We start from the raw sequence: 81,123 nt of genomic DNA, 5'->3' as shown, positions 1-81,123 counted from the left end.
AAATATGGTAAGGTCAAAAATCCTAATGATTTTCCTACATTTCAAATTAATCAAAATAATAATACAATAATATTAAATAAAAACTATACTTTTAAATGTTCCTAACAAGGGGAAGATTACAAAGGAACATCCATGTTTAGATATATTGGAGTTTTTAAAAAAGCCTCTTTAAATTCATGGAAATTCATATCGTTAGTTAATAATTCATTTAATTTAAAAAAAGCGTAAATTTCATTCAACTTAATATTATCTAGTTGATTATTCAACATAGAATTAGCTTTTGACAATGGACTAATCTTATTATTATTTATTTTATAGGTATATAAAATCGAAATAGAAAATAGAAAAATGCAAATCCAGATTTGTAAAGTCATAAAATCATTAGTAGAATAGGCTTGAAGACCTAATATGAGACTTAAAATAATTGTTGTTATGGGCAACATTTTAGCTTTAACTTGCAAATCAAATTTATTGTAGACGAATAAGAAAAATCCAATTGTTAATCCTATTATCATTATTGCGTTAATTATATGAAATACGAACATTATAATTCTAAATTTAAAGTTGGTAATAGATTTGCAGTTTCTTTCATTTTGTTATCCATAATATGTGCGTATATTTGAGTTGTACGAATATCTTTATGTCCTAGAAATTTCATTACAGTATAAAGATCTGCTCCATATTCTAATTGTAAAGTAGCTGCTGTATGTCTGGCACAATGAAAGGTAATATGTTTAGTAATACCTGCTTTCATACACCATCTCAATAATTCAGAGTTTGTACCAGAACCATAATTTAAATTAACAAATACCCTTGGGTTTGTATGGTCTCTTTCTCCTAATAAATCTCTCGCTTGTTTACTGATATACATATATTCTAAATCATCAGTTTTTTGCTGTTTAAAAAAAATACGATGATCATTATTTTCGTCTCTAACCTCATTCCAAGAAAGTTTATAAATATCACTCCAACGTAATCCAGTTATACAACTAAAAAGAAAAGCACGTTTTAATACATTATATTTACAATCTGTATTAGCTAACGCTTGAACTTCTTCAAAAGTTAAAAATTCACGTTGTGATTCTTTTTCTTCAAAAGATTTAATTCTAAGTAATTTATTATTGGTTATATATCCTTCTTCATACGCTTGCTTAATAGTAGCTCTAAATCTATTGAAATAAGAGTATTTTGTTCCATGTTTTAATGGAGTTCCATTTTTTGTAAAAGCTTCTTTATCTAAAAAGCGTTTAAATCCTTTAATGGATTCAATAGTAATTTCAGATAAAGTAGTGGAAGGGTGAAAGTACTGAATTATATATCTTTTTACAGATATCCAAGTACCGTAATTTGATAAATAGGAAGATCGATGTTCTTTTAATAGATCGAAGTATTCGTATAAACTAATATTTGCTTTTTCTCTATCGATAATTCCATATTTACCTTGTACATATTCAGATTTTCGAATTGCAAATATATTTTCAGCTAATTCAAGGTTTTCTTTGTTAATTCTTTTTTCTTCATAAGTTTTGGGATTTAGAGTTAAATAGAGTTTTAAATACTCAAACTCACGTAAATGAATTTCTTTACCAAAATTATCAAATTTTGAACCTTTATAAAATTCAAGATAAAGACTGATTCTACCGGATTTTAATTTCTTTTGTTTTAAACTTATTTTCATATTTGAATAATTCGAGGTGTAGTGACTACACCTTTTATTAGTATTAAAAAATAGAGGTGTAGTTTTGGTGTGAAATATGTCAAAACAACATCTATTTATGTATTTTCAAATATAAAACAAAAAGCCTAACGTTTTAAACGTTAGGCAGTTGAAAGGTATTGTTTGTCTGATATTAACACTTTTATTTCCCGATACAAAACTTGCCAAATATTGTCCCTAAAATATCTTGGTCAACATCAATTTCACCAGTGATATGTCCCAAATAAGTTAAAGCTTCACGGATATCCATGGCTAATAAATCACCTGGAAGCCCCATATCCATTCCTTGTTTGATTTTTCCTATTTGAGATAGGGTATTTTGCAAAGCTTCTAAATGACGAGAGTTAGTAACAATGGTATCATCTTGATTTGTTCCTTTCAATTTGATTTGATGAATCAAGTTTTCTTTTAAAGCTTCAATATTAAACTGATCTTTTGCAGAGATTTCTAAATGTACAACATCTTTAAATTCTTGTTTGATAGCATCTGAAATAGCTGATTCGTTGTTGGTTACATCAATTTTATTCGCAACATTGAATAAGATTTTCCCTTTACGTTGTAATTCATCTAATTGATTAGCAATCTGATTATCAGCTGTAATATTAGAATCATATAAGAAAATGACAATTGATGCATTATCTATTTTTTCGAATGTTTTTTCTATTCCAATACGTTCTATTGTATCTCCAGCTTCACGAATTCCAGCAGTATCAATAAAACGGAACCCAACACCATCTATGTAGATTGTTTCTTCAATCGTATCACGTGTTGTTCCTTCTATATCAGAAACAATAGCACGTTCTTCATTCAATAAAGCATTTAATAAAGTAGATTTTCCTGCATTTGGCGCACCAATGATTGCAACAGGAACTCCATTTTTGATAACATTTCCAAAGGAAAATGAATCTGCTAAACGCTTCAAGATTGATTGTAATTTATTCAACAAATCATAAAATTGGGTACGATCAGCAAATTCAACATCTTCTTCAGAAAAATCTAGCTCTAATTCCATCAAAGCCGCAAAGTTGATCATTTGATCGCGCAAATCTTTGATTTGATTCGAAAAACCACCGCGCATTTGTTTAATGGCAATTTCGTGAGAAGCCTTCGAATCTGAAGCAATTAAATCTGCAACCGCTTCAGCTTGTGTCAAATCCATTTTACCATTCCAAAATGCACGGAAAGTATATTCACCCGGATTAGCATTTCGGATACCTATTTTATTTAAAAGCTCTAAAACTTTTTGTTGAATATAAATTGAGCCATGTGTCGAAATTTCAACTACATCTTCTCCTGTATAGGAATGTGGATTTTTGAAAATAGAAAACAATGCTTCATCAACAATAGTCTCTCCATCCATTACATAACCCAAATGTATGGTGTGCGATTCTGCATCATTCAAAGATTTAGTTGCATTAAATTTTGATTGATAAATCTGAGCAACTTTAGAAATTGCTTCTGATCCAGAAATACGAATAACCGCTATTGCGCCCATTCCATTGGCTGTTGCCAATGCACAAATTGTATCGTTGTTTAGCATTTTACAAAGTTAGAATATATTCGGTATAAGACTTCAAAATATTTTGTAAAATGAAAGGTTAAATTGTTTTAATTTAATAAATTTAACTTTTTTTATTTTTTTAAGACTATAAAGCATTCTAAATTTGCAGTCCAACTTCATTATTATAAACTCCGAAACTAGATAGAATTAGTAATCGAAATCGAAATATAATGAAATGTAAACTAATTTCACTTGCATTGTTACTCTTTGCTACCACGATGAGTGCTCAGGTCGGGATTAATACAAAAAACCCACAAAGTACTTTACATGTTGAAGGTAACATGAGAGTAAGAGAGTTGAATGACAAATCTCAGGCGCCTGCATATGACAAGATATTGGTTGTGAATGCCAATGGAAAAGTAGACTACATTGATAAGAAAGATTTGCGTCCTATTGGTGACGAATTTACTTCGGATAAACAAGTATTGAACAGTATTTATACGACAACAAATGGAAAAGCAGATGATAGTAAGTTTGTTAGTTGCGGTAAGTTTGATTTTGCTTTCAGAAATGTAAGTACCGCTATTAATATCCAGTACAAGCTAACAAATGATCCTGCGAATGATGTTACAGTATACATGACTTTGGAACAAAACTGGCAAATAGATGGTTATGAGTTTCAGGCACCTCAAACTGGTAAAACGTTTAGTTCTACTTCAAACTCGTTTGTTAATTTACCAATTAGTGGAGCAGGAATTGTGAATGGAGAGTTGAATATCTTGTATTTATTGTATCCAGGAGATCGTGATCTTTATCGATTGACTTTTTATCGTTTAGATCAAAGTACAAGCCCTTCAACATATGATTTTGTAACCGCTTGCGAAAAATTTTAAACATGAAAAAAACATCAAAATTTATATTATTAAGTCTATTAACTTGTACATATTCTTTTGGTCAAGTTGGTATAAATACGGAAGAACCTACAAGAATGTTAGATGTTGCCGGTGATTTAATCTTAACAGATGTAAAAGATAAAACGAATACACCTGAGTATACAGAAATATTGGCTGCAAATGCTGTAAATGAGATTGATAAAGTAAGTAAACCGTCTATTATTGAGGATGCTACACGACAAGTAGAAATTGTAAAAAATATCTATAATGCTACTTCGGCTGATATTACGAGAGAAACTGATTGTGGAGATTTAGTTTTTCGAATTAATGGATCATCAGTAGAATTGAGATTGAAAGAAGTTCCAGTCAATGATTATAAACTGACTTATGGTGGAAAAAAGATGGGGACAAATTTCTGAAGGAAATAGTATTGGATATACCTACAACAATCTTACGTTATCATTAAAAACTGATAATTGGAATACATTTCAAAATATTGATCCTTCGTTTACACTAAGACAAGGAGCTTATTTAAATTATCACTTTATTATTCCTGGTGATGGCGATTTGTACAGATTGACAGTGAGTCAATTAAAAAATGACGCTGTAAACTCTAATTATGCATTAATCTGCGAAAGATTTTATAAAACGATTAATTAATCATGAAAAATATATTAAGTGCCTTATTATTTTGTGTCGTAATTATCAGTTACGCACAAGTAGGAGTTAACACAGATAATCCATCAAGAACGTTAGATATTAATGGAGATTTACGCGTGCGTACACTGAATAAAGTAACAATTGCAGATTATCCTGATGTACTTGTTACAGATGCAGATGGTAATATAGAAAAACATTCGGCTCAAGCAATTATTGATGCAATTTCTGATTTATCAGTAGAAACGAAAGAGTTGTATTTTGATAATTCGCCAGACGGAACAAAAATAGTTCCTTGTGGACGATTTAATTTTAGATTTTCAGATACTACAAAACCTCAAATAGCATCATTTGAAAATTTATCAACTCCAACTACAGTTTATTATTTGGGACAATTAAAGTTTCATGAAAATGGAAAAACAGTTACTCAAAAAAATGTTGTAATTCAGAAAAACGATGCTTTTCAAACGCTAGATAATTCGTATTCACTAAATAGTGTGAGTGAGTATTATTTGAGTTATCCTGGAGACAATCATTTTTATAGAGTTGTTTTTTTAGGTAGAAAAATGACTAGTACACAAAACAGTTATTCAATTATTTGCGAAAAATTTTAAATATCTAAAACCACTCAGTTGAGTGGTTTTTTTGATTTAGTTTTTTTACATTTAAGGATGAAGATTATAAAAGAACAAAATATTGTTATTCAAAATCCAGAAACGAAAGCTTTTTTATCAGATTGTTATTATACCGAGTCAGATGAAAAGTTGCCCTTGCTAATTTTTGCACATGGTTATAAAGGTTATAAGGATTGGGGTACATTCGATCTTATGGCGGAAGAATTTGCTAAAGCAGGATTTGTTTTCGTTAAATTTAATTTTTCGCATAATGGAACAACATTAGATAATCCAACACAATTTGACGATTTAGAATCTTTTGGTCTAAATAATTATAGTAAAGAGATGTCAGATTATAAAGCTGTGATTGATTTTTTTTACAGACATCCGAAGGTGGATCCTTCTCGAGTTACTATCATGGGGCATAGTAGAGGAGGAGGAAATACAATACTACAAGCCTCGAGAGATTCTCGTGTTAAGGCTTTAGTTACTTTAGCTGGCATAGATAATTTTGCGAATAGATTTCCAAAAAAAGAACGATTGACTGAATATAAAGCGAATGGTGTTTTTTATGTGGAAAATGGGCGAACTAAGCAACAAATGCCACATTATTATCAGTTTTATGAGGATTATATTATTCACCAAAAAGAATTGAATATTCAGTTTGCAGCACAGCATCTTAAAAAGCCTTATTTAATTATACACGGCACAGCTGACGAAGCAGTAAGTATAAAATCTGCAAAACTGCTGAATGATTGGGTCAAAACTTCAGAATTACGAGAAATAGAAGAAGCTAATCATACTTTTGGAGGAAAAGAACCTTGGGAAAGTGAAAGTTTACCCAAAGATTTGTTGATTGTGATTGAATCGGTTATAAAATATTTACATAATAATATTTAAAAACGTTTAATAAATGTTTTGAATGTTAATTTTTAGTTACTAATATTGTACTGTTATAAAAATGCAATAAGGTAAAAATGTCAAGGAAAAGAATTCATAAAACGTACAAAAAATCAATTTTTGAAGGTTTTAAGATTAAATTTGTAGATCTTTTAATTGCTGCTGCAGTAATTGTTTTATTATACTTAATTGTTACCCATTTAGTATAAACAAAAAAAGCATTCTTTATTAATAGAATGCTTTTTTTATTAGTTGCTATTGTAACTTGCTTTTACTGTAATTTGCGCTGTTTTTTGACGAGAAGTTGTGTTTAAAGAACCTCCAGCAGAATATTCTTCGTTGTCATTTTTACCTGTTATCTGAAAAATTCCCAAATCTGCTTTTTGTAATTTTCCTAAATTTCCACCAGATTTTGTTGCAATATTTTCTGCACGTTGTTTGGCATTTTCAGATGCTTGAGCGATTAATTCAAGCTTCAAATCTTCTAATTTTGAATAATAATAATTTGGATTTGACGAACTTAATTCAATCCCTTGGCTAATTAAATTTGAAATTTCACGCGAAGCTTTCTCAATTTTATCCAATTCTTTTGATTCAATTGTAGCATCTTGAGAAAGAATGTAGCCAGTAAATTGGCTTGTAGAAGCTCCATTTGAATCTGTTCCGTACTGAAAATCTTTTGAAATATTAACTGCTTCAAAAACAATTTCATTCGGTTTAATTCCTTGCGAAATCAAAAAATCTCGTACAACTTTCTGATCTTCTTTAAGTTGATCAGAAGCTACGCGTAAATCAAAATCTTTTCGGCTAAAAGTAGCGCGCCATTTTACTAAATCTGCATTAAAATCCTTTAAAGCATTTCCCGTTACATTAATAGATTCAGTCGATTTGAATTTATATTTATATGCATTTCCTAAGATAAAAGCTCCGATAGCTAGTCCAATAGCTAGAATTGAAGCCACAATAACTGAAAACTTGTTCATAATAGTTTGGTTTTCAGTAAAGTTAATTAAAAATTGTTAGAATAGTCTCACTATTTGTAGTGATTTAAGCAATTAGGATAGGAAATTCTTCGTCCATAATGAATAAAACTAAGGCACCTTCAGTATATTCAATTGTAACAATATCTTGATTCGCTTTGTTGCGAGTTCCGATGCGAGAAAGGAGATTTAAATTCTCTTTGTTTAATGGATATTCTAAACCATTAGTTGTAATGTTTTTACACTCAGGGAAAGGAATTAAAGAAATTGTTCGTCCAAAATAACCTTCTAATTTTGTTGATTTTTCTGCGAAAAAGTATTTACTATAATTATCGTAGAATGTGATATTTAGTTGATCTTTAAAACGATACGCTGCATTAAGATTGCCAATAAAATGATCTTGTTGACGACCACTTGCTCCAAAAACATCTACATGGTTAAAACCTTTGTTTTTTATGATTGTCAATGCTTTAGCAAAATCCGTGTCGTTTTGGTCTGGAGTTGAAATAATTTCAATTTCAGGAGGGAATTGACTAATTTCAAACGAATCAAAATCGCCCGAAATAACATCGGGCGTTATATTTAGTTTTTGTAAATAACGAAATGCTCCATCTGTACAAAAAATTGTGTCGTAATTCGTTGTATCTGGAATTGTTGTAGGCACTTCGCCATTTAGAAATAACAATGCTTTATTCACCAGGAATCCATTTTACTTCTTCGTGATTATTGTCTGCTGCAATTTTACGTCCTAAAACAAATAAATAATCTGAAAGACGATTTAAGTATTTTTGTAATTCTGGACGAATTTCTTCTACTTCGGCTAAACCAACTGTTAAACGCTCTGCACGACGACAAATACAACGTGCCACGTGTGCATGAGAAGCAGCTTGATTACCGCCAGGAAGAATAAAATGAGTCAACTGTTCTAACTGTCCTTCTAAATCATCAATCCAATCTTCTAACTGAACGATATCTTCTTCTGACACTGTTTTTGGAATGCGAGGTTTACCATTTGCTAAATATAATTTGTCAATTGGCGTTGCCAATTCAGCTCCAAGGTTGAACAAATCTTTTTGAATGATGATAATTTCTTCTTCTAAAGCTGGATCAATTTCATATGAACGAATTAATCCTAAGTAAGAATTTAATTCGTCAACTGTTCCGTAAGATTCTATTTTTAAACTGTTTTTAGAAACACGTATTCCTCCATAAAGTCCTGTTGTTCCTTTATCGCCAGTTTTTGTATATACTTTCATTGAATTCTAAATTTTTAGATTATCGAAGATAAACATTTTATTGCATATTCTTTGGTAAAAGTGGTTTTGTTAGAAAATGATATCCGACAGCAACTACGATTAATACAACAGATGTGATAATCCATAAAACATCAAATCCGTACGAAGTTGCGATATGCGTTCCTAAAAAAGGTGAAATAATAAATGCAGCAGCATTAGACATTCCGTTTAATCCCATATATGCACCACGATTATTTTTCTGCGCTCGGAAAGCTGTAACAGTAGACATCAAAGGTAGTACAAGCATCTCGCCAATAGACATTAATGAAATGGCTAAATATAACATACCAATTGTGTGGTTAAAACTAAAAATAGAATAACTGATAGCTGTAATAAATGAACCGAAAACTAAAAGCTTAGTAACTGTGAATTTTTTCTCTGTGTAATGTATCAACAACATTTCGAAAACAACGATAATGAATCCACTGAATCCCATTAATAAACCAATCTCAGATTGTGTCATTTTAACAACATCTTTGTAGAATAATGGAAGTGTATTTAGGATTTGGAAAAACGCAACTGAGAAAAGTAAACAGATAACATTAAACAAAATAAAAGGCATATCTGTGTAGGCATTACGCTCTTTTACTTCGGTTTGTTTTAAATCTTTTGCATCATTTTCTGCAGTATTTCTTTCTTTTCTTCCATAAAAGAAAGATACAAATACAATTCCAGCAATAAGCGCAGCAGCAGCGTTACAATAAAATAACAAATCGTATGAATAGTTAGATAAAAAACCACCCATTGATGGACCAATAGAAAATCCTAAATTAATCGCCATTCTATTTAAAGAAAATGCACGTGTTATGTTTTCTTTTTTTGCATAACGAGTGATGGCAACAGAGTTTGCAGGTCTGAACATTTCGCTAATTGTACTTAAAATAAGCATAATTATAGAAAAAGACAGTACTGTATTGAAATAAGGTAAAATCAGAAATAATGGAGCACTCAAAAATAGACTTAAAGCTTGTACTTTAAAGTTACCAATTCTATCTGTAATCCAACCTCCAAGCCAAGAACCTAAAACTGCACCAATACCATAACAGCTTAAAACTAGACCAGATTGCTCTAAACTAAAATTAAGTTCGGAGATAAGATAGATTCCTAAAAATGGTAAAACCATTGATCCCATTCGGTTCAATAACATTACGATAGCTAACATCCAAGATTCCTTAGACAAGCCGCTATAAGCATCAATATAAATTTTTAGAATTTTCATTATTTCCTTTGTTTATCACGCTTTGCAAAGTTAAGTTCTTTTTTTTCAAAAAAACGTTTATTTATCAAGGTTTCTGATAATCTTTGATTACTTTTGGAATCGTTAAAAAATAAACTGAATACTATGCTGTTTTATAACTTCATTCTGAAGGTTTTAATTGTTATTAATGGATTGGGAGCAGCTTCGGGCTTGGTTGTAGATAAACACCATGTGTACGCTGTAGCTGATGATGATGCCTATTTATACATTTACAGCAAAAAGAAAAATGAAGTAGAAAAGGTTGATTTACAACCAGAAGTAAAAGCGAAAGGAATCAATAAAAAAGATAAGCCAGATTTCGAAACAATTAGTCGTTTTGGAGATGAATTGTATATTTTGGGATCAGGATCTAAAGAAAATCGGTTTGATTTAATTACTTATAATACAGTTACAAAGGAGGTTAGAAACAATAATTATAAATTTTTACTGAATGATTTTTTAGAAGTTTCTAAATTATCAGTAAAAGATTTTAATATTGAAGGTTTTTTGACAGATGGAGAATCAACTTATTTTTTTAATAGAGGAAACGGACCAGCTGGTGTTAATGGGATTTTCAAAGTTTTAGGAAACGTAAATGATTTACAGAATAAAACAATCGAATTTTATCCAATACAATTACCCGAATTAAACGGAGAACAAACTACTTTTTCTGATGCAATTTTGGTTGACGGAAAGGTTTTGTTTACAGCAACAGTAGAATCTAAAAGTACTACGCAATACAATGGAGAAATTAAAGGTTCTATAATTGGAGAACTTGATATGGATTATATGCGAGTTACTCGTTGGGAAAAAATATCGGATGATAGAAAAATAGAAGGTTTGGCTTTGTACAAACAATCTCGAAAAAAGTATACGCTTTATTTATGTGAGGATAATGATGATGACTCTAAACAAGCTAATATCTTCATTTATAAATATGAGTTAGAGAATTAAAATAAGAATCACGAATTAAAATCAATATATTAATACAAACCTGACGGAATTTTTTGAATATAATATTCTTAAAAAATTGTGAAAATATTTTCAAGACTATTATATTTGTCCGTTAAAATTTATTTATCAATTAAACATTATGCGAGGAAGATGGCTCATTGCAGCATTTGCAATTATTTTAAGTCTTTTGTGTATCAGACAGTTAAGTTATACTTGGTACGCTACAAAGGTGGAGCACGAGGCAGCGCGATTAGCGAATAAGCCAGAAGATGAACCAAGAATATTAGATAGTTTAGCTCAACATCCGCTTGATTTAGGAATTATTAAGTATGATTATACGCATGCTAAAAACAACGAAATCAATTTAGGATTAGACTTAAAGGGTGGGATTAACGTAATCTTACAAGTATCTGAAAGAGACTTAATCGAGAATTTATCTGCAAAAAGTCAAAACCCAATGTTGGGGGCTGCTTTAGATGCAACAGATAAAGCTCAAAAATCAAATGGTAACGTACCTTATGTAGAATTATTTTTTCAAGAATTTGATAAAATAAAAGGTGGAACTAAATATGCAGCACCAGATTTATTTGGAAATAGAGATAATGCTGACAAAATTAAGTTTAACTACACTGATGATCAGGTAAAAGAGGTTATCCGTAAAGATATCGAAGCTAAAGTTGCAACTGCTTATGATGTAATTAGCTCTCGTATTAACCAATTTGGTGTTGTTGAGCCAGTTATTCAACGTTTAGGAGATAAAGGAGATGGACGTATCTTGGTAGAATTACCAGGTGTTTCGGATACAGATCGTGTAAAAAAATTATTACAATCTACAGCAAAATTAGAGTTTTGGCAAGTTGTTAGTCAAGATCCAAGTGTTTTACAATATTTTTCTTCTGTTAATACAGAGAAATATAAAGTAACAAATGAGAAAGGACAAGTAATTAAGTCTTTGGCAGAAGTTATGCAACCTTCTAACTCTAATGCAAGTTTTATTGTAGATGTTAAAGATACTGCTGTTGTTAACCGTGTGATGCAAGACAAAGGTTTTGTACCTAGTTTACCAGCTAATATTAGAGGTTACAAATATTCTTGGGCAAATAAACCAATGGATTTATCTAGAATTACGAAAGATAAAGCTGCGCCTAAGTTATTAGAGTTTTATGTATTGAAAGGTAAAAATGGATCGCAAGAACCATTAATTACTGGTGACAAAGTTATTTCTGCTTCTGCAGAACGTAATGCAGGTTCTATCACAAATGAGCCAGTAGTTTCAATGCAAATGAATCAAGTAGGAGCACAAGAATGGGCTCGTATTACTGATGAGTTAAAACCATCTGCTACAAATCGTAATGGTCAAGGTGTTGCAATTGTGTTAGATAACATGGTATATTCTGCACCAAATATCAAAAACCAAATTACAGGAGGTAATTCTCAAATTTCTGGAAACTTTACAATTGACGAAGCAAAAGATTTAGCAAATATTTTACAAGCAGGTTCTTTACCAGCTTCATCTAAAATTGTTTCTGCAGAAGTTGTTGGTCCATCATTAGGACAAGAAGCTATTAACAGTTCGTTAATCGCATTTGGTTGTGCATTTGCATTAGTATTAATCTGGATGTTGTTTTACTACAGCCGTGCAGGTATTTATGCTAACATTGCATTAATCGTTAACTTATTATTCTTATTAGGATTCTTAGTTTCATTAAAAGCTACATTATCTTTACCAGGTATCGCCGGAATTATCTTGACGTTGGTAACAGGAATGGATGCGAATATCTTAATTTACGAACGTGTAAAAGAAGAATTAAGAAAAGGAAAATCATTACGTCAAGCAGTAGATTTTGCTTATTCTTGGAAAGGAGCTTTATCTGCAATTGTAGATGCTAACTCAACATCATTTATCACAGCATTAATTTTATTCTTCTTTGGTAAAGGTCCTGTTGTAGGTTTCGCAACAACGTTTATGATTGGTATTTTTACTTCTACATTTACTGCAATTTTTATTACACGTTATTTCGTAGAAGGTCGATTAGCAAAAGGAAAATCAGTTCCTTTCTATACATCATTTACAGCGCATTGGTTACAAAATATTAAAGTTGATTTATTAAAAACAAGAAAAATATCTTATGCTATTTCTATTGTTTTAACAATTGTTGCGTTGATTTCTATTTTCACTAAAGGATTTGATATGGGTATCGAATTCCAAGGTGGACGTACGTATACAGTTCGTTTTGATAAAAATGTAGATCCGCAACAAATCGCAGACGATTTAGGAGATGTATTTGTTTTGGATGGAGAGAAAATGATTCCTCAAGTAAAAACATATGGTGGACAAAACCAAGTGAAGATTACTACAGCATACAAAGCTGATGAAGATGGAACTAACGTTGATGACGAAATTAAAGATAAATTATACAAAGGATTAAAGACATATTTACCAGCTAAAATGTCTGAGAAAGACTTTTCTGAAGATAACGCATCAATCGGTTTAATGTCTTCTGCAAAAGTAGGACCTACAATTGCTGATGATACAACAAGAGCTTCATACATCGCTGTTTCTTTAGCCTTAGTAGCCATTTTCTTCTACTTAATCATCATGTTCAAGCGTTGGCAATTCTCTTTGTCTACAATCATTGCATTGGCGCACGACGTTATTATTGTATTAGGAGTTTTCTCTTTATTAAAAGGAATAATGCCTTTCAATATGGAGATCGACCAAGCGTTTATCGCGGCTATTTTGACGGTAATTGGTTATTCGATGAATGACTCGATTATTATCTTAGACCGTATTCGTGAGAATTTAACAGTTGAGAAAAAACATAACTTGTACGACATCATTAATATTTCTACATCAGAAACATTATCACGTACAATTAATACGTCTTTATCAACGTTCTTAATCGTATTAATCATCTTTGCATTTGGTGGAGAATCAATCAAAGGATTTATGTTCGCAAAATTAATTGGTATCATTATCGGTACATTCTCATCTATTTTTGTAGCATCACCTTTATTGTATGACTTTACTAAAAAAGGTCAAATGAATAAATAAGATTCAAATTTTAAATAAATTTTAAGAAAGCCATCAAAGAAATTTGATGGCTTTTTTTATTATTCTCAGTTTAGATTTTATACATTTGTTTCGTGAATAGTTTAGTAATATACCCAGCGTTTTTAGACTTCCAGGAAGTCGTGATTATTATGGTGGTTGCCGTGGTAATTTTTGGACCAGATAAAATTCCAGAAATTGCACGTGGTTTGGGAACTGCTGTGCGCAAGCTAAAAGAAGCTTCTGAAGATATCAAACAAGAGATTATGAATCCTGTTCAAGAAGTTGATCCAACAAAAGAAATACAAAATTCTATAAAAGAGTTAAATCCATTGAATGAGGTAAAAGATTCTTTCCAAAAAATCAATCCAATGGAAGATTTTCAGAAATCTTTTGACGAAGTTCGAAACCCAGTTGATGAAATTCATAATACAATTCATCAAGATAATTCAGTAGATCTTGCACTTAAAGATTCTAACTCATCATCAATGAAAGTTGAACCAGAGCAATCTGTTGAGCCAGAAATTGAAGAAGTTTTACCTGAGGTTGAAGAGCCAATTGTTCCACAAGAGCCAAAATCTGAAGCTGATAAAGCTTTAGGATTAGGAGGATCAATAAGTAGATAATGATACAAGATTATTTTGATTGGGATGTACAAATATTTTTGTATTTCAATAATTTAGGTAACGAAAAATGGGATTGGTTTTGGTTATTGGTAACTGATAAAAAAACGTGGATTCCGCTTTATGTTATCTTTCTAATCTTGTTGTATGTAAAACTTGGTTGGAAAAAAACCTTATTAGCAGGAGTTTGTATTGCACTAATGATAACTTGTGCAGATCAGTTTACAAATATTCTGAAAAATTCTTTTCAACGTTTTCGTCCATGTTATACAGAATCTATACATGGATTATTTCGCCCGATAGATTGTGAGGGTAGAGGTAAGTATGGTTTTACATCAGCTCACGCTTCTAATCACATAGCGATTGCAATTTTTATGGGAATACTTTTAAGAAGATATTACAAATGGTTGCTTTATGTCTTAATTGCTTGGGCGTTGATGATTGCTTACAGCAGAGTTTACGTTGGCGTACATTTTACTGGAGATATATTTTTCGGAACATTAATCGGAATTTTCTTTTCTATCGTTTTCCTGAAACTGTATTATTTCTTAGAAAAAAAATATTTGAAAAAGAGTTAAGTTCAAATTATAAAAATCAAAAAGTCTATAACCTTGTTATAGACTTTTTTAAGTTATTGTCAAACTGAATTTATTTCAGTTTCTCATCCTATTTATTAAGAGAAAATTTTATTTATAATGATCTAAAATTTTAGAAATATTCTTAGTTTCTTCATTGAATGTCTTCCAATCACAAACAGAATTTAGATTAATAGAATAAGTGCTATTATGATTGGACATACTAATACTTATTTTCCCCACATAGTCCGTGCAAAAAATCTCATTTTCATAAGGAGTTGTAACTAATTTATAGATATTGTTTTCTAATGCTTTTTTATCGTTCTTAGAAATTTTGAATGATTTAGATGTATAATCATTAATTTTTTTCCAATGAATAAACTGAATAGAGTCTGAATAATCATAAATTCTAATTGAATGATTTCCTTCATCAATAGACATCATTTCATAACTATATTCTTTATTTACTTTTTTTTCTAACTTCTTTTCACAAGAAGTATTGAAAATCAATAAACTAAAAAAGAATAATAAATTATATTTCATAAAGAGTGATAATTATGTAAAACAGAAGCTTTAACTAATATTTTCGTTCAACTTCTTGGCTTTTTTCTTTAATTTTTTAGCTTTCTTTTTGGCCAAAAAGGTATTCAAGTCGTCATCAATTTCTGTCGAATCTTCATCGCCCAAAAGATAACCCCAAGGTTTAAGTTCGGTCACATTATCAAAAACAATTTTCATCAAAGCAAGAATCGGAATTGATAATAACATTCCCATAATTCCCCATGTCATTTCGCCAATAACCAACCCAATAATTACAATCAATGAATTGATTTTTACTTTAGAACCGACAATTTTAGGCATCACGACATTTCCATCGATTGCATGAATAGCAATAAAGGCAATTAGTACAAAAAATAATTTTGAAGCTGACATTGTTGCAAATGTGATAATTGATGTTACTATCAACGAAATGATGATTCCTACATAAGGTACAACATTTAGTACACCCGTTAAAATGGCTAAGACAAATTTATACTTCAGTCCAAGAATTGAAAACGCAATAAAGGATAAAATTGATACAATCAACATCTGTAAAAACAGCCCAATTAAGTATTGTTTAACCATTTTTTGAATAGATGTTATGACATTATATACTTGATTATGTGTGTTAGAATTGAACGCATAGTAAATAAATTTCACCAAATGACGACGATATATCAACAAGAAAACAATGTATAAAAACGTGAATAAGACAGTAACTGCCATCGACGAAACTACCGAAATTACTTTTTCGATCACAATTGTACTTGTTTCGATTGTCGTTTTTACATTCTTCGTCAAATATTCCATTTGTGCATGCGAATTAACACCAAATGTATGATGAATCCATTTTTGTAAATCAATAAAAGCTTCAAAAATTTGATTTTGGAAAGTTGGCCATTCATTCGCTATTTCCGCAAGTTGAATTGCAATTAAATAGAAAATACCCAAAATAAAAGCAGCAAATAATAATGTGGTAATTATACTTGAAATGGCACGTGGAATACGCAAATATTTCTCAAAAAATGCACTAACTGGAGCAAGTAATATTGATATTAAGAAGCCTAAAATTAATGGAACGAGAATACCTTTACCTATTATTGCTATAAAAGTTAAACAAATGATTGACAATAATGTGCAAGTAAGTTTCAAATAAAAAGGCCATTTCTGTATACTTTCCATAATTTATAGTGTTTTATTTTAATTGATTATCAAATTGGTTGCCTTAAATATAGGTTTATTTTTCTATAAATGATTTAGTATTTTTAAGTTTATTTTAACAAAAAAACCACGTTATAAAAACGTGGTTTTCAGAATATAATGAAAAATATTATTTTTTCTTCGCATTTTTACTTTCGTCAACTATTGTCATTTCATTAATCAAACGTTGCGCATTAGCATACTTGTCAACTACCCATAAAATGTAACGAGAGTCAACCATAATGTTACGACAAATCTCAGGATCATAATTTAAATCTGACATTGTTCCCTCCCAAACACGGTCAAAGTTCAACCCGATTAATTCTCCTTTTGCATTCAAGGCAGGAGAACCAGAATTACCACCAGTTGTATGGTTTGTAGCGATAAAGTTTACAGGCAATTTTCCGTTTTTGTCCGCATATTTTCCGTAATCTTTTTTGTCATATAAACTTACCATTTGTTTTGGTAAATCATACTCATAATCTCCTGGAATATATTTTTCCATGACACCTTCCATGTGTGTTACAGGCTCGTAATAAACTGCATCGCGAGGTTGGTAACCATCAACTTTTCCGTAAGTTACACGTAAAGTAGAATTCGCATCTGGAAAGATTTTTTTGTCAGTAAATACATCCATTTGCGCTTTCATATATGTACGCATCAACTTGTTGATTTTATCTTGATTCGCTAAATATGTAGGCGTTACTTTAGTTTGATTTGCATCTAAAATTAAACGAATTTGAGCAATTAAAGCATCTTCTTTTAAGGCTTTGATAAACTCAGCATCATTTTCAGCTAAGGCTTTGATATTTCCTAAAACAGATTGTCCGTTAATTTTTTTCGTTCCATTGATTACCGAATTTCCTAAAGCTGTTTTGATATTAGCAGCAGTTGTAGTTGGCAATAAATTTTGAGGAACAACTTTGAAATAATTATCTGCTAAATCAGAAGAAATAGTTTTGTCTAATTCAGCATTATAATCCTTGTGCATAGATGCAACTGTATTCAAGGCTTTTGCTTTAGTTTCAGTATAATTTTTTTGTCCAACAGCATTCAAAATATTGTTCAATGTTAATGCCATTCTGAATGTTTCTGAATTTGAGAAAAACGTTTCAGAATACATAGTGTACGCTAAAATATAATCTTGATTTGCTTTATTAACTTGATTTAATTCAGAAATAATATTCGAATATTCACCTTTTAATTTAGGATTTTTCTCAATACGATTCATAAATTCTTGCTCGTATTGTTGACGTTTTTCTACAGCTTTCGAACGGTTTAATCCTAAAACTTCACCAATCCATTTCTTGTGTGCATTCGAAATACGCGCTTGTTTAGATGCATAAGCGATACGAGTTGCATCGTCTTCACGCATTTTTTTATCGATATGAGATAACGCAATTGTACGTACATTGATACGCGCAGGATCAATCACATCTTTTATTTGCTGGATAGAAGAAGCTGGTAAATATTCGTCCGTCGTACCTGGGAAACCATATACAAACGTGAAATCGTCCTCATTAATTCCCGAAATGTTAATTGGTAAGAAATGTTTTGGTTTGTAAGGAACATTGTTTGGAGAATAATCTGCAGGTTTGTTATTTTTGTCTGCATAAATTCTAAACATAGAGAAATCTCCTGTATGACGTGGCCAAACCCAGTTATCCGTGTCATTTCCGTATTTTCCGATTGCAGAAGGCGGCGCACCAACTAAACGAACATCTTTGTATGTTTCTGTCGTAAATTGGTAATATTTATTTCCTTTGTAAAAAGGTTTGATAAATACTGAACGATAAGCTTCTGTCTTAGTTTTTGCATTAAAATCTTCAATATTTTTCTTGATGATTTTGTTACGTTCTTCTTCCGACATATTATCGTTAACACCAGCTAAAATTGCAGTAGTTACATCTTTAATATCTACAATAAAAGTCGCTGTTAAACCTTCGTTTGGTAATTCGTCTTTCAACTCTTTTGCCCAAAAACCATCTGTTAAATAATCATTTTCTAAAGATGAATGCGCTTGGATTTCTCCATAACCACAGTGATGATTAGTTAATAATAAACCATTTGGAGAAATAACTTCTGATGTACAACCGCCACCAAAGTGCGCAACTGCATTGTTGATACTTTTATCTCCAGTACTGAAAATGTCTTTTGATGAGATTTTCAATCCCATGTCTTTCATTTCCTTTTCATTCAATTCTGTCGGAATCCACATTCCACCACCTTGTTGCGCAAAAACACTAAAGTTTGCGAACAGAGCCATCAAAATAGATCCTTTAACGAATAGTTTCTTCATTTTTATTTGATTATTTTATTCTACCGATTTCTAAGAATTCCAAAGATAAAGATTTTTATTCAATCGTTAATGAATTGCTGAAAACCATTATTTATAGTGAGGTTTTTAAAATTAATTTATCCTATTTTTGATTTTTAAACGAATAATTGTAATGAAGAAAATAGTAGTAGCTGTTTTAGCAATAATAGGTATAACCTCTTGTACAATAAAAGAAGAATTTACAATCAATGAAGATGGTAAAATAAAGTATGCATACAATGTAAATGGAGCTGAATTACAAACCTATATTCCAGATCAAGAAGATTTTTTTAGCACTTTAGATGAGCAAAAAGATTTTGTAAAATCAATGGAAAAAGGAATGACACTTGAAAAATTTTTTACGGAGATTAAGAGTAATGATGATCTTTTGAAAGGTCATAATGACGAAGCAAATAAGTTTTTAACTAATAATAAAACAACTTACGAAAAAGTAAAAAATCATATTATTAAGGTTGATTTTAAAACGCTTAATTATACTACTGAATTAGCTTCTACAAGTGAAAACATGGCTTCTGAATCTAAATTGTTAAATGATTTTTTGTTTGATTTTTTTAATGCAATTGACAATCCTTTCAATTCTAAATATATTAATAATCAAAAAGTCATTACAAAGAATAAGGTTGAAATCAAATTAGATAAAACTGATTATGAAAATCTTATCAATGGACTTTCAGAACAATTTGGTGGTGAATCTACTTATTCTAATTTATTTAAATATAAATTAATCATTCATACACCTCGAAAAATAACTGCAAGTTCTGAAAATGGAAGTAATTTTAGTTTAGACCAGAAAACGGTTGAGTTTAATTATACATTTTCTGAGATAATAGCGGATAAATCTAAGATAATCAATGTTACTTATTAAATTATGATTAATCAATTCTTTCATAAGTTAACCTGTATTTATTAGTTCGTCCGTCTAAAAATGCAATGAGTAAAAAAGCTCCTGAACTATGATTAGCAACATCTAAGATTAGATTATTGTTAGTGTCTAAACCAAATCTAATTTTATTAATATCAATTGCACCAGCAATATAAGGAATTAAAAGTGGCTGAATGTTTTTATTTTTTAAATACAAAAAGCCATCTTTTTTTAGTTTAGTCTTAATTACTCTTTCTCTAAATATAGTATCATTCTCAAGATAAAGAAGTTTCATCTTTTTTTCACTTAAAATGTCGATTTTTAACGAATAGGATTTTAACGAATCGATATGTAGAGTGTCCTTTATTAGTTTTCTATCTAATTGTTGAAATAAGTTACTATAAATTCTTTGTTTTTTATATATAGAGTCATTACTTATTTGAACAATTTGATAATTACCATTTAATTTTTTGATATTTGTTATGTCTAAATTGTTTTTTTGACTATCAACTTCTTTAAAAGAAAGACATCCATAAAACAAGAAAAAAACACTTGATAATAAAATATATACCCTCATTTTATAACTTACTAATTATTTCTATTATTTCAAGAAAATTATTTTCTTTATTAAAACTTTTGATTTTTTCTATTACTTCAGGATAATCTTTAAATAAAATATACAAATCCGCTTTCGCTTTTTCGTATTTTTTTTCTTTCATTCTGATTAAATACGGATAAGCAATAAGTTTATTGTTTTCATTAGTTGCATCCTGAAAAATAAAGTTGAGATAATCTTCTGGCGTTCTACTAATTGGGTTATATCCAGCTAAAGTAATTAAGTAAATATTAAATTTTCCTTTAGAAACGACTTGTACAAAAGATTCTTTAATTTTCGTAGTTTGTCCTATCAAAGCATAATTATCAGATAAAACAACAAGATTTTTTAATGAAACAAAACTCATTTTATCAACTGTAAAACCACTAATTTCATTCGGATTATATTTTGTCACTTTATCATCTTTCGTTTTTCTAAACTTTAAATCACTATCATGACTTGGAGTCCATTTAAGCTCTCCATTTAATTCAGATAGATCATTTAATGTAACTTTTCCAGCAACAAAATCTTTGGCAAAAGAATATTCTTGAGCGTTTATAACAAGAGAACTAATCATTAGTGTGATTAATAGAAGTGTTTTCATAAAAAATAAATTATTTATGAATTCTAAATTACTTTAAACAATTTATATATGCAATTTTGTTAGATGAAACGATTTAAAGAATAGCTAAGCTAAAATTAATTATTAACTGATTCTTTCGTAAATTTGACATTCGAAACACATTGTGAAATGAAACAAATTGTCGAATTCCAAGATTTAGGAATTAACAGAGATTACCAAGAAATTTGGGATTATCAAGAAAGTCTTTTAGCAGAAAATATAGCCGTAAAACAATATAATAGAGCACAAGAAAAGGAGGGAAGTACTGATTTTAAAAACACCAAAAATCATTTGCTTTTCGTCGAACATCCTCACGTTTATACACTTGGAAAAAGTGGACATTTAGAGAATATGTTGGCTTCGAGTGATAAATTGAACGAAATAAATGCAACTTTTGTGAAAACCAATCGTGGCGGAGATATAACGTATCACGGACCACAACAATTAGTTGGTTATCCGATTATGGATTTAGATAACTTTAAGCCTGATATTCATTTGTATATGCGCAATTTGGAAGAAGTGATTATCAAAACAATTGCCGAATATGGATTAAAAGGTGAGCGTTCTCAAGGAGAAACTGGCGTTTGGTTAGATGTTGGTCGACCATTTGCTCGAAAAATTTGTGCAATGGGCGTTAAGGCTTCGCGTTGGGTGACGATGCATGGTTTTGCGCTAAATGTGAATACAGATTTGCGTTATTTTGAATACATTGTACCATGTGGAATTCAGGATAAAGCTGTTGCTTCATTAGAACGCGAATTAGGGCATCAAATTGATATGAATGAACTAAAAGAGTATACGAAGAGACATTTTGCAGAAGTATTTGATGTTGAATTCAAATAATTTAATCAGAAATATAATTTACAAAAAGACTGTTTTTAAGCAGTCTTTTCTGTTTTATTTATTTTTATAGTAAAAAAATTAGATAAAATAAAGAAATTACCTTTTCATGTAACGATAGTCTCAATTATAATTTGACAAAGTATTTGTTATTTACTGCAGAATTAATTTATATTTATAAGCTGATTTTTACGATCAGCAAACCATTATTAAAAAATTATAACAAAACACATGAGTCAATCACAAAAAACGAACTGGGGGCAATTTATTCCCTTGGTTACTGTATTCTTCTTTTGGGGATTCGTTGCAGCAAGTAATGAAATTTTAATTCCTGTATTTAAAAAATCATTTGATTTATCTCAGGCAGAAAGTCAATTAGTCGCTGTAGCTTATTATATTGCATATACAGTTGGAGCTTTAATTTACATGGGAGCTTCCTTATTAGCAAAACAAGATTTAATTAACAAATTTGGATATAAAAATTCGTTATCATTTGGTCTTCTTTTATCAGCAATTGGTACATTATTCTTTATTCCAGCTGCTAATACAGGATCCTTTCCTTTGATGTTGACAGGTCTATTTACAGTAGGTTTAGGTTTCTCTTTACAACAAACTGTAGCTAATCCACTTGCTATTGCGTTAGGAGATGCAAGTACAGGATCGCAACGCTTAACGTTAGCTGGTGGTATTAATAATTTAGGTACTACAATTGGACCTTTAATTGTTGCTTATGCAATTTTTGGTGCAGGAGGAGAAGGTGAAACAAGTTTAAGTATAGAAGCTGTAAAAACGCCTTATTTATGTTTAGGTTTAGCATTTTTAGCTGCTGCAATATTTCTTAAATTTTCTTCATTACCAAGTCATCCAGAACAAGAAGTAGCTGAAGAAGAAACATATTTTGGTTTAGATAACGAGAAGAAGCCAGAGGCTATAAAAAAACAAGACAGATCTTCTGCATTAAAATATCCTCAATTATTATTAGGAATGATTGCGATCTTTTTATATGTTGGTGTAGAGGTATCTACTGTAAGTAACTTGCCTGCATATATGCATAATGAATTAGGTTTTGATATTCAGGGTGTTACACCTTATGTGTCATTGTATTGGGCAAGTATGATGATTGGTCGTTGGGGTGGTGCTGCAGAAGCATTTGGTTTAGATAAGTCTAAAACAATGATTCTGAAATTTGTTGCACCTTATTTAGCTTTTGGAATATTTTTACTTGTAAATTACATTGCTGGACACGATTTGAAACCATTTTATTTATACGGTGTAATTATTTTTGTAATGATTATTGCTTCTATTTTAACGCAAGGAAATCCTGCAAAAATGTTATTAACTTTCTCTATCATTGGTATTATTGCTTTAATTATTGGAATGAATACAACAGGATTAGTTTCTATCTATTCAATCACAAGTGTAGGATTATTCTGTAGTACATTATGGCCATGTATCTTCGCTTTAGCTATTAATGGATTAGGAAAAAACACTTCTCAAGGAAGTAATTTCTTAATTATGATGATTATGGGAGGAGGTTTAGTAAGTATCTTACAAGGATATATTGCAGATTTAACAACTGTTCATTTTAGCTATATTATTTGTATTTTATGTTTTGCTTATTTAGTATTCTATGCAATTGCAACACCAAAAATATTAAAACAACAAGGAATTAGTCTTGATGAAGTAAAATCAGGAGGAGGTCATTAAACTTCTTATTTTTATAAATATAAAAGACCATTACTAAGCAGTAATGGTCTTTTTTGATTAATTATAGTCAATAACTATTTAACTTATAAATGATATAATAATAATTGATAATCTAATAAAACAATTTGATTTTTAATTGATAAGACGATTCACTATATTTATGATATTTACAAAAAGAAGTTTAACTAAATATATAATTGTTATGGAAGATATGACAGGAGACATCAGCAAATGTCCTTTTCACAATGGTACAATGAATCAACCAGTAGCAGGAATGGGGACAAATAATCAAGATTGGTGGCCAAATCATTTAAAAGTTTCTATGCTACGTCAACATTCATCATTATCAGATCCTATGGATAAAGATTTTGATTATGCAAAAGAGTTTAAATCACTAGACTTACAGACAGTAAAAAATGATTTAAAAGCTTTAATGACAGATTCTCAAGATTGGTGGCCAGCAGATTTTGGTCATTACGGACCATTTTTTATTCGTATGGCTTGGCACAGCGCAGGTACATACCGTGTGCGAGATGGTAGAGGAGGTGCTGGTCAAGGTCAACAACGTTTTGCACCACTTAATTCTTGGCCTGATAATGTTTCTTTAGATAAAGCTAGACGATTAATTTGGCCGATTAAACAAAAATATGGTAGAAAGATTTCTTGGGCAGATTTAATTATTTTAACTGGTAATGTGGCGTTAGAATCTATGGGTTTCAAAACGCTTGGTTTTGCAGGAGGTAGAGCTGATGTTTGGGAACCAGATATGGATGTATATTGGGGAGCTGAAAAAACATGGCTTGCTGATAGTAAATCACCAAATAGTCGTTATTCTGGTGAAAGAGATTTAGAAAATCCTTTGGCTGCGGTTCAGATGGGATTAATTTATGTTAATCCAGAAGGACCAGATGCTAATCCAGATCCAGTTTTGGCTGCGCATGATATTCGCGAAACGTTCAAGCGTATGGCAATGGATGATTACGAGACTGTTGCTTTAATTGCTGGTGGTCATACTTTCGGAAAAACACACGGAGCTGGAGATGCAACATTATTAGGAAAAGAACCTGAAGCAGCTGGTTTAGAAGAGCAAGGTTTAGGATGGAAAAGTGCCTACAAATCTGGGAAAGGTGGTGATGCAATTACTTCTGGTTTAGAAGTCACTTGGACTCAAAAACCAACTGAATGGACAAATCTTTTCTTTGACAATTTGTTTAAATATAAATGGCAATTAACTAAAAGCCCTGCTGGTGCTCAACAATGGGAAGCAATTGATGCTGAAGATAATGTGCCATTAGCTGATGATATGTCGAAAAAACAAAAACCAAGAATGTTAACGACAGATTTATCATTAATTTTTGATCCAGCATACGAAAAAATTTCAAGACATTTTTACGAAAACCCAGACGAATTTGCAGATGCTTTTGCAAAAGCGTGGTTTAAATTGACACATCGCGATATGGGACCTCGTGATCGTTATTTAGGTTCAGAAGTTCCGCAAGAAGTATTTTTATGGCAAGATCCAATTCCAGAAAATAATCATCAATTAATAAATGAATCAGATATAACTACATTAAAATCAGCTATTTTAGATTTAGGATTATCAGTTTCAGAATTAGTCTCAACAGCTTGGGCTTCAGCTTCTACTTTCCGTAGCTCTGATAAACGCGGTGGAGCAAATGGAGCGAGAGTACGTTTAGAGCCTCAAAAAAATTGGGAAGTTAATAATCCAACACAGTTAAATAAAGTTTTAGAAGCTTTAGAAGGACTTCAGAATAAGTTTAATGTTAATGGTAAATATATTTCGTTAGCAGATTTAATTGTCTTAGGAGGAGCTGCTGCGATTGAAAAGGCAGCAAAAGATGCAGGACAAAATGTAACAGTTCCATTTACAGCTGGTCGTATGGATGCTACACAAGAGCAAACAGATGTAGAGTCTGTAGCTTACTTAGAAACAAAAGCTGATGGTTTCCGAAATTATCGTAAATCTCAAAATCCAGCAGTTTCTACAGAAGAATTGTTACTGGATAAAGCTCAATTATTAGGATTAACTGCTCCAGAAATGACAGTTTTAATTGGAGGAATGCGTGTTTTAGGAACAAACTATGATGGTTCTAAAAATGGTGTATTTACAGATAATGTTGGACAATTAACAAATGATTTCTTTGTTAATTTACTAGATATGAGTACTCAATGGAAAGCGATGGATGAACGAAAAGAACTTTATTTAGGATCTGATCGTAAAACAGGACAACCAAAATACACAGGTTCCCGAGCAGATTTAGTTTTCGGTTCAAACTCAGAATTACGTTCTATTGCAGAGGTTTATGCTAGTACAGATGCGAATGAAAAATTTGTAAATGATTTTGTAAATGCTTGGAACAAAGTAATGAACGCAGATCGTTTTGATTTAAAATAAATTAAGTTAATTATATCAATAAAAAAACCCTCCATTTGGAGGGTTTTTATTTCTATCAGAAAATATTATTTTTTCTTTTTAGTATCAACTGCTCCTGATAACTCAGATCCAGCTTTAAATTTAGCTACTGTTTTAGCAGCGATTTTGATTTCTTTTTTAGTTTGAGGGTTGATACCTGTTCTTGCAGCTCTCTCAGATGTAGAGAAAGTACCGAATCCTACTAAAGCAACTTTGTCTCCTTTTGCTAAAGCTTTAGTTACATTTTCTGTAAATGAGTTTAAGGCTTTTTTAGCAGCTTCTTTAGAAATTCCAGCGTCCGCTGCAATTGCATCAATAAGTTCTGATTTGTTCATAGTTGTAACTTTTTAAATTAATTTATACACAAATATACTCTTTCCCTTTATTTGTGCAAGTTTCAACATAGAAAATTTCAATAAAATTTCAAAATTTTAAGAAATTTGTGTCAATTATCAGTAAATATCAAACTATTTAATAAAAATGTCACCTTCATTTTGATGACCATTAATAAAGTCTTTTGCAGTCATACGGCGCTTTCCTTCTGGCTGTAATTCTACAATTTCATAGAAACCAATTGGCGTTTTTACATAAAGGTTATTTTTTTGTAAAATCAATTGATAATCATTTGCTTCAAAACTAAGATCAGTTTTTAATCCACTATAGATTTTTAAAGACTTATAGTTTTCTCCATTTCCATAGGTTGTCCATGCACACGGATAAGGAGAAAGCCCACGAATTTTGTTATGTATATTTTGAATTGAATCGTTCCAATCTATTCTACAATCGTCTTTGAAAATTTTTGGAGCATGTTTCAATTCATTCGTTTCATCTTGTGGATGAGGTTTTAATGAATCATTTTCTAATCCATCCAATGTCTTCACCACTAATTTTGCACCAATATGCATCAATTCATCATGAATTTTTCCAACATTGTCATTCTCTCCAATCGTAACTTTGTCCGAGATTAAGATATTCCCAGTGTCAATTTTTTCATCAATCAAAAAAGTCGTTACTCCAGTTTCTTGATCTCCATTCATCACAGCCCAGTTAATTGGCGCTGCACCACGATATTGTGGAAGTAGAGAACCATGAAGATTAAAAGTTCCTTTTGATGGAATTGACCAAACAACTTGTGGCAACATACGAAAAGCAACAACTACAAAAACATCTGCATTCCAGCTTTTCAATGTTTCGATAAAATCTTCGTCGCGTAATTTTTCTGGTTGAGCTAAAGGTAAATTATGTTCAACTGCATATTTTTTTACATCCGAAATATTCATTTTTTGTCCTCTACCAGAAGGTTTGTCAGGTACAGTTACAACTCCAACAATTTCGTGATGACTATTTGTATTGATTTCATGAAGAGAAGTCGCCGCAAACTCGGGCGTTCCCATAAAGACTACTCGCATTTTTTTATTGTATTAATTTATAAGCATCCAAACCAATCGGTTGAACTTGCATTTCATCAATCAAATATTGTAATTCGCTGATGACTTTTTCTTTTGGCGAATTTATGAATTTTGAAAGGATTTCGGTTTGTGTTTTCTCTCCTTCTTTCAAAAATGCTAAAATTTCAGAAGAATCAATTTTAACCTCTTTTTTCTTAGTAAGACAAACATCACATTTACCGCAATTATCGTCAGATTTTTGATTAAAATAACCATACAACAAGCGTTCTCTACAAATGGTATTTTGTTCTGCATAGTACGCCATTGCTTGCAAACGTTTCCAATTATTGATTTGAATTGCTTCAAAATCTTTCCATAATTTATTCTTAAAGGCATTTGAATCACGCGGAACAAGAAACCTAAATCGTGCTAAAAATCTGTCCGAATAATCAATTGTTCCATTTTTGAAATAATCATGTAACGCATTTCTTATATCGCCAATACTCATGTGTAGATCGAATGCCATTCTACTTTCTGAAATTTCACGATTATAGGTAAAAATACCAGGATAATGTCGTTGTAAATAATCAAAAATTCGATTTTCATTCATGTTGATTGAATGTGGAGAAGCTAAAATTTGAATTGTACTATTTTGCGTATAATTTTTTTGTTGTATGATTTCTTTTGTATTGAGAAACTCTAAAAATTGAACAACCATTTTTAAATTCAAGTCAAATTGATCGGCAAATTTTGGTAAATCTAACTGATAATTCATTTCAGTTAATTCGCCTTCAGCTAGCTGTAACTGACTGAACAAACAATTCGATATTTTAATAAAATCTTGTTGAGAAGGTAAATTTGCTTTAAAGATATTCTCTGACTGTATGCGATCATCAGGATTATATAAATAAATTCCATATGAATTTTCATTATCACGACCAGCTCGTCCAACTTCTTGATAATATGCTTCTATACCTTGTGGTAAATCGATATGGAAAACCGTTCGTACATTGGGTTTATCTATTCCCATACCAAACGCATTTGTCGAAACCATAATTCGCGAATTACTCAAGGTCCATTCACGTTGCTTCTGTTCTTTTTCTTCTTTCGTTAATTTAGCATGAAAAAAATCTGCATCAAAGCCATTTTGTACCAGAAAATTAGCAATTTCATACGTTAGTTTTCTATTTCGAACAAAAATAATACTCGATCCTGGATATTTTTTTAGATAATAAACTAAGTCACCTTTTTTATCAGATGATAAAAAGACATTGTATGATAGATTCTCCCTTTTTAAAGAAGATTTATAAATTTCAGGATTTTTAAACTCTAATTTTTCGACAATTTCTTGCTGAATTTTCTCTGTCGCTGTTGCTGTTAAAGCGAGTAGGGGAATATCAGGAAAAATAGTTCTTAACTTAGATATTTTGTGATAAGCAGGTCTGAAATCGTGCCCCCATTCGGAAACGCAATGTGCTTCATCTACTGCTAGCAAACTAATATTGATTTGTTTTAATCGTTCGACAAAAATTCTACTTTGCAAACGTTCTGGCGAAACATATAATAATTTGATTTTGTTGTTTTGACAATCATCCAATATTTTACCAATTGTATTTTGATCAATTTCATTGGTAATATATGCAGTCGAAATTCCTTTGGATTGAAGATTCTGAACTTGGTCTTTCATCAGCGCAATAAGCGGAGAAATGACCAATGTTAATCCATCAAAAATAATAGCTGGAACTTGATAACAGATAGATTTTCCGCCACCGGTAGGCAAAATTGCCAAAGTATCTTTCCCTTCTAAAACACTTGAGATGATTTCTTCTTGTGGCGTTTTGAATGAAGGATAATTCCAATACTTAAAAAGAATTTCTTTTGGTGTCAAATTACAAAGCTTTGTTGTAAATTTAGGTAAAATCTACAACATAAATCACGATTTAGATTGAATAAATTATTAATCGATTATACCTTTTCTGTATTTTACAAAAAGTGAAACTTCGTTTACTAATAAGACAAAATTAAAACCTAAAAATAAAAGGATCTCCGAGTTCATATTGAAGTACGACAATTTATCTTGTAAAATCATTAATGGTACTGAAATTGCGGCTGATAAAAATATACTGAAAAAAGCGGATTGAATAAGGGTCATAACTCTAACCATATTTCGTTTTGCAACTTTTGAAGGACTGATAATAAGGATAATAAGATTAAATCCTATAAATGCAATAATTGCTGTGTCTATCGAAAGAATTGAAGAAGTATTGTAAGACTGAAAAATTGATTTTAGCATAGAATACGCTCCACTATCGTAACATAATTTACAAAAAAAGATGAAAGAAATTAGCGTAATAGATATTGTAATTACCTTGTTGATTTTGCTTTCTTTTGGTGTTGCTACTAATTTTTTTCCTGTAAATATTGAAGGAATATAGTTTTTGTTTTTATCTAAATAGTTGTATAACAAAACTATAATAGAAAAACCTGTAAAAACGAATAAAGATAGTAGTTGTAAAACCAAATCTTGCTCAATTAAATTAAAATTTAGTTCCGAATTATAAATATGACTTGGGACAAATATGTATACAATAATCATTACGACTACATATATCTGGTAAATAATTCCCCAAGCTGGATTAAGATAAAAAGGTTGTTTGTAATCTTTTACAACTTCATTATAACTTTTCTGATTTCTGAAACTGTGCGATTCTTCATCAAAATTGGTAGAATTATGAAAAATTATACCAGATACGGCAATTAGGAATATTGAACTAATAGAACCAAAAAATAAAAAAGCAGTTATTTGATCATCAAAAAAATAATCAGCGCCTACTAATAAAGTTGGTGTAATAAGAAATATAATCCATTTTGGGCGTAGATTTACGTGCCAAATTTCTTTAAAGATAAATGTTTGAAATCCGGCAATTACTAATCCAAAGATCAAGAAAATAAAAGTCATAAAGTAGGTTTGGCTAAAAGTACAAAAAGCCAGCAATATTGCCGACTTTTTGGTTTGAATTTTATTTTGTTATTCCTTCTAGCATAAATAAGAAAGCGTCTTCTTTAGCATCTTCTTTCAAAGATTCAAATCGACCAGAAGCACCGCCATGACCAGTATCCATATTGGTGTCTAAAAGTAAAACATTGTTGTCCGTTTTTAATTCGCGCAATTTCGCAACCCATTTAGCAGGTTCCCAATATTGTACTTGCGAATCGTGTAATCCTGTCGAAACATACAAGTTTGGATATGCCTTTGTTTCCACATTATCGTATGGCGAATATTCTTTCATATAGTTGTAATATTCTTCGTCGTTAGGATTTCCCCATTCGTCATATTCTCCTGTTGTCAGAGGAATTGTATCATCTAACATAGTTGTTACAACATCTACAAAAGGAACTTGGGCTACGATTCCGTTGAATAAAGTTGGTTCATAATTTATTACAGCTCCCATTAATAATCCACCAGCAGAACCTCCCATACCGTATAAGTGTGGAGTAGAAGTGTAGCCTTTCTCGATCAAATATTTTGCACAATCGATGTAATCAAAGAATGTATTTTTCTTTTCTAACATTTTTCCATCTTCATACCATTCGCGACCTAGATATTGACCTCCACGAATGTGAGCAATTGCATAAATAAATCCGCGATCTAATAAACTTAATCGCACTGAACTAAAATTAGGTTCGATTGTATATCCGTAGGATCCGTAAGCGTATAATAACAATGGTGTATCCGCAGAAAGTTTTGTGTCTTTGTGATGAACCAAAGAAATCGCTACTTTTTCACCATCACGAGCTTCAGCCCAAATACGTTCAGATACATAATTGTCTTTATCAAAGCTACCCAAAACTTCTTGTTCTTTTTTTACTTCCGAAGTTTTGTCTTTCATATTAAAATCGATGACAGAAGTAGGAGTTGTTAAAGAGGTATATCCGTAACGTAAAATATCTGTATCAAAATCAGGATTTGTACTAGATCCAGCTGTATACGTTTCTTCGTTAAATGGTAAATAATAATCTTCAGATTTATCCCAAGCCTTGATATTCATTTGGATTAAACCATTTGTACGTTCTTCAATGACTAAATAGTTTTTGAAGATTTCGAAACCTTCAATGAAGGTTTCTTCACGATGTGGAATCACTTCAATCCAATTTTCTTGCTCCGTTTTATCGATCGGAGTTTTCATTAATTTGAAGTTAAAGGCATCATCTTTATTGGTTTGAATATAAAATTCATTTCCAAAATGTTCTATTGAATATTCTAAATCGCGTTCTCTTTCTTGAAAGATTTTAAAATCTGCATCTGGTTGATTAGCATTGATATATCTATACTCATCTGAAACTGTACTTGAAGTTCCGATAATGATGTAATCTCTTGATTTAGATTTGTATACATAAACAGAAAATGTATCATCTGTTTCTTCAAAGACTAAAGTATCCTTTTCAGAAGATGTTCCTAACTTATGCTTCCAAATTTGGTAAGCTCGTAAAGCTTCATCTTTTCGTGTATAAAACAACGTTTTATTATCTGCAGCCCAAACAGAACCTCCTGTTGTATTCTCAATTTTATCTGGTAAAATTTCGCCTGTTCTTAAATCTTTTACTTGAATTGTGTAAATTCGACGCGAAACATTGTCTACTCCAAACGTACACATTTCGTTATTTGGAGAAATTGAAAGTCCGCCTAATTTGTAATACGCATGACCTTCTGCCATTGGATTAACATCGAAAAGAATTTCATCAGGATTCTCTAAACTATCTTTTCTACGTTTGTGAATTGGATACTCTTTTCCTTTCTGAAATTCGGTCAAATACCAATAACCATTCATTTTGTATGGAACAGAAGAATCATCTTCTTTGATACGCGATTTCATTTCTTCAAATAGTTTCGCTTGAAATTCTTCAGTTGGTTGTAAAACAGTTTTTGTGTATTCGTTTTCTTGATTTAAATACTCAATAACTTCAGGATTTTCGCGATCATTTAACCAATAATAGTTATCGATACGAACATCACCGTGTTTCTCTAACTTTTCTTCTATTTTCTTCGCAATTGGAGCTTGCATTATTGTTTAATTTTATAAGAGTAAAAATTTAAGACTACAGTTTATTTTGAATAAATTGTTGTAGACCAAGTTTTGTCTCCGGTTTTATTTTCGATGATTATTTGATTGTCTTTAACATAACCAATTGTTTCGTAATTTCCCATAGAAGAAATTACTGTAACATGGTAAACATTTTGTTGAGAAGCAGGATAAAATTGAGCAATTACTTTTGAATTAGCTTGATCAATTAAGACAAATTCATTTTTGTTTGTAGTTGCAGTTGTGAAATTTTTACCGTTTGATTTGTAAATATTAATATTTTCTACTGCAGTTTTATTAGATTCTTTAACATCAACTTTATTCGTTGTTTCTTTTACAACTGAAGTTGTAGGAGATTCAATTTTAGTTATAGGTAAATTTTTTGCGTTTTGTTTTCCAAGTTGATTCATTGCAATCGTTAAAGCTTCTTGATAACCTTTTGCAAAATCTTTTTCTTTAGAAGAGCCTTCGTAAGTTTCAATAATTTTGTTTTTACAGTCAGCAAAACTTACACTAATTTTATTTTTAAAATTAGTACTACTATTTTCAATATTTGCAGTTGTTGCTATACAAGGATTGATTTGAACATCTAGAGGAATAGAGTTTTCATTCACTATCTCATAATCTTTTTTTCTTAAAGCTGTTTTCAGTCCTGTATTTAATTGATAATCTTCTTTAGCAAAATCTATAAATTTTTGTGGAACAATTACATATTTATAATCCGTAACACTTTGGGCTTGAGTATAAGTAAGCGCAACTAAAAACAAACCTGATAATATTTTTTTCATAAAAGCTTATTTAGCAGTTAGTTTAACTTCACTCCATGAATTATTTTCAGAAATTTCATACGAAATAGTATTACCACTTAGATAACCTACTGAAAAATAATTTGCATTTCCTTTGGTAACAATAACTCTATAAATACCAGATTTTAATGTAGGTTCAAACTTAGCAATAACCTGATTTCCATTTTCAGACATTAGCATAAATCCACCATTTTGTAATTCTATTTTTTGATAAGTATTTATTCCGTCTGTTAATAAATTTGTTGCAGTTACAGCTGTACCTTTAGGTTCAGGGATATAAGTAGGAGTAGGAGTAGGAGTCAGCTCTTTTTTAGGCTCAACAGCAGGAGAAGCTACTTCTTTAGCTTTTTGCAAAGTTAATTTAGCTAAAGCAAATTTAATGGCTTCTTGGTATCCTTTGTCAAATTCCTTGATTTGTGATGTTCCTTCAAAAGCACCAACATTAGCTTTGTAACAGTTTGTGAATTGTACTTCTAATTTATTTTTTAGCATACTTTTTAGTTTCACAACATTTGCTGTAGATGCTAAACAAGGATTTGTTTTTACTTCTGCAGGCCAAGTCGTTTGATCATCAGACAAAACAACATAATTTTTTTGTTCTAAATTAAATCTCAAACGATTATTTAAACCATATTGATTGTTTTCAAAATCATTGAAACTTTGTGGTACAACTACATATTTATAATCACTTACAGTTTGAGCATTTATAGATGATAGCGAGCACAATAAAAGCGTAGCCAATATATTTTTCATATTTTCTATTTTATTTCAAATATATCGAAAAATATCATTTTTAGTGAGTTGTTAGCATATAATAATTTCAAATCATTTCGCATTGTTTTGTTACATAGATGAAGTATAAATTGTTATAGAATTAATGATAATTTGTCCTAAATAAAAACGATATATCCAAACATTAAGCTTATTTTTGCAGAACAATTCAACAAACAAAACAATGAAATTTTTTATCGATACAGCGAATTTAGCTGACATTAAAGAAGCACAAGACTTAGGAGTTTTAGATGGTGTTACAACTAATCCATCTTTAATGGCAAAAGAAGGTATTACTGGGCAAGAGAACATTCTTAATCACTATAAAGCAATTTGTGAATTGGTAGATGGTGATGTTTCTGCAGAAGTAATTTCTACTGATTTTGAAGGAATGGTAAAAGAAGGTGAAGCATTAGCTGCTTTAAATCCTCAAATCGTAGTTAAAATTCCTATGACAAAAGATGGTGTAAAAGCGTGTAAATACTTTTCAAATAAAGGAATCAGAACAAATGTAACGTTAGTTTTCTCTGTAGGACAAGCTTTATTAGCTGCAAAAGCAGGTGCAACTTATGTTTCTCCGTTCATTGGACGCTTAGATGATATTTCGACAGATGGTTTAAATTTAATCGAAGAAATTCGTTTAGTTTATGACAACTATTTATACGAAACTCAAATTTTAGCTGCTTCAGTACGTAACACAATGCATATTGTAAATTGTGCAAAAATTGGTGCTGATGTAATGACAGGTCCGTTATCATCAATCTTAGGCTTGTTAAAACACCCTTTAACAGATTCTGGATTAGCGCAGTTTTTAGCTGATTATGCGAAAGGAAATCAATAAGATGTCTTAAATATATTTATATAAGCCATGTAGTTGATAATTACATGGCTTTTTTATTATCAACTTACAGATTTTGAATATTCAAAATTATGAACTTGATAAATATGGAGGTGATTCAATAAAATCATGAATTATTAATGAATATTTTAATAAAATTCGTTGTATATTGAAGATGTATTAGTTATTTAATTTAAAATTGATTTTATGTTAAAAATGTTTATTCTGTTGGCAGTAATAGTTGGTATTCCAGCTTTCTTGTATGGTTTTACTTTTTATAAAAAAAATATTAATCATGATTGATCGACTCCAATTCAAATAAAAAACCTTCACTTAATAAGCGAAGGTTTTTTAAATTTATATAAAAGAGTTTATTTAATTACAACTCGTTTATTAATCTCCATTCCTTTTCCTGAAATCTTAAGAATATAAATACCGGGATTTTTGAAATTCACTTCAATTTCATTTCGATTATTGTTATTTGTAATTTCATTTATCAACTGACCATTGAAATTGAAAACTGTCACTTTTTTAATCGCTTTATCTTTATTAATCTGTTGTAGAATTACACTTCTCGAAGATTTATTATACAATTTTATATCATCACGTTTTTGATACTCAAAATCACTTGTCCCTAGATTAGTTCCCCATATTTTTTCGGCATATTCAGGATGGTCAATAAATGGGTTACGGTTTCCTTGGTATTTGTAAATATGATTATTTATATCTTTTTCTCTATCAGAAACAGGATCATTTAGGTGCCATGTCATTAAGATTTTAAGAAAAGTATCTGTAAAAACTTTATCTTTTGTCCCGTCAAACATTGGATATGATTTCCAATTCTGAATTCCCGATTCTTGATAAGCAGTTACAAAGTAAAAGTACGCACGGGCAATATCACCTTTAAACTCATCAATTGGTTCGAAAACTGTTCCTGAGAATCCTGCTGAATAACCAGAATTTAAATTTGAGCCTAATTTTGAACCATTTTTTGATGTTACAGTTGCTGTTCCAACAACTCCAAAAGGATAATTAGCACGATCTGCATTTACTTTTTTATCCGTTGGCCAAATATGAAAAGCATCAGAAACCATAGGCTTATTTTCACTGAAAATACTTTGCGGAATTAGATGTTCGCGATTATAACAATCACTTTCTACATTTTGTCCAGTAGAACCACATTGGCTAGTTGTTTTTGTAAAATTATAAGGATCGTTACCAGTTGGATTTTCTGAGTAAATATCTAAAATGGTATTATCCTTTTCGTAATATTTATCTAGAAATCCGTTATTTTGATCATTAGAACTATATAAATTCCATAAACCAGGAGTGTATCCTAAATCGGTGTGAGTATATATAATATCTTTTAGTTGGGTTTTTAACGTATAACCTGTTCCAGTAGCGTTATCATAATAGTTTGATGGTGCTTGTGCAAAAAGTATACTTCCAAACAATGATAAACTAAGATGTAAAATTATTTTTTTCATTCAATGAGAAATTTGTCTCCGAAGATAAAATGATTAATCTTTACTTAAGGTTAAATTTTAACTATTGATATTTACTGTATATAGTTAAAGAATCTTGTATTTGTTTGTTAATCAATTTATATAAATCGGGTTGGTTAAGAGTTACACCAGAAAGAGAACGCAATCTTTTCTGAAAATTACGCGTTCCGTTCGCAAATTTAGTTTTGTAACTTTCTTTATCCATCACTTTTTTAGATTGCAAATCGCTAAAATCTTTTCTTATTTTGCGAGCATAAAGCTCTGATATATCAAACTGAAGTTGCATTTCTTTCAAAATACCTTCGTGTTTCATCGATACCCATGAATTAGTTTCATCAAATCGATTAAAAACCCTAAGCTGAGGAACTTCTCCGTCAGTTTCGGCAATTTGCCAACCTAATTTTGAATCCAAAAAACCTTGTGGTTTTGTCTTTTGAGTTGGAGTTTTTTTAAAATTCTGATAACCTAACCTTGTTTCTTTTTTCCATTCAATCAGGCTTTGAGCTTGTAAAAAAGTGAACGCAAAAAGTAGAAAGGAGAACAACTTAATTTTCAACATGAAATTAGTGTAATTAATTAAACTCTAATAAATCAAGTCTCATGCCATGAGATCCTTTAACTAGAATGTTTTTTGATTGTATTGGATTATTTTTTAGATATTCTTCGAAAATAGAGCGATCACTAAACTTGATAACTTTCGGATTTATTGTACTGGTCTCAATAAAATGATGTCCAAGTATAAATATTTGATCAAAGTTTAATTTTTCAGCAATCTCTAAAATACGTTGATGCTCAGCTTTAGATTCTTCTCCAAGTTCAAACATATCTCCAATAATAATTGTTTTTGTACCTTCAAATTTGGCAAAATTATTTAAAGAAGCTTCCATACTACTTGGATTTGCATTGTACGCATCCATCACAATTTTGTAGTTTTCTTTGTTGATGATTTGAGAGCGATTATTTGAGGGAAAGTAGTTTTCTATTCCATTTTTTACTGACTCTGCCTCAATTCCGAAATGCGATCCAATTGCAATTGCACACGAAATATTACTGAAATTATAGTTTCCTGTTAAATGAGATTGAATTGTCAAATCTTGAAAATTTACAGCTAAATATTCATTATTTGAATCTTCGATTAATTCAATTTGATAATCAGCATTGTGTTGGTCCGAAAATGAAATACGTTTGATATCAGCAGTTTTTTCTACTTGTATTGCATCATTAAAATTAACAAAAGCTGTACGATGATTTGTTCTTAAATAATCATACAATTCAGATTTACCTTTAATTACACCTTCAATTCCACCAAAACCTTCTAAATGAGCTTTTCCAAAATTCGTGATATAACCAAAATCAGGTTGAGAAATAGAAGTTAACAACTCAATTTCTTTTTGATGATTGGCCCCCATTTCAATTACTGCTATTTCCGTATCTTCAGGAATAGAAAGAATTGTTAATGGAACTCCAATGTGGTTATTTAAATTTCCGAAGGTAAAATGTGTTTTGAATTTTTCTTTTAAAACAGCTGAGATTAATTCTTTCGTAGTCGTTTTACCGTTTGATCCTGTTAATCCGATAAATGGTATTTTAAGATAATTGCGGTATGTACGAGCTAAATCTTGTAAAGATTCTAAAGCATTTTCTACAAAAAAGATATTTTGCTCATTATTTTCAAACTCTTTTTCGTCTACAATAGCCATTACAGCACCTTGGTTAATTGCTTCTTGTGCAAAAGTATTACCATTAAAATTAGCTCCTTTTAATGCAAAAAAGATACAATTATTTGTGATGTTACGAGTATCAGTTGTTACGATTTTCGATTTTAAGAATTGATCGAATATTTCTGCTGTTTTCATAGTGTAAAAATAAAAAATCTCGATGAAATTAATCACCGAGATTCTAAAATTATTTTGAAAGGATTTTTATCCTCTACGTTTACGTTTTGACTCAAAACTTCCTGAGTATTCTTGTGCAACACGGAAACCAATCCAGTTAGTTGCTTGCGCTTGGTGTAAGTAGCGTCTTTGTCCAGCATCCATCCAATAAATAGGATCTTTCCAAGAACCACCTTTTACAACGCGAGTTTCATCAGAGATGTCAGAAGTACGCTTTGTGTTATCTTTTTCTAAAATTACACGTCCTTTTTCGTCTACTCTAAATTTACGTTGAGGTGCATTATACATTTCTTCTGTTGCTTTTGCAGTAGATAAACTATCCTCTAATCTAGGATTTAAAGAAGATAAAGGATCACCATCACGATAATTCGTTAAATCGTATTGTGTTTGTTTTTTGTATGCTCCAGGTAAACCTTTGTAAACTAATTTACCATTATCTAAAGTATCATACTCAACATTTGTTTCGTCGTATTTCTCATATTTACCTTGTCCGTTATCAATATTTGTTTTGTAAACATTACCACGATAATAGTTGAAGTCGTTTGCTTCTTCATCAATAATAGGACGATAAACATCAGAAACCCACTCAGCAACGTTCCCTAACATACCATACAAACCAAAATCGTTTGATGGGTATTTACGAACATCACTTGTAATTGCAGAACCATCATTTCCAAATCCTCCAATACCAGAATAATCACCACGACCTTGTTTGAAATTATCTAGATATTGACCTCTTTGAGCTCCTTTTTCTGTTCTTAAATTATTTTGAGCAACATCTTTCCCCTTGTATTCATTGTACTCACGATTACCAGGTAATGCTAATGCAGCATATTCCCATTCAGCTTCTGTTGGTAAACGGAAAGGCTGAACTTCTAAAGAACCAGTTGCGCGATTCGCTTTTAAAATACGTTGATTTTGAGATTTGATTTGATTCGCTTTCATAATTTTTGTCGAATCTATCGCTTCATTAACATTTGTATCACCTAACTTATATTGTTCTGCGCTAAATGTTTTGTTACCGTAATTATATTGATCGTTAGAGTAATAATCTTTTGCAAGAATTCCTTTATCAATTAACGCTTTCTCGTTTGCGCGATCTGTTAACCAATCACAGTAATTAACGGCTTGTAGCCAAGAAATACCAACTACAGGATAATAACTAAATTCTGGTGAAAATAAATAATTCTCTGTTGAGAAATCATCACGAGATAATTGGTTATTAAATACAGTTTCATCTGGTAAAGCTCCATTGTAAATATCTCTATATTGAGTATCTTCTGGAGGGAAAACTACTTTTAACCAAGTTAAATACTCTTTATATTCGTAGTTTGTAACCTCAGTTTCACCAATAAAGAAAGATTTAACTTGCATACGAACAGGAGAGTTATTCCAGTCATGCAATACATCATCTTTAGTGATACCCATTGTAAAAGATCCACCTTCGATGAAAACCATTCCTGGCCATGCTTTAATATTTTCTTTCTTTTTACCTGAAAAAAACCAACCTCTACTGTCGTTTGGTTTCCAACCTGTACGGCTTGTGAAATTTTTTGTTCCACCACCTTTTTTCTTTCCCGAACTACTTGCGCAACCCATAAATACACTCATGGTAACAGCTGCAAGAGCAAGTGAAAAAATACGTCCTTTATTCATTTTCATAGAATATTTCTGGTTTCGAAAAATTAAATTTAATGCAAATAAAAGCATTTGACATTAATCTTACAACGAAAAAATGCTTTATTTCTTATCTCTAACGTAAGAAATAAATATTTATTTTGCAATTGAAAATATATTTGTCAAACTAGCGTTTAAATTGCATGAAGAAATATTTTATTTTAGCCGCAGCTTTATTTCAATTTCCTCATTTATTTGGTCAAAATTACAAAATAAATTGGGAGAATAATCAAACAATTTCTTTAACGAATGGTACAACTATTAATGTTCCGTATTTTTCGAATAAAGAAAATTATTCGATTGGGAGTTATTTTCTTCCTGAATTTGCGGTTGAGTTATATTCTTCGAATAAAGAAGTTGAGTTGTCAAATGTGCAATATAGTGAGGTTTCGACTGAATTGATAGGAATAGAAATTTCTACAATTCCAGATCAAATCTATTATTCTTCATCTAATAGTATTGATAAGAATGGTCAACAAAAATTAGTGCTGAAAGTTTTACCTTTTGTCAAACAAAACAATAAAGTTTTAAAGATAGAATCTTTTTCAGTTGTTCAGAAATCTTCTAAGAATAGTTTTTCTGCGCGAATTCCGTCAGATAATTCAACGGCAAGTGTTTTGAAATCTGGAGATTGGTATAAAATAAAAGTGTCAAAAGATGGTGTTTTTAAACTTGATAAATCTTTTTTCACTAAAAATGGTATTCCAACCAATTTCAATCCAAAATCTTTAAAGATTTATGGAAATGGAGAAGGTCGTTTGATGGAAAATATTGGGCAATTTAGACAAGGTGCATTGCAAGAAATTCCAATCAAATTTGTTGGAGGAGAGGATAATTCTTTTGATAATTCTGATTATGTGTTATTTTATGCGAAAGGTCCACATCAATGGTTTAGAGATACTTCTACAACACTGAAAAATGCTAAACTTCGTTTCAATTTATATGACGATTCAGCTTATTATTTTATCACGTTTAATGGTGGTGACGGAAAAAGAATTGTAGATAGTCAAGTTACTGGAAGTGCTGTGAAGACATTTACAAGTTTTGATAATCTACAGTTTCATAAAAGGGATTCAATAAATCTAAATAGCCTTGGGCAAACATGGGTTGGTGAAAATATTGGCTTGAATGGTGGTTTTAAGAAATCATTTAAGGCAAATGCTGTTGTAAGTGGAGGAGAAGCTTATCTTAATTACTCAATTGTTGGTAAAAATGCGAGTAATAATTCTTACTCGTTAAATGTAAATGGACAACAATTTTCTGGATCTTTAGGTACCTCAGCTTTCTCTGAATCTAAGAATGATGTAAATTTAAATCTAACTTCTAATACTATTGATGTTTCGGTTCAGTCAAATGGAGCAAATCCATCAGGATTAGGTCATTTAAATTATTTGCAACTAAGATTCAAGGATAATTTACAATACAATAACGAGCAGTTTACCTTTAGATTTTTAGAGAATATTAATGATAGTCAAATTTATGGTTTTACTGTAAATAATGCTGCAAATGTTAATATTTGGAACGTCTCTGATTTTCACAATACATTTAATATTAAGGCTGATAATAACACATATAAATATCAATCTTCAAATACAGATTATCACAATCAATTTGTGGCTTTTAAAGACGAAAATGCTTTTACAGATGTTAAATCTGTAGGACGTGTGGCGAATCAAGACATTCGTTCTTTGGCTAATATTGATTATGTCATTGTAACGCACCCCAAATATTTATCAGAAGCTCAACGATTAGCTGATTTCAGAAAAAAACATGATAAAATAAACGTTGCAGTAGTTACGACTGAGCAGGTTTATAATGATTTTTCGTCTGGAGCGCAGGATCCGATTGCGATTAGAGATTTTTTCAAGTTTCTGAAAGATGGTCAAAATTCTAATCTTAAATATGGCGTTTTGTTTGGTGCAACAACTTACGATCCAAAAAATAGGATAAAAGAATTTACAAATTACATTCCGACATTTATAGATGAATCTTCCTTAAATATTGAAACAGCTGTTTCAACAGATGATTATTTCGCCATGTTGTCTAATGAAGTTAAAATGTTACAGAATAATGTAGATGGAACTTATATATATGATGCAAATTGGTTGAAATTAGGTATTGGTAGAATTCCAGCTTCTAGTACTATTGAAGCAAAAATTTTGGTAGATAAAATTATTTCTTATTACGATAAAGTTCAAGGAAAAGGAAGTTCTTATGGAGATTGGCGCACAAAAATAGTTGGTGTTACAGATAATGATAACAATGTAAACACACCAAATTTTGATCAATCGCTTGATACAGAGTTTAATAAAGCTGAGAATCAGATTTATACGTTAAATAAAATTTATACAGGAGCTCATTTGCCTGAAAGTACATCTGCAGGAGTTCGTTATCCTACGGTTAATCAAGCTATCTTGAATGGAATTGAATTAGGCTCAAATTTCTTGATGTATTATGGTCATGGTGGACCTCGTAGTTGGGCACAAGAACGTATTATTACTGCTGAGGAATTAACAAATTTATCCAATTTTAACGCAGCTTATTCGCGTTTACCAATTGTAACTACGGTTACTTGTGATTTTACAATTTGGGATTTGCCACAGTATAATTCAGCAGGTGAAGCAATGTTGAAAAATACAAACGGCGGCGCTTTGTCTATGATTACAACTAATCGTCCGATTGGTACAGGTTATGGTGATGAGATGAATAAATTTTTGATTGAAGAATTTTTCAGAAAAGAAGGGTTAGAAAATCAAACAATTGGTTATGCATTAAATCAAGCAAAATTAAAATTTTCTCCAACTCATTCTAATCATAAAAGTGTAAGTATTTTGGGTGATCCAATGCTTGCTGCTCACCGTCCACAACAAGATATAAATATTCTGAGTATCAAAAATAAAAAAGAGGTTGATATTTTGGGAGGAGGAACAATGCAAGCTCTAGATTTTGTTACGATAAAAGGAAATATAAACCAATTAAATACAACTACGTTAGATAATGCGTTTAACGGAAAAATTTCGATTAGTTTGTATGAAAAACAACAATCAAATACTATTTTAACTGAATCTGCTTGGGCTGGAAAAACATTTGTAACAGAGAATAAAACAATTTATCAAGGAACCGGAAAAGTTGTAAATGGAGAATTTACCATTCAGTTTTATGTTCCAAAAGATATTAATTATGAGTTAGGAGAGCGTAAAATTAAGTTGTATGCTTACGACGAGACAAATGGAAAAGACGCTTCTTCTGTTAAAACGGTGAAAATAGAAGGAATAAATCCTGACGGAATAAATGATGACGAACGTCCACAAGGAAAATTGTATATGAATAATTTACATTTTGCAAATGGTGGAATTACAGATCGTTCGCCTTATTTGGTTGGCTGTTTAACGGATAATACAGGGATTAATGCAACGGGATCAAGTATTGGACATGATATTGTTGCGACAATAGATGGTAAGGTACAAGATGCTTATGTGTTGAACGAATATTATGATGGAGGAGATGCCAATCCATGTATTAACAAAAATTTTGAAGATTATCAGAAAGGACAAGTCATGTATCAATTAAAAAATCTTGAACTTGGTCAACATACACTTAATCTTAAATTTTGGGATATCAACAATAATTCGAATACTGCTACGTTAGACTTTGTAGTAATGGAAAACGGAACAGGGCAATTGCATATTGATAAATTGCTAAACTGGCCAAATCCATTTACGAAGAACACTTTTTTTCATTTTGAGCATAATTGTGATTCTGAGCTAGATGTAATGGTGCAAATCTTTACAGTTTCAGGAAAATTAGTCAAAACGATTCGAAAAACTGTTTCTGCAGAACCTTTCCGAGAAGGTTATCGTACCGGAAAATATGCAATAGAATGGGATGGTTTGGACGATTTTGGTGATAAAATAGGAAAAGGAGTTTATCTTTACAAGGTCAATGTAAAAGGAGTAGACGATACTGTTTGTAAAGGATCGGCTGCTGCTGTAGAGAAATTGGTCATTTTACAATAATTAAGAAAATAAAAATATAATCAATATTACGAATGAAAAAAATTACCGCTAGCTTATTGATTTTAGCATCAGCATTTACTTACGCACAGTATAATACAAAAGCTGAAGCTGAAGCTGCCAGACAAGATTTACTAAAAGAACCTAATCCAGTATTAACAGGAGCTCCTTTTCTTAGAATATCTCCAGATGCACGTGCTGGTGGTTTAGGAGATCAAGGGGTTGCAACTTCTACTGATAATTATTCGCAATATTGGAATGCTGCAAAATTTGCTTTTGCACAAGATTATTCAGGTGTAGCATTTACTTACACACCTTATATGAGCTCTTTAACTAGTGATGTTTTCTTGTTAAACGCGAGTTATTATACATTTTTGGGACAAGACGAACGCAGTACTTTAGGTGCAAGTGTTTATTATTTCAAAATGGGAGAAATAGATTTGAATGAGCTTGTTGGTAATCAAGTAGTTTCTACTGGTATGGCAAAACCTAACGAATTTTCGATTGATTTATCATACGGTTTACGATTAACAGATAATTACTCAATGGCTGTTACTGGTCGTTTTATTCGTTCAGATTTATTTAATGGTGTTAACGATGCTAACGTACAACCAGCTAACACGTTTGCAGTAGATTTAGGAGGTTATTATCAATCGGAAACGATGGATACAGATAAATTTGAAGGTAAACTACGAGGAGGTTTCCAGATTTCTAATATTGGTCCAAAATTAGATTATTCAAATTCAGAAGATAATGCATCGTATTTACCAACAACATTACGTTTGGGTGTTGGATATGATTTCAAATTTGATGATTATAATAAAGTAGGTATTACAACAGAATTTTCTAAATTATTAGTTCCTACTCCTGATATTCGTGTTGAAGATAATGATGACGGAACGTATTCGGTTGTAAGAGATATTCCTAATAAAGGTGTTATGGGAAGTATTTTTAGTTCTTTTGGAGATGCACCTGGAGGTGGAAGCGAAGAGTTAAAGGAGATGATGTATTCTGTTGGTGCAGAGTATTCTTATAACGATGCTTTATTCATTCGAACAGGTTATTTCCACGAAAGTAAAATGAAAGGAGATCGTCAGCATTTAACATTAGGATTAGGGCTTAAATACAATTCTTTTGCATTTAATGCTTCATATCTGATTCCGATGTCTGATACAAATAATGCGTTAGAAAATACGCTACGTTTTGGTATCGCTTGGAATTTTGGAGGAGAAACACAAAACAGCTACGATTATTAAAATCGTTAATATAAAGTTATAAATTAGGTTAACCTTTGGTTAGCCTTTTTTTATTTATTAACTTAAGTCAAGTTTTAATCAAAACATAAAAACTATTTTTACAACAAATATTAAACAAATCAACTTATGTCAAATGTTGGATTAATTTTAGAAGAGAAAGCTGCAGATATTGGTAATTTCTTAGTTGGACGATTATTACCATTTCGCCAGAAAAGACATGTCGGACCATTTGTTTTCATAGATCATATGGGACCTACAAAAATGAAAGATTATCAAAACTTAGATGTTGGTCCGCATCCACATATTGGTTTATCTACATTAACTTACTTGTTTGAAGGTGCAATTATGCACAAAGATAGTTTAGGTACAGAATTAGAAATAAAACCAGGAGCTGTAAACTGGATGACAGCCGGAAAAGGTGTTGTGCATTCGGAACGTACGCCAGAATATTTACGTACTACTGAAAAAACTTTACACGGTTTACAAATTTGGGTTGCGTTACCAAAAGAATTAGAAAACATGGAGCCAAGTTTTGTGCATGTTGAAGCTGATAAATTACCTAATTGGTCTGACGAAAATGCCGAATACAAATTAATCGCAGGTAAATTTGGCGAACATACTTCTGGAGTTCCAGTTTATTCACCTTTATATTTTATTGAAATTAAGGCTAAAAATGATTTCAAAGTATCTTTAGGAAAAGATTTGTACGGAGAATCAGCTCTATATGTTCTTGAAGGATCTATAAAAGATGGTGGAGAAACTTACGGAACAAAACAATTATTAGTCGCTAAAGATGCAACATTGTGTGAGTTTGAGATTGCTGCAGGATCAACAGTTTATGTTTTTGGTGGAGAAGAATTACCAGAAGAACATTTTATTTTCTGGAATTTTGTAAGCTCATCAAGAGATACAATCGAAACAGCAAAAGAAGACTGGATTAATCATCGTTTTCCTAAAGTACCAGGAGATGACGATTATGTTCCATTACCACAAGCGCAAGCAAATTCAAAAGTTAAAGGAAACGAATAATATCAGGATAAAATGAGTGATGTAAATGTAACGTCGACGTCGACTGACAAAAACTATATTTCGAAAATTAAAGCAGGTAAACACGAATTTACTGTTGACGAACCAATTGATAAAGGTGGTTTGGATACAGCACCAAAACCAAGTGAATTATTAGGAGCATCTTTGGCTTCTTGTACATCAATTACTTTACAGATGTATATGAATCATAAAGAATTTCCGTACAAAAAAGTTGAGGTTGACGTAAATTTTGATGTTATAACAACAGAACCAATTAAGTTTAGTCGTCATGTCATCATCGAAGGAGATTTTGATGAAAAGCAACAAACAAGATTATTAAAAGTTGCAAATTCTTGTCCGGTACATAAAGTATTAGAGAAAGGACACGAAATAGAAACGACAATTGAATTTGTCTAAAAAAATATCAAATAAAAAAGCTCAAGAATTTTCTTGAGCTTTTTCTATTTTTTATCTTAACTTACTTTAATGGGATAATTTGAAATTCCTTCAATTACTATTTTAGGATTGCTTTTCAACATAACAATTAATTGTCTCAATTTCTCAGCATTATGATCATCATTAAACATATCATCATGCATTAAAATTACTAAATGATTTTTTTCGTATGTTTTATTTTGGTCTAAACGATAAACAATTCCGTTGTAAATATTTTGAGGAGAAGACAATTCATGAGTTTTAGATTTTTTTGAACTTCTTTCCCATTCATAATCCCAACCATATATAAAAAACTGATTTTTCGCTAATAAATCAGCTGCTGGAATTGAGTTTTTAACAGGATCATCTTTTTTCTTATTTCCTAATCTCCATGTATTGCGAGCTGGTAAGCGTACCCAACGAGAATGTATGTCTAAAACAACTTCGTTTTTACGAATATCTTCATAAACGCCTTCTGGCATACTATAAAAAGCTTTGTACTTGTTACGCGCATGCGAATAGGTATGATTGGCAATTTCTACATTCGGATTTTGTTTGTAATCTTCAACATATTGTTTTAGATCTTTTGTAAAAGCATTAAAACCAACTAAGAAAACAGTTCCTTTTACATTTTCTTCTGTCAAAACTTTGTTGATGTTTTTACTTCCTTTATAAGGTCCATCATCAAAAGTTAAATAAACATATTGTTTTGTAGAGTCAATCGGATTTTGTTTCTCTGCTTTTGCAATAGTATCTAATTTTTGTGTTAAAGTGTCCAATTTTACAGTATACAAAGAATCTGTATCATCTTGTAAAATTTCTTTGGGCTCTGATGCTATACTATTTTCTACTTTTGGTTGTTCATTTTTACAAGAAAAGGCGAATAACAAAGTAGCAAATAATGCTAGGTTTTTTAGGTTGTTATTAATGGTAAACATGTTAAACTTTAGGTTTTGTGCGAAATTAATAAATTTTAGATAATTTTTCTGTTAAATATTGTGTTATTTATCAGAAAATTAAGTATTTACGATTTTTAATTGTTGTAAATAATTTTTAATAATCTGTAACACACCATCTTCATCGTTTGATGGAGCTAAAAAATTAGCTACATTTTTTACAATTGGATGAGCATTTTGCATTGCAAAACTATATTTTCCCAAATTTAGCATCTCTAAATCATTCATAAAATCCCCAAAAACAATGATTTCTTCAGAAGTTATATTTAATTTATTCATCAATGCTTGTAAGGCAACTCCTTTATTAGAGCCTTCGTTCATGATGTCTAACCAAACTTCGCCAGATACTACCACTTTTAATCCATATTTTTCGAACTGAAAAACTTTCGGAAAAACATTTTGTTCTGTTCCACCATTATGATTAATCGCTATTTTGATAAATTGTTCGTTTTCGATTTTAGTTAAATCCTCAACCCAAACATTTTTTGAATAATAGTTTTTAAAATAATTTAAAAATTCTTCGTTTGTAGATTCAACATAAGCCGCATTTTTACCAGCTAAAACGATATTAGCTCCTTCAATTTTTCTAACTTCTTGAATAATTTCTTTGACAACAGTCCAGTCTAAATTGTCTACAAAAACTTCGTTTCCTTTGTAAGTAACATAAGTTCCGTTTTCTGCAATGATGGCTAACTCATCTTTTATATCCTCAAAATAACTCACAATACTATAAAACTGACGCCCACTTGCTGGCACAAATGTGATATCGTTTTCTTTTAATTGTTGATAAATTTGATGAAATTCTGGACTTAATGAATGATCCGAACGCAATAATGTTCCGTCCATATCTGTCACAATTAGTTTTATATTTTGCATAATTATTTTCAATAAAAAAGGTCTCATAAATTGAGACCTTCAAAGTTAATTATAAATTTTTATTTTGTTCTTTTTCATCGCCAACCATACTTCGTATAATTCCAGGATTTTCATGTTTCTTTTTCATCTTAAGGTTTAAGAACTCAACAAGAACAGAGAATCCCATTGCGAAATAGATGTAACCTTTCGAAATATGTTGATCAAAACCTTCTGCTAAAAGAGAAACACCAATTAATAATAAGAATGAAAGAGCTAACATTTTAACTGTAGGATGCTCGTTAACAAATTTAGAAACCGCACTTGCAGAAAGCATCATAACACCAACAGCAATTACAACAGCGGCAATCATTACTTCGATATGATCTGCCATACCAACAGCTGTGATAACAGAATCTAATGAGAAAACGATATCTAATACCAAAATTTGAGCGATTGTTCCTGCAAAAGAATGTACTTTAACTTTTCCTTCTTCTTCTACAACACCTTCAATTTTGTGATGAATTTCTACTGTAGATTTATAAATAAGGAATAATCCACCAATCAATAAGATTAAATCACGTCCAGAAATCGCTAATTTATCATGCCAATCACCAGATGTAATACCAATCCATTCACCAATATTAAACAAAGGATTGGTCAAGCTCATTACCCAGCTTAACGAGAATAATAAAAGTACACGTGTAAACATGGCTAAAAATAAACCAAGTTGTTGGGCTTTCTTCTGTTGTTCTGGAGGTAATTTTCCTGATAAAATTGAGATAAAAACGATATTATCGATTCCTAGAACAATTTCTAACATTGTCAAGGTAAATAATGCTACAAGAGCATCGGGCTGTAAGAATATACTAAAGTCCATTTGTAAAATTTGCTCGAAAATACGATGAAATCTAGTTTTTAATGATTTAGAAATAATTATTTAATGTTAATTTAATATATGATAATTATTTGATTGATATTTATTTGAAATAATGATACAAATCTGTTTTTAAATTCTACTTTTGCGAAAAAGGTTTGATGATTTCTAAAATTCAGTTTCGTTTACAGTTTCTTGTATTATTATGGGGATTTACTGGTGTGTTCGGAAAATTGGTAACAATGAATGCATTACCCATGGTTTGGTATCGTGTATTAATTGCAGCAATAGCAATATTTATTTACATGAAATTCAAAAAAATTGAATTCAAGGTTTCTAAACAATATTTATTAAAATTATTAGGAATTGGAGCAATTGTCGGAATTCATTGGTTTACCTTTTATCTTTCTATTAAATTATCCAATATATCTATTGCGTTAAGTACACTCTCTATGGGAGCTTTATTTAGTGCAGTATTAGAGCCTATTTTTTTTAAGAGAAAATTAAATCTTTCCGAAATTATTTTATCCATCATAGTATCTGCTTGTGTTGCTGTTATTTTTAACGCATCACCAGATGATTACAGATTAGGAATTATTGTAGGTGTGATTTGTAGTTTTTTATCAGCATTATTTGCTGTTTTGAATTCTAAACTTCCAAAATCAATAAAACCGACGCAAGTTACTTTTTACGAAATGATCGGTGGAGTAATAATGCTTTCATTGATTATGGTAGTATTTCAACCCGAAATGATTTCTGAAGTTGTCAATGTAAGTTGGTCAAATTTAGGATGGTTAACTTTATTAGGAATTATTTTTACAGCTTTTGCTCAAATAGAATCAGTTGCTTTACTAAAACATGTAAGTGCTTTTACGATGATGTTAAATGTAAATTTAGAACCTGTATATGGCATCATTTTGGCAAGTCTTATTTTTGGAGATTCTGAGCATATGACACCAGTGTTTTATGTTGCTACAGCTGTAATGGTACTCTCTATCGTTGTGAATGGAATATTGAAAACGAAATTTTCTAAATAATTTATTGTCATAAAGACGTATTTGTTTTATCAAATCGTTATCATTTAATATCTTTGTATCAATTGAAAAGTAAACCATTATCAAATGATAAACTCTATTATAACAGGGGTAGGGCATTATGTGCCTGAAAGAGTTGTAACAAACTTTGATTTAGCAAAAGTGATGGACACTAATGATGAGTGGATCCAGGAAAGAACAGGTATTGTAGAAAGGAGACATGTAGAAACTGATTCTAAAGTATCGTCTACAGATTTGGGTGTTATCGCAGCTAAAAATGCTTTAGAAGACGCAGGAATCACAGCTCAAGATATCGACTTTATTTTATTCGCTACTTTATCTCCAGATTATTATTTCCCAGGAAATGGTGTATTGGTGCAAAAAGAGTTAGGTTGTCGTACAATTGGTGCAATGGATATTCGTAATCAATGTTCTGGTTTTGTGTATGCATTGTCTACAGCAAATGCTTTTATCAAGGCTGGTGTTTACAAAAATATTTTAGTAATTGGTGCTGAGGTACATTCGTTCGGATTAGATATGTCGGATGATGGTCGCGGCGTTTCAGTAATTTTTGGAGATGGAGCAGGAGCAGTAGTTGTTTCGGCATCAGAGGAAGAAGGTCGTGGGATTTTATCAACTAATTTACATTCTGAAGGTGAGTTTGCTGAAGAGTTAGCTGTAACTTTTCCAGGAACAAAAACAGGTTGGTCGGACGAATTGCTGAAAGAGGGAAACACCTTAACTAAAAAAGAAATTTATCCGTATATGAACGGAAATTATGTTTTCAAGCATGCGGTAACTCGTTTCCCTGAATCTATTGTAGAAGCTTTATCAGTGGCAAATAAAAAGCCAGAGGATTTAGATTTGTTTATTCCGCATCAAGCGAATTTGCGTATTTCTCAATTTGTACAAAAACAATTGGGTTTACCAGATGAGAAAGTGTATAACAACATTATGCGTTACGGAAATACAACAGCAGCGTCTATTCCAATTGCATTGAGCGAAGCAAAACAAGAAGGTAAAATCAAAAAAGGTGACTTAGTAATGATGACTGCTTTTGGTGCAGGATTTACATGGGGATCTGTTTTGATGAACTGGTAAACAAAAGTCAGAAATTAGATTTTCGAATTTAGAATATAGAAAAACCCTTCACTGAAAAGTGAAGGGTTTTTTGGTTATATTTGATTACATCTTCTAATATATGAATTTATATAAAACACTATTTTTTGTTGGATTAATCACTTTTACGAGTTGTAAAAATACAGAGAACAAAGCTGAACAAGCTACAAAAACGACTCAAATTCCTCCAGATTACGAAGAATTATTTTCTATCATGAAAAAGGGTTTTATCGATAGAGATAAAGTTGATTGGGAGAATTTTGAGAAAAAAGTAATCGAGAAATCAAAAATATCGAAAGATTCGGCGATTGTAGAGGCAATTACTTTATTAGGAAATAATCATACACATTATCGTACGAAAGATAATGTGTTATTAAGAGGTCGTTTTCCTAAAATAAAAGTTGATAGTGCTTGTTTGTTAAAAGTAGACGATAATAATAAGTTAACTAAAATTCCAGATGTAGCATATATTAGGATTAAGCGTCATGGTTTTGATAAAACGATAAGTGATAAAGACTATATTTTCAATAACCTGAAAATTATTTCTGAACAAGCAAATTCTAACTATTGGATTATTGATTTGCGTGATAATTTAGGTGGTTCTAATTGGGTAATGATAACATCTTTATTACCATTTTATGAAGATAATATATTAGGATATTCTAAAATCAATAATGATGATATTGCATGGTCAAAAAAAGATGGATATTTTTTTAATGGAGTTAATAATTTATCAAAAGGATATATTAATACTCCAATAATAAATACAATTCATCCAAAGAAAATTTATGTTTTGATTAATCAAAGAACAAGTAGTGCAGGAGAAGCAACGCTGATTTCATTAAAATCATTTCCAAATGTCAAAGTCTTAGGTAAGAAAACAATGGGAGCAGCCACTGTGAATGCAACAATTGAATTAAAAAATGGAGATATATTAAATTTAACAGCAGGTTATATGATGGATGCTAAAAAGAATATTTATCCAAATGGAATTTCTCCAGATTATGAATTGTGTACAGAAGATGAAATTCTAAAATATATTCAATCAGATATGAGAAAATAAGTTGAAAAGTTTTCAATTTCCTAACAAAATTCATTACAATTTTATAACGAAAATCTATTCGATATTGGTTATATTTGTAGAGTTTAAATTAATTATAATAATAAATCAAAATAAAACTATATGAGTTCTTATGATGTAGCCGTAATTGGTGCTGGACCTGGAGGATATGTTGCAGCTATTCGTGCAGCGCAATTAGGATTTAAAACAGCAATTATCGAGAAAGAAAGTTTAGGTGGTACATGTCTTAATGTTGGATGTATTCCGTCAAAAGCTTTATTAGATTCTTCTCACCACTATTACGATGCTGTAAATCACTTTAAAGAGCACGGAATCGATATCGATGCTCCAAAAGTAAACTTCACTCAAATGATTGCTCGCAAAGCAGGTGTTGTAGATACTAACGTAGCTGGTATCAAATACTTGATGAGTAAAAATAATATTGATGTTTTAGAAGGAACAGGTGCTTTTAAAGACGCAACTCATATCGTTGTAACTGCTAAAGACGGTTCTACTCAAGAAATTGAAGCTAAAAATACAATTATCGCAACAGGATCAGTTTCATCTGAATTACCATTTGCGCCAACAGATAAAACTCGTATCATCACTTCTACAGAAGCATTAGCTTTAACAGAAGTTCCAAAACACTTAATCGTTATCGGTGGTGGTGTTATCGGATTAGAGTTAGGGTCAGTTTACTTACGTTTAGGTTCTCAAGTAACAGTTGTAGAATATGCAGACCGCGTTATTCCAGGAATGGACGGTGCTTTGTCTAAAGAATTGACAAAAGTATTGAAAAAACAAGGAATGAAATTCCACACTTCTACAGGTGTAACTTCTGTTGTAAATAACGGAAATGATGTTACATTAAAAGCAACTTCTAAAAAAGGAGAAGAAATTGAAATTAATGGTGATTACGCTTTAGTAGCTGTTGGTCGTCGTGCTTTCACAGGATCTTTAGGTTTAGAAAACGTAGGTGTAGAGGTTGACGAAAGAGGTCGTATCAAAACAAACGATCACTTACAAACGAATGTTTCTAACATTTATGCTATCGGTGACGTTGTTGCTGGTGCAATGTTAGCACACAAAGCAGAAGAAGAAGGTGTTTTAGTTGCTGAGCAATTAGCAGGTCAAAAACCTCATATCAATTATAACTTAATTCCTGGTGTTGTTTATACTTGGCCAGAAGTTGCAGGAGTTGGTAAAACAGAAGAGCAATTGAAAGAAGAAGGAGTAGAATACAAAGTTGGTTCTTTCCCATTCAAAGCTTTAGGACGTGCTCGTGCATCTATGGATACAGACGGTTTTGCTAAAATTTTAGCAGATAAAAACACAGACGAAATCTTAGGAATGCATATTATTGGTGCTCGTGCTGCAGATTTAATTGCAGAAGGTGTTGTAGCAATGGAATTCCGTGCTTCAGCAGAGGATTTAACAAGAATGTCTCATGCTCACCCAACATTCTCAGAGGCGATCAAAGAAGCTGCATTAGCTGCTACAGACAATCGTCCTATTCACGCTTAATCAATAGATTTAAGATAAATTCTAAAAAGCTGTTCGTAAGAGCAGCTTTTTTGTTATTTTTAAACTTTAATAGACATCAAAAATGGAAGATATCACAACATTATTCAAAGAACATTGGGACACAATATTAATTACTGTAATAACGATTACAACTTTCTTTTTTGTTTTTAGATCAAAAGAACGAAAGAAAAGAAATTAATCTTCTTTAAAGTAAATTGGGTTTGGGTAAATGAATTCATAATTAAATTCATCCAGAATTTTTTGACTTGAAATAATTTTTCCTTCACGATTTGTAGAGGAAATAATTTTCTTGTTTAATTGATATTCTAACACTTCTTCTTTGGTAGGATGTTCTGGTGCAACAACATTATAAGTAGTATTATTTTTGTCTGAATCAATGATTTTTTTAATGATTAGACAAATGTCTTTATAATGAATATGATTGACCGTTTGAGATAGATTTTGACTATTCAAATCTATATATTTAGAAAGAAATCTATCATCTCCCATTAATCCGCCTAAACGTAAAATGATTAATTGATTAAATTTTTCTTTTAATTGATTTTCAATTGAATAATAAGGATTATTTAAATAAATAGTTTCAATTATTTTTTCAGAAATAGCTTCATTATTTTCAGGATAAATAGCTGTTGAACTTAACAAGATAAGTTGATTGTCATAATCTCCTAAAAAGTCAATCAAGTGCTGAAATCGTTGTTGTAAATCTTCTAAATTATTTCTTCTTCCAAATGGAATTGTCACAACAACAAAATCATAATTGTGTTTAATTTTTTCAGATTTATAATCATCAAAATCGATTGAGAAACAATTTTTAGCATCTGAAATTCGTTTCGTAGTTTCAATCAAAAATTGCTTTTCTAACTGTTTTTCTAATCTTGATCCAAACCAACCTTTTCCAATAATCAATCCTTTTTTCATTTCATTCAATTATGCAATAAATATAAGATTGTTCTATTTCCTAACCGAAAATAACTTTCTATTTTTGCCAAATGTTAGAAATTCTTTACCAAGACGAATATATTATTGCCATTAACAAACCGAGTGGCTTATTGGTTCACAAATCATTTTATGCGCGCGATGCGTCTGTTTTTGCGGTTCAGGAATTGCGCAATCAGATTGGAGGTCAACATGTTTATCCCATTCATCGTTTGGACAGAAAAACGTCAGGAGTTTTACTTTTTGCATTAGATAAAGAAAGTCTAAAAATTATGAATGATCGTTTTGCAACGCGCGAAGTTGAAAAGAAATATTTGGCTATTTTACGTGGTTGGGCGCCGGAAGAAATGACGATAGATTATGATTTGACGAATGATGACGGTGTAAAACAAAATGCAATTACCTATTTTCATCGTTTACAAACAGCAGAAATTGATTTAGAATATAACAATCATCCGACTTCACGCTATTGTTTGGTAGAAGCAATTCCCGAAACTGGTCGTATGCATCAATTAAGAAAACATTTCAGACATATTTTTCATCCAATTTTAGGAAGTCGCCCGCATGGTTGCAATAAACAAAACAAATTGTGGTTAGAAAATTTTGGTTTGAAAGGAATGATGCTTCATGCTCATCAACTGGTGTTTAATCATCCTATTACAAATAAAAAGATCACACTTGATGCAAAAGTTAACGAAGAGTTTACTAAAGTAGGTGATATTCTTGGTTTAGATTTAAGTAAATATCAATAAAACCTTTTTAATTATTAAAGGCTGAAAAAATCTTAGTTTGACTAAATGTTAAAATATTGAAATTGAGGTTAATATTCTTTATTTTTGCAGAGACAAATAACTGCTTATGAAGAACTATTTTTACTCTTTTATTTTTTTAATTTTAATGATGAATTGTTCAGATAAAAAGGAAGAAGTAACGAAACTATCTACAACTGAACTAAAAGAAACGGAAGAATACGCACAAGCTTCTCCAGAAAAACTAAAATTATTTAAAGAAATTAATGCTTTTCAGAAAGATCTGGAAAGTAAGAAAACTGAACAAGTTTCGAACAGTTTAGGTTGTCCAAAACGAGTTGAAGAATTGGATTTAAAACCTAAAAATTCTGTTGTCCGAAATGATATCGAATCAAATTCGTTTAGACTTTCATCAAGTTTAGTTTCAACTAATTATGATTTGGTTTATGATGAATTGGATTTAAATATTTTAAACCAAGCAATTAAATCATTCCCAGAAACTGAATTGTTATCTAAAGATAATGTTTCGACAACAATTAAAGTTGGTGATTGTAATTATCAAACGGATATTTTAATGAAAGTGAATGAAGTGGATTTTAATGTGAAATCAATCAGTACTGATGAAAAATGCGTGAAAGATCAGAAATGGAAATTTATTTCAACTGACGGAATTCTCGTTTTAGATCATCGTAAAATGTTATAATACAAAAAAGAAGTTCTTTTGAACTTCTTTTTTATTTATATTTTTAATGTGAATGCACATGCATAGAAACGGTGAGATAAGCGAGTACAAATCCGACCAAAATAGATGCAAATTTCTTTAAATTAAATTTGTGTCCTTCATTGCTTTCAAATAAAATTACGGTTGAAATATGTAAAAATATTCCCGAAACAATTGCACTCATTTCCAAAGAATAATTAGAAATAATGGTATGTTTTCCCAAGAAATATCCCATTGGAGCGGCTAGAGCAAACAAAGTCATAAACAATATTCGTTTTGCGTTAGACTCGGTGTGTTGACACAAAGCACTAAATAAAATCATCGAAACTGGAATGTTATGTACAAAAATTGCCCACATAAAATTGTGCGATTCTGCATTTGCAACCGGAATTCCTTCGATAACAGAATGCAAAAACAATCCACCGAAAATTCCGATAGGAAATTGCTCTTTTTTGTGCAAATGAATGTGTCCATGTTCAACACCTTTACTAATCGTCTCTAAAATATATTGAATCACAACACCTAATAAAACAAATAATCCGATTGAATGATGACTATGATTATCGGAAGGATGTCCATAAACTTGTGGTAAAATTTCTAAAACAGTCATCGCCAAGAAATATGCTCCACTAAACGTTAGAAGTAGTTTTGAATTGTGTTTATTTTTTAAGAAAATACTCGAAAAAAGTACACCTATTAAAACACTTGAGATTAAGATTAAACTTTCTGTCATTTTTTCAAGACTAAGATTAAGCGATCCGAAGTTTTTTCGTCAAAAGCATCAAGATTATAGTTTCCAAATGCTTTATCTAGCTCAAAACCTTCTGTTTCGTATATTTTTTTGAAATCATTAAAATAAATCAATCTTACAAACTCCTCGAAGTGAAATGTTTCGCCTTTGTCTGTGAAATCAATTTCTTTTTTGATGAAACCATTTTCGACAGATTTTGTGATTTTGAATAAAATTCCGTCAATCGTTTTTTCTTCATACGGAATCATTCCAGAAACCACTTTTTCAGCATTCAAATAATCTAACACAAAAGTTCCGTGTTCTTTCATTTGTTCTTTTACAGCTTCAAAAACTTTGTAATTATCATCGTAGTTTTCAAAATATCCAAAACTTGTAAATAGATTAAGAACTGCATCAAATTCGTTTGGATGAAAAACCTCTCGCATATCGTGGCGTTCAAATTTAAGAGATTCATTCTCTAATTGTTTTGCGTATTTGATGCTTTCTTCAGATAAATCGATTCCTAAAACATCATAACCTAATTTGTTCAACGTAACAGCGTGACGTCCTTTTCCGCAAGCTAAATCAAGAATCTTCGCGTGCTTAGATAAATTTAAATTTTGTGTAAGTTTTTGTATAAAATCTTCTGCTTCTGTTAAACTTCTGTTTTGATATAAAATATGATAATATGGTGAGTTAAACCATTTTACAAACCATTGTAAATCCATTTTTTTTATTTTTGGCAATTTGGACAAGTTCCTGAAATCACGCAATTATAATCTTGCTTCAAAAATCCTTCAGGTAAATTAATATTTATTTCATCTTTCAAACAAATGAGTTGGTTGCAAGTTGTACAACGAAAATGAAAATGATCATGGTGATGTTGTGTATGTTCGCAACTTGTTTTGCACATCGCAAAATAGTTTACGCCATCATCACCCACAATTTTGTGCATCATTCCGTCTTCGCAGAAATTGTTTAGAATACGATAAATCGTAGCTCTATCCATTTTTTCTTGCAATTGTGTTTCTATTTGTTCCTGATTTAATGCAGTCGTACACGAATCGAACAAATCTAAAACAGCCTTTTTTGTTGGTGTATTTCGTCTTTTCATTTCTTAATGCAAATATGTTGCAATAGTACAAAGAAATCTTGAAATAAAAAAAATCCTATTCAATTTTGAATAGGATTTTTTGTCAAGCTGAATATATTTTAGCTTCTTTTTTATATCTGATTCTGAAACTAGTTCAGAATTAATTTTTGTTGAAATTAAATTGATTTATTTAGAAATAGCTTTACATTTCTCTTTCAACCAAGTTGTTTCTTTTTCATCTAAGAATGGAGAAATCTTTTCAAATACAAATTGATGGTAATTATTCAACCACGTCAATTCTTCATTTGTCATTAAAGTAACATCGATTAAATTTTTATCAATAGGAGAAACCGTAACAATTTCAAATTTTAAGAAATCACCAAATTGTGTAGACATTGCTGGTTGAACAATCATTAAGTTTTCAATTCTGATTCCGTATTCACCATCGCGATACAAGCCTGGCTCATTAGATAAAACCATTCCGATTTGCAATGGAGTTAAATTTTCTTCTAATCGAATACTTTGCGGACCTTCGTGTACACATAAGAAATGACCAACTCCGTGACCTGTTCCATGTCCATAATTGAAACCATTTTCCCAAAGTGCTTTACGAGATAAAACATCTAACAAAGAACCACGAGAATTTGCTGGAAAAACAGCTTCTGATAAAGCAATATTTCCTTTCAGAACCAATGTGTAATCAATTTTTTGTTGAGCAGTAGGCTCGCCAAACATCATTGTACGTGTAATATCTGTTGTTCCTTCTAAAAACTGAGCTCCAGAATCGATCAACAACATTTCTTTACGACCTAAAGTATAAGCAGATTCTGGCGTTGCAGAATAATGATTCATTGCACCATGATCGGCATAACCACAAATAGTCCCGAAACTTGCTCCTTTAAAATTTTCTTGTTGTGATCTAAATTCGATTAATTTATCAGCAACAGTTACTTCGTTTATATTGTTCTCTATATTTTCTTCTAACCACATGAAAAATTTAGTCAATGCAACACCATCTTTTACCATTGCATTTCTGAAACCTTCTTGTTCTGTTTCGTTTTTAAGTGCTTTTAGATTTGTAACAATAGAAGGAGATAATTTTATAGTAGAAGCAGAAGAAATCGCTTCGTACAATGATTGGTTGATTCGGTTTCCATCAACTAAAACGTGTGATTTTTCAGTAAGATTATTTAAATAAGTGTAAATATCTAAATAAGATTTAATTGTAATTCCTTCGTTTGCTAACGCAGCTTTAGTTTCAGTAGTTACCTTTGCATCATCTATAAATAAGTACGCATTATCAGTATCTACAGCAGCATACGAAATTGTCAATGGATTATAGTTAACATCATTTCCGCGAATATTAAACAACCAGGCAATTTCGTCTAAAGAATTCATGAAATATACGTTTGTATTTGCTTTCTTCATATTGTTTCTAACTTCCGAAATCTTTTCAGAAGCTGATTTTCCAGCAAATTTTACATCATAAATATAGAATTGATTTTGTGGTAAAGCAGGACGATTTTGCCATGCTAAATCAATTAAATCAATAGATTTTACAGAAAGTTGATTGAAAGCAAATTCATTTTGCGTTTCTACAAATGCATTGTGCGCAAACATTTGAGGATTAAGTCCTACAACTTCTCCTTCTTGTAATTGAGAAATAATCCATTCATTAATAGAAGGTGTTTCTGGCATTTTCATTTTCATCAACTCAAAAGTTGTGTCTTTTAATTGATCTTCTGCCTGAATAAAGTATCTCGAATCTGTCCAAAGAGCCGCTTTTTCTAACGTAACAACTGCAGTTCCAGCCGATCCATTAAAACCTGAAATCCAAGTACGCTCTTTCCAGCGATTTGGTAAATATTCGCTTCCGTGTGGATCTGTTCCAGGAATAATTGTTGCGCTAACACCATTTTGTTTCATAACCTCTCTCAAAGCTGAAAGACGATCTGTAATTTTTTCCATTTTATATCGATTTCTAAAAAATTAAACTTTAATAGCCGAAAGATACGAAGAATGGAGGTGAAGAGAAATAAGGAAGTTAAAAAATATTATTAAGATTATTATCTGGTTTCACCACGGTGTTTTTCTGATAAAACAGGTTCTGCAAAAGCAATAAATTCATTTTCTTGTAATTCGGTTAATTTATCAAAAATAGATTTATAATTTATTTTGAAAGGAATTTCTAGAACAAAATATTTTTCATTCAGCGCTTCACTTTCACAATTCAAATTTTTGAAAATATTTCTAATATCATCTCTATTAATGTCATCATTCATTATAATGACTTGAATTGTTGAGTTACCAGAAAATTTAATTACTTTTCTAAAAGTCAAAAATTCTTCATCGTTATCATACTCAGCAAAAACGATATCATCACTTGAAAAACATGGACCATAGAACGGAATATTTTCAATTTTATATAATCCTTTTTCTTTGTCTATGGTTTCTGTCCAAAGTGTTTCAACTATTTCTTCTTCTAAAACCTTACTATAATATCGAACTAATATTTTTTCATATTTAGTTTCTTGATCCATAAAATATTTTTTGTTAAGATATAAATTAGTTTAGAATTATTCCTTTCTCAATTTCCTTTATTTCCCGTACTTTTGTAAAAATTTTATTTCCTTGGAAAATTTCAGAATGATTGCGAAAACCTTTTTTGGTTTCGAAGAAATATTAGCGCAAGAATTAAAAGCGTTGGGTGCGGCAGATGTTAAAATTCAAAACCGAATGGTCGAATTTAATGGCGATTTAGGTTTCATGTACAAAGCAAATTACAGCTTGCGTACAGCACTTCGTATACAGAAGCCAATTCTTTCGTTTTCTGTGAAAAATGATCATCAATTGTACGAGAAATTCAAGAAATTCCATTGGGAAAATTATCTGAATGTCGATCAAACTTTTATGATTGATCCAACCGTTTTTTCAGATTATTTTACGCATTCGCATTATGCAGCGCTTAAAGTGAAAGATGCTATTGTAGATCGATTTAAAGAGAAAGATGGTCGTCGTCCAAGTATTGATAAAGATTTTCCAGATGTACGTTTTAACTTACATATTTCGCACGATAAAATTACATTGTCGTTAGATTCTTCGGGAGATTCATTGCACAAACGTGGTTATCGCGAAGAAACTGGTCCAGCGCCTATTAACGAAGTTTTAGCAGCAGGTTTATTGTTACAAGCAGGCTATGATGGAAAAGGAAATTACCTTGATCCGATGTGTGGTTCGGGAACAATGTTGATTGAAGCGGCGATGATTGCAAATAATATTCCGCCACAAATTCATCGTAAGCATTTTGCTTTTCAGAATTGGCCAGATTATGACGAAACATTGTTCACACAAATTCGTAATACGCGTCTAAATCGAATTAAAGAATCTGAATATAAAATTGTAGGGTACGAAATTTCTCCATTGATGGTGAAAATTGCGCAGATGAATATAAAATCTGCTGATTTAGAAGATTTCATCGAAGTTAGAAATCAAGATTTCTTTACGTCTAAAAAAGAATTGTTCCCAGTTTTATTGGTTTTCAATCCGCCTTATGATGAGCGTATCGAAAATAATAACCAAGAATTTTACAAACAAATTGGTGACACGTTAAAATCGAGTTATCCAAACACCTTGGCGTGGTTTATCACATCAGATTTACAAGCCAAAAAATATGTCGGTTTGCGTCCTTCGAAAAAGGTAAAAGTGTTTAACGGTAAGTTAGAATGCGACTTTTTACAATACGAAATGTACGAAGGAAGTAAAAAAGCTAAAAATCAAAATTAAGAGAAGTGAGTCAATTTATAAAAGAAATTTGTCAAGATCAAAAAGTATATCTTTTAACTTCTGAAGAAGGTTTTGCTATTTCGTATTCGGAGGAATTTGAGTACGAAGATGGTTCTAATTTAGAGGTAATTTGCTTCTGGTCGGACACAGATTTAGCTGAAAAAGCGAAACAAAATCAATGGGCAAATCATACAATTGATTCGATAGATTTGAATACTTTTTTAGAAGAATGGTTGTTCGGAATGATTGAAGAAGTTTCTTTGGTTGGAATTAATTTTGACGAAACTTCGAAAGGAGAGGAGCAAAGTCCATTGGATACGATTTTAGCAATTGTTCATGAATTGAATTTGTCTAAGATTTCTTTGAAATTGAATCATTTCAAAGATTTAAATGAAATTCAGAAAGTGACTTTAGAGTTGAAAGAATCATTCAATCAATAACATATTTTGGGAAAAGAAGATTTGCAACTTTCGATAATTATTGCCGTTTACGAACGTCAAGATGAATTGACAGAATTATTGTCAAGTTTAGCGAAACAAACGGATAAGTTGTTCGAAATTATTATTGTAGACGATGGTTCTCAAAATAAATTGGATACAGTTTGTGCTAAATTTGATACTCAATTAGATCTTCATTATTATTACAAAACAAATTCAGGTCCAGGGAAATCGAGAAATTATGGAATGGAAAAAGCGAATGGAAATTATTTCATTTTCTTAGATTCTGACACGATTATTCCTTCGACTTATATTGAATCGGTTAAAAAAGAATTGACAAACAATTTTGTTGATGCTTTTGGTGGTCCAGATGATGCAGATGATTCGTTTACAGATTTGCAAAAAGCAATTACTTTTTCGATGACTTCATTTTTGACAACAGGAGGAATCAGAGGAGGAAAAAAGCAAATTGGTAAATTTCAGCCGCGAAGTTTTAATATGGGAATTTCTCGTAAAGCGTATGGAAAAACAGGTGGTTTTGCGGATTTACGCGTTGGAGAAGATCCAGATTTATCAATGCGTTTGTGGGAAAATGGTTTTGAAACGAGATTATTTCAAGATTCTAAAGTGATTCATAAACGTAGAACTTCGTTAAAGAAATTTGCGAAACAAGTCTATCAATTTGGAGTTGCGCGCCCAATTCTTAATCAACGTCATCCAAATTATATAAAACTAACTTTTTGGTTTCCGAGTTTATTTTTTATCGGAACTTTAGTTGCGTTTTTATTTTTATTGTTGAGTTTTATTCTTCCCAAACATCAATTTATCCTACAAATTCCATTTGTTTTGTGGTTAATTTATATGTTTTTGATTTTTATTTTCTCGGCTATTCGTTTCAAATCTGCGGTTGTAGGTTTATTATCAATTCAAACAACTTTAATTCAATTTTTCAATTATGGTTATGGATTTTTAGAAAGTCAATTTAAATTGAATATTCTCAAACAAAATCCTAAAAAGGCTTTTCCGAGTCATTATCATATCGATTAGTATAAAATAAAAAAGGTCAAGATAATTCTTGACCTTTTGCTTTAGATTGAAAAATTTCATCCTCAGCTAAACTTAAAATACTAATTTAGAATAAAATTATACATTTCTGAATTAATAACTACTATCATAAAGTAACTTTAAGTAAATTTTAATATCATGATAATTAGATAGTTATTTTTATAAAATTTATAATAATTACGTTAGAATTGTAGATTTTTTTTTTGAATTAAATAATTATAAATGGCTATTTTTTTATTTTGAATACTTCTCAATATTGATTTGACAAAGTTTTCGATACAATAATCAAGTAAAACCATTAAAAAATTTCGTAATTTTGCAGACTTAAATTATAGTAATGCGTACGAAATCGACTGGAAAAAAGAAAATTAATGTAATTACGTTAGGATGTTCTAAAAATGTATACGATTCTGAGGTGTTGATGGGACAATTAAAAGCCAATGGGAAAGATGTTGTTCATGAGCAATCTGGAGATATAGTAGTAATTAATACATGTGGTTTTATTGATAATGCCAAAGAAGAAAGTATTGATACAATTTTAGATTATGTTCAACGTAAAGAGGAAGGTTTAGTAGAAAAAGTTTTTGTGACAGGATGTTTATCTGAACGTTATAAACCAGACTTGTTAGAACAAATTCCAGATGTTGATCAGTATTTCGGAACGAGAGAATTACCTTTACTATTGAAAGCTTTAGGAGCTGATTATAAGCACGAATTGGTTGGTGAACGTTTAACGACAACTCCTCGTCATTATGCTTATCTTAAAATTGCTGAAGGTTGTGATCGTCCTTGTTCTTTTTGCGCTATTCCTTTGATGCGTGGAGGTAATGTTTCTCGTCCAATTGAAGATTTAGTTACGGAAGCAACTAAACTAGCTAAAAATGGTACAAAAGAACTGATTTTGATTGCGCAAGATTTAACGTATTATGGTTTAGATATTTATAAAAAACGTGAATTAGCTTCTTTGTTAAAAGAATTGGTTAAAATTGAAGGAATCGAGTGGATTCGTTTACATTACGCTTTCCCAGCTGGTTTCCCAGAAGATGTGTTAGATGTGATACGTGAAGAACCTAAAGTTTGTAATTACTTAGATATTCCGTTACAACATATTTCGACAAATATTCTAAAATCTATGCGTCGTGGTACAACTAAGGAGAAAACAAATGCTTTATTAGAAGCTTTCCGCACAAAAGTTCCAGATATGACTATTCGAACAACTTTGATTTGCGGTTATCCAGGTGAAACTGAAGAAGATTTTCAGGAAATGAAAGCTTGGGTACAGGAGCAAAAATTTGATCGTTTAGGATGTTTTACTTATTCTCACGAAGAAAATACACATGCATATAATTTAGTTGACGATGTTCCTGAAGAAGTGAAACAACAACGTGTTGAAGAAATTATGGAAATCCAATCGCAGATTTCATACGATTTGAATCAAGAAAAAATTGGTAAACAATTTAGAGTAATGATTGATCGTAAAGAAGGTGATAACTTTATTGGACGTACAGAGCACGATTCTCCAGATGTAGATAATGAAGTATTAATTTCTGCAATTGATACCTATTTACCAATAGGTGATTTTGTAAATGTAGAAATTATTGAAGCATATGAATTCGATTTAATTGGTAAAGTAATTGATTAAGTAGATTAATATAATAAACAGAAAACCACTCAATTGAGTGGTTTTTTTTTATTTAGTAATTAGTCAAATTAGTTTTTTGCGTTATTACGTAACTTCTTTTTCATTCGATTACTTTGAACTAATTGTTTATGTTTCGGATCTTTCAATTTATCCACTAAAACTTGTAAATGATTTTCTTCTTTTTTTGCTTTTTTAGCCATGGTTTAGATTTTTAAATTTGAATTAAATTAATCATTATTCTTCAAGTTGTCAAACATATTTATCTAATTATACAATATTTAACGTTTATTTTTTAGGTTTGTCACTCATGTAAAAGGTAATTTTTCCACCGTTTATAATATCAAAATGGTTCAAATTAAACGAAGAATAAGTTTTCCCATTCAATTCTATTTTCTGAATGTAGACATTCTTTTTCGATTGATTTTTAACGTCAATTTCAAATTGTTTTCCGTTTTCTAAATTCAACACAGCATGCTCTACCAAAGGACTTCCAATTGCATAATCCGTCGAACCTTGTTGAACAGGATAAAAACCTAAAGCACTAAAAATATACCACGCACTCATTTGTCCAGTATCATCATTTCCGCCCAGGCCATCAGGCGTTGGCTTGTATTGCATATCCAAAATCATTCTAATTTTTTCTTGTGTTTTCCATGCTTGTCCAGCCCAATTATATAAATACGCTACGTGGTGTGCCGGCTCATTTCCATGAACATAACCACCGATTATACCTTCACGAGTGATATCTTCAGTATCTGCAAAATATTCGTCTGGTAAATGCATCGTAAATAATTCGTCCAATTTTGCTCCAAACTTCTTTTTTCCGCCCTTTGCTTCAATTAATCCATTTGGATTTTGAGGAACAAAAAAGCTGAAATTCCACGAATTTCCTTCAATAAAACCTTGTCCATGTGTATTCAATGGATCAAATTCTTTCTTGAAACTTCCATCAGTCAATCGTGGACGCATAAATCCAATCGAAGGATCGTAATTATTTTTCCAATTTTCAGAACGCTTCATAAATGTTTCATAGACATCCATTCGATTCAATTTTTTTGCCGCTTGCGCAATCGACCAATCATCAAAAGCATATTCTAACGTATTCGAAATTGAAGTTCCATTTTTCTCTGCAGGAATATAACCTTTGTCGATATAATCTCCAATTCCTTCGTAATCACGTTTATTTGCTGTTACAATACAAGCATCTAAGGCAGCATTTGCTTCACCATCATAAGTTCCTTTTACAATTGCATCTGCAATTACTGTAACCGAATGATAACCACTCATACACCAATTTTCATTAGCGTAATGTGACCAAATTGGTAACATTTTGATAGGGTTTTGCTCATAATGTTTCATCATTGATTTTACCATATCATTGTTGCGTTTTGGCTGAATGATATTGAACAACGGATGTAACGCACGATAGGTATCCCAAAGTGAAAATGTAGTATAATTTGTAAAACCTTTGGCTTGATGAATTTCTTGATCCAAACCTTTGTATTGACCATTCACATCCATATAAGTTGTCGGATTGATGAAGGTATGATACATTGCTGTGTAGAAATTTATTTTATCATTTTCTGAAGCTTTAATCTGAATTCGATTCAATTCTTTGTTCCAATTTTCTTTTGCTTCATTACGCACTTGTTCAAAATTCCAGTGTGGAATTTCTGTTGTCAAATTTTCTAACGCATTAGTTTGACTAACTGGAGAAATTGCAAATTTAATCTTTACTTTTTCATTTTTTTCTGTATCAAAATCAAAATACATTTTAATCTTTTTTCCTTCGATTAATGGAAAGTTTTGATCTTGGTTCCATTTTCTCCAAAAACATTTATAATCAACTTGACCGTCTTCATTTTTCTGTCCATAATTTTTGAATGGTTTTGAAAAAGTCATCGCAAAATAAACCGTTCTATTTCTTGCCCAACCGCGTGTTTGTCGATAACCTGTAATCAATGTATCATTCACCACGCGAACATATGTCCACGTATTTTTGTCATCGTAATTATAAATTCCAGCATTCAAATCCAAAATAATATGTGAATCAACCGATTTTGGAAATGTATATTGATGAAAACCAACGCGCGTAGAAGCGGTCATTTCTGCCCAAATATTGTAATCATCCAATTTCACTTTGTAATACCCCGCTTCGGCAGTTTCATTTTGATGTGAAAATCGAGAACGATAACCACTCTCAGGATTTTGAGCAGTTCCGGGATTCAGTTTTAATTTTCCTACAGTTGGCATAATCAAAAAATCACCCAAATCAGAATGTCCTGTTCCATTAAAATGTGTATGACTAAATCCTGTTATTGTTTTATCCTCAAAACGATAACCTGCACAATAATCATAAACTTTTGGATTGTATTTGTGATTGACAGCATAAGGAATAGAATCCGTTTCAGGACTTAATTGTACTGCGCCAAAAGGAACAGTTGCACCAGGGAAAGTATGTCCCATTTTTTCTGTTCCAATCATTGGATTCACATATTTCACTAAATTCTGTTGCTGTGCAAAAGCAAGTGAATTGAGTGAAAGTAGAGTGATTAGTAATTTTGTTTGCATCGATTTTTAAGTATTAATTTGAATAAAGTTAAACAAATCGAGCATAAAAAAAGGAAAGCTTTTCAACTTTCCTTTCTAATCTTTATTTTTTATAAAATCATTTCGGGAATTTCTCCTTCTATGATTAATTTTCCTTCAGTTGCATTTTTGATGTCTTCAACAGAAATTCCAGGTGCTCGTTCCAATAATTTGAAACCACCTTCTGGTAAAACTTCTAAAACAGCTAATTCAGTAACAATTTTTTTGACACATTTTATTCCAGTCAAAGGAAGTGTACATTCTTTTAATAATTTAGATTCTCCAGCTTTGTTCACGTGTTGCATCGCTACAATAATATTATCAGCCGAAGCAACCAAATCCATTGCGCCGCCCATTCCTTTTACCATTTTTCCAGGAATTTTCCAGTTGGCAATATCACCATTTTCCGAAACTTCCATTGCACCAAGAATTGTTAAATTGATTTTTCGTGCGCGAATCATTCCGAAACTCATTGCCGAATCAAAGAAAACTGAACCTGGTAAAGTTGTAATCGTTTGTTTACCCGCATTGATAAAATCAGGATCTTCTTCACCATCGATAGGGAAAGGTCCCATTCCTAATAAACCATTCTCTGATTGTAAAACAACATTTACATTTTCAGGAATATAATTGGCAACCAATGTCGGAATTCCGATACCTAAATTCACATAAAATCCGTTTTGTACTTCTTTTGCAATACGTTTTGCAATTCCATTTTTATCTAGCATTTTTTTTATGATTTAGGTTGAACAGTTCTATTTTCGATACGTTTTTCGTATTTCGCACCTTGAATAATTCGATTGACATAAACACCAGGCGTATGAATTTGATTTGGATCTAATTCTCCAATTTCTACCAATTCTTCCACTTCGGCAATTGTAATTTTTCCACACATAGCAGCTGGATGATTGAAATTTGCTGTTGCACCTCGGAAAACTAAATTTCCTGCCGTATCACCTTTCCACGCTTTTACAATTGCAAAATCAGGCTCGAAAGCATATTCTAACAAATATTCTTTTTCGATTCCGTGAAAGGTAAATTTTCTGATCTCTTTTCCTTCAGCAACTTCAGTTCCAACTCCAGCAGGTGTAAAAATTGCAGGCATTCCATAACCCGCAGCCATTAAGCGAGTAGCTAATGTTCCTTGCGGAATCAATTCAACTTCTAATTCACCAGAAAGCATTTGACGTTCAAATTCAGCATTTTCTCCAACATAAGAAGAAATCATTTTTTTGATTTGTCGTCCTTGTAATAATAATCCCAAACCAAAATCATCTACACCAGCATTATTACTGATACAGGTAAGATTATTGATTTTTTTGTCCACTAAACCTTGAATAAGATTTTCGGGAATTCCAGAAAGTCCAAAGCCTCCAACAGCAAGCGTCATACCGCTTTCAACTCCTTGAAGCGCTTCTTCGATGCTGTTCACTTTTTTGTTTATCATTTTTGTTGTGTTTGATTGTAATTCTAAATAATGTTAAAGATAATCAATTTTAAAAATTAACGATTTCAATTTTACACGAAGTTGCATTTTTTCTAGATTTTATTGTGGAAATGATTCGATAAAAAATAGAAAAATCTTACATTTGATTTATCGAAAGATTAAAAATAATCGAATGAAGGAACAAAAAGTAATGAATCGAATTATCGAAAATATCTTTTTTTCTAATTTTTTCTTAATACTACTTTCGTTATCCTTAAATATAGAAACGAATATCAAGATTGGATTACCTTTCAATTCAATCGCATATTATTCATTTATTAGCTCTATTACGGTATTGTTTTATTTATACGCTTATCGTGTTCCTATACGGATGAAAGCTTCACCAAACCCCAGAATACAATTTTATATTACTTATAGAAAACCAATCAAGTATTTCACCTATTTATTGTTAGTTGTAGCTATTTGTGCAGGAACCGTTTTGACAATAAAATGTATACCGAATTACGAAATTTTGTCTTGGAGATGGATTTTAGGACTGGGTGTTACAGCTTTGTTATCGTTTGGATATTACGATTTTAAGTTTGGTATTTCTTTACGAAAAACAATGTTACTGAAACCTTTTTTAATAGGGTGGACGTGGGCTATAACGACTGTTTTTTTGCCTGTTTTATTTTTGATGTTAAAAAATGAAACACATTACACAATTGATGCTAAATTTTATTTTCTGTTTGTACAAACGTTTATGTATTGCGTGGTAAATGCAATTTTGTTTGATTTGAAAGATTATGAAGATGATAGCAATAGAAATCTGAAAACTTTTGTTGTAAAATATGGTTATCATTTTACTTTAAACAGAATCATTTTACCTTTAATATTTTTAGGGTTTTTAAGTTTTGTAATTTTCGGGTTATGGTACGGATTACCATTTCATCGTATCTTATTTATGTTAATTCCTATAGTTTGTTTAGCTGTTTTTGCTTTTAAACTCAATCGTCCAAAACCTATTTTATACTATTTAATTGCTATTGATGGAATGATTTTACTGAAAGCAATTTGTGGTATTTTAGGTGTAGTTTTATTTGAATGATGAATTACAATTTTATTGCACCATATTATCATTCATTGAGTCAGTTGATTTTCTTGAATCGTCAACATCAAGCACACTTTTTAGTTTTGAAGCATCTGAAAAATGATGATAAAATTTTGTGGGTTGGAGGAGGAGCTGGAAAATTGATAACTGAATTGGAAAAACTGAATCTTAAACTTGAAATTGATTATGTCGATTTTTCTTCGAAAATGATTGAATTAGCCAAGAAAGAAACTGTCTCTAATTTAGAAATTAATTTTATTGTTGCAGATATTTTTGATTATAAAACTGATGAAAAGTATGATGTAGTTATTACTAGTTTTTTATTCGATCATTTTAATCAAACCAAAGCAGAAGAACTATTTTTCCAGTTAAATTCGTATTTAAAGACGAAAGGGTTGTGGTTTTATGTAGATTTTGTAGAGAATCAGAAAACTTGGCAGAAAGGTATAACCAATTTGATGTTGCGTTTTTTTAGAGTTGTGATTAAATTAGATATTGATCAATTACCAAAATTGAGAGCTTTATTTTTTGATGATTATAAATTAATAGAACAGAAAAACTATTTCAAAAAGTATATAGTAAGTTGTGTTTTTGAGAAGAAATAAAAAAGCGATTCAGTCTCTGAATCGCTTTTTTATTTTACATATAATCTGTGTCTAATTTTCCTTTTTTGAACTGAATAATATTCAGTTTATTCATAGCCCAAATACATGGATACATAGGGTCAAATTCCCATTTTTTAACTGCAAAATTTGGACGACCACCAAATTTGTGATGATTGTTATGTAAACATTCTCCCCACATTAACCAATCGATAGGCATTAAGTTAGTCGAAGTATCTCCAACATCATAATTTCTGTATCCTAATTTGTGCGAAAACCAGTTGATAATAACTCCATGTAATGGACTCATAAGGACTTGCATCGGAATGAATACAAAATATGTCCATAACGGAGCATCAACTGCCATATAAATTAAAATATAGATAACTACCCATGCTAATCTAACAGCATTGTTACCAGCAAATTTATCCCAAGAACGCCAAGAAGGAACGCCTTTTTTAAATTTTTCTAAAACTTGTGTTTTATCGTGATCAATGTCATTGTAAACAATACGTGTTCTCCACATCATAGAGAAAAAATTATGATCGTATTGTGGAGAGTGAGGATCTTTTTCTGTATCAGCATACGCATGGTGATGTCTGTGCATAACTCCATAAGTATAAGGACTTAAGTAAGATGAACCTTGAAAAACCCATGCTAAAACATGAAATATTTTTTCCCAAGCTCTCGACATTGTAAACATTGCATGCGATGCATATCTGTGATGAAAAAAAGTTTGAAAAAATAGAGAGGCGTACCAATGTACGATAAAGATAATGATTACTGCTGTCATTACTATTCTAATAAATTTTTACAAATATAAACGTTTACATTGTTAATTCCGCTAATCAAAATCATAGAAGTGTTAAATTAATATTTTATTTATAATGAAAAAAGGGAAATTAATTTTCCCTTTTTTCTAATATGAAAGTAGCTCAATTGTCCTTTCAATATTAATATTTTCTATAAAGAATTGATCATGAGAAATAACGATTAGACTTCCTTGATAATCATTTACCGCATTGGTTAAAATTTCTACATTCTGAATATCTAAATTATTGGTAGGTTCGTCCAAAATAATTATTTCTGGAGATTGATTGGTAATCATTAAACAATATAATGATAATCTCATTTTTTCTCCTCCACTTAGGGCTGAACATGGTTTGTCCCAGTCATTTTTAGAGAATAAAAATCGATTTAATCTCACTTTTATTTCATGTTCTTGTAAAGGAAAAGTATTAAACTCTTGGGCTTGTTCATATACAGTTAATTGATTATTTAGAAAAGAATAATCTTGATCAATATAAATTGACGAGCCAATTGTTGAGTAAATTTCTCCAGAATTAGGTTGATATTGACCTAAAATTAGCTTTACTAACGTAGTTTTTCCTGTTCCATTATCTCCTTTTATAACAATTCGTTCTCCACTTGTAATGGTAAAGTTTAAATTGTTTTTCCAAAGTAGTGTTTTGCGATATGAAAAATTGATATCTGTTGCCGTAAATAATGTTTTTCCTTTATGCAAGGTGGAATCGTTAAATTCAAACCTCATTTTATCTATCTCAAATTGTGAAAAACGTAACTCACGCAAATCATTAGAAATTCCGTCAATTTTTTGAGTATGAATATCTTTTAATTTTGCCGAACTATTTTCGGCACTATTACGAAGAGTATTCATCATAATTCTAGCAACGCCAGCTTTTTCTTGTTTCTGCTTTCCTCTACTATCTAATTTTTGTTGACGCTCTTTTGTTTCTCTCTCCTTTATTTTAGCTTTTCTTAATTCAGATTCTTTATTTTTAATATCTAGGTTTAATGCATTATTTTCAATTTGTTTTTGCTCTTCATAAAAGGTATAATTTCCTCCATAGGTTTTTATACCATTCTTATTCAATTCACAAATTGTGTCTACTAATTGGAGCAATTTTTTATCATGACTTATAATTAATAAAGTACTTCTACTTGATGAGATAAAATCATATAAAAGTTGTCTGCCCGATTTATCTAAATGGTTACTGGGTTCGTCTAACAAAATTAATTCTGGTTGATTTACCGTAACTCCAGCTAGAAAAACTTTTGTTTTTTGACCTCCACTTAATGTTTCCATTTTTTGATTAAGGTCAATATTGTGTAATTCCCAGTGTTTTAAAGCGTTAAAGCAACGCTCTTCAATAGACCAATCTTCATTCAATAAAGTATAATTTTCTTCGGTGACATTACCGTTCAATATTTCGTTAAGCGCTACTAGTTTTCTATCAACTTTTAAGGCTTCTGCAATAGTCAAATGATTATATTGTCCAAAAATTTGAGGTATGTAATATGGCGTTTTGTCAATTGTTTTTTGTCCAGAGGAAGACTCTAATTCTCCAGAAATAATTTTGAATAAAGTAGACTTTCCACTTCCGTTATTGCCTATTAATGCAATTTTTTGAAGATTATTAATTGTAAGATTAATGTCACTAAATAGGACATCATTATTTAAATGTGTGTATGAAATATTTTGTAAGATTAGCATGATTTCTTTCTTAAAGTGATGAAACAATACATCAGCTATAGAATAGTTAATGTTTTAAATGTGTCTGAAAGAAATTGTATTTTACATGTATATTCTTACTTTGAAAAGTTATTGTGCAAATATAGCAAAATTTTAAATACGAAGTTTTTCCATGCTTATTAACTTGATATTTATAAATTTAAAGTAGTAATTATTTCTCTAGCTACAGCGGCTCCAGCTCTGTTTGCACCAATTGTAGAAGCAGATGGTCCATATCCAGTTAAATGTATTCTTGGATCTTTTGCTACTTGTGTTGCTAACTTTCCGCTCATTTCAATTCCATCCTTATCATTTTGTAAATGTAAAGACGCAAGATGATCTAAACTATGTCTAAAACCGGTATTCCAGAAGATAACATCAGCGTTTAAAACTGTTCCGTCATTCCATTTTACACCATCTTCAGTTATTTCATCAAACATAGGTTTTCTATCCAGAACTCCTTTATTTAACAAACCTTCAATTGCAGGTGTAATGGGAAGTCCAGTTACAGAAACAACAGATTGGACAGGTAAACCTTCTCTCACACGTTTATCTACCATTGCTACAGCTTCTCTTCCTAATTCTTCTGTAAATTTATAATCTCTAAAATCTGGTGGTCTTCTTGTTACCCAAGACGTTTTGGTTACTTTTGAAATTTCTCCTAATAATTGTACTGCAGAAATTCCTCCACCAACAATAATTACATGTTGCCCTATAAACTCATCCGCATTTTTATATTCGTTTGTATGGAGTTGTTTTCCTTTAAAAAGTTCAGAACCTTTAATTTTTGGGATATTTGGTGTTTTCCATGTTCCAGTAGCATTAATAATACCTCTTGCACTAAATTGAACTCCATTAGTCCGAACAAAAAAACGACCGTTATTCTCTTCTATTTTATTAACACGCAATGGTCTAATAATAGGCAATTCATACTCTTTCTCATATTTTTCGTAATATGCAGGAACGGCTTTATTGGCTTGCAATTCTTTGTCATTTATTTGTACTGCCTCTGCAAAAGTTAAGCCTGGTAAATCATTAATTCCGTTTACTGTACTAAGAGTCAAAGAGTCCCATCTGTGTTGCCAAGCGCCTCCTGCATGTGGTTCGTCATCTAAAATTACAAAACCTTTTCCGGGTTTAATTCCTCTTTTTTTAAGATGATAGGCCGCAGATAAACCAGCTTGTCCAGCTCCAATTATAACAATGTCAACTTTGTAAAATAATTCGGATTGTTTTGCTTGAAGATCTTTTTTATTAGATTCCATAAGTGTTTAAATATAGTGTACAAATTACAAAAACTATTAGGATAGATTTTAAATTTTATAGTGTAAATACTTTTTTATATTATTTGTCAAATGGCAATTGTGGAGAGAAGATGTGCTTATAATTTTGCGGTATAAAAATTAAAAAAATGAATACAGCTAAAATGGATATCCTTGTAGGACTTCAGTGGGGTGATGAAGGGAAAGGAAAATTTATAGACTACATTTGTCCAAATTATGATATTGTTGCTCGTTTTAATGGTGGTGCAAATGCTGGGCATACAATTTTTTGGAATGATAAAAAGATTACATTAAAACAATTACCATCTGGTGTTTTTTATTCTCATATTCAAAATGTTATTGGCACAGGAACAGTTGTTAATCCAAGTCAATTGCGTAACGAAATTGAAGAATTAGAAAGAAAATGTCCAGAACTCAATTTTAGAAATCGACTTTTTATTTCTAAGAAAGCACAATTGATTTTACCAACAGATAAATATTGGGATATTTTTTATGAAACTTCAACAGATTATCGCACAATTGGTACAACTCGAAATGGAATAGGTTCTGCATATTCAAATAAAATAAAACGACATGGTTTTAGAATCTCTGATATTTTTAATGAAAACTTTGAAACAGATGTTAGTAATTCTATTTATCAATCATTCAGTGAATTATTAAATAAGGGAATTGAAATGATGAGTTTCGATATCATGATGAAGACTTTTTTTGCTGACGTAGCGTTTTTGAGAAAATTATCTGTTATCGATACTGAAGTTTTTCTTAATTCTTCACTTCAATCTAACAAAAGAGTTTTAGCCGAAGGTGCTCAAGCCACAATGTTAGATATAGATCACGGAACATATCCTTATGTAACATCATCTAACACAATAGCTTCTGCAGCTTGTGTAAGTTTAGGTGTTTCTCCATCAAAGGTTGGAGAGGTTTTCGGAGTTTTTAAAGCTTATGTAACACGTGTAGGAGATGGTCCATTTCCTAGTGAATTAAACAATGATTTGGCAGATAACCTTCGTTTAAAAGGAAATGAGTTTGGATCTAATACAGGAAGACCTCGTAGAATTGGTTGGTTAGATCTTCCAGCTTTAAAATATGCAGTTATGCTGAATGGAGTTACTAAACTTATTATGACAAAAGCTGATGTGTTAGATGAAATGGAAAACATTGAGCTTTGTGAATTGTATAAAGTGAAAGATGCTGATCAAGAAATAGCGAGTATGGATGACACTTTTAGTATTGCTTTACCTATTTGGAAAACTTTCAAAGGGTGGAATTCTCAATTTTCAACTATTTATAATAAAGAAGAACTACCAAAAGAATTGTTAGATTATGTATTATTTTTATCTAATCAATTAGATGTTCCTTTAAGTCATTTATCAATCGGTCCAAAAAGAGAAGATATCATTTCCTTGTAAAATGAATAATTTATTTAATTAAAATAGAATTATCGTACATTTAAATCAAATGAAAGAGCTTATCGGATATATAGAAAAATTTGGATCTCTTAATGAAGAAGAAAGACGAATAATAATGAGTCTGTTTAAATTGGTTCAAATTCCAAAAGGTACTTATTTTATTGAACATGGCAATACAAGTAAAAAGATCGCTTTTGTTCACGAAGGAGTTTTTCGTTCTGTATATTATAACAAAGAAGGAGATGATTTTACAAACTATTTTATTTACGAAGGTCGATTTATTGGTGATCTTCATAGTTTTCACGAACAAACACTTTCTAATGATTATGTAGAAGCTATTACGGATGCAACGGTTTGGTCAATTGATTATGATAGTTTTACAATACTGGAAAAACAGATTGCTATTTGGCCTTTGTTGATGAGCAAATTGTATGCTTTTGTTGCAGAAAGTAAATTGAAAACCGCGAGCGCAATGAAAAATTTAGATGCCACAAGTCGATATCATCTTTTTTTAGAGCATTATCCAGGTTTAGCCAATCGTGTTCCTCTAAGTATGTTAGCAACTTATCTAGGAATCACATCTTCATCACTCAGTAGAATTAGGAGAAATGGATAAGTAACTTTAGAATTAATTTCTTTAATAATTGAAGAAAATCAAATAAAACATTTACTTTTATTACATTAACCCTTTTGATATAATGAGAAAATGAACAAAGAACTTTTTAAAAATGTCTTGACTACACAAATTCCAATCGCTTGGATTGCTGGTGTACGTTTAGAATCTTGGGAAGAAAACAAAGTTTCGACAAGAGTAAAATATGGATTCCTTAATCAAAACCCGTTCAAAAGTATGTTCTGGGCAGTGCAAGGAATGGCAGCAGAATTTTCTTCTGGTTTGATGGCTAATGCAAAGATTTCGAAATCGGGAGAAGATATTTCGATGTTAGTTTTAGGAATGCAATCGAAGTATTTGAAAAAAGCTGTTGGTAAAATTGTATTTACTTGCGAAGATGGAGAAAAAATAGATGCAGCTATAAAAGAAGCTATTGAAACGAAGAAAGGTGTATCGCTAAATGTGACGAGTAGAGGAGTTGATGAAGAAGGAGATGTTGTTTCTGAATTTCAGTTTACTTGGACATTCAAATTGAGAGATAAAAAATAAAATAAAAAAGCTGAAATTTATTCAGCTTTTTTTGTGATTTCTTGTTTTAGAATTGAAATTACTTCATCTATTTCTTCAAAATTTAGATGTGTAAATCCAAGTCTGATACCAGTTTGGTGTTGGGTTTGGTATAGAATTGTTTGTGGAATAAATAAATCATTTTTTGCACAATTACGTTTTAATTCCATCAAATTTATAGGTTGATTAAAATTAACCCAAACGGCTAAACCTCCATTTGGATTATTAAAAGTGATCAGATCATTTAATTCAGTTTTCAATTTAAGACAAAAATAATCGCGCCGTTCTCGATAGCTTTTACGATGCTTTTTAAGGATTCGATTGATTTCACCTTCGCTAATCATTTCACCTAAAACTTGCTCGATAAATGGATCAACTTGTTGATCGAGCACAGATAAATGTTTTTTAGCTTCAAGAATTAAATTTTTTGGCGCTACAATAAATCCAATTCGGTAACCAGGAGCAAGATAATGACCAAATTTTCCCGTATAGACAACCATTCCATTTTGATCCGAACTTGCCAAAGGTAAAATTGGATGATTGCTGTAATGGAAATCAAAATCGTAATCATCTTCAACAATTGCAAAACCAAATTCCTGTGAAAGTTGTAGTAATTCTACTCTCCTTTGTGAACTTAATGTTACTGTTGTAGGGTAGTGGTGATGTGGCGTAACATAAACAATTCGAATCGGAAATTGTTCGCACAATCTTCTTAAATCATCGGTGTCAATACCAAATTCATCCGTTTTTATTTGTTTGATTTTAGCAAACTGTGTCTGAAAAATCATGTTACTTTTATAATAACTTAAATTTGCAACTGCAACAAAATCATTTTGTTTTAAAAGAATTTGAGCAATTATGAAAAGTGAAATTTCCGAACTTCTCGTCACTAAAATATTTTCTTTCGAAATATGTAAACCTCGTGTTAAATTGAGATAATTCGCTAAATTTTTCAAAAAATACTCATTTTTGGACTGATTTATCTTCGAAATTGACGTTTTTCGTTTTAAAATAGCTGAATATAATTTAGCAGGAAGTTTTAGTTCTGCCAATCGATGATCGATTGTTCCATCGGTTAAATATAATCGTTGATTAAAACTTTCGTACGGATTATCCAAAAGTATCGATTGCTCAAATTGAAAACCAGTTTTATTAGGAGATAAATTGATTGAAAATTGCTTTGGAACAATGGTTTTCTGAAATTTTTGAGAGGATTGACTCAAAACATAACTTCCTTTATTCGGAACAATTTCTATCCAACCTTGGGCTTCAAGTTCCTGAAAACTATTGACAATTGTATTGCGATGAAGCGTTAAAATATCACTTAATTGTCTAGTTCCGAGTAATTTTGTGCCACTTGGAATATAACCTAATTGTATAGCTTTAGCCAGTTGATTTGCTAATTGTAGATAAATAGGTGTATCAGAATTACGCTCAATTTCAATAAAACTTTTGTAAGGTATTTCAGCCGGACTATTCATAAACTAAAAACTGGTATATTTAGGTAGGTCGGAAAGATACTACTTTCGCATCAGATTTAACTCAATTAATTAAATAATTAGTAAAAATGAAGAAGATTACTATGGTATTGTGTTTAGCTGCACAAAGTATTTTTGCACAAACCGCGAATGATACCATTGCGATAGGAGAAGTTTCTATTTTAGATAACCGTCTAAATACACCGCTTTCTAAAGAAAATAGAAATATATATGTGTTAAGTAAAACTGAAATTAATAAACTACCAGCGCGTTCTTTGCAAGATGTGTTGCAGTATGCTTCTGGAATAGATTTGCGCCAACGCGGACCATTTGGTACGCAAGCAGATATTTCGATGGATGGTGGAAGTTTTGAGCAAACTTTGATTTTATTGAATGGAGTTAAAATTATGGATCATCAAACGGCTCATAATGCGCTAAATCTTCCAATTCCACTTGAAGCGATTGATAGAATAGAAGTGGTACGTGGTCCGGCTGCTCGTGTATACGGAAATAATAGTTTGACAGGTGTCATTAATATTGTCACGCGTCAACCAAAGAAAACGGGTGTTTTTGCGAATACCTATTTTGGAACAAATTTCAAGAAAGATAGCGAAGATACAGGTGATAAATTTACAAGTAGAGGCGTACAACTTGGTGCTAATTTAGCAAAGGAAACGCATCAACATCAGTTGTATGTGAGCCACGATTGGGGAAATGGATACCGATACAATACGGCTTACGAGAACAATAAGTTGTATTATCAAGGGAATTTTCAGTTTGATGATGCCAATAGTTTAGTTGCTTCTTATGGTTATGTGAAAAATGGTTTCGGAGCAAATGGTTTTTATGCATCTCCAGGTGATAAAAACTCGAAAGAATTGGTTGAAACAACATTAGTTAACATTCAATCAAAGCATCAACTGTCAGATAGAATTACGTTAGCGCCACGAGTGAGTTATCGTTATAATTTTGATGATTATCGTTATTTCAAAAATAATTTGAGTAAAGCAAGATCAAAGCATTATTCTAATTCTATTTCAGGAGAAGTGAATTCGACATATCAATTAAACAAAGGTCAAATTGGAGTAGGTGTTGAGTACCGTAATGAGCAAATTTCGTCGACAAGTATCAAAAATCATACACGTGATAATGTTGGATTTTATGCGGAATATAAAACGGATATTACACCAAAATTGAATGTAAATGTCGGAACATATGTTAACTACAATTCGCAATATGGTTGGCAAGCTTTTCCGGGAATTGATGCGAGTTATGCTGTAAATTCGAACTTAAAATTGATGGTAAATGCAGGGACAAGTCAGCGAATTCCTTCATTTACAGATTTATATTTGGATCAGCGACCAGGAAATATTGGGAATGCAAATGTAGAATCTGAAAAGGCTTTTCAAACCGAAATAGGATTTAAATACAACAAGAGAAATTGGACATTTAATGCCTACTATTTCTATCGTTCAATTACAGATTTTATCGATTGGGTACGTTTAACATCTAGCGAACCTTGGCAAGCGCAAAATTTTGGAGATTTGAAAACGAATGGATTTAACACAAAGGTTTCATACTTAACAAATTTTTCTGCAAACCAAAGTTTGAAGTTTTCTTTGAGCTATTCTTATCTTGATCCTGAATTTAAAAATGTAGATGATCAATACAATTCAAAATATAAAATAGAAAGTTTAAAACATCAGTTAATCAATACGATAGATTATTCAATTGGAAGAACTACTTTAAGTGTTGCAAATCGTTATAATACACGTCAATCGTATAAATCTTACTGGATTACTGATGCAAGAATTAATCATTCATTCAAAAATAATTTGAGTATTTATTTTGATGCGCAAAACATTTTTAACACAACATATAACGAAGCAGGAGCAATTCCATTACCTACTACTTGGATGAGCTTAGGAATTAAGTTTACTGGGATTTAAATGATGACAAACATTTAAATTCTCTTTAATAGTTTTATATTATAATGCGGTGAGACAACTTTTTTATGAAAGTTGTCTCTTTTTCTTTCCACAAATTTCTCCCTAAATTTGCAAAAATAATTTGTATGATTATC

At 31.0% G+C, this 81,123-nt stretch carries 75 protein-coding genes (1 of these 75 running past the window's edge); 35 read left to right on the top strand and 40 right to left on the bottom strand.

Translation table 11 applies throughout. From position 1 onward, the window contains the following. Positions 1–116: 116 nt before the first annotated feature. From QHG34_RS02265 to mnmE, 3 genes are all read right to left on the bottom strand, one after another. Positions 117–515, bottom strand: a complete 399-nt coding sequence (locus tag QHG34_RS02265; RefSeq protein ID WP_282628509.1) for a hypothetical protein — start codon at positions 513–515, stop codon at positions 117–119. Between the two features lie 29 nt (positions 516–544). Further along, a complete protein-coding gene (locus QHG34_RS02260; RefSeq protein WP_282628507.1) occupies positions 545–1,678 on the bottom strand; it encodes a tyrosine-type recombinase/integrase in 1,134 nt (377 codons plus the stop codon). Between the two features lie 181 nt (positions 1,679–1,859). Next, positions 1,860–3,257, bottom strand: coding sequence for a tRNA uridine-5-carboxymethylaminomethyl(34) synthesis GTPase MnmE (gene mnmE, locus QHG34_RS02255; RefSeq protein WP_282628506.1), 1,398 nt, complete (start codon positions 3,255–3,257; stop codon positions 1,860–1,862). 191 nt (positions 3,258–3,448) lie between these two features. On the opposite strand from mnmE, the gene QHG34_RS02250 reads away from it, so the two are divergent. The 5 genes from QHG34_RS02250 to QHG34_RS02230 are packed head-to-tail and all read left to right on the top strand — an operon-like array spanning position 3,449 to position 6,282. Next, entirely contained in the window at positions 3,449–4,111 is a 663-nt protein-coding gene (locus tag QHG34_RS02250) for a hypothetical protein (RefSeq protein WP_282628504.1), read from the top strand. A gap of 2 nt (positions 4,112–4,113) precedes the next feature. Next, positions 4,114–4,530, top strand: coding sequence for a hypothetical protein (locus QHG34_RS02245; protein WP_282628503.1), 417 nt, complete (start codon positions 4,114–4,116; stop codon positions 4,528–4,530). Further along, positions 4,499–4,771, top strand: a complete 273-nt coding sequence (locus QHG34_RS02240) for a hypothetical protein (protein ID WP_282628502.1) — start codon at positions 4,499–4,501, stop codon at positions 4,769–4,771. Before QHG34_RS02245 ends, QHG34_RS02240 begins: the two co-directional genes overlap by 32 nt. Before the next feature lie 2 nt (positions 4,772–4,773). Further along, positions 4,774–5,382, top strand: a complete 609-nt coding sequence (locus QHG34_RS02235; protein WP_282628501.1) for a hypothetical protein — start codon at positions 4,774–4,776, stop codon at positions 5,380–5,382. Between the two features lie 57 nt (positions 5,383–5,439). Beyond that, entirely contained in the window at positions 5,440–6,282 is an 843-nt protein-coding gene (locus QHG34_RS02230) for an alpha/beta hydrolase family protein (protein WP_282628499.1), read from the top strand. Positions 6,283–6,530: 248 nt separating this feature from the next. On the opposite strand, the gene QHG34_RS02225 is transcribed toward QHG34_RS02230, so the two are convergent. The 4 genes from QHG34_RS02225 to QHG34_RS02210 all read right to left on the bottom strand — a co-directional run bounded on the left by QHG34_RS02225 (position 6,531) and on the right by QHG34_RS02210 (position 9,779). Continuing rightward, positions 6,531–7,265: an SIMPL domain-containing protein gene (locus QHG34_RS02225; protein WP_282628498.1), complete on the bottom strand. Its 735-nt coding sequence runs from the start codon at positions 7,263–7,265 to the stop codon at positions 6,531–6,533. A gap of 64 nt (positions 7,266–7,329) precedes the next feature. Then, positions 7,330–7,959 carry a thiamine diphosphokinase gene (locus QHG34_RS02220; RefSeq protein WP_320416878.1) on the bottom strand — a complete coding sequence of 210 codons (630 nt, stop codon included), beginning with the start codon at positions 7,957–7,959 and terminating at the stop codon, positions 7,330–7,332. Further along, complete coding sequence (locus QHG34_RS02215; RefSeq protein WP_282628496.1) at positions 7,952–8,518, bottom strand: cob(I)yrinic acid a,c-diamide adenosyltransferase; 567 nt, start codon at positions 8,516–8,518, stop codon at positions 7,952–7,954. The genes QHG34_RS02220 and QHG34_RS02215 overlap by 8 nt, the downstream gene beginning before the upstream one ends. A 37-nt stretch (positions 8,519–8,555) precedes the next feature. After that, complete coding sequence (locus QHG34_RS02210) at positions 8,556–9,779, bottom strand: MDR family MFS transporter (protein WP_282628517.1); 1,224 nt, start codon at positions 9,777–9,779, stop codon at positions 8,556–8,558. Between the two features lie 120 nt (positions 9,780–9,899). On the opposite strand from QHG34_RS02210, the gene QHG34_RS02205 reads away from it, so the two are divergent. From QHG34_RS02205 to QHG34_RS02190, 4 genes are all read left to right on the top strand, one after another. After that, positions 9,900–10,748, top strand: a complete 849-nt coding sequence (locus QHG34_RS02205; RefSeq protein ID WP_282628494.1) for a DUF6929 family protein — start codon at positions 9,900–9,902, stop codon at positions 10,746–10,748. Positions 10,749–10,887: 139 nt separating this feature from the next. Then, positions 10,888–13,803 (top strand): protein translocase subunit SecD, encoded by a 2,916-nt coding sequence (gene secD, locus QHG34_RS02200; protein ID WP_282628493.1) that lies wholly within the window; start codon positions 10,888–10,890, stop codon positions 13,801–13,803. Between the two features lie 92 nt (positions 13,804–13,895). Continuing rightward, on the top strand, positions 13,896–14,426 hold the full coding sequence (locus tag QHG34_RS02195; protein WP_282628492.1) for a Sec-independent protein translocase subunit TatA/TatB: 531 nt from the start codon (positions 13,896–13,898) through the stop codon (positions 14,424–14,426). Further along, on the top strand, positions 14,426–15,001 hold the full coding sequence (locus tag QHG34_RS02190) for a phosphatase PAP2 family protein (protein WP_282628491.1): 576 nt from the start codon (positions 14,426–14,428) through the stop codon (positions 14,999–15,001). The genes QHG34_RS02195 and QHG34_RS02190 overlap by 1 nt, the downstream gene beginning before the upstream one ends. 108 nt (positions 15,002–15,109) lie before the next feature. Here QHG34_RS02190 and QHG34_RS02185 read toward each other — a convergent pair whose 3' ends face one another. From QHG34_RS02185 to QHG34_RS02175, 3 genes are all read right to left on the bottom strand, one after another. Further along, positions 15,110–15,541 carry a hypothetical protein gene (locus QHG34_RS02185; protein WP_282628490.1) on the bottom strand — a complete coding sequence of 144 codons (432 nt, stop codon included), beginning with the start codon at positions 15,539–15,541 and terminating at the stop codon, positions 15,110–15,112. A 30-nt stretch (positions 15,542–15,571) separates the two neighbouring features. Beyond that, a complete protein-coding gene (locus QHG34_RS02180) occupies positions 15,572–16,720 on the bottom strand; it encodes an AI-2E family transporter (protein ID WP_282628489.1) in 1,149 nt (382 codons plus the stop codon). Between the two features lie 148 nt (positions 16,721–16,868). Then, positions 16,869–19,037 carry a S46 family peptidase gene (locus tag QHG34_RS02175; protein WP_282628488.1) on the bottom strand — a complete coding sequence of 723 codons (2,169 nt, stop codon included), beginning with the start codon at positions 19,035–19,037 and terminating at the stop codon, positions 16,869–16,871. Between the two features lie 151 nt (positions 19,038–19,188). Here QHG34_RS02175 and QHG34_RS02170 point away from each other — a divergent pair, with 151 nt between their 5' ends. Next, complete coding sequence (locus QHG34_RS02170) at positions 19,189–19,941, top strand: hypothetical protein (protein ID WP_282628486.1); 753 nt, start codon at positions 19,189–19,191, stop codon at positions 19,939–19,941. A 7-nt stretch (positions 19,942–19,948) separates the two neighbouring features. Here QHG34_RS02170 and QHG34_RS02165 read toward each other — a convergent pair whose 3' ends face one another. Then, positions 19,949–20,515, bottom strand: coding sequence for a hypothetical protein (locus QHG34_RS02165; protein WP_282628485.1), 567 nt, complete (start codon positions 20,513–20,515; stop codon positions 19,949–19,951). Between the two features lies 1 nt (position 20,516). Continuing rightward, positions 20,517–21,137: a hypothetical protein gene (locus QHG34_RS02160; RefSeq protein ID WP_282628484.1), complete on the bottom strand. Its 621-nt coding sequence runs from the start codon at positions 21,135–21,137 to the stop codon at positions 20,517–20,519. A gap of 147 nt (positions 21,138–21,284) precedes the next feature. Between QHG34_RS02160 and lipB the strand changes: the two genes are divergently transcribed. The 3 genes from lipB (at position 21,285) to katG (ending at position 26,118) form a co-directional block, all read left to right on the top strand. Continuing rightward, positions 21,285–21,998 carry a lipoyl(octanoyl) transferase LipB gene (lipB, locus tag QHG34_RS02155; RefSeq protein ID WP_282628483.1) on the top strand — a complete coding sequence of 238 codons (714 nt, stop codon included), beginning with the start codon at positions 21,285–21,287 and terminating at the stop codon, positions 21,996–21,998. A 228-nt stretch (positions 21,999–22,226) separates the two neighbouring features. Continuing rightward, positions 22,227–23,702 (top strand): MFS transporter, encoded by a 1,476-nt coding sequence (locus QHG34_RS02150; protein ID WP_282628482.1) that lies wholly within the window; start codon positions 22,227–22,229, stop codon positions 23,700–23,702. A 202-nt stretch (positions 23,703–23,904) separates the two neighbouring features. Continuing rightward, positions 23,905–26,118 (top strand): catalase/peroxidase HPI, encoded by a 2,214-nt coding sequence (gene katG / locus QHG34_RS02145; RefSeq protein ID WP_282628481.1) that lies wholly within the window; start codon positions 23,905–23,907, stop codon positions 26,116–26,118. Positions 26,119–26,183: 65 nt separating this feature from the next. Here the strand turns inward: katG and QHG34_RS02140 are convergent, their stop codons facing one another. The 7 genes from QHG34_RS02140 to QHG34_RS02110 form a co-directional block, all read right to left on the bottom strand. After that, complete coding sequence (locus tag QHG34_RS02140) at positions 26,184–26,471, bottom strand: HU family DNA-binding protein (protein ID WP_019975917.1); 288 nt, start codon at positions 26,469–26,471, stop codon at positions 26,184–26,186. Positions 26,472–26,603: 132 nt separating this feature from the next. After that, the gene (gene fmt / locus QHG34_RS02135) at positions 26,604–27,545 is read right to left on the bottom strand and encodes a methionyl-tRNA formyltransferase (protein WP_282628480.1); all 942 of its coding nucleotides are present in this window, start codon (positions 27,543–27,545) and stop codon (positions 26,604–26,606) included. A gap of 4 nt (positions 27,546–27,549) precedes the next feature. After that, a complete protein-coding gene (locus QHG34_RS02130; protein ID WP_282628479.1) occupies positions 27,550–29,412 on the bottom strand; it encodes a RecQ family ATP-dependent DNA helicase in 1,863 nt (620 codons plus the stop codon). A gap of 69 nt (positions 29,413–29,481) precedes the next feature. Beyond that, a complete protein-coding gene (locus tag QHG34_RS02125) occupies positions 29,482–30,483 on the bottom strand; it encodes a hypothetical protein (RefSeq protein WP_282628478.1) in 1,002 nt (333 codons plus the stop codon). A 61-nt stretch (positions 30,484–30,544) separates the two neighbouring features. Further along, positions 30,545–32,587, bottom strand: a complete 2,043-nt coding sequence (locus tag QHG34_RS02120) for a S9 family peptidase (RefSeq protein ID WP_282628477.1) — start codon at positions 32,585–32,587, stop codon at positions 30,545–30,547. 41 nt (positions 32,588–32,628) lie between these two features. Then, a complete protein-coding gene (locus QHG34_RS02115) occupies positions 32,629–33,393 on the bottom strand; it encodes a hypothetical protein (RefSeq protein WP_282628476.1) in 765 nt (254 codons plus the stop codon). A 6-nt stretch (positions 33,394–33,399) separates the two neighbouring features. Next, complete coding sequence (locus QHG34_RS02110) at positions 33,400–34,164, bottom strand: hypothetical protein (protein WP_282628475.1); 765 nt, start codon at positions 34,162–34,164, stop codon at positions 33,400–33,402. 202 nt (positions 34,165–34,366) lie between these two features. Between QHG34_RS02110 and fsa the strand changes: the two genes are divergently transcribed. Continuing rightward, positions 34,367–35,023, top strand: a complete 657-nt coding sequence (gene fsa, locus QHG34_RS02105) for a fructose-6-phosphate aldolase (protein ID WP_282628474.1) — start codon at positions 34,367–34,369, stop codon at positions 35,021–35,023. A gap of 368 nt (positions 35,024–35,391) precedes the next feature. On the opposite strand, the gene QHG34_RS02100 is transcribed toward fsa, so the two are convergent. The 4 genes from QHG34_RS02100 to gldJ form a co-directional block, all read right to left on the bottom strand. Next, positions 35,392–36,507, bottom strand: a complete 1,116-nt coding sequence (locus QHG34_RS02100; protein WP_282628473.1) for an endonuclease — start codon at positions 36,505–36,507, stop codon at positions 35,392–35,394. A gap of 61 nt (positions 36,508–36,568) precedes the next feature. Continuing rightward, complete coding sequence (locus QHG34_RS02095) at positions 36,569–37,084, bottom strand: hypothetical protein (protein WP_282628471.1); 516 nt, start codon at positions 37,082–37,084, stop codon at positions 36,569–36,571. Between the two features lie 13 nt (positions 37,085–37,097). After that, positions 37,098–38,381, bottom strand: a complete 1,284-nt coding sequence (locus QHG34_RS02090; RefSeq protein ID WP_282628469.1) for a UDP-N-acetylmuramoyl-tripeptide--D-alanyl-D-alanine ligase — start codon at positions 38,379–38,381, stop codon at positions 37,098–37,100. Between the two features lie 66 nt (positions 38,382–38,447). After that, positions 38,448–40,082, bottom strand: a complete 1,635-nt coding sequence (gene gldJ / locus QHG34_RS02085) for a gliding motility lipoprotein GldJ (protein WP_455424183.1) — start codon at positions 40,080–40,082, stop codon at positions 38,448–38,450. 158 nt (positions 40,083–40,240) lie between these two features. Between gldJ and porU the strand changes: the two genes are divergently transcribed. The 4 genes from porU (at position 40,241) to QHG34_RS02065 (ending at position 46,809) form a co-directional block, all read left to right on the top strand. Beyond that, complete coding sequence (gene porU, locus QHG34_RS02080; RefSeq protein ID WP_282628468.1) at positions 40,241–44,113, top strand: type IX secretion system sortase PorU; 3,873 nt, start codon at positions 40,241–40,243, stop codon at positions 44,111–44,113. Positions 44,114–44,145: 32 nt separating this feature from the next. After that, positions 44,146–45,366 (top strand): type IX secretion system outer membrane channel protein PorV, encoded by a 1,221-nt coding sequence (gene porV / locus QHG34_RS02075; protein WP_282628467.1) that lies wholly within the window; start codon positions 44,146–44,148, stop codon positions 45,364–45,366. Between the two features lie 126 nt (positions 45,367–45,492). Further along, a complete protein-coding gene (locus QHG34_RS02070; protein ID WP_282628466.1) occupies positions 45,493–46,395 on the top strand; it encodes a pirin family protein in 903 nt (300 codons plus the stop codon). A gap of 12 nt (positions 46,396–46,407) precedes the next feature. Then, positions 46,408–46,809, top strand: a complete 402-nt coding sequence (locus QHG34_RS02065; RefSeq protein ID WP_282628464.1) for an OsmC family protein — start codon at positions 46,408–46,410, stop codon at positions 46,807–46,809. 56 nt (positions 46,810–46,865) lie between these two features. Here the strand turns inward: QHG34_RS02065 and QHG34_RS02060 are convergent, their stop codons facing one another. The 3 genes from QHG34_RS02060 to QHG34_RS02050 all read right to left on the bottom strand — a co-directional run bounded on the left by QHG34_RS02060 (position 46,866) and on the right by QHG34_RS02050 (position 49,515). Continuing rightward, positions 46,866–47,765, bottom strand: coding sequence for a polysaccharide deacetylase family protein (locus QHG34_RS02060; RefSeq protein ID WP_282628463.1), 900 nt, complete (start codon positions 47,763–47,765; stop codon positions 46,866–46,868). A 78-nt stretch (positions 47,766–47,843) separates the two neighbouring features. Then, positions 47,844–48,659 carry an HAD family hydrolase gene (locus QHG34_RS02055; protein ID WP_282628461.1) on the bottom strand — a complete coding sequence of 272 codons (816 nt, stop codon included), beginning with the start codon at positions 48,657–48,659 and terminating at the stop codon, positions 47,844–47,846. A 49-nt stretch (positions 48,660–48,708) separates the two neighbouring features. Further along, entirely contained in the window at positions 48,709–49,515 is an 807-nt protein-coding gene (locus QHG34_RS02050) for a TerC family protein (RefSeq protein WP_282628460.1), read from the bottom strand. A gap of 158 nt (positions 49,516–49,673) precedes the next feature. Here QHG34_RS02050 and QHG34_RS02045 point away from each other — a divergent pair, with 158 nt between their 5' ends. The 4 genes from QHG34_RS02045 to lpdA all read left to right on the top strand — a co-directional run bounded on the left by QHG34_RS02045 (position 49,674) and on the right by lpdA (position 54,249). Continuing rightward, on the top strand, positions 49,674–50,549 hold the full coding sequence (locus QHG34_RS02045; RefSeq protein WP_282628458.1) for a DMT family transporter: 876 nt from the start codon (positions 49,674–49,676) through the stop codon (positions 50,547–50,549). An 84-nt stretch (positions 50,550–50,633) separates the two neighbouring features. Beyond that, positions 50,634–51,647, top strand: a complete 1,014-nt coding sequence (locus tag QHG34_RS02040) for a 3-oxoacyl-ACP synthase III family protein (RefSeq protein ID WP_282628457.1) — start codon at positions 50,634–50,636, stop codon at positions 51,645–51,647. A 100-nt stretch (positions 51,648–51,747) separates the two neighbouring features. Next, entirely contained in the window at positions 51,748–52,728 is a 981-nt protein-coding gene (locus tag QHG34_RS02035; protein ID WP_282628456.1) for a S41 family peptidase, read from the top strand. A 120-nt stretch (positions 52,729–52,848) separates the two neighbouring features. Then, positions 52,849–54,249, top strand: a complete 1,401-nt coding sequence (gene lpdA / locus QHG34_RS02030) for a dihydrolipoyl dehydrogenase (RefSeq protein WP_282628455.1) — start codon at positions 52,849–52,851, stop codon at positions 54,247–54,249. Positions 54,250–54,444: 195 nt separating this feature from the next. On the opposite strand, the gene QHG34_RS02025 is transcribed toward lpdA, so the two are convergent. Then, on the bottom strand, positions 54,445–55,188 hold the full coding sequence (locus QHG34_RS02025) for a Rossmann-fold NAD(P)-binding domain-containing protein (RefSeq protein ID WP_282628454.1): 744 nt from the start codon (positions 55,186–55,188) through the stop codon (positions 54,445–54,447). A 71-nt stretch (positions 55,189–55,259) separates the two neighbouring features. On the opposite strand from QHG34_RS02025, the gene QHG34_RS02020 reads away from it, so the two are divergent. Both QHG34_RS02020 and QHG34_RS02015 read left to right on the top strand, forming a co-directional pair. Continuing rightward, positions 55,260–55,958: a pseudouridine synthase gene (locus QHG34_RS02020; protein WP_282628453.1), complete on the top strand. Its 699-nt coding sequence runs from the start codon at positions 55,260–55,262 to the stop codon at positions 55,956–55,958. A 106-nt stretch (positions 55,959–56,064) separates the two neighbouring features. Next, positions 56,065–56,658: a hypothetical protein gene (locus QHG34_RS02015; RefSeq protein ID WP_282628452.1), complete on the top strand. Its 594-nt coding sequence runs from the start codon at positions 56,065–56,067 to the stop codon at positions 56,656–56,658. 43 nt (positions 56,659–56,701) lie between these two features. Here the strand turns inward: QHG34_RS02015 and QHG34_RS02010 are convergent, their stop codons facing one another. The 5 genes from QHG34_RS02010 to QHG34_RS01990 form a co-directional block, all read right to left on the bottom strand. Then, positions 56,702–57,409, bottom strand: a complete 708-nt coding sequence (locus tag QHG34_RS02010; protein WP_282628451.1) for a ZIP family metal transporter — start codon at positions 57,407–57,409, stop codon at positions 56,702–56,704. Continuing rightward, a complete protein-coding gene (locus QHG34_RS02005; RefSeq protein ID WP_282628450.1) occupies positions 57,406–58,134 on the bottom strand; it encodes a class I SAM-dependent methyltransferase in 729 nt (242 codons plus the stop codon). The genes QHG34_RS02010 and QHG34_RS02005 overlap by 4 nt, the downstream gene beginning before the upstream one ends. Positions 58,135–58,139: 5 nt before the next feature. Then, complete coding sequence (locus QHG34_RS02000; RefSeq protein WP_282628449.1) at positions 58,140–58,520, bottom strand: Fur family transcriptional regulator; 381 nt, start codon at positions 58,518–58,520, stop codon at positions 58,140–58,142. Positions 58,521–58,685: 165 nt separating this feature from the next. Beyond that, positions 58,686–60,467, bottom strand: a complete 1,782-nt coding sequence (locus tag QHG34_RS01995) for an aminopeptidase P family protein (RefSeq protein WP_282628448.1) — start codon at positions 60,465–60,467, stop codon at positions 58,686–58,688. A 98-nt stretch (positions 60,468–60,565) separates the two neighbouring features. Continuing rightward, complete coding sequence (locus tag QHG34_RS01990) at positions 60,566–61,039, bottom strand: DUF4265 domain-containing protein (RefSeq protein ID WP_282628447.1); 474 nt, start codon at positions 61,037–61,039, stop codon at positions 60,566–60,568. A gap of 85 nt (positions 61,040–61,124) precedes the next feature. On the opposite strand from QHG34_RS01990, the gene QHG34_RS01985 reads away from it, so the two are divergent. The 4 genes from QHG34_RS01985 (at position 61,125) to rimO (ending at position 65,426) form a co-directional block, all read left to right on the top strand. Next, a complete protein-coding gene (locus QHG34_RS01985; protein ID WP_282628514.1) occupies positions 61,125–62,282 on the top strand; it encodes a THUMP domain-containing class I SAM-dependent RNA methyltransferase in 1,158 nt (385 codons plus the stop codon). Between the two features lie 5 nt (positions 62,283–62,287). After that, the gene (locus QHG34_RS01980; protein WP_282628446.1) at positions 62,288–62,722 is read left to right on the top strand and encodes a DUF2750 domain-containing protein; all 435 of its coding nucleotides are present in this window, start codon (positions 62,288–62,290) and stop codon (positions 62,720–62,722) included. A gap of 6 nt (positions 62,723–62,728) precedes the next feature. Next, positions 62,729–63,766 carry a glycosyltransferase gene (locus tag QHG34_RS01975; protein WP_282628445.1) on the top strand — a complete coding sequence of 346 codons (1,038 nt, stop codon included), beginning with the start codon at positions 62,729–62,731 and terminating at the stop codon, positions 63,764–63,766. Positions 63,767–64,121: 355 nt separating this feature from the next. After that, positions 64,122–65,426: a 30S ribosomal protein S12 methylthiotransferase RimO gene (rimO, locus tag QHG34_RS01970; protein WP_282628443.1), complete on the top strand. Its 1,305-nt coding sequence runs from the start codon at positions 64,122–64,124 to the stop codon at positions 65,424–65,426. Positions 65,427–65,494: 68 nt separating this feature from the next. On the opposite strand, the gene QHG34_RS01965 is transcribed toward rimO, so the two are convergent. From QHG34_RS01965 to QHG34_RS01950, 4 genes are all read right to left on the bottom strand, one after another. Further along, positions 65,495–65,626 carry a hypothetical protein gene (locus QHG34_RS01965; protein ID WP_282628442.1) on the bottom strand — a complete coding sequence of 44 codons (132 nt, stop codon included), beginning with the start codon at positions 65,624–65,626 and terminating at the stop codon, positions 65,495–65,497. A gap of 85 nt (positions 65,627–65,711) precedes the next feature. Further along, complete coding sequence (locus QHG34_RS01960) at positions 65,712–67,997, bottom strand: GH92 family glycosyl hydrolase (protein WP_282628441.1); 2,286 nt, start codon at positions 67,995–67,997, stop codon at positions 65,712–65,714. Positions 67,998–68,086: 89 nt separating this feature from the next. Further along, positions 68,087–68,743, bottom strand: coding sequence for a 3-oxoacid CoA-transferase subunit B (locus tag QHG34_RS01955; RefSeq protein WP_282628440.1), 657 nt, complete (start codon positions 68,741–68,743; stop codon positions 68,087–68,089). Positions 68,744–68,748: 5 nt separating this feature from the next. Beyond that, on the bottom strand, positions 68,749–69,462 hold the full coding sequence (locus QHG34_RS01950) for a CoA transferase subunit A (protein ID WP_038331757.1): 714 nt from the start codon (positions 69,460–69,462) through the stop codon (positions 68,749–68,751). A gap of 172 nt (positions 69,463–69,634) precedes the next feature. Between QHG34_RS01950 and QHG34_RS01945 the strand changes: the two genes are divergently transcribed. Together QHG34_RS01945 and QHG34_RS01940 are read left to right on the top strand one after the other, a co-directional pair. Beyond that, positions 69,635–70,549 (top strand): UbiA prenyltransferase family protein, encoded by a 915-nt coding sequence (locus tag QHG34_RS01945; RefSeq protein WP_282628438.1) that lies wholly within the window; start codon positions 69,635–69,637, stop codon positions 70,547–70,549. Further along, the gene (locus QHG34_RS01940; RefSeq protein WP_282628437.1) at positions 70,549–71,157 is read left to right on the top strand and encodes a class I SAM-dependent methyltransferase; all 609 of its coding nucleotides are present in this window, start codon (positions 70,549–70,551) and stop codon (positions 71,155–71,157) included. Before QHG34_RS01945 ends, QHG34_RS01940 begins: the two co-directional genes overlap by 1 nt. A 34-nt stretch (positions 71,158–71,191) precedes the next feature. On the opposite strand, the gene QHG34_RS01935 is transcribed toward QHG34_RS01940, so the two are convergent. The 3 genes from QHG34_RS01935 to QHG34_RS01925 all read right to left on the bottom strand — a co-directional run bounded on the left by QHG34_RS01935 (position 71,192) and on the right by QHG34_RS01925 (position 74,952). Beyond that, a complete protein-coding gene (locus QHG34_RS01935; protein ID WP_282628436.1) occupies positions 71,192–71,947 on the bottom strand; it encodes an acyl-CoA desaturase in 756 nt (251 codons plus the stop codon). 126 nt (positions 71,948–72,073) lie between these two features. Beyond that, positions 72,074–73,669 (bottom strand): ABC-F family ATP-binding cassette domain-containing protein, encoded by a 1,596-nt coding sequence (locus QHG34_RS01930; RefSeq protein ID WP_282628435.1) that lies wholly within the window; start codon positions 73,667–73,669, stop codon positions 72,074–72,076. Between the two features lie 170 nt (positions 73,670–73,839). Next, on the bottom strand, positions 73,840–74,952 hold the full coding sequence (locus QHG34_RS01925) for an NAD(P)-binding domain-containing protein (protein WP_282628432.1): 1,113 nt from the start codon (positions 74,950–74,952) through the stop codon (positions 73,840–73,842). Between the two features lie 146 nt (positions 74,953–75,098). Between QHG34_RS01925 and QHG34_RS01920 the strand changes: the two genes are divergently transcribed. The 3 genes from QHG34_RS01920 to QHG34_RS01910 all read left to right on the top strand — a co-directional run bounded on the left by QHG34_RS01920 (position 75,099) and on the right by QHG34_RS01910 (position 77,544). Then, positions 75,099–76,382 carry an adenylosuccinate synthase gene (locus QHG34_RS01920; protein WP_282628431.1) on the top strand — a complete coding sequence of 428 codons (1,284 nt, stop codon included), beginning with the start codon at positions 75,099–75,101 and terminating at the stop codon, positions 76,380–76,382. Between the two features lie 49 nt (positions 76,383–76,431). Then, the gene (locus tag QHG34_RS01915) at positions 76,432–76,998 is read left to right on the top strand and encodes a Crp/Fnr family transcriptional regulator (protein WP_282628429.1); all 567 of its coding nucleotides are present in this window, start codon (positions 76,432–76,434) and stop codon (positions 76,996–76,998) included. A 90-nt stretch (positions 76,999–77,088) separates the two neighbouring features. Further along, the gene (locus tag QHG34_RS01910; RefSeq protein WP_282628427.1) at positions 77,089–77,544 is read left to right on the top strand and encodes a DUF4442 domain-containing protein; all 456 of its coding nucleotides are present in this window, start codon (positions 77,089–77,091) and stop codon (positions 77,542–77,544) included. Between the two features lie 17 nt (positions 77,545–77,561). Here the strand turns inward: QHG34_RS01910 and QHG34_RS01905 are convergent, their stop codons facing one another. Next, complete coding sequence (locus QHG34_RS01905) at positions 77,562–79,043, bottom strand: aminotransferase-like domain-containing protein (RefSeq protein WP_282628426.1); 1,482 nt, start codon at positions 79,041–79,043, stop codon at positions 77,562–77,564. Between the two features lie 86 nt (positions 79,044–79,129). Between QHG34_RS01905 and QHG34_RS01900 the strand changes: the two genes are divergently transcribed. Together QHG34_RS01900 and QHG34_RS01895 are read left to right on the top strand one after the other, a co-directional pair. After that, positions 79,130–80,989, top strand: a complete 1,860-nt coding sequence (locus QHG34_RS01900; RefSeq protein ID WP_282628425.1) for a TonB-dependent receptor plug domain-containing protein — start codon at positions 79,130–79,132, stop codon at positions 80,987–80,989. A gap of 125 nt (positions 80,990–81,114) precedes the next feature. Next, positions 81,115–81,123, top strand: the beginning of a protein-coding gene (locus tag QHG34_RS01895) for a lipoate--protein ligase (protein ID WP_282628424.1). 978 nt of this gene lie beyond the right edge of the window; only the first 9 of its 987 coding nucleotides appear in the window; the start codon lies at positions 81,115–81,117; the stop codon falls past the right edge of the window.

It is taken from the genome of Empedobacter sedimenti (assembly GCF_030005555.1).
Taxonomy (GTDB): domain Bacteria; phylum Bacteroidota; class Bacteroidia; order Flavobacteriales; family Weeksellaceae; genus Empedobacter; species Empedobacter sedimenti.
Note: the sequence above shows the minus strand (reverse complement) of the source record. Positions and strands in the feature narration are given on the sequence as shown.

Coding starts and splice junctions, on each gene's coding strand:
- QHG34_RS01920 (WP_282628431.1), top strand. CDS start 75,099: ATGAATACAGCTAAAATGGATATCCTTGTAGGACTTCAGTGGGGTGAT.
- QHG34_RS02160 (WP_282628484.1), bottom strand. CDS start 21,137: ATGAAAACACTTCTATTAATCACACTAATGATTAGTTCTCTTGTTATA.
- QHG34_RS02065 (WP_282628464.1), top strand. CDS start 46,408: ATGAGTGATGTAAATGTAACGTCGACGTCGACTGACAAAAACTATATT.
- QHG34_RS02180 (WP_282628489.1), bottom strand. CDS start 16,720: ATGGAAAGTATACAGAAATGGCCTTTTTATTTGAAACTTACTTGCACA.
- mnmE (WP_282628506.1), bottom strand. CDS start 3,257: ATGCTAAACAACGATACAATTTGTGCATTGGCAACAGCCAATGGAATG.
- QHG34_RS02175 (WP_282628488.1), bottom strand. CDS start 19,037: ATGAAGAAACTATTCGTTAAAGGATCTATTTTGATGGCTCTGTTCGCA.
- QHG34_RS02230 (WP_282628499.1), top strand. CDS start 5,440: ATGAAGATTATAAAAGAACAAAATATTGTTATTCAAAATCCAGAAACG.
- QHG34_RS01905 (WP_282628426.1), bottom strand. CDS start 79,043: ATGAATAGTCCGGCTGAAATACCTTACAAAAGTTTTATTGAAATTGAG.
- porU (WP_282628468.1), top strand. CDS start 40,241: ATGAAGAAATATTTTATTTTAGCCGCAGCTTTATTTCAATTTCCTCAT.
- QHG34_RS02125 (WP_282628478.1), bottom strand. CDS start 30,483: ATGACTTTTATTTTCTTGATCTTTGGATTAGTAATTGCCGGATTTCAA.
- QHG34_RS02115 (WP_282628476.1), bottom strand. CDS start 33,393: ATGAAAAAAATATTATCAGGTTTGTTTTTAGTTGCGCTTACTTATACT.
- QHG34_RS01965 (WP_282628442.1), bottom strand. CDS start 65,626: ATGGCTAAAAAAGCAAAAAAAGAAGAAAATCATTTACAAGTTTTAGTG.
- QHG34_RS01990 (WP_282628447.1), bottom strand. CDS start 61,039: ATGGATCAAGAAACTAAATATGAAAAAATATTAGTTCGATATTATAGT.
- QHG34_RS02070 (WP_282628466.1), top strand. CDS start 45,493: ATGTCAAATGTTGGATTAATTTTAGAAGAGAAAGCTGCAGATATTGGT.
- QHG34_RS01940 (WP_282628437.1), top strand. CDS start 70,549: ATGAATTACAATTTTATTGCACCATATTATCATTCATTGAGTCAGTTG.
- QHG34_RS02150 (WP_282628482.1), top strand. CDS start 22,227: ATGAGTCAATCACAAAAAACGAACTGGGGGCAATTTATTCCCTTGGTT.
- QHG34_RS02140 (WP_019975917.1), bottom strand. CDS start 26,471: ATGAACAAATCAGAACTTATTGATGCAATTGCAGCGGACGCTGGAATT.
- QHG34_RS02040 (WP_282628457.1), top strand. CDS start 50,634: ATGATAAACTCTATTATAACAGGGGTAGGGCATTATGTGCCTGAAAGA.
- QHG34_RS02010 (WP_282628451.1), bottom strand. CDS start 57,409: ATGACAGAAAGTTTAATCTTAATCTCAAGTGTTTTAATAGGTGTACTT.
- lpdA (WP_282628455.1), top strand. CDS start 52,849: ATGAGTTCTTATGATGTAGCCGTAATTGGTGCTGGACCTGGAGGATAT.
- QHG34_RS02240 (WP_282628502.1), top strand. CDS start 4,499: ATGGTGGAAAAAAGATGGGGACAAATTTCTGAAGGAAATAGTATTGGA.
- QHG34_RS02045 (WP_282628458.1), top strand. CDS start 49,674: ATGATTTCTAAAATTCAGTTTCGTTTACAGTTTCTTGTATTATTATGG.
- QHG34_RS02250 (WP_282628504.1), top strand. CDS start 3,449: ATGAAATGTAAACTAATTTCACTTGCATTGTTACTCTTTGCTACCACG.
- QHG34_RS02055 (WP_282628461.1), bottom strand. CDS start 48,659: ATGCAAAATATAAAACTAATTGTGACAGATATGGACGGAACATTATTG.
- QHG34_RS02015 (WP_282628452.1), top strand. CDS start 56,065: ATGAAGAACTATTTTTACTCTTTTATTTTTTTAATTTTAATGATGAAT.
- QHG34_RS01995 (WP_282628448.1), bottom strand. CDS start 60,467: ATGGAAAAAATTACAGATCGTCTTTCAGCTTTGAGAGAGGTTATGAAA.
- QHG34_RS01930 (WP_282628435.1), bottom strand. CDS start 73,669: ATGCTAATCTTACAAAATATTTCATACACACATTTAAATAATGATGTC.
- QHG34_RS01960 (WP_282628441.1), bottom strand. CDS start 67,997: ATGCAAACAAAATTACTAATCACTCTACTTTCACTCAATTCACTTGCT.
- QHG34_RS01910 (WP_282628427.1), top strand. CDS start 77,089: ATGAACAAAGAACTTTTTAAAAATGTCTTGACTACACAAATTCCAATC.
- QHG34_RS01925 (WP_282628432.1), bottom strand. CDS start 74,952: ATGGAATCTAATAAAAAAGATCTTCAAGCAAAACAATCCGAATTATTT.
- QHG34_RS02215 (WP_282628496.1), bottom strand. CDS start 8,518: ATGAAAGTATATACAAAAACTGGCGATAAAGGAACAACAGGACTTTAT.
- QHG34_RS02170 (WP_282628486.1), top strand. CDS start 19,189: ATGAAGAAAATAGTAGTAGCTGTTTTAGCAATAATAGGTATAACCTCT.
- porV (WP_282628467.1), top strand. CDS start 44,146: ATGAAAAAAATTACCGCTAGCTTATTGATTTTAGCATCAGCATTTACT.
- QHG34_RS02110 (WP_282628475.1), bottom strand. CDS start 34,164: ATGAAAAATATATTGGCTACGCTTTTATTGTGCTCGCTATCATCTATA.
- fsa (WP_282628474.1), top strand. CDS start 34,367: ATGAAATTTTTTATCGATACAGCGAATTTAGCTGACATTAAAGAAGCA.
- katG (WP_282628481.1), top strand. CDS start 23,905: ATGGAAGATATGACAGGAGACATCAGCAAATGTCCTTTTCACAATGGT.
- lipB (WP_282628483.1), top strand. CDS start 21,285: ATGAAACAAATTGTCGAATTCCAAGATTTAGGAATTAACAGAGATTAC.
- QHG34_RS01915 (WP_282628429.1), top strand. CDS start 76,432: ATGAAAGAGCTTATCGGATATATAGAAAAATTTGGATCTCTTAATGAA.
- QHG34_RS01935 (WP_282628436.1), bottom strand. CDS start 71,947: ATGACAGCAGTAATCATTATCTTTATCGTACATTGGTACGCCTCTCTA.
- QHG34_RS02190 (WP_282628491.1), top strand. CDS start 14,426: ATGATACAAGATTATTTTGATTGGGATGTACAAATATTTTTGTATTTC.
- QHG34_RS01950 (WP_038331757.1), bottom strand. CDS start 69,462: ATGATAAACAAAAAAGTGAACAGCATCGAAGAAGCGCTTCAAGGAGTT.
- QHG34_RS02000 (WP_282628449.1), bottom strand. CDS start 58,520: ATGAAAAGACGAAATACACCAACAAAAAAGGCTGTTTTAGATTTGTTC.
- QHG34_RS02225 (WP_282628498.1), bottom strand. CDS start 7,265: ATGAACAAGTTTTCAGTTATTGTGGCTTCAATTCTAGCTATTGGACTA.
- secD (WP_282628493.1), top strand. CDS start 10,888: ATGCGAGGAAGATGGCTCATTGCAGCATTTGCAATTATTTTAAGTCTT.
- QHG34_RS02205 (WP_282628494.1), top strand. CDS start 9,900: ATGCTGTTTTATAACTTCATTCTGAAGGTTTTAATTGTTATTAATGGA.
- fmt (WP_282628480.1), bottom strand. CDS start 27,545: ATGCGAGTAGTCTTTATGGGAACGCCCGAGTTTGCGGCGACTTCTCTT.
- QHG34_RS02025 (WP_282628454.1), bottom strand. CDS start 55,188: ATGAAAAAAGGATTGATTATTGGAAAAGGTTGGTTTGGATCAAGATTA.
- QHG34_RS02120 (WP_282628477.1), bottom strand. CDS start 32,587: ATGCAAGCTCCAATTGCGAAGAAAATAGAAGAAAAGTTAGAGAAACAC.
- QHG34_RS01900 (WP_282628425.1), top strand. CDS start 79,130: ATGAAGAAGATTACTATGGTATTGTGTTTAGCTGCACAAAGTATTTTT.
- QHG34_RS02165 (WP_282628485.1), bottom strand. CDS start 20,515: ATGAGGGTATATATTTTATTATCAAGTGTTTTTTTCTTGTTTTATGGA.
- rimO (WP_282628443.1), top strand. CDS start 64,122: ATGCGTACGAAATCGACTGGAAAAAAGAAAATTAATGTAATTACGTTA.
- QHG34_RS02100 (WP_282628473.1), bottom strand. CDS start 36,507: ATGAAAAAAATAATTTTACATCTTAGTTTATCATTGTTTGGAAGTATA.
- QHG34_RS02090 (WP_282628469.1), bottom strand. CDS start 38,381: ATGAAAACAGCAGAAATATTCGATCAATTCTTAAAATCGAAAATCGTA.
- gldJ (WP_455424183.1), bottom strand. CDS start 40,082: ATGAAAATGAATAAAGGACGTATTTTTTCACTTGCTCTTGCAGCTGTT.
- QHG34_RS02185 (WP_282628490.1), bottom strand. CDS start 15,541: ATGAAATATAATTTATTATTCTTTTTTAGTTTATTGATTTTCAATACT.
- QHG34_RS01945 (WP_282628438.1), top strand. CDS start 69,635: ATGAAGGAACAAAAAGTAATGAATCGAATTATCGAAAATATCTTTTTT.
- QHG34_RS02260 (WP_282628507.1), bottom strand. CDS start 1,678: ATGAAAATAAGTTTAAAACAAAAGAAATTAAAATCCGGTAGAATCAGT.
- QHG34_RS02265 (WP_282628509.1), bottom strand. CDS start 515: ATGATAATAGGATTAACAATTGGATTTTTCTTATTCGTCTACAATAAA.
- QHG34_RS01955 (WP_282628440.1), bottom strand. CDS start 68,743: ATGCTAGATAAAAATGGAATTGCAAAACGTATTGCAAAAGAAGTACAA.
- QHG34_RS02095 (WP_282628471.1), bottom strand. CDS start 37,084: ATGTTGAAAATTAAGTTGTTCTCCTTTCTACTTTTTGCGTTCACTTTT.
- QHG34_RS02050 (WP_282628460.1), bottom strand. CDS start 49,515: ATGGACTTTAGTATATTCTTACAGCCCGATGCTCTTGTAGCATTATTT.
- QHG34_RS02245 (WP_282628503.1), top strand. CDS start 4,114: ATGAAAAAAACATCAAAATTTATATTATTAAGTCTATTAACTTGTACA.
- QHG34_RS02235 (WP_282628501.1), top strand. CDS start 4,774: ATGAAAAATATATTAAGTGCCTTATTATTTTGTGTCGTAATTATCAGT.
- QHG34_RS02020 (WP_282628453.1), top strand. CDS start 55,260: ATGTTAGAAATTCTTTACCAAGACGAATATATTATTGCCATTAACAAA.
- QHG34_RS02035 (WP_282628456.1), top strand. CDS start 51,748: ATGAATTTATATAAAACACTATTTTTTGTTGGATTAATCACTTTTACG.
- QHG34_RS02060 (WP_282628463.1), bottom strand. CDS start 47,765: ATGTTTACCATTAATAACAACCTAAAAAACCTAGCATTATTTGCTACT.
- QHG34_RS02005 (WP_282628450.1), bottom strand. CDS start 58,134: ATGGATTTACAATGGTTTGTAAAATGGTTTAACTCACCATATTATCAT.